This is a genomic window from Achromobacter pulmonis (assembly GCF_002885955.2).
Classification (GTDB): Bacteria; Pseudomonadota; Gammaproteobacteria; order Burkholderiales; family Burkholderiaceae_B; genus Achromobacter; species Achromobacter pulmonis_A.
In genome coordinates this window covers 411,922-527,264 of the sequence record NZ_POQS01000001.1, presented here as the reverse complement: position 1 = coordinate 527,264, position 115,343 = coordinate 411,922, and the positions used below count along the sequence as shown (strand labels likewise).

Sequence of the window (115,343 nt, the reverse complement as noted above, 5' to 3'; positions counted from 1 at the left end):
TCGGCGTCCAGCCGGTAGTGGTAGCGCGCGCCGGGCGGGCAATCGACGTCCGCCTGCACGAAGCCGTCGGCGCCCGGGCGCAGCGCGATGGGGGCATGGCCTTCGACCTCCAGCGCCAGGCCCGCCGGCGCGGTCGGGGCCCACAGCCGGAAGCGCGTCACGCCGCTGTCGAGCAGCGTGGCGCCGAAACCGCCGCCGGCCGCCGTCATGATGCGTCTCCGTTCAGCTGCGCGGCCGCCAGCAGCACCACGCTGTGCGCCGCCACCGTGACCGCGGCGTCGGCCAGCGGCGCGGCCGGGGCCAGCGTGGCCGAATCCAGTTCGCGTATCCAGGCCGCGGCCGGCGCGGGCAGCGTGAACACGGCGGCCTCGTCGCCGGGGTTGAGCAGCAGCAGGGTGAGGTCGACGCCACCGTCTTCGCGCGAGGCGGCGCGGCGCAGCGCCAGCACGCGCTCCTGTTCGGCGTCCCACGCCGCCTGGTCCAGCGGCGCGCCGGCGGCGTCGAACCAGGCGATGGCGGCCACGCCCGGGCTGGGCTCGCGGGCGGCGTCGCTGTAGCGGGCGGCGCGCACGCTGGGATGGGCGCGGCGCAGCGCGACCAGGCGCGCGACGTAACGCGTCAGTTCGCGCCCCGCGTCGCTCTGCGCCTGAGTCCAGTCCAGCCACGACACCGCGTTGTCCTGGCAATACGCATTATTGTTGCCGTCCTGGCTGTTGCCGAATTCGTCGCCGGCCAGCAGCATGGGAGTGCCGTCCGACAGCAACACGCTGGCCAGCATGGCGCGCGCCGCCAGCGCCCGGGTTTCCAGGATGGCGGCGTCCTGGGTCGGGCCTTCCTCGCCCCAGTTGCGGCTGTAGTTCTCGCCGTGCCCGTCGTTGCCGTTCTCGCCGTTGGCCTCGTTATGGCTGTTGTCGTAGGACACGATATCGGCCAGCGTGAAGCCGTCGTGCGAGGCCGCGTAGTTGACCGTGGCCCAGGGCCGGCGGTGGCGGCGGTCGAACAGCTCGCGCGAGCCGCAAAGACGGGCGGCGATCTCGCCGCGCATGCCGTCGTCGCCGCGCCAGTAGCGGCGCACGCCGTCGCGGAACTTGTCGTTCCATTCCGCGAAACCGGGCGGGTGGTTGCCGAGCTGGTAGCCGTCCGGGCCCACGTCCCAGGGTTCGGAAATCAGTTTGAGCCGGGCCAGCGCCGGGTCCTGCAGCACCGCGTCGAAGAATCCGGAGCCGGGATCGTAGCCCGTGCCTTCGCGGCCCAGCGTGACGCCCAGGTCGAAGCGGAATCCGTCCACGCCGTAGGAACTGGCCCAGTAGCGCAGCGAGTCGGTCACCATCTGCAGCACGCGCGGGTGCGACAGGTTGACGGTGTTGCCGCAGCCGGTGTCGTTGATGTAGTAGCGCTCGTCGCCCGGCACCAGGCGGTAGTAGCTGGCGTTGTCCAGCCCGCGCCAGGACAGGGTGGGGCCCATTTCGTTGCCTTCGCAGGTGTGGTTGTAGACCACGTCCAGTATCACCTCGATGCCGGCGGCGTGCAGCCGGCGGATGGCCTGGCGCAGTTCGTTCGGGTTGTGCTGCAGGTAGGCCGGCTCGGGCGCGAAGTAGGACAGCGTGCTGTAGCCCCAGTAGTTGCGCAGCCCGCGTTCGGTCAGGAAGCGGTCCTGCAGGAAGGCGTGCACCGGCAGCAGCTCCACCGCGGTCACGCCCAGCCGCTGCAAGTGCTCGATAAAGCGCGGATCGGCCAGCGCGGCGCAGGTGCCGCGCAGCGGCGGGCGCAGGTCTTCGCGCAGCATGGAGGCGCCGCGCACGTGCACTTCATAGATGATGGTGTCCTGCCACGGCGTGGCCGGCGGGCGGCTGTTGCCCCAGATGAAAGGGGCTTCCTCGGGCACGATGGCCTTGGGCACGGCGGGTGCGCTGTCGCGGCGGTCGATGCTGAGGTCGCCGCGCGCGTGGTTCATGCGGTAGCCGAACAGCGCGTCGCTCCAGCGCAGCGGGCCGGTCAGCTGGCGCGCGTAGGGGTCGAGCAGCAGCTTGTGCGGATTGAAGCGGTGGCCATTGCGCGGATCGTGCGGACCATGCGCGCGATAACCGTAGACCAGGCCGGGATGGGCGTCGGGCAGATAGCCGTGCCAGACTTCGTCGGTGCATTCCGGCAGGTCGAAGCGGCGCAGTTCCTTGCGCGCCTTGGCGTCGAACAGGCACAGCTCGATGCGCGTGGCGTTGGCCGAGAACACGGCGAAGTTGACGCCCAGCCCGTCGCTGGTCGCGCCCAGCGGGTAGGGCTGGCCGCCCTGGATGCGGGTCAGTTGCGTGGGGTCCATAGCGGTCGGTCCATAGAAGCAGGGGGGTCCTTGGCCATTCAGCCTTCGTGCAGCAGAAACAGCGTGGACAGCGGCGGCAGCGTCAGCGACAGCGCCTGGGGCTGGCCGTGGGCGGGCGTGTCGCCGGTGCTGGCCCCGCCCAGGTTGCCCTGGCCGCTGCCGCCGTAGTCGGCGGCGTCGGTGTTCAGCGCCTCGGCCCAGCGGCCGGCGCGCGGCACGCCGATGCGGTAGCCGTGGCGGGCCACGGGCGTGAAGTTCGACACCGCCAGCAGGTGGCTGCGGCCGTCGCCGCGCACGAAGGCCACCACGCTGTTGTCGGCGTCGTCCAGCACGGCCCAGGCGAAGCCGGCCGGATCGGCGTCGGTGGCGTGCAGCGCCGGCAGCGCCTGGTACAGGCGGTTCAGGTCGGCCACCAGCCGCTGCACGCCGTGATGGCCGGGCTGGTCGAGCAGGTTCCAGTCCAGCGCGGCGTCGTGGTTCCATTCGGCCGGCTGCGCCAGTTCGCCGCCCATGAAAAGCAGCTTCTTGCCCGGATGCGCCCACATGAAGCCCAGGTAGGCGCGCAGGGTCGCCAGGCGCGCGGTCAGGTCGCCGGGCATCTTGGCCAGCAACGATCCCTTGCCGTGCACCACCTCGTCGTGCGAGAGCGGCAGGATGAAGCGCTCGCTATAGGCGTACACCATGCCGAAGGTGATGTCGTGGTGATGGTGCTTGCGGTGCACCGGATCGTGCGCCAGGTAGCGCAGCGTGTCGTGCATCCAGCCCATGTTCCATTTGTAGTGAAAGCCCAGCCCGCCCTCGGCCACCGGCGCGGTCACGCCAGGCCAGGCGGTGGACTCCTCGGCCACCATGATGGCGTCGGGATGGTCCTGGCGCACGGCGCCGTTGAGGTCCTGCAGGAACTGCACGGCTTCCAGGTTCTCGCGTCCGCCGTAGCGGTTGGGTATCCACTGGCCCGGCTGGCGGCTGTAGTCGCGATACAGCATGGAGGCCACCGCGTCGACCCGCAAGCCGTCCACGTGGAAGCGCCCCAGCCAGTGCAGCGCGCTGGCGATCATGAAGGCCTTCACCTCGGTGCGGCCGAGGTTGTAGACCAGCGTGTGCCAGTCGGGGTGATAGCCTTCGCGCGGGTCTTCGTACTCGTACAGCGCGGAGCCGTCGAAACGCGCCAGCCCGTGCGCGTCATCGGGGAAGTGCGCCGGCACCCAGTCCAGGATCACGCCGACGCCGGCCTGGTGGCAGCGGTCGACGAAGCGCGCGAAGGCCTCGGGCGGGCCGTGGCGGGCGGTGGGCGCGTACATGCCCAGCGGCTGGTAGCCCCAGGAGCCGCCGAAGGGATGCTCCATGACCGGCATCAGCTCGATATGGGTAAAGCCCATGGCGCGGGCGTAGGCGGGCAGCTTGTCGGCCAGCTGGTCCCACAGGCAGGCGCCGCCGGCCGGCGCGGCCCAGGACCCCGCATGCACTTCGTAGATCGACAGCGGGGCGCCGGGCGACTGGCGCGCGCCGCGCTGCCGCATCCAGTCCTCGTCGTTCCAGGCGTAGGGCGCGGGGTCGTCCACCACGGAGGCGGTGTCCGGCGGCGCCTCGCTGCGCCGCGCATGGGGGTCGGCCTTCAGCCGCTGAAGGCCGCCGGCGTCGGTGATGGCGTATTTGTAGCGCTCGCCGGGCCGCACGCCGGGAATGAAAATCTCCCAGACGCCGGCGCGGTGGCGCAGGCGCATGCCGTGGCGGCGCGTGTCCCAACCGTTGAAGTCGCCGACCACCGCCACGCGCCGGGCGTTCGGCGCCCATACCGCGCAGCGCAGGCCGGACACGCCGTCGATATCGACCAGCCGGGCGCCCAGCGCTTCGCCGGCGGCGTGCCAGCTGCCTTGCGCCAGCGCCTCCAGCGTGGCCTCGTCCAGCAGCAGGCCGAAGGCGTAGGGATCGGCGGTGATCTGCTCGGCGTCCGGCCAGCGGATGGCGAGCCGGTACGAGGCGCCGTCGCCGGCGCGGGCGTGATCCACGCGGCCCGCGTACAGCCCTTGCGCCTGTTCGCGCAGCGGCGTGCGCATGCCGTCGCCGTCCAGCGCTTCGACCGCCAGCGCGCCGGGCGCGTAGACCCGCAGCCAGCCTTGCCGCGGCCCCAGGATGGCGAAGGGGTCCTGGCAGCGGCCGGCGGCCAGCGCGGCCAGTTGCGCGGCGTCCACGGCGCCGGTGTCGGTCGGGGCGTCCTGGCTCATGAGGGTTTTCCTTCGGCGTCGATGGCGGCCGACATCAGTTGGCCGCGCGCCAGTTCGGCCAGCGCGCACAGCGGGATCGAGATCCAGTCCGGGCGGTGGGCGGCTTCGTAGCTGACTTCGTAGGCTGCTTTCTCCAGCTGGGCCAGCGCCAGCAGCGAGTCTTCGCGGTCATCGGCCGGTATCAGGTCGGAGGGGCGGGCCTCGCGGTATCCCTGCAGGAAGGCTTCGGCCGCGCGCAGGCGGAAGCGCGCCAGCAGCGCGTCGCGCAATTCGGCGGCTGCCGCGGCGGGGTCCCCCGGGGTTTCGCCCGCGCCGGCATTGGCGTCGGCCGCGGGGCCGCCCAGGGCGTCGGCGCGCGCCATCGTCGCCGCCGCGTAGTCGAAGGAGCGCAGCATGCCGGCCACGTCGCGGTAGGGCGAGGCCAGCGCGCGCCGCGCCTTCAGGTTGCTGGCCGGTTCGCCCTCGAAGTCGATCAGGTAGGCGTCGGCCTGTGCCACCAGCACCTGCCCCAGATGGAAGTCGCCGTGAATGCGCAGGTGCAGGGTGCCGGCCTCGGCCTGCGCCATGGCGGCCACGTGTTCGGCGAGCCGGGCACGGTGCTCGAAGAACCATTCGGCGCAGGCGCGCGACGGCGCTTCGAGCTTGTCGTACTGCGCGCGCAGGTCGCGTTCGGCGCGGTCCAGCAGACGCTGGATCTGGCGCGCGCGGGCCTCGGCGTCGGCCTGGCTGCAGCGGCGCGGCCGGAAGGCCGGGTCGTCGCAGGGCTGGGCCAGGACGGCGTGCATCTGCGCCAGGCGCTCGCCGATGGTGGCCGCCATCACCGCATAGCCTTGCAGGCCCTGCTCGAATTCCCCGGGGTCCTGGCCGACCAGCAACGCGTTGGCCAGCGTGCGCTTGAGCGTGTCCAGCGTCCAGTTCCAGGCGTCGCCCTCATTGATGACGTAGCGGTGGGCGATGGCCAGCGTATGGATCACGCCGTCGGCGTCCTCGCGCTGCACCTCGCCCAGCAGCGCCGGCACGTTGGCGTAGCCGGCGCGGGTCAGGTAGCGGGTCATCTCGGCCTCGGGCGAGCCGCCGGGCTGCACCGCGCGGATCAGCTTCAGGATCAGTTCGCCGCCGACGATGACCGAGCTGTTCGATTGCTCGGCGGTGAGCCAGCGCAGCTCGGCGTCGTCGGGGATCTCGATATCGGCCAGGCCGGACTCGGGCAGGAATCGGATGACGCCCGGCTTGTCGCCGGGCTTGCCGCCGCTGCGTCCGTCCAGTTCCTTGCCGGCCCGCAGCGCCGCGATCACGGCGCGCACGAAGCCCGGCTGCAGGAAGGCGTCGGCCAGCAGCCCGACCTCGGCGCCGCGGCGCACGCGCGCGATGGCGTACTGGATGAAGACGCTTTCGTCCCAGGACAGCACGAAGGGCGCCTGCGCGCGCAGGCCGCTGACGCCGTCCTCGGGTTCGACCTCGGCCCAGTAGTACTCGCCCTCGGCCGCGCCGAACGGCGTGGCGTAGGCCAGGCGCGCGCGGGCCGGGGGCTGGCTGGCCGGATACCAGCGCTGGCGCGCCAGGTACTGCGGCAGGATTTCGCGCTCCAGCGTCTCGCGCGAGGCGTCGGTCAATGCCGCGCCGCCGCGCGCGCGCAGCACCAGCGTGATCAGCTCGGGCATCTGGGCCGGCGCCGTGGCGTGCCAGTCCGGCGGGGCGGCGTCCACGCTCAGGTCCATCCAGTAAAAGCCGTAGGGCGGCAGCGTCAGCAGATAGGGCAGTTCGCCGATGGCGGGAAAAGGCGTACCGCCCAGCATCTCGACCGGCACGCGCCCGGAGAACTCCTGCAGCGGCAGCTCGACCGGCTGGGCCGCGTTGGACAGATTGGCCACGCACAGTATGGTGGTGTCCTGCCATTGCCGCAGATAGGCCAGGATCTTGCGGTTGCCGGCAAAGATGAAGCGCAGCGCGCCACGGCCGAAGGCATGGCTCTGGCGGCGCTGCGCCAGCAGGCGGCGGGTCCAGTTCAGGAGCGAATGCGGGTCGCGCTGCTGCGCCTCGACGTTGACCGCCTCATAGCCGTAGAGCGGCCCCATCAGCACCGGCAGCGGCAGCCGCTCGGGGTCGGCGCGCGAGAATCCGCCGTTGCGGTCCGGCGACCATTGCATGGGGGTGCGCACGCCGTCGCGGTCGCCCAGGTGCACGTTGTCGCCCATGCCGAGTTCGTCGCCGTAGTACAGCACCGGCGTGCCGGGCATGGACAGCAGCAGACTGTTCATCAGTTCCACGCGCCGCCGGTCGCGTTCCAGCAGCGGGGCCAGCCGGCGCCGGATGCCCAGGTTGATGCGGGCGCGCGGCTCGGCCGCGTAGACGTTCCACAGGTAGTCGCGCTCGCGGCTGGTGACCATCTCCAGCGTCAGTTCGTCGTGGTTGCGCAGGAAGATGGCCCACTGGCAGGTGGCGGGGATATCCGGCGTCTGGCGGATGATGTCGGTGATCGGGAAGCGGTCCTCCTGGGCGATGGCCATGTACATGCGCGGCATCAGCGGAAAATGGAAGGACATGTGGCATTCGTCGCCCGCGCCGAAGTACTCCTGCGCGTCTTCCGGCCACTGGTTGGCCTCGGCCAGCAGCAGGGCGTGCGGATATTCGGCGTCGATCACCGCGCGGATCTGCTTGAGCACGGCGTGGGTCTCGGGCAGGTTCTCGTTGTTGGTGCCTTCGCGCTCGACCAGGTAGGGCACCGCGTCCAGCCGCAGCCCGTCCACGCCCATGTCCAGCCAGTAGCGCATGACGGCCAGCACTTCCTTGAGCACCTGCGGATTGTCGTAGTTCAGGTCCGGCTGGTGCGAATAGAAGCGGTGCCAGAAGTACGCGTTGGCCACCGGGTCCCAGGTCCAGTTGGATTTTTCCGTGTCGCAGAAAATGATGCGCGTGTCGGCGTAGGCCTTGTCGTTGTCGGACCAGACATAGAAGTTGCGGGCCGCGGAGCCGGGCTTGGCGGCGCGGGCGCGCTGGAACCAGGGATGCTGGTCCGAAGTGTGGTTGACCACCAGTTCCGTGATCACGCGCAGCCCGCGGGCGTGGGCCGCGCGGATCAGCTTGCGCACGTCGGCCACGGTGCCGTAGTCGGGATGCACGCCGCGGTAGTCGGCGATGTCGTAGCCGTCGTCGCGCCGCGGCGACGGATAGAAGGGCAGCAGCCAGATGGTGTTCACGCCCAGGTTGGCGATGTAGTCCAGCTTCGATATCAGCCCGGGCAGGTCGCCCACCCCGTCGTCGTTGGAGTCGAAGAAGGACTTGACGTGAAGCTGGTAGATGACCGCGTCCTTGTACCAGAGGCCGTCGTCGTGCTGAGGCGGGGTTTCGCTAGTCATGGCAAGAGTAGCCTTTATCCGTGCAGCGACAGGCGCCACACGCGATAGGGTTGGTCGGGAGTCAGCGTCACGGCGCGGATCTTGCCCTGCCAGGACTCCTGCGTTTCGGCCAGCAGGTCCTCGGCGGCGAGCGCGCCCGCGTCGGGCTGGCCGAACAGCCACAGCGGCGCCTCGACGCGCGCGGCCTGGGGCTGGAACGGGTCCAGGCTGATGGCGGCCAGCACCACGTTGCCGTGGCCCGGCGTGCTCTTGTAGAAGGCCAGCACCCGGTCGTTGCCGCTGTCGGCCAGGGTCAGGCCGCGATGGCTTTGCAGCGCCGGGTTGGAGCGCCGGATCTGGTTCAGGCGCGCGATCTCGGCGCGGATATTGCCCGGCGCGTGCCAGTCGCGCTGGCGCAGCTCGTATTTCTCGGAATCCAGGTATTCCTCTTTGCCGGGCAGGGCCGCGCCCTCGCACAGTTCGAATCCGCTGTACACGCCCCACAGCCCGGAACCCAGCGCCGCCAGGGCCGCGCGGATCAGGAAGCCGGGCCGGCCCGAGGTCTGCAGGAAATACGGGTTGATGTCGGGCGTGTTGACGAAGAAATGCGGGCGGAAGAAGTCCGCGGCCGGCGGGCTGGACACTTCCTCGAGGTAGGCCGCCAGTTCCGTCTTTTCGTTGCGCCACGTGAAGTAGGTGTACGACTGGGTGAAGCCGATCTTGGCCAGCCGGTACATCATCTTCGGGCGGGTGAAGGCCTCGGACAGGAAGATCACGTCCGGATACTGCGCGTGCACGTCGGCGATCATCCATTGCCAGAACGGCAGCGGCTTGGTGTGCGGATTGTCGACGCGGAAGATGCGCACGCCGTGGCGCACCCAGAACAGCACCACGTCGCGCAGCGCCCGCCACAGCGCGAGCCGGCGCGCGCGCCGCGGCGGCGCGCCGTAGAACGACACGTTGACGATGTCTTCGTACTTCTTGGGCGGGTTCTCGGCATAGCGCAGCGTGCCGTCGGGGCGCCAGGAGAACCAGTCCGGGTGCTGCGCCAGCCACGGATGGTCCGGCGAGCACTGGATCGCGAAGTCCAGCGCCAGCTCCATGTCCTGCTCGCGCGCGGCAGCCACCAGCCGCAGGAAATCCTCCAGGCTGCCCAGCTGCGGCTCGATCGCGTCGTGCCCGCCCTGGGGCGCGCCGATGGCGTAGGGACTGCCGACGTCGCCCGGCTCGGCGCGCAGGCTGTTGTTGCGGCCCTTGCGGTTGCGCTGGCCGATGGGGTGAATGGGCGGCATGTACAGCACGTCGAAGCCCATGGCGCGCACGTCCGGCAGGCGCGCGATGACGTCGTCGAAGGTGCCGTGGCGGCCCGGATGGGGCGACTGCGAGCGCGGGAACAGCTCGTACCAGCTGGAAAAACCCGCCTGGCAGCGGTCCACCCAGAGCGGATAGGGCGTGGGGCTGACCGTCTCGAACGGCCGGTCGTCCAGCGCCCGCATGGCCCGCGCCAGTCCTTCGTCCAGCAGCACGGCGACCGGGTCGGCGGCCAGCGGCTGCGCGCCCAGCTGCTCGATCGCCTCGCGCACCGCGTCGGCGTCGGCCGCGGAACCGGCGCGCGCCAGCGCCTCGCGCAAAAGCTGCATGCCTTCCTGCACCTCCAGCCGCAGGTCCAGGCCGGCCCGGTGTTTCAGTTCCAGGTCGTGGCGGAAGGTCTGCCAGGCGTCCAGCCAGGCGCTGATGACGAATTCATGCGCGCCCACGCGGCGCGGCCGGAACACGGCCTCCCAGCGGTCGTTGGGGCCGCGCGCCAGCGGGGTGGCGCGCCAGCGCGTTTCGTCGGCCGCGCGCCAGCGCAGTTCGGCCGCCAGCTGTTCGTGGCCGTCCATGTAGATGTCGGCATGGACGGCGATGCGCTCGTGCGGAATGCATTTGATCGCGAACGCGCCGTCGTCGACCGCCGGGCTGACCCGTTCGACCGCGATGCGCGGATTGCCGCTGCCGTCGGCGCGCGAACGGTGGCGGCGCGACGGCTCGCGCACCGGCAGCGTCGGCTCCAGCAGGAACAGCGCGCAGTCGCCCGGCGGCAGCATGGCGGCCGGCGCGCTGTCCGGCGCGGCCGCGCCCACGGGCGGCGACAGCGGGACAATGTCGGCCGGCGGCAGCATCGGCGCCAGCGCGTCCCAGTCCAGCAGGGCCTGCGCGTCGGTGGAGGGATTGAGCGCCAATGCCGCCGTGGCGCCTTCGGCCGTGCCGCGCAACAGCACGGTGCAGCGGCCGTCGCGCCCGCCGGCCACGCGCAGCGGCCCTTGCAGGCGGGCGTCCGCGAACCACTGGTTCACGGCTTCCACATCGGCGAGTTCGCGTTCGTCGCGGTCGTCCAGCATCAGGCCGTCGGCGCACAGCGCGGCCGACCAGATGGCGCGCCGCCCGCGCGCCGGCGGCGGGGTGTCTGCGGGGTGGGGCGGCGCGGCGATGACCGGGGCGAGCGCGCGCAGCCGCGCGTCTTCGTCGGCCAGCCATTCGGCCTTGAAGTTCCACCACGGCAGCGAGGAAAACAGCCCGTCGAACTCGGCCTCGCGCAGTCCCGCCAGCATCGCGGGGGTAAGGCCCGGCGCCCAGGCCAGCAGTTGCAGACCGGCGTGATGCCGCCGCAGTTGCGCGGCCAGCCTGGCCCAGTCCGCGCCAGCCAGACGTTGCGGCGCATGGAAGGCCAGGCCGGTGACGCCGTGGCTGGCCCAGCGTTCCAGCCGTTCGGTCCAGGCCGCGAGAAAGCCAGGCGGCAGCGGACCGTCGCGCAGATAGCGCAGCCGGCGCGCCTGCGCGGGCTGGCGCGGATCGCGCGCGGGGTCGCCCGCCGGCGGCAGATACCAGTCGGGGCCGACGGTGGCGGCCACCGCGTCGTGCGCGCAGCGGTCCAGCACCACATCCACGTACAGCGCCAGGCCGTGGTCCGCCAGTTCGGCGGACACGCGCCGATACCACTCGGTGATGGGAACCTCGGCGCCGTCGAGCAGGGCGCGGTCGGCGTCGCGCGGGGCCTGCGTGCCGCCTTCTTCATCCAGCAGCCAGGGCGCCGGCAGCAGCACGGCGTTGAAGCCGCGCTGGCGCAGGCGCTCGTAAAGCCGCGGGCCGAGCGCGGCCGCGGGCTCCCGCTCGCGCGCGCCGCCGCGGGCGTGATAGAGGCGCAGCGGCGACTGGGTGGCGATGGCGGCGGTCGTGGGCGGCACCTGGCGGTCTCCTTACACGGGCGCCGGCACGGCGCCGCCGGCCGGCTGGCGCACGCCCAGCGCGGCCGCGCCCGCGGCGCGGTCGGCGCGCGCCGGCATGGCTTCCTGGGTTTCGGGTTCGGCCAGCGAGCGGTACAGGCTGGCGTACAGGCCGATGGCCGAGCGCCAGCTGAAGTCGGCGCTCATGGCATTGCGCTGCATGGTGCGCCAGAGCATGGCGTGCTCGCGCAGGGCCATGGCGCGCGCGATCGCCTCGGCCATGGCCGCCGGGCTATCGCCGTCGAACAGCAGGCCGTTGGCCGAGGCCATCGCCGACAGCGGCGCGCGCGGCCCCGGATCTTCGATGGTGTCGGCCATGCCGCCCACGCGCGAGCCGATGGGCAGCGCGCCGTAGCGCATGGCGTACAGCGGCGTCAGGCCGAAGGGCTCGAAACGGCTCGCGTGCAGCAGGATGTCGGCGCCGGCATGCAGGCGGTGCGCGGCCGCCTCGTCATAACCGATATGGGCCGCGCAGCGTCCGGGATAGCGCTGCGCCAGCGCCTGCAGCGCCTGTTCCAGACGGTGGTCGCCCTGGCCCAGGATCGCGACCTGCAGGCCGGGATGGCGTTCCAGCGCCTCGGGCAGGGCGGCCGCGGCCACGTCGGCCATCTTCTGTTCGGTCAGGCGGCTGCCCATGGCCATCAGCGTAGTGCCGGCGTCCACGTCCAGGCCGAACTCATGCTGCAGCGCGGCCTTGCAGCGCGCCTTGTTGGACAGGTCGCGCGCCGAATAGCGCAGCGCGCCCAGGTGCGGGTCGCGGGCGGGGTTCCACAGAATGTTGTCGATGCCGTTCGGAATCGGCAGCAGGTCGTCGGCGCGGCGGCGCAGCAGTTCGTCCAGGCCGCAGCCGAAGGCCGGCGTCATGATTTCGCGCGCATAGTTGTGGCTGACCGTGGTCACGCGGTCGGCATAGCGGATGCCGGCCTTCAGGAAATTCAGCTGTCCCCAGGCGCCTATGCTTCCGCCGTTGCGGTAGCGTTCGGGAATGCCCAGTTCGGCCGCGCACTCCATCGGGAAGCGGCCCTGGAACGCCAGGTTGTGGATGGTCATGATGCTGCGGGTCGCGTGCAGGCCCTGCGCATGCAACAGCAATGGCACCAGGCCGGCGTGCCAATCGTGCGCATGCACCAGATTGGGGCGCGCGACGCCGGGCAGGCCGCCGGCCACGCGCGCGGCGGCATGGGCCAGCGCCGCGTAGCGCAGCGCGCTGTCGGCGTATTCGACGCCCTGTTCGTCCAGGTAAATGCCGGCGCGGTCGTACAGCCCGTCGTTCTCCAGCAGCAGGAAATCCAGGCCCGACTGCGGGCAGCGGCCGGCCAGCAGGCGCGCATCGCCGCCCGGCAGGTTGTGCAGCGGCGCCACCACGCGGACGCGCTCCAGGCGGGCGCGCACGCCGCGGTAGGCGGGCAGCAGCACCATGAGCGGCGTGCCTGCCTGGGCCAGCGCGCGGGCCATGCCCGTGATGGCGTCCCCGAGGCCGCCCGTTTTGGCCAGGGGAAATGCCTCGCCGGCCACGATCAGGGTTCTAGTCTTCGCCATGCCTGCTCCCGGTGTATCGGGCCGCGCCGGATAAAAAAGTGCGACGCGGCCGCGGAAAACCTGGACAGCCGCAAGCGCCGTGCCCAAATCGCCGCCGCATTGTTTTCTTTTGTATCCGAGCGCCCCGCAGCAGGAATGGGGCTTGCTGCCGCTGGCGTCGTGTCCTCGGACCGCGACCATGACAGGAGCTGGGTATGAAAACTGTGTCGGACTTCGTCCTCGAAAGGCTGTCTCAATGGGGCGTCAGAAGGGTGTTCGGGTATCCCGGCGACGGGATAAACGACCTGATCGGCGCCTTCGGCCGCACGCAGGAACCGCTGGAGTTCGTCCAGGTCCGGCATGAGGAAAGCGCCGCTTTCATGGCCTGCGCGCATGCCAAGTTCACCGGACAGGTGGGCATGTGCATGGCGACCTCGGGGCCGGGCGCGATCCATCTGCTCAACGGCCTGTACGACGCCAAGCTGGATCACCAGCCCGTGGTGGCGCTGGTCGGGCAGCAGGCCCGCAGCGCGCTGGGCGGCGACTACCAGCAGGAAGTCGATCTGGTCAGCCTGTTCAAGGACGTGGCGCACGACTACGTGCAGATGGCCGCCACCGCCGGGCAGGCGCGCCACGTGATCGACCGCGCCATGCGCATCGCGATGGAGCGGCGCGCGGTGACCTGCGTCATTTTTCCAAACGACGTGCAGGATTTGCCGGCAGTAGAGAGCCCGCCGCGCGAACATGGCGCCGTGTACACCGGCATCGGCGTGACTTCGCATGCCGCGGTGCCGAACGAGGCGGCCTTGCGCAATGCGGCCGAGATCCTCAACCGCGGCGAGCGCGTCGCCATGCTGGTGGGCGCGGGCGCGCTGGACGCGGGCGCCGAGGTCCGCCAGGCCGCCGAGCTGCTGGGCGCGGGCGTGGCCAAGGCCTTGCTGGGCAAGGCCGCGGTGCCCGACGACCTGCCTTACGTGACGGGCAGCATCGGCCTGCTGGGCACCCAGCCGAGCTGGGACATGATGAACGAGTGCGACACGCTGCTGATGGTGGGCACCTCGTTTCCCTACGCCGAGTTCCTGCCCGAGGAAGGGCAGGCGCGCGCGGTGCAGATCGACCGCGACGGCCGCAAGCTGAGCCTGCGCTATCCGGTCGAACTGGGCCTGGTGGGCGACAGCCGGCTGACCCTGCAGGCCCTGATGCCGATGCTGGAACGCAAGACGGCGCGCCGCTGGCGCGAACGCATCGAGAAGCAGGTGGCGCGCTGGCGCGACACGGTGCGCGAGCGCGCCATGGTCGAGGCCCGTCCGCTCAATCCCCAGCGCCCGTTCCTGGAGCTGTCGCAGCGCCTGCCCGAGCAGTGCATCGTCACCTGCGACTCGGGCTCGGCGGCGAACTGGTACGCGCGCGACCTGGACCTGCGCGAAGGCATGATGGGCTCGCTGTCGGGCGGGCTGGCCACCATGGGCTGCGGCGTGCCTTACGCGGTGGCGGCCAAGCTGGCCTATCCCGAGCGTCCCGTGGTGGCGCTGGTGGGCGACGGCGCCATGCAGATGCTGGGCATCAACGAACTGATCACCATCTCGCACCGCTGGAAGGACTGGGCCGATCCGCGCCTGATCGTCATGGTGCTGAACAACGGCGACCTGAACCTGGTGACCTGGGAGCAGCGCGTGATGGGCGGCGACCCGCGTTTCGCGGACTCGCAATGGCTGCCGGCGTTTTCCTACGCGGACTACGGCCGGCTGCTGGGCCTGGAAGGCATACGGGTCGAGAATCCGCAGGACGTGGGTCCCGCCTGGGACCGTGCGCTGGCCGCCGCCCGGCCCGTGGTGCTGGAGATGGTGACCGATCCCGAGATGCCGCCCTTGCCGCCGCACATCCCGGCCAAGCAGGTCGCCGCCTACGTGCGCGCGCTGCGCAAGGAAGACGCGGCCGCGGGCGGCGCGGCGCTGCGCGCCACGATCAAGCAGTGGTGGGCGGGCTGACGCCGCGCCCGCCGGCTCCGCATATTGCGTTTGCGCACAGTTCAGGAGGCCATCATGGCAGAACCCAAATCGCCCGGTTCCCCCGACAACGCCGAAGGCGGCAAGTCCCCGCCGGACCAGAGCCCGGCCGAGCAGCCGGCGCCCGATCCGGGCGGCCGCAAGACCGACAAGAACGGACGCTGGCCGCCGGACAGCCTGCCCAATCCCATGCCGGGCCTGGACCCGCAGCAGACGCCGGGCATAGACCGGCTGGCGGGCACGCCGCTTGCGGAATGCGTGCGCATCCGCGCCGCACAGGGCGGGCGGCGGAGTTTTTCAAGGAGACCCTATGAGCAAGCATGAAGGATTGCGCGGCATATTCCATCCGGCCGACAGTTCGGCGCGCACGGTGCGCGACCTCATCTCCGGAACGGAGGCGCTGTTGCGCAGCACGGCCAGCTACGGCGGGTCCGAAATCGAAGCGGCCCGCGACCGCCTCAAGCAGCAGCTGGAGGCCGCGCGCGAACAGGCCAGCGGCTGGGAGCGCCTCGCCTGGGACCGCGCCCGCCACGCCTCGCACGCGGCCGACGAGTACGTGCACGAGAACGCGTGGAAAAGCATCGCGGCGGCGGTGCTGGTCGGCGTGCTGGCCGGCGTCTGCATGATGTCCGACCACCGCCGCCGTTGAGCGGGCCTCATCCATTTAACCCATTGATGATCGGCGAGGTATCCAGGAGGATGCACAGGTTGTGCCGGGTGCGGGGCCGCGCGCGAGCGAGGCCCCACGGCCCGGTTCCTTTCCTTGTTTCGGGAACGCACGATGAGCACGAACGCAGTCGCGCCGAGCGGCCGGTCACCGTGGGGCAACGCCCTGGCGGTGCTGGTGCTGTTTGCGGCGGTGGCTGCGGTGCTGGCGTTCGCGGCGCTGCGCATCGCGCAGCAGCGCATCGCCAATCTGCTGGGGCCGCGCAGCGAAGTGGCCGACGTGGAGGTGGGATACCGCCAGGTGGTGTTGACCGACGTGATCGTGCGCGGCGCGGCCGGCCAGGCCGACGTGCGGGCGCGCCGCGTGGTGCTGGAGCCGGACTGGCCGGCGCTGCTGCGCCATGAAACCGTGTTCACGCGCGTGTCGGTCGAAGGCTTCGACTTCGCGGTGCTGCGCCAGCCGGACGGCAGCCTGCACATCGCGCCGGCCCTGCAGGCGGCGCTGCGCACCGGCGATGCCGGCGACGGCCGCGGGCGGGACCGCCAGCCGATACGGGTGGCCGATCTGCGGCTGCAGGACGGCCGCCTGACTTTCGAAGACGCCGCGATATCGCGCCCGCCGCACCGCATCGCCTTCACCGGCGTGCAGGCGCGGCTGCGCCCGCTGGTCATGCCCGACGACGGCGCGCGCAGCGAAATGGAGTTCAACGGACGGATCGACCAGCAGGGCGGGGCCAACGCCACGGTCAGCGCGCAAGGCTGGCTGGTGGTGGGCGGCACGGACGCCGACATCAAGGTCAGCGTGCGCAACATGGGCGTGCGCCATGCCGCGCCTTACCTGGCCGACAACGGCGCCGGCTCGTTGGCCGCCGGCGCGATGGACCTGGACATGAACACCGTGATCGAACGCCGCCAGTTGCGGGCCGCGGGCACGGTGGCGCTGCGCGGCCTGAAGTTCGGCGGCGAGGGTTCGCTGTTTTCGCTGCCGCGCAAGGCGGTGCTGGCCGCGCTCAAGGACGAGGCCGGCGCGGTGCGCTTCGAGTTCGCGCTGTCGGGCGACCTGGACAGCCCCAGGTTCTCGGTCACGCGCGGCTTCGCCGCCCAGGTGGCGCAAGGCTTCGGGCATGCGATAGGGGTGGGCGCGGAGGGCGCCGCCGAAGGCGTGGCGGGCGCGGTCAAGAGCCTGGGCAACGCCTTGTCGGACCTGCTCGATCCTACTCCCTAGGCCGCCGGCGTGGAGGCGTGCGGCCCGTGTCGCAGCCGCCATTCGGCCAGCCCGAAGGCCAGCAGGGCCAGGCACAGCGGCGCGAAGGCGTAGAGCGCGCGGTACACCAGCGCCGCGCCCAGCACCTCGGGCGCGGGAATCCCCGGCGCCAGCGCCGCGACGAAGATGGCTTCGGTGGTGCCCAGCCCGCCCGGCACCCGGATGAGCACGGCCGCGAAGCTGGTGCACATCAGCACGCCCAGCACCGCCGGATAGCCGACCTTGCCTTGCAGCAGCACGTACATGATGGCGCCCATGATGGCCCACGAGCTTGCCGCCACCAGGCTTTGCGCGACCGCCATGCCCAAGTGCGGCAAGCTGGCATGCTGGCCCATCCAGCTCCAGCTGCGGCGGCGCGCCAGCGCGCAGAAGCCCACGTAGGCGGCGGCCAGCGCCAGCAGCGCCGCGCCCGGCAGGCGCAGCACGTCCGGGCGCAGGCCCCAGCCCTGCGGCAACGGCACCGCGCCCGCCACGAACAGCGCGCCGGCCAGCCAGCCGAAGCCGATCCAGTTGGTCGCGGCCGAGAACAGCGCCACGCGGGTGGCGACCGACTTGCGGCATCCCAGGCGTGCATACAGGCGCAGCCGCGCGCCCAGCCCGCCCAGCAGTACCCCGAGATTGAGGTTCAGCGCATAGCTGGTCATCGCCACGCCCAGCACCTTGGGCCAGGGCAGGGTGTGGCGGGTGTAGCGCTTGGCCAGCAGATCCATGGCGCCGTAGGCCAGGTAGCCGGCGGCCACCAGCGCACAGGCCAGCATGATCGTGCGCTCCGGAATCGCGCGCATCGAAACCCAGACCTGGGGCCAGTCCACGGCGCGGCCGAAGTGGATGAGCAGGGCGGCCACGACCGCCAGCACCAGCGCCGGCAGAATCCGCTTCAGGCGCGGCCAGCGATGGCGCAGCGCCCGCGTCAGGGTGGAGCGGAAGACTCTCATGCCGTCTCTCTTTCCGTGGGCAGGGGCAGGGACTGCAGCCTGGGCTTGTGCGCCGGCAGGCTGCCGGCCCAGGCCGGAAAGCGCCGCAGGAAGTGGAACACCACCACGCCTATCCACAGCCGCCGCAGGCGCCGCCTGGAGCCCACCGACATTTCGATCTGGCGGCAGTCCTGCTCGATCAGCCGCTCCAGGCTGCGGCGCAGCTCGGCGTTGAGCCCGCGGTCGCGCGCCATCACGTTGGCCTCCAGGTTGAGCGCCAGGCTCAGCGGGTCCAGGTTGCTGGACCCCACGGTCGCCCAGTCGCCGTCCACGCAGGCCACTTTGCCGTGCAGCGGCCGCTTGCAGTATTCGTAGATCTCCACGCCGGCGTCGATCAGGTAGTCGTACAGCATGGAGGCGGCCAGCCGCGCGACCAGCACGTCGGGCTCGCCCTGCAGCAGCAGCCTGACCCGCACGCCGCGCCGCGCGGCGTCGGCCAGGTCGTGCAGCAGCTGGTAGCCGGGAAAGAAATAGGCGTTGGCGATCAGCACGTCGTGGCGCGCCGCCCGCACGCCGGCGCGGTAATGGCGCTCGATGTCGTTGCGGTGATCGACGTTGTCGCGCACCACCAGGCGGCCGCCGCCGTCGCCGGCCGGCATCTGCTCCAGGATGGCGGCCCGCCGGCCGCGCCGCCGCGGCCGCTCGCCGCCCAGCTGCGCGCGCGCATAGTCGGCGATATCCGCGGCCAGCGGCCCCTCGACGCGCAAGGCGTAGTCCTGCTTGGCCTGCGGGCCGAAGTCGGGCAGGTGGTCGGCCGAGAAATTGATGCCGCCCACGAAGGCGCAGCGGCGGTCGACGGCAACGATCTTGCGGTGCATGCGCCGGAATACGTTGGTGCGCACGCCCAGCAGCCGCGGGCGCGGGTCGAAGATGTGGACGCGGATGCCGCTGTCGGTCATGCCGCCCAGGAATTCCTCGCTCAGTTCGTCCGAACCGTAGCCGTCGATGGTCAGGTCCACGCTCACGCCGCGGCGCGCCGCGTCGATCAGGGCCTGGCGGATCTCCCGGCCCACGGTGTCGTCGAACAGGATGAAGGTCTCGACCAGCACTTCGCTGCGGGCCTGCGCGATGGCGTCGAGCACCGCGGGGAAATAGCCGGTGCCGTTTTCCAGCAGCGTGTAGCGGTTGTTCCCGCGCCAGCTCAGGTTCATAGGGCGATCTCCGCGCTGATCGGCACGTGGTCGGACAGACGCGACCAGACGCGCGACGCCATGGGCAGCGGCCGCCAGTCGCGCACGCCGCGCACGTAGATGCGGTCCAGCCGCAGCAGCGGCCAGCGCGCCGGAAAGGTGCGCGCCGGCCGGCCCAGCCGCGAGCTGTAGACTTCGCTGGTGCCGCAGTCGCGCATCGGGCCGTCGGCGCGCAGCCGCCAGTCGTTGAAATCGCCGGCGATCAGCAGGGGTTCGGCGGCCGGCACGCCGTCGGCCGCCAGTTCGCACAATTGCGCCAGCTGGCGGCCCCGGTGGCGCTCCAGCAGCCCCAGGTGCACGCAGACCGCGTGCACCGGCGTCGGCGTCCCGGGCACGCGCAGCACGCAGTGCAGCATGCCGCGGCGTTCGTGGCCGCCGACGCTGACGTCGTGGTTTTCATAGCGTTCGATGGGGTAGCGCGACAGCACCGCGTTGCCGTGGTGGCCCGCCGGATAGACCGCGTTGCGACCGTAGGCGTAGTCGGTCCACAGCGTGTCGGCCAGGAACTCGTACTGCGACAGCGCGGGCCAGGAGCGGTGGCGCTCGGCATGGCCCTGGTGTTCGCCCAGCACCTCCTGCAGGAACACGATGTCCGGGCCCGCCGCCCGCAGCGCGTCGCGCAGTTCGTGCAGCATGAAACGGCGGTTGAAACTGGTGAAACCCTTGTGCGTGTTGACGGTCAGCACCGTCAGCGTGGTGGCGTCGATATAGTGCGAGGCGGGCATGCGGGCTCCGGAATGGGCGATCCCCGCCTGCCGAGCAAGCCGCGTGCCCGGAAGGTAAGCGGGCGTAACCCCGCGTCGCCGCGTTTACACCGTCCTGGCCGCCCAGAACGCGGTGCGCACGGCCGGCGAGGCCGCGATGCTGGCGACCACCCGGTCCAGGTCCAGCTCGTCGACCGAGGCTTCGCTGAGCGCGGCCTCGATCTCGACCTCGTCTTCGCCGAACTGGTCGATCTTCAGCTCGGACAGCGGCAGCTGCTCGGCCTCGAGCACGTCTTCCAGCACCATCATGGCGGCCTGGCGCTGCGCCGTGGTGGCGATCAGGTGTATGACGGTAGTCACTTCCGTGGTCTGCGCATCGACCGGCTGGCGGTTGACGTAGCTGACCACCGGGCGCAGCAGGGTGTTGGCGGCCAGCACGAAGACGGTGGCGGCCACCGCCTCCAGCATCAGCGAGGCCCCGGCGCACGCCCCGATCGCCGCCGAGCCCCACAGCGTGGCCGCGGTGTTCAGGCCGCGGATGCTGCCGCCTTCGCGCATGATGGCGCCGGCGCCCAGGAAGCCCACGCCCGACACCACGTAGGAAATCACGCGCGCGCCGCCGTCGTCGCCGCCCACCAGGAAGGCCATGTCCACGAAGATCGCCGCGCCCACCGCGACCAGCACGTTGGTGCGCAGCCCGGCCGTGCGCTGGCGGAACTGGCGCTCGAAACCGACCACCGCGCCCAGCACGAAAGCGGTGAACAGGCTGACCAGGGTATTGGCCAGGGTGAGCAGCTGGATGTTGTCGAAATTCTTCATGGTGTCCTCGGTACGGCGGCGCGCCATGATCGGGCATGCATGCGGTTTGTTTGATGACACCGGGCGATGGGCCAGATTCAGGTAATATTCAGGTTCCAGTAAGAAAGAGAGCAAGGTGGGCGGCAGGCAGTCCCGGCCGTCCGCCATTTATGAACGAAGAGCCTCCCTCTAGGCCGGCGCCGCGCCGGCGCCCGCCCCCTTCCTCCGGCCGCATGCCGCGGCCGTTCCACGATACCCGTCTGGCCCGGTCCCGGGCCGCCACGCCGCGCCTGGGCTGCCGCGCGCCGCCGCGCGCGCGTCCGTTGCGCCATTCCCCTGACGATTCCGGGAGCGCGCTGGCGCGCTCCATCACGCTATACGTGGAACTTCGATGATTTTCGATTGGATGACCGACCCCACCGCCTGGCTGGGCCTCGCGACCCTGGTCGTGCTTGAAATTGTGCTGGGCATCGACAACCTGGTGTTCATCGCCATCCTGGCCGACAAGCTGCCGCCGGCGCAGCGCAACCGCGCCCGCCTGATCGGCCTGACGCTGGCGATGGTGATGCGCCTGGGCCTGCTGGCCAGCATCGCCTGGGTGGTGACGCTGACCGCGCCGCTGTTCACGCTGCTGGGCGCGGAGATTTCCGGGCGCGACCTGATATTGATCCTGGGCGGCCTGTTCCTGCTCTTCAAGGGCACGATGGAACTGCACGAGCGCGTCGAAGGCGGCGCCGCCCACGACGCCGGCCAGCGGCCGCAGCACGCCGTGTTCTGGCAGGTGATCCTGCAGATCGTGGTGCTGGACGCGGTGTTCTCGCTGGACTCGGTGATTACCGCGGTGGGCATGGTGCAGGACCTGAGCATCATGATGATCGCCGTGATCGTGGCGATGGCGGTGATGATGCTGGCCAGCCGTCCGCTGATGGCCTTCGTGGCGCGCCACCCGACGGTGGTGATCCTGTGCCTGGGCCTGTTGCTGATGATCGGCTTCAGCCTGGTGGCCGAAGGGCTGGGCTTTCACGTGCCCAAGGGTTATCTGTACGCCGCCATCGGCTTCTCGATCCTGATCGAGCTGTGCAACCAGCTGGCGCGGCGCAACCGCGCCCGCGGCGCGCATGCGCTGGGCCGGCGCCAGCGCACCGCGCAGGCCGTGCTGCGGCTGCTGCGCGCCAGCCCCGCCGGCCAGGCCGGCGCGCAGGTAGACGAGGTGGTCGCGCTGGTCGACGGCGCGGGCGAGGAGCCGGCCTTCGCGCCCGAGGAGAGCACCATGATCGAACGGGTGCTGTCCATCGGCGCGCGCGACGTGCGTTCCATCATGGTGCCGCGCGGCGACATCACCTGGCTGGACGTGGCCGACACGCCCGAGGACGTGGTCCGCAAGTTCGGCGGCGGCCATTCGCGCCTGCCGCTGTGCGCCGGCGACCCGGCCAACGTGCTGGGCGTGCTGCACTTCAAGGACGTGCTGCCCAGGCTGCAGACCCCCGGCCCGATCGACCTGGTCGAGCTGGCGCGCGAACCGCGCTACGTACTGGAGACCATGCCGGTGCTCAAGGTGCTGGACGAACTGCGCGCCAGCCGCGATCACATGCTGATCGTGGTGGACGAGCACGGCGTCTGCGAGGGGCTGGTCACGCCCATGGACGTGCTGACCGCGGTGGCGGGCGATCTGCCCGAGCACCAGGCCGACCTGTCGGAGTCGCTGCGCCTGTCCGACGGCTCCTGGCTGCTGGACGGCCGGCTGGCGGTGGGCGAGGCCGCGCGCCTGCTGGCGGCGCCGGCGCTGGCCGACGATTACCCGGACGCCACGCTGGCGGGCTGCCTGCTGCGCGCCGCCGGCCGCATTCCCGAGCCGGGCGACACGATCGCCTGGCGCGACTGGCGCTTCGAGGTGACGCGGCGCGACGGCCTGCGCATCGACCAGGTGCGGGCCAGCCGCGGCGATGAGGGCGCCGGCCACGATTGAAATCCGCGCGTCCGGGTAGTTGGAAAAACCGTCGCTCTCGTGCGATTATCTGACCCTGTATTGGGGATTTGACTGGTCTTATCCGCAGCCCGGGCAGCGCGTCCGCCCCAGGCTCAGTTAGTGTCTTTGCTTTTGGTTATCGCTACAGGTGGTACATCGCATGGGCAACACGAGGTCTGGATTCAAGGGCACGGCCGCGCTCTGCGCGGCGCTGGCCGCGCTGGCGACCCCGGGCGCCGCGCACGCCACGGAAGGCGCGCTGGGACGGCAGATCACCGGCACCAATGTCCAGCCCAACGCCGGCATCGTCTCGCCGCAACCCATCTGGGCGGTCAATCTTTCACAGATCTACCTGGACGGCGGCATCGGCGGTAGCCGCGAGGTGCCGGTCGCGGGCCGGACCTCGCTGGGCCTGGACGCCGAAGTCTCGTTCACGCTGGCGACCCTGCTCAAGACCTGGGACACCGGGCCGGGACGCTGGAACTTCGCTTCCAGCATCACCGTGCCCTACGTGTGGAACAAGGTGACCTCCACCCTGGCCGGCGCGGGCGGGCGCAGCGTCAGCCAGGACGACACCGCGTCGAACCTGTTCGACCTGTATTTCTCGCCCATCATCGCCGGCTACCACTTCTCCGAGACCTCGCACCTGGCGCTCAGCCTGAACGTGTGGGCGCCCACCGGCAAGTACAACGCCAACGACATGGCCAACCCCAGCCTCAACAACTGGACCTTCATCCCGCAGGTGGCCTACACGGGGATCTTTCCGGAGTCCGGCTTCCAGATCGACACGGTCGCCGGCTTCCAGTTCTATACGCGCAACAGCGCCACCGATTACCGCAACGCGCCGCTGTTCAGCATGGACGTGATGGGCCGCAAGGTCTTCAGCAACGGCTTCAGCGCCGGCCTGATCCTGGGCACCATCCAGCAGCTGGGCAGCGACAAGGGCCCCACGGCCGACCGGCTCAACGGGTTCAAGGGCAGGGACTGGGCGTTGGGCCCCATCGTGACCTACGACAGAAAGCTGGCTGACCAGCGTTCGCTGTCGCTGTCGCTGCGATGGGTGCCCACGATCAGCAGCACCAACCGCCTGGACAGCACCAGCACGGTCATGGCGACCGCCACGCTGGTGTTCTGAGGCGTAGCGGGCGGGGCGGTTTCCCGCCTGGCGGCACGGCCGGCCGCTGAACTGGCCTGATCTTCCGAGGAAAAGCGATGAATGCAAGAAAGCTGTTGAGTGCGGCGCTTGTCGCCGCGGCAGGCCTCGCGGCCACGGGCGGCGCACAAGCGCAGAGCCAGGACGCGTCGGGCAAGAAGCCGAACATCCTGGTGATCTTCGGCGACGACATCGGGCAGACCAACATCAGCGCCTATGGCGAAGGCGTGGTGGGCTACGAGACGCCCAACATCGACCGTATCGCCAAGGAGGGCGTGAAGTTCACCGATTACTACGGCGAAAACAGCTGCACCGCCGGCCGCTCGTCCTTCATCACCGGGCAATCGCCGCTGCGCACGGGGCTGACCAAGGTCGGCGCGCCGGGCGCCTCGGTCGGCCTGCAGAAAGGCGACATCACCATCGCCGAAGCGCTGAAGGCGCAGGGCTATGTCACGGCGCAGTTCGGCAAGAACCACCTCGGCGACAAGGACGAATACCTGCCGACCCGGCACGGCTTCGACGAGTTTTTCGGCAACCTGTACCACCTGAACGCCGAGGAAGAGCCCGAGCGCCCGTACTGGCCCAAGGATTCCAACGATCCGTTCGTGAAGAACTTCTCGCCGCGCGGGGTGGTCAAGGCCTCGGCCGACGGCAAGGTGGAAGACACCGGGGCGCTGACCAGGAAGCGCATGGAGACCATCGACGACGAGACCGTGGGCGCGGCGCTGGACTACATCGACAAGCACGGCAAGGGCGACAAGCCGTTCTTCGTGTGGATGAACACCACGCGCATGCACGTCTATACCCACGTCCGTCCGGAGAACAAGGGCAAGAGCGGCATGCCGGGCAACGACTATGCCGACGGCATGCTCGAACACGACGAGGACGTGGGCAAGCTGCTGAAAAAGCTCGATGACCTGGGCATCGCCGACAACACCATCGTGGTGTACACCACCGACAACGGCCCCAACCAGTGGAGCTGGCCGGACGCCGCGACCACGCCGTTCCGCAGCGAGAAGGATTCCAACTGGGAAGGCGCTTTCCGGGTGCCGGCTATGGTCCGCTGGCCCGGGAAGATCCCGGCGGGCCAGATCAAGCGCGGCATCGTGTCCGGCATGGACTGGTTCCCGACGCTGCTGGCGGCCGCTGGCGATACGTCCATCAAGGACCGCTTGCTCAAGGGCTGGACGCCGCCTGGAAACCCCACCAACTTCAAGGTGCACCTGGACGGCTACAACCAGCTCGACTACCTGACCGGCAAGTCGGACAAGAGCGCGCGCAACGATTTCTATTACTTCAACGATGACGGCATCCTGGTCAGCATGCGCTACGACGACTGGAAGGTCGTGTTCTGCGAACAGCGCGCGCCGGGCAATCTGAACATCTGGCAGGAACCGTTCGTCTGCCTGCGGGTGCCCAAGGTCTTCAACCTGAGAATGGACCCGTACGAGCGCGCGGACATCACGTCCGACCAATACAACGACTGGCTGGGCAAGAACGCCTACCTGACCGAGATCGGCACGATGAAGGCCACCGCGTTCATGGAAACCTTCGTGACCTATCCGCCGAGCCAGCGGCCCGCCAGCTTCAGCATCGACCAGGTGCAGGAGCGCGTGCACAAGTCCATTGCCGATCATTTCAAGGCGCAGGACAAGAAAGAGGCGAAGTAGGGCCGGCCGCGTCAGCTGCAGACCCGCCGCCACGGCGCGATGCCGCGCGGCGGGCAGTAACCGGGACACGGCGCGGTGATGGACATGCCGCTCTGGCAGCGGCTTTCCGGGGCCTTCTCGCCGGCGGGCATCCAGCCCTGGCAATCGCAGCGCGCCAGGGCGCTGCCGGCGGGCAGCTTGCCGGCAGCCGGGTCCGGTTCCGGAGCCGGGGCGGGGGTGGCCGGCGGCACGGGCAGCGCCTTGACCACCGCGCCGGCTTCGATGCCTTCGATCACGCCGCGCACCTTGGCGTTGGACATGCCGCAGGCGCGCGCGATGGAACGGGTCGAGCGGCCGTCCTCGGCCATGGCCTGGATTTTCTCCTCGCTGCACGCCGCCTCGGCGCTCGGCGCCGCCCAGCCGTTCAAGGCCAGGACGGCGGCCGCGCACAACACCGCTCGATGCAAAATCATGGTCCGCTCCTGCACGTAAGCCCCGCCATCCTTAGGTGGAGAGCGTGTTGCAAAAAGCGTAGTGCCCACCATTCGGCAGTGTCAATGCGCCGCGCATGGCCCCCGCTTGCGGCGGTAGCCGCAAGCATGAGAGGGGGTATCCCTAAGGTTGAGGCTAGGCCGCGATGGCGCGCGCCTCGAACGGATGCGCCGCGATCGCCGCCTCGGCGCGGCCGCGCGCCGCCTCGAGTTCCACCGGGCTGCGCACCGATCCCTGCACCGAGAAAAACGTCACGTCCGTCAGGCCGATGGTGCCCAGCACATAGCGCAGATAGGGCGTGAGGAAGTCCTGCTGGCGCCGCGGATCGCTGCTGGAGAAGTCGCCGCCCGACGCGATCGCCACGTACACCGGCCGCCCGGGCAGGCTGCCGACCTTGCCCTCGGGCGTGATGCTGAAGGTATGGCGCACCCGCACCACGTGGTCGATCCAGGCCTTCAGCGAGGACGGCACCGTGAAGTTGTGCATGGGCGTGGCGATCACGATGTGGCTGGCCTCGCGCAACAGGCGTATCTGTTCGGCCGAGCGCCTGAGCGCGCCGCGCTCCAGCGCGGGGCCGCCGGGGTCCTGGCGCGCGCTGAGCGCGGCGGCATAGTCCGGGTCCACGTGCGGCAGGGTATTGGCGTCGACGTCGACGATGGCCGGGGCCGCGCCGGCGATGCGCTCGACGATGCGCTGCGACAGGCGGTAGCTTTCGGAGGCGCGGCCGCGCGGGCTGCAGATAATGCGCAGAATGCTCATGGGGCGGGGGTCTCCACGGGTACGTGCAGGGATTTGCCGAAACGGATGGCGCTGGTCAAAAGGCCCTGGCGGAAATAGAAACGCTGGGCCAGCGCGTTGCCCAGGCCGGTATCGAGCACCAGCCGGGCGCAGCCGGCGCCGCGGGCGAGTTCGTCCAGCGCCTGCAGCAGCCGCGCGCCGTGGCGGCCGCCGCGCAGCGCGGGCGAGACGACCAGGTCGTCCACGTACAGAAAACGGCCGTACACCAGGTTTTCCTGGAAGCGATAGCCGGCCAGCGCCACGGCCTGGCCGTCGCGCATGACGGCCAGCAGCCGGTAGCGTTCGTGGCGCATGCGGGCGACGCGTTCCAGAAAGTCTTCGGCATCGTCCAGGTGGGGCCGCAGCTCGCGCATCAGCGGCAGGCAGGCGCGCACCTCGTCGGGCGTTTCGAGGTGGCGCAGGGGGAGGTCGGGATCAGGTGTCATGGCTGCCATGGTAGGCGGCGCATGCCATAATTCCCAGGGCCATATTTTGATTTTTGGACTATGCCATGAGTCGTGCATCTCCCCAGGACCGCGAGGCCGGCCCCCTGTACCGGCAGGTCTACGAGCGTTTTCGCGGCGCGATCGCCCAGGGCACGCTCAAGCCGGGCGACCGCATTCCGTCGGCGCGTTCGCTGGCCAAGGAGATGGGCGTGGCGCGCGGCACGGTGGAGGTGGCGTATTCGCTGCTGGCCTCCGAGGGTTATATCCAGGCGCGCGGCCAGGCGGGCACGGTGGTCTCGCCCGATCTGCAGCCGCAGGCCGGCGCGCCGGCGCCGCCCGCGCCCGAGCCGCCGGCGCACGACGTGCCGGCCTGGCCGCGCTGGTCCGGCATCCTGCCGTTCCAGATGGGGCTGCCGGCGCTGGACGCCTTTCCGCGCAAGCTGTGGGCGCGACTGGGGGCCAGGCAGCTGCGCGGGCTGCAGGCCACGGAACTGGCCTATCCGCCCAGCAGCGGCCTGCCGGCCTTGCGCGCCGCCACCGCCGCCTATCTGCAGGTGGCGCGCGGCATCCATTGCCAGCCTGCGCAGGTGTTCATCACGTCCGGCTACAACCACACGCTGCGCCTGGTGCTGCAGGCCCTGTTCGAACCGGGCGACGAAGTCTGGATGGAAGATCCCGGCTATCCGCCGACGCGGCTGCTGCTGGAGCAGGCGCGGCTGCGCCCGGCGCCGGTGCCGGTGGATCAGGACGGCCTGATGGTCGATGCCGGCATCGAACGCGCGCCGGGCGCGCGCGGCGCGGTCGTGACGCCCGCGCACCAAAGCCCCCTGTGCATGTCGCTGTCGCTGCCGCGCCGCCAGGCGCTGCTGGACTGGGCGCAGCGCAGCGGCGCGTGGATCGTGGAGGACGATTACGACGGCGAATACCGTTACGTGGGCCGGCCCTTGCCGGCCTTGAAAAGCCTGGACGGGCAGGGCCGCGTGCTGTACGCGGGCACCTTCAGCAAAGTGCTGTTTCCGGGGCTCAGGCTGGCTTATCTGGTGGTGCCCGAAACCTTGAGCGCGCGTTTCGAGCAGTTGTGCTGGCTGGGCGGCGGCGCGCCGGGCCTGACTCAGGCCATCCTGGCGGCATTCATGGCCGAAGGCCATTTCGGCCGCCATATCCAGCGCATGCGCAGGCTGTACGCGCAGCGCCGCGAGGCCGCGGCCGCCGGGCTGGCCGAGGCGCTGGGCACGCGCCTGCGGATCGAGCCGCAACCGGGCGGCATGCACATGGTGGCGCGCCTGCGGGCCGGCCAGGGGGACCGGCGCCTGGCGCAGCGCATGGTCGAGCAAGGCCTCTTCGCCGAAGCCGTGTCGCGCTGGTATGCCGCAGCGGGCGGGCAGCCGGGGCTGCTGCTCAGCTTCACCAACATCGCGTCGGCGGCGCAGGCCCGCGAACTCGGCCTGCGCATCCGCGCGTTGATGTGAGTTAATTCAGCCCGGCCTTGTCCAGGCCATAGGCCGCGTCGGCCGAGCCGGGCGCCGTGCGAAACGCCACGTTCAGGCGGTTCCAGCCGTTGATGCCGACGATCAGCAGCGTCAGTTCCGACAATTCGGCCTCGTTGAACTCGGCGCGCGCGGCGCGGTAGGCTTCGTCGGACACGCCGGTCGGCGCCAGCGTGGTCACGGCCTCGGTCCAGGCCAGCGCGGCGCGCTCGCGCGCCGAGAACAGAGTGGATTCGCGCCAGATCGCGACGTGGTGCAGCCGCAGTTCGCGTTCGCCTTCGATCCTGGCCTGCTTGACGTGCATGTCCAGGCAGAAGCCGCAGCCGTTGATCTGCGAGGCGCGGATATCGACCAGATGGCCGAATTCCCGGACCACCGCCGACTTCTTGAGCGCGGTGCTGAATTCCAGGTATTTCTTCGAAAGTTCGGGCGTGGTCTCGAAGTAATTCAATCGCTGAGTCATATTGCTTCCTGTCGATGTCTCGGGAGAAATCCAGAGCCCGTAGCATGCGGCCGGCGCGCCCGGCGCAGAAGTGCCATGAACGGTATTTCGCTATGGGCCATATTCGGGCGGGCGCCGGTTGAATCCGCGGCGGCGCCCGGCTATAAGCTTGAAGCGAGGGCAGGATACTCATGCCCCGTAGCCGATGAAGCCCCGTCCCATGCCGCAGCCGCCTTCCCACGACGAACACGTCGCCAGTCAGTCCACCGCGCCCGCCCGCGTCCAGCCCGGTCCGGGTTCCGTCTTCGAGGTATTCCTGGTTTTCCTGCGCCTGGGCCTGACCTCTTTCGGCGGACCGGTGGCGCACCTGGCGTACTTCCATGCCGAATTCGTGGAGCGCCGCCGCTGGCTGGACGAATACGCCTATTCCGATCTGGTGGCGCTGTGCCAGTTCCTGCCCGGGCCGGCCAGCAGCCAGGTCGGCATGGCCATCGGCCTGAAGCGCGCCGGCTGGGCCGGCATGCTGGCCGCGTGGGTGGCGTTCACGCTGCCCACGGCCGTAGCGCTGGGGCTGTTCGCGGCGGGGCTGGCGCAGTTCGGCTGGCTGTCCGGATCGGCCGCCATCCACGGCCTGAAAGTCGCGGCGGTCGCCGTCATCGCGCAGGCGATATGGGGCATGGGCCGCTCGCTCTGTCCCGACCGCACGCGCGCCGCGCTGGCGGTGGCGGCCGCGCTCGTCACGCTGGCCGTGCCCGGCGCGCTGGGGCAGGTGGCCGCCATCCTGCTGGGCGCCGTCATCGGCGCGGCCACGCTGCAAGTGCCGGCGCGCCCGGCGCTGGCGGTCGAACGCCAGGCCGTGTCGCGCCGCGTCGGCTACGCCGCGCTGGCCCTGTTCGTGCTGTTGCTGGCCGCCTTGCCGGCCTGGGCGGCGTTGACCGGCCAGCCGCTGGCGCGCCAGCTCGATGGCTTCTACCGCGCCGGCGCCCTGGTGTTCGGCGGCGGGCACGTGGTGCTGCCCCTGCTGGAATCGGCCGCGGTCGGCGGCGGCATGGTGTCCGACGCCGAGTTCCTGGCCGGCTATGGCGCGGCCCAGGCCATGCCGGGGCCGCTGTTCGGTTTCGCCGGCTTCCTGGGCGCGATGTCGCCGGGGCCGCTGTCGGGCTGGGCCGGCGCGCTGGCCATGCTGGTCGCCATCTTCCTGCCCGGGGCGCTTCTGGTGGCGGCCGCGCTGCCTTTCTGGGAAAGCCTGCGGCTGCGGCCCGGCGTGCGCAACCTGATCGCGGGCGTCAACGCCAGCGTGGTCGGCATCCTGCTGTCGGCCCTGTACGATCCGGTCTGGGCCAGCGCCATCCGCGGGCGCACCGACTTCGCGCTGGCGCTGCTGCTGTTCGCGCTGCTGGTCTACGCCCGATGGTCGCCGGTCTGGGTGGTGCTGATCGCCGCCGCGGGCGGCTGGGCGCTGGGCTGGCTGGGCTGAACGTCCTGCCAGCGCGGCGCCCGTTTCTGCAGGAAAGCGTCGATGCCTTCGCAGGCGTCGGCCTCCATCATGTTGCGGGCCATCACGTCGCCGGCATAATCGTACGCGTCGGCCAGCGCCATCTGCCGCTGCTTGTAGAACATGCGCTTGCCGTAGCGGATGGCGGTGGGGCTCTTGGCCAGGATGTCGTTCACCAGGGCCTGCACGCGCGCGTCCAGTTCCGCTTCGGGCACGGCGTCGTTGATCAGGCCCCAGTCGCGCGCCTGCGCCGCGTCGATGAAGCGGGCGGTCACCAGCATCTCGAAGGCGCGCTTGGCCGACACGTTGCGGCTGAGCGCCACCGCCGGCGTCGAGCAGAACAGCCCCACGTTGATGCCCGACACCGCGAACGTGGCGCTATCTGCCGCCACCGCCAGGTCGCAGCTGGCCACCAGCTGGCAGCCGGCCGCCGTGGCGACGCCGCGCACCTTGGCGATGACGGGCACGGGCAGGGCCTGCAGTCCCTGCATGACGCTGCCGCACTTCCTGAACAGCTCGCGGTAATAGTCCAGGGACGGCTGGCTGCGCATCTCGCGCAGGTCGTGGCCGGCGCAGAACGCCCGGCCGGCGGATTCCAGCACCACGCAGCGCGCGTCGGCGTCGCGGGCCAGGGCGTCGATCTGCGCCTGCAACGCGGCCAGCATGGCTTCGGACAGCGCGTTGAACTGGCCCGGGCGGTTCAGCCGCAGGGTCACCACGCCGCCTTCGTCCGTGCGCTCGAGAATCGGGCTCTCCATGTCTCCTCCAGGTTGTGATTTCCCGGAAGATACTAAGCCCTGCGTGGTGGAAAGAAAACCGGCGGCTCAGCCGGCCGCGAGGCGGCGCGCCATGCCGCCCGACAGCAACAGCAGCGGCGCCACGATGGCCGCGCCGATCGAGGCCATGGCGGCCTGCGGCGGCATGCCGCTGTCGACCAGCAGCGTGGCGATGAGGGCCGAGCCGCTCATCTGGAACAGGCCGTAGACCGCGGCCGCGGTGCCGGCGCGTTCGGCGAAGGGTTCGAGCGCCAGGCTCAGGCCCGAGCCCAGCGCCAGCGAAAAGCCCACGGTCAGCACCGCGACCGGCAGCATGAAGGCCCAGGCCGACAGCGGCAGCCACAGCCAGGCCGCCAGATGCATGGCCGCGGCCGCGAGCAGCGCGGCCATGCCGACCCGCACCATGGCGTGGCGGCCGAAGCGCGCGATAAAGGCCGGCGCCAGGAAGAACGCGCCGATATTGATGGCCGCGTTGCCGCCGAACCAGGCCGAGAATCCCAGTTCGGAATAGCCCAGTTCCTGCACCAGCACCACGGGCGCGGCCGACACGAACACCAGGATCATGGCCATGCCGGCCATGCCGAACGCCGCGAAGTACAGAAAGCGGCCGCTGGCCACGATGGGCGCGTAGCGCCGCAGGCTGTAGAGCGGGCCTTGCGGCCGGCCGGGCGCGGCCCGCGTCTCTTCGAACCGCAGCGCCAGCAGCGCCGCCAGCCCCAGCGCGAACAGCACCATGAACGCGAACGTGCTGCGCCAGCCCGCATGCACCGCCAGCGCGCCGCCCACCAGCGGCGCCAGCGCGGGCACGGTGCACAACGCCCCGTTCAGATAGCTGTAGACGCGCGCGCCCACCGCGGGGCTGAAGCAGTCGCGCACCGCCGCGAAGGCCACCAGCGAGGCCGAGCACGCGCCCAGCCCCTGGATCACGCGGGCCGCGTAGAACACTTCCAGCGAGCCGGCCGCCACCCCCAGCGCCGATCCCAGCAGATAGGCGAGCACCCCGCCTACCGCCACCGGGCGGCGGCCGTAGCGGTCGGCCAGCGGGCCGATCAGTACCTGGCCCACGCCCACGGCGAAGATGAACAGCGTGATGCTGGCCTGCAGCGCGGTGACGGGCCGGCCGAAATCCTGCGCCATGGCCGGCAGGGAAGGGAGGTAGATGTCGATGCCCATCGGCGTGAGCGTGACCAGCCCCATCAGGAGGCCGATCAGCCAGCGTTGGCCACGGGGAGATAATGCAGACTTCATGGACAGGCTCGGGGTTCGTTGCGAACCCGGGAAAACCCGATATTATCCATGAACGAAGGAGAATCGCCTCATGAACGCGCCCGCCCTGCGACCCCGTATCGTGATCCTCTATTGCACCCAGTGCCAGTGGCTGCTGCGCGCGGCCTGGATGGCCCAGGAGCTGCTGTCCACCTTCTCGACCGACCTGGGCGAGGTGGTGCTGCAGCCGGGCACGGGCGGGATTTTCCAGGTCACCTACAACGGCGACCTGATCTGGGACCGCAAGAGCGACGGCGGATTTCCCGAAGCCAAGATCCTCAAGCAGCGCGTGCGCGACCGGCTCGACCCGGGCCGTCCGCTGGGCCATATCGACGGCCACGAGCGCGACGACGGCGCGGCCGCCGCCATTGCCCGCAAGCAGCCCGACGCCTGACGCCGGACCCCGCGTTCACGCCTTGGGCGTCCACGGCCGCCGCCGACTGGCGGCCAGCGCCGCTTCTAGACGCCGTTTGCTGGCCTCGGGCCAGCAGGCTTCCTGGTCGTAGAACTCGTCGGCCGCCGGCACGTCCTCGGGCAGGCGCAGCCAGGGCTGCCTGGAGCGCACGAAACAATGCGCGCCCGGCGGAAAGTCGGCGGGGCGGTCCAGGGTGCCCGCGTAGATCAGGGCCACCGCCTCGCCGAACGCCGGGTGGTGGCTCCACAGATAGCCGGCGCAGGCGGCGCAGCGCACCACCACCGCCGTTTCGCCGTCGTCGGCCGTCTTGCCGGCCGGGTAGCGGCGTAGCTCGCCGCTCAACCGCGTGACGCGGTCGGTCTCGATGGGTGCGTTCATGCCGAAGGCGCTGCCCGAGTGGCGCTGGCATACGGTGCAGTGGCAGCAATGCACGAACATGGGCGGGCTGGCCAGGCGGTAGCGGACCGCGCCGCAGTCGCAGCCGCCTTCGATGGGAGCGTCGGACATCGCGGATCTCCAGGAGCAGGAATCGACGCGGCCAGTGTATCGGCGCGTCACGGGCGAGGGCAGTGGCAATCGCGACAAGGTAGCGGGGCGATTGCGCCAGGGGCTTCTATTTCGCGCAAAATGATGCTAAAATTCTTTATCTGGCAGCCAACGAACAATATCAACAACGAACATCAACAACGCAAGCCAGAACTTTCCAGCGATGGCCGGGCGCGTTCCGGCCGTTGCTTCGCCAGCGCCGCCCGCCTAGCATGCGCCCGCATCCCGCCAGGGAGCCGCATCCCGGGCGCGCTTGAATCCTGCGTATCGCGCTTGTGCCGGGCAAGCCATACGCCCTGAACAGGAGAACGCCCATGTCTCATCAACTGGCCAGCAAGAAGTCGCGCTTCGAGATTCCGCCGCTGAACTGGAAGGCGCCCGAGACCAAGCAGGACACCAACGCCAAGACCGCCGCGGCCAAGGCCGACGCCCACCAGGACCGCGAGGCCTCGCGCTCGACGGCCTAAGCCCCAAGCCTGTGTCGGCCGGCCCGTCCGGGCCGGCCCTCTCCACGTATCCGCCTGCGATGGCGCGCCGCGCCGCCGCAGGCGGTGCTGCATTCACGCACCGCAGTTCCCGCCGTTGCGGCCCACGCGCCGCGCGGCGGCCTGCGCCTGCGCCGCCGTTGGCGCGACTTTTCCGATAGCGAGCACCCGGTATGCCTGAAAGCCCCTCCAGCCGCCCGATGGTCAGGCCCTTCATCTATGTCACGCCGACCTCGCGTTCCCTGATGTTCTCGCGCGGAGAGATACAGAGCCGCATGTGGACCGGCGATCCCTACGCGCTGAACCTGGAGTACACGCGCCTGATGATGGGGTTTCTGCTGCTCAATCCCGAGCCGCGCCGCATCGCCATGGTGGGCCTGGGCGGCGGGTCGCTCGCGAAGTTCTGCTACCGCTATCTGCCGTCGGCGCGCATCGACGTCTACGAGATCAATCCGCAGGTCATCGCGTTGCGCGATTCGTTCCTGGTGCCCGACGACGACGAGCGTTTCACGGTGCTGCAAGGCGACGGCGCCGAGCTGATCCGGAACTACCGGGACGAGTATGACGCCGTGCTGGTCGACGGTTTCCAGATCGGCGGCATCGCGCCGCAACTGGCGAGCGCGGACTTTTACGAAGCGTGCTGGCGCGCCCTGGCCGCCGAAGGGCTGATGGTATGCAACTTCCATGCGTCGGACTTCAATACCCAACGCTATCTGGGCCGCATCCGGCAGCGCTTTGCCGGATCGGTGGTGGAGGTCAGCGACACCTCGCTGGCGCATCGGATCGTGTTCGCCTGCAAGGGCGGCCGCCTCAAGCGCCGCACCCGCTTGCCCGCGCACAAGCCCGAGGCCATGAGCGCCGAGCTGTGGACGCGCATCGCGCCCGGGTTGTGGCCCGTCGTGGACTGAAAGGCAGGTCAGGGCACGTGCGTCACCACGCGGTTGCGGCCCTGCTGCTTGGCGTCGTACAGCGCCTCGTCGGCCTCGCGGAACGCCGCGCCCACGTCCGCGCCGCCCCCCGGCCATTGCGCCACGCCGGCGGAAATCGTGATGGCGCCCACGCCGGGCAGCTGCTGCGCTTGCACGCGCCGGCGCAGGCGCTCGGCCACGTTGCCGGCTTCGCGGGCGCCGGCGGCGGGGAGGAGCATCAGGAACTCCTCGCCGCCGTTGCGACAGAGCACGTCCGACGGGCGTGAACCGTCGCGCATCAATTGCGCCAGGCTGCGGATCACTTCATCGCCCACCGCGTGGCCGTGGGTATCGTTGACCCGCTTGAAGTGGTCGATGTCCAGCGCCACCACGGCGAACGGCGCCTCGGCCGCCTGCAGCCGCTGCACGGCGGCCTGCAGCCCGCGCCGGTTGTACAGGCTGGTCAGCGGATCGGTGATGCTGGCCTGGTTGAGCTTGCCGATTTCGTCCTGCAGGTTGGTGAAGCTCCGGATCACCGCGAGCTTGAGCCGGCGCGCCTCGAAATACCAGGGGCGCACCGAACGCACGCGCTGCATCGCCACCGCCATGTCCTGGTGTTCCACATTGGTGGCCAGCTGCGACAGCGGCTGCGAGATCTTGCGCGCGCACCACCAGATGGCCAGCAGGAACAGCAGCGCGAACGGCGTGGCGTAGCCGACCAGAATCCAGATCAGCCGGTCCAGCGGCTCCAGCGTCGCCCCGGTGGGCCGCTGCGCGATCACGCCCCAGCCGCTGGCGGGCACGCTGGCGTAGCCGGCCAGCATGTCCACGCCCTGCGTATTGACCAGGCGCTGCGCGCCTGCCTGTCCGCGCATCACGGCGGCCACCACCGGATTGCGGCTGACGTTGTCGCCCACGCGGCCGGGGTCCTCGTGGTAGAGCAGCCGGCCCTCGGCGTCGACCACGTAGAGATAGGAGCCGTCCTGGTACGGATGCCTGCCCAGCAGCGTGTGCAGCGCGCCTTCGTCGCTCAGATAGATGGTGCCCGCGATGTAGCCCAGGTAGCGGCCGTTCTCGGCCAGGATGGGATGGGAGACGGTGAGCAGCAGCACGCCGGTCAGCGAGACGTACGGCTTGCTGATGAGCGGCTGGCGCGCCTGCAGCGCGGCGCGGCTGCCGGGCGTGTCGACCCGCACGCCCAGGTATCCGCGCAGGGTCTGCGAGGTGGCCAGCAGGGTGCCGTCGGCCCGGACGATCGCCACCGTATTGAAGCTGTCGTCCTGTTCCTGCAGTCGCATGGCCTCGGCCGCGAGCAGGTCCGGCGCGTCGATGCGCGCGGCCAGGTGGCGGGCGCTGTATTCCAGCCGGCGCTGGGCCGACTTCAGGAACACGCCCGTGCTTTCCGCCAGCTTGGCGGCGTAGACGCGGTTGGCTTCCAGCGTATTGGCGATGAGCTGTTCGCGCTGGACGCGGTAGCTGGCATAAAGCGCATTCACGGTGGACACGAGCGCGCTGAATATGGTGAGCGCAAGCACGAGCCCGCGTAGGTGGATTCGCATGAGGGGGAGGGCCGGGTCGAGGCAGGGGAGCTGCCCGGAATTCTACCGTGGGCCGTCCTCGGGCTCGTCCAGCAGCCGCGCGGCCGGCGACCGGGCGGCCGAGCCGGCGCGGAAATAGCCCATGACCGTGGCCACGCTGCTGTGGCCGGTCAGCGCCATGGTGTCGCCCAGCGGCACGTTCTGCCGGCCCGCCTCGGTCACGAAGCCCGAGCGCAGGCTGTGCGCCGAGAAGTCGCCCTCAAGTCCGGCCAGCCGGCAGCGCTGCTGCACGATGTCGCGCAGCGCCGCGGGCGCCAGCGGCTCGCCCAGCACGCCGCCGCGGCGCACGCGGCGAAACAGCGGGCCCGCGGTGATGCCGCTCATACGCAGCCAGTCGTCCAGCGCGCGCGCCGCCGGGCCGACGATGGGCTTCTGGTCGTCGGCGCGCCGCGCGCCGGACTGGTTGGTCTTGGATTGCGCCAGGGTGTAGAGGAAACCGTCGGCCGTGCGCCGGGTGTTCTCGACCGTGGCGCGCGCGACCTCGGAACGGCGCCGCCCGCCGCTGGCCCAGGCGAACAGCAGCAGGGCGCGGTCGCGCACCCCGCGCAGGGAATCGTCGCAAGTCGCCAGCAGCGCCTGCAGCGGCTCGCGCGTCAGCGCCGCCTTGCGGGCGGGCGCCGCGCCGCGGCCGGCATAGGCGCGGCGGGTCCGCGCCAGCAATTCGCGCACGCGCGCGGCGCGGCAGGGGTTGGGATGGCCGTGCAGCTCGTGGGCCTTGGACAGCACCGCCAGGCGCTGCAGCAGCGTATTGAGGCTGGGCGGGCCGAGCCGGCTCTTGGCCTTCAGGCGCACCAGCTCGCGGTCCAGCGCCGCCGGCAGCTCCCATTTCAGGCCTTGCGGGGTGTCGCGCTGCGCGTGGTCGACCACGAACTGGATGACCGCGGCCTCGGGCAGGGGCAGGGCGAAGGGCTGGCCGTAGCGCAGCCCGTACCAGGCCGTCCAGTAACGGATCGCGGCGCGGTAGGCGGCCGCGGTGTTGGCCGAACTGCCTTCGCGCATCAGCTCGCGCATGGCGGCGTGGGCCTGGGCGTCCAGCGCGGCGGGATTCAGGATTGGCAGGGCGGTTTTTGGGATCAGCGGCGGCATTTTATTAAAATACATACATATACTGTATGATATCTAACATATTCTATAGATTACTCGCGATAAGGTTCACTTATCGAGGGTAATTATCCCGAAAATCTGACGGAAAACCAGCCATGGCCACCGGAATTACTGAGACCGACGTCTGGAGCGCCGCCGACGCCCTGTTGCTGGAAGGCGCGCGGCCCACCATCGAACGCGTGCGCCAGAAGATCGGGCGCGGGTCGCCCAATACCGTCAGCCCGTATCTGGAGACCTGGTTCCGCGCCCTGGGCGCGCGCATCAAGGACCCCGGCGCCTTCGCCGCCGCGCCGGCGGTGCCCGACCCGGTGGCCCAGGCCGCCGCGCATTTCTGGGAAGCCGCCCAGGCCGAAGCCCGCGCGCAGCAGGCCCAGGCCTATCGTGAACGCTGGGAAGAACTGGCGCAGGAGGGCGGCCGGCTGGCGGCCGACGCCGAGCAACTGCAGCGGCGCGAGGCCGGCCTGGCCCAGCGCGAGCGCGACCTGCAGGAAGCGCTGCGCGTGGCCACCTCGCAACTGGCGGCGGCCGAAGACCGGCTGCTGGCGGCCGAAGAGCAGTTGCGCCTGCGCGACGACAGGCTGGCACAGCTGCAGCAGGAACTGGCCGAATCGCGCGCGGCCGCCCAGGCCTTGCTGGCCGATGCCGACCAGTCCCGCAGCCGCCACGCGCAGGCGCTGGAAGCGCTGCAATCCCGCCACTCGGCGCATGAACGCCGCTGGCTCAATGAACTGGACGCCGAACGCGGCGCGGTCAAGCGCCTGCAGGCCCGGCTGGATGACGCCCAGGCCGCCGCGCAACAGCAGCAGGCGCGGTCGGACAAGGCCCTGGCCGATGAACAGGCGCAGCGGCGCCAGGCGGAGCAGGGCGCGCAAGCCGCGCGCGACGAGGCGCAGGAGCAACGCCAGCGCCTCGAGGCCGATCTGGCCGCGGTGCGCGCCGACGCGGCGCTGGCGCGCGAACGCGAACGCGCGTTGCAGGCCGCGCTGGCCGCCGCCACCGCCCGGGCCGACGACAGCGCCGAACAGCTCAAGGCCAAGGACGCGCAACTGGGCGAGATGGCGCGCCACCTTGTGGCGCTGAGCGCGGGCGCTCCGCCCGCCGACGGCTCGCGCCCCTGACGCCGCGGCGGGCCGGGCGTAACGTCAATGGCCCGGATACACGCCCTGGAACGGCTCGTTGTTGGGCTCGCCGAAGCTGGACGAGTGGTAGTTGGCCGGATTGGCCGCCGTCGAGCCGGACGGGCGCGACGAAGTGGAGCTGTAGGAACTGGTTCCGGTGCCCGAGCAGCCGGCCAGCATGACGGCCAGCACCAAGCCGGCGGTGGTCAGGGTCCTCATGGCGTACCTCGCTAAAGATGGCCGCCGCAAGCGCGGCAGGCCCGGCGTTGCCGGCAAGTCGCGTGCCCGCCTTCGGCCCTGTCCCCGAACCGGGGAATTTCGGATACATTGCAGCGAAACGCTATGGCGCGAGGCACCCGGGCGGGCGCCACACGGCCGCCATGCGCAACCATCCAGGGCCGCGGGCCCTGTCAGGAGCCGCCGGTGCAGCCACGTCAACCGGTCGATATCGCCCGTGTCCTGCTCGTCATCGCCATACTTGCCGGGCTGACGATAGGCAGTCTTTACATCCTGCGGCCGTTTTTGCCGGGCCTGGTCTGGGCCACCACCATTGTCGTGGCGACCTGGCCGGTGCTGCTGGCGATCCAGCGCCGCTGCGGCGGACGCCGCTGGATCGCCACCATCGTCATGCTGTTGCTGCTGCTGTTCGTGATCGTGCTGCCGCTGTACCAGGTGATCGCCACCCTGGCGCTGCATGGCGGCGCCATCATGGCGGCCATCAAGAGCCTGCCGGACTATGCGCTGCTGGCGCCGCCGGCGTGGGTGGGCAGCATTCCGCTGGCCGGCCCGCGCATCGCCCACGAATGGCAGGCGCTGTCGGATGCCGGCGCGGGCGGGCTGCTGGCCCGGCTGGAACCGTATCTCACCATCGCCGCGCGCTGGCTGCTCGGCCATGCCGCCATCGTCGGCGTGTTCGCCATGCACATGCTGATCACGGTCGTGATCGCCGGCATTCTGTACAGCCGCGGCGACGTGGCCGCCCAGTTCGTGCTGCGCTTTTTCAACCGGCTGGCCGGGCAGCGCGGCATGTCCGCCGTCAGGCTGGCCGCGCTGGCGATCCGCGCCGTGGCGCTGGGCATCGTGGTGACGGCGGTGGTGCAGTCGGTGCTGGGCGGCATCGGCCTGTGGATCGCCGGCGTGCCGGCCGCCGGCATCCTGACCGCGCTGATGGTCATGCTGTGCCTGGCCCAGCTGGGCCCGTTTTTGCCCATGCTGGGCGGCGTGGTGTGGCTGTTCCAGAACGACATGAAGCTGGCCGCCGGCATTCTGCTGGCCTGGGCGCTGGTGGTGGCCATGCTGGACAACCTGCTGCGGCCCATGCTGATCAAGCGCGGCGTGAACCTGTCGCTGCTGCTGATACTGGCCGGCGTGCTGGGCGGGATGTTCGCCTTCGGCATCGTGGGCCTGTTCATCGGCCCGGTCATCCTGGCCGTGACGCAGACGCTGCTGCACGCCTGGGTCGACGAAACGCCCGCGCCGCAGGCCGTGCAAGCGCCCGGGTCCGGGCCAAGGGCGTAACATTCGCCTCTCGACGCGGGCGTGCGCGCCCGCGGTTTCAGTCACGCCATCCGCCAGTTCCATGTCGAAGCCTCCCCACACGCGCGCCGCCGGCACGCTGACTCTTCCACGCCGCGCCGCGGCGTCCAGAAACGCCCCCCGCAATACCGCCCGCCAGGACAGCAAGCCGGCCGACGGCAGCGAGCGCCTGGCCAAGCGCGTGGCCGCGCTACAGCAGTGCTCGCGCGGCGACGCCGAACGCTATATCGAGGGCGGCTGGGTCGCGGTGGACGGCAAGACCGTGGAAGAGCCGGGCTTCCGGGTCGCCCCGCAACAGGCTGTCGCGCTGCTGCCCGGCGCCCGGCTGGAACCCGCGCAGCCCGTCACCATCCTGCTGCACAAGCCCGCCGGCCTGTACGCCAACGACGAACCCGGCTCGGCGCGCGACCTGATCCTGCCCGAGAACCTGATGCCCGGCGACCGCTCCGGCCTGCGCTTCCTCAAGCGCATGCTCAATGGCCTGAAGCTGGCCACGCCGCTGGAGCGCGCCGCCAGCGGGCTGCTGGTCTATACGCAGGAGTATCCGGTGATGCGCAAGCTGGTCGAAGACGCGCGCCACGTCGAGCACGAGTACATCGCCGAGGTCGCGGGCGCGCTGGGCGAGGGCGATCTGGCGCGGCTTCAGCGCGGCCTGGCCTGGCAGGGCCGTCCGGCCACGCCCATGAAGGTCAGCTGGCAGAACGAAACCCATCTGCGCTTCGCCTTGAAGACGCCGGCGCCGGGATTCATCGAGTACGTCTGCGACACGGCCGGCCTGCGGCTGCTGGCGCTGCGCCGCATCCGCATCGGCCGCCTGCCCATGGCGGGGCTGGCGCCGGGGCTGTGGCGCTACCGACTGGGCTATGAGCGGTTCTGATCAAAGGAAGGACATGAGCAGCAAAGCAGCAAACCACGGCCAGCCGTCCCCGCGCCGCAGTTTTCTCATCCAGGCGGGGGCCCTGGGCCTGTCCGCCGCCGTCCTGGGCGGCTGTGCGTCGCGCGCGCCGGTCGCGCCGCGGCGGCCGGCCACGCCGGCGCCCGCCGCGCCTCCGGTTTCGCCGGGCACGGCCGCCTCGCCGGTGCCGGCGCTGCGGCCCGGCGCGAAAGTGGCGATCGTGGCGCCGGCCTCGGCCGCGCCCGACGCCAGCGACCAGGCCGCCGAATGGCTGCAGGAGCGCGGCTACGCNGTTGCTGCTGCTGTTCGTGATCGTGCTGCCGCTGTACCAGGTGATCGCCACCCTGGCGCTGCATGGCGGCGCCATCATGGCGGCCATCAAGAGCCTGCCGGACTATGCGCTGCTGGCGCCGCCGGCGTGGGTGGGCAGCATTCCGCTGGCCGGCCCGCGCATCGCCCACGAATGGCAGGCGCTGTCGGATGCCGGCGCGGGCGGGCTGCTGGCCCGGCTGGAACCGTATCTCACCATCGCCGCGCGCTGGCTGCTCGGCCATGCCGCCATCGTCGGCGTGTTCGCCATGCACATGCTGATCACGGTCGTGATCGCCGGCATTCTGTACAGCCGCGGCGACGTGGCCGCCCAGTTCGTGCTGCGCTTTTTCAACCGGCTGGCCGGGCAGCGCGGCATGTCCGCCGTCAGGCTGGCCGCGCTGGCGATCCGCGCCGTGGCGCTGGGCATCGTGGTGACGGCGGTGGTGCAGTCGGTGCTGGGCGGCATCGGCCTGTGGATCGCCGGCGTGCCGGCCGCCGGCATCCTGACCGCGCTGATGGTCATGCTGTGCCTGGCCCAGCTGGGCCCGTTTTTGCCCATGCTGGGCGGCGTGGTGTGGCTGTTCCAGAACGACATGAAGCTGGCCGCCGGCATTCTGCTGGCCTGGGCGCTGGTGGTGGCCATGCTGGACAACCTGCTGCGGCCCATGCTGATCAAGCGCGGCGTGAACCTGTCGCTGCTGCTGATACTGGCCGGCGTGCTGGGCGGGATGTTCGCCTTCGGCATCGTGGGCCTGTTCATCGGCCCGGTCATCCTGGCCGTGACGCAGACGCTGCTGCACGCCTGGGTCGACGAAACGCCCGCGCCGCAGGCCGTGCAAGCGCCCGGGTCCGGGCCAAGGGCGTAACATTCGCCTCTCGACGCGGGCGTGCGCGCCCGCGGTTTCAGTCACGCCATCCGCCAGTTCCATGTCGAAGCCTCCCCACACGCGCGCCGCCGGCACGCTGACTCTTCCACGCCGCGCCGCGGCGTCCAGAAACGCCCCCCGCAATACCGCCCGCCAGGACAGCAAGCCGGCCGACGGCAGCGAGCGCCTGGCCAAGCGCGTGGCCGCGCTACAGCAGTGCTCGCGCGGCGACGCCGAACGCTATATCGAGGGCGGCTGGGTCGCGGTGGACGGCAAGACCGTGGAAGAGCCGGGCTTCCGGGTCGCCCCGCAACAGGCTGTCGCGCTGCTGCCCGGCGCCCGGCTGGAACCCGCGCAGCCCGTCACCATCCTGCTGCACAAGCCCGCCGGCCTGTACGCCAACGACGAACCCGGCTCGGCGCGCGACCTGATCCTGCCCGAGAACCTGATGCCCGGCGACCGCTCCGGCCTGCGCTTCCTCAAGCGCATGCTCAATGGCCTGAAGCTGGCCACGCCGCTGGAGCGCGCCGCCAGCGGGCTGCTGGTCTATACGCAGGAGTATCCGGTGATGCGCAAGCTGGTCGAAGACGCGCGCCACGTCGAGCACGAGTACATCGCCGAGGTCGCGGGCGCGCTGGGCGAGGGCGATCTGGCGCGGCTTCAGCGCGGCCTGGCCTGGCAGGGCCGTCCGGCCACGCCCATGAAGGTCAGCTGGCAGAACGAAACCCATCTGCGCTTCGCCTTGAAGACGCCGGCGCCGGGATTCATCGAGTACGTCTGCGACACGGCCGGCCTGCGGCTGCTGGCGCTGCGCCGCATCCGCATCGGCCGCCTGCCCATGGCGGGGCTGGCGCCGGGGCTGTGGCGCTACCGACTGGGCTATGAGCGGTTCTGATCAAAGGAAGGACATGAGCAGCAAAGCAGCAAACCACGGCCAGCCGTCCCCGCGCCGCAGTTTTCTCATCCAGGCGGGGGCCCTGGGCCTGTCCGCCGCCGTCCTGGGCGGCTGTGCGTCGCGCGCGCCGGTCGCGCCGCGGCGGCCGGCCACGCCGGCGCCCGCCGCGCCTCCGGTTTCGCCGGGCACGGCCGCCTCGCCGGTGCCGGCGCTGCGGCCCGGCGCGAAAGTGGCGATCGTGGCGCCGGCCTCGGCCGCGCCCGACGCCAGCGACCAGGCCGCCGAATGGCTGCAGGAGCGCGGCTACGCGCCGCAGGTCATGCCGGCTTCGCGCATCCGGCTGCAGCCGCCGTACGACTACCTGGCCGGCAGCGACGCCGAGCGGCTGGCCGATCTGCACGCCGCCTTCGCCGCGCCCGACGTCAGTGCGGTGTGGTGCCTGCAAGGCGGCTTCGGCTCGTGGCGCCTGCTGGACGGGCTGGACTACGAGCTGCTGCGCCGCCATCCCAAGCCCTTCATCGGCTACAGCGACATCACGGCCCTGCATCTGGCCCTGCAGCGGCGCGCCGGCTTCGTGACCTTCCACGGCCCGATGCTGGCGCAGGACATGCTGGCCGGCAAACGCGAGCCGACCGAATCGCATCTGCTGGCCATGCTGAGCGGGCAGTTCGGGCAGGGCGCCTGGATCGACCCGCCGCTGGACGCCCCCGCCACCACGCTGGTGCCGGGAACGGCCACCGGGCGGCTGGTGGGCGGCAACCTCGCCCTGATCNCGGCACGCTGACTCTTCCACGCCGCGCCGCGGCGTCCAGAAACGCCCCCCGCAATACCGCCCGCCAGGACAGCAAGCCGGCCGACGGCAGCGAGCGCCTGGCCAAGCGCGTGGCCGCGCTACAGCAGTGCTCGCGCGGCGACGCCGAACGCTATATCGAGGGCGGCTGGGTCGCGGTGGACGGCAAGACCGTGGAAGAGCCGGGCTTCCGGGTCGCCCCGCAACAGGCTGTCGCGCTGCTGCCCGGCGCCCGGCTGGAACCCGCGCAGCCCGTCACCATCCTGCTGCACAAGCCCGCCGGCCTGTACGCCAACGACGAACCCGGCTCGGCGCGCGACCTGATCCTGCCCGAGAACCTGATGCCCGGCGACCGCTCCGGCCTGCGCTTCCTCAAGCGCATGCTCAATGGCCTGAAGCTGGCCACGCCGCTGGAGCGCGCCGCCAGCGGGCTGCTGGTCTATACGCAGGAGTATCCGGTGATGCGCAAGCTGGTCGAAGACGCGCGCCACGTCGAGCACGAGTACATCGCCGAGGTCGCGGGCGCGCTGGGCGAGGGCGATCTGGCGCGGCTTCAGCGCGGCCTGGCCTGGCAGGGCCGTCCGGCCACGCCCATGAAGGTCAGCTGGCAGAACGAAACCCATCTGCGCTTCGCCTTGAAGACGCCGGCGCCGGGATTCATCGAGTACGTCTGCGACACGGCCGGCCTGCGGCTGCTGGCGCTGCGCCGCATCCGCATCGGCCGCCTGCCCATGGCGGGGCTGGCGCCGGGGCTGTGGCGCTACCGACTGGGCTATGAGCGGTTCTGATCAAAGGAAGGACATGAGCAGCAAAGCAGCAAACCACGGCCAGCCGTCCCCGCGCCGCAGTTTTCTCATCCAGGCGGGGGCCCTGGGCCTGTCCGCCGCCGTCCTGGGCGGCTGTGCGTCGCGCGCGCCGGTCGCGCCGCGGCGGCCGGCCACGCCGGCGCCCGCCGCGCCTCCGGTTTCGCCGGGCACGGCCGCCTCGCCGGTGCCGGCGCTGCGGCCCGGCGCGAAAGTGGCGATCGTGGCGCCGGCCTCGGCCGCGCCCGACGCCAGCGACCAGGCCGCCGAATGGCTGCAGGAGCGCGGCTACGCGCCGCAGGTCATGCCGGCTTCGCGCATCCGGCTGCAGCCGCCGTACGACTACCTGGCCGGCAGCGACGCCGAGCGGCTGGCCGATCTGCACGCCGCCTTCGCCGCGCCCGACGTCAGTGCGGTGTGGTGCCTGCAAGGCGGCTTCGGCTCGTGGCGCCTGCTGGACGGGCTGGACTACGAGCTGCTGCGCCGCCATCCCAAGCCCTTCATCGGCTACAGCGACATCACGGCCCTGCATCTGGCCCTGCAGCGGCGCGCCGGCTTCGTGACCTTCCACGGCCCGATGCTGGCGCAGGACATGCTGGCCGGCAAACGCGAGCCGACCGAATCGCATCTGCTGGCCATGCTGAGCGGGCAGTTCGGGCAGGGCGCCTGGATCGACCCGCCGCTGGACGCCCCCGCCACCACGCTGGTGCCGGGAACGGCCACCGGGCGGCTGGTGGGCGGCAACCTCGCCCTGATCGCGGCGCTGATCGGCTCGCCCTACGAGATCGACACGCGCGACGCGATTCTTTTCATCGAGGACGTCAACGAGGCGCTGCCGCGCGTGGACCGGCTGCTGAACCAGCTGGCCGCCGCCGGCAAGTTCGACGGCGTCAAGGGCGTGCTGGTCGGCAGCTTCACGCGCATCCTGGGCGTGCAGATGGACGACGCGCAGGCCCAGGGCATGCTGTATCCGCTGATCCTGGACCAGTTCCGCGGCCGCGGCATCCCGGTGCTGGGCGGCTGGCCCAGCGGCCACGGCAATCCCAACCTGACCCTGCCGCTGGGCGCGCGCGTGACGCTGGACACCGGGCGCGGCGCGCTGCGCCTGGAACAGGCCGTAGTGATCCGATAGCTGGAAATGCATCATTAATAATGCAAAACTAGCCTCAATGCGCTATTAATGACTCGGTTTACTTTTCAACATGCCTCATTTATGGTGCATTCCAATAGATTAAGCACTATTATTGAGTCATGAAAAAGAAGATCGAACCCAGCTTCGAGGCCGCCGAGGCGCTGGCCCGGATCGGCGCCAATATCCGCACCGCCCGGCTGCGGCGCGCCGAAACCGAGTCCACGCTGGCCAGCCGCATGGGCGTGTCGCGCGCCACCATCGCCCGTCTCGAACGCGGCGACGGCGGCGTGTCGCTGGCGCTGGCCGTGGAAGCCTTGCTCCAGTACGGCTACGCGGACCAGCTCTACACGCTCGGCGATCCCGAGCAGGACGGCGTCGGCAAGCGGCTCGACGCAATGCGCCGGCCCAGCCGCGGTGGCGCGGGCGCGCTGCACTCGCACCGGGCCGATCCCACCCGGCTGTAAGAAGCGTCTGCGCACATGGCTACCGGCAAGAAGCACAAATCGGTCGAAAGCGAGCTGTACGTCTACGTCGACATCCGCGGCGAGGCCGTATTGGCCGGCCTGTTGACGCTGGACGACACGGACGAGAACCGCTTTTTCGCCGAATTCACCTACGTGCAGTCCTACGTGGATGACCCGCGCGCCTTCGCGCTGGACCCGCTGAACCTGCCGCTGGTCGACGCCCGCAGCACGTTCCGCACCGAAAGCCGCTACGAAAAACTCGGCGCCATATTCGACGCCGCGCCCGACGCCTGGGGCCGCAACGTCATGCGCATCGACAACGCCGGCGCGCGCGTGACCGAAGACGAGGTGTTGCTCAAGGGCCGCGGAATGGGCGTGGGGGCGCTGTTCTTCAGCGCGCGCCAGCTCACGCCCAATATGCGCAAGACCTACCGCCTGCCCGAAGTCAGCCAGCTGGAATCGCTGGCCGGGCTGCTCACCGACATCGACCAGGGCGTCAAGCCCAAGGGCCTGTACCGCGACATCCTGGGCAGTTCATGGGACATCGGCGGGGCGCGCCCCAAGACCATCGTGCGCGACGACCAGGGCGAGATGTGGATCGCCAAATTCCCGCGCAAGGGCGATTCCTACGACCGCCAGCGGGTCGAGTACGCCAACCTGCAAATGGCCAGGGCCATCGGCCTGACCGTTCCCGAGATCCGGCTGGCCGAAACGCGGCTGGGCGCGGTGCTGCTGACCCATCGCTTCGACCGCGAACTGCTGCCGGCGGGCAAGGGCGCGGACCCCATCGTCGCGCGCCGCCATTTTCTGAGCGGGGCCTCGCTCATCAGCCCGTCCGTCCAGATCGGCAAGCGCGAACTGGACGGGCCGCGCGGCAAGGCCACGTATTCCTACGCCCGGCTGGCCGACGTGGCCCGCCGCGTGTCGTCCAACCCGGTGCAGGACCTGAAGGAGCTCTACGCCCGCATGGTGCTGAACGTGGCCGTGCACAACACCGACGACCACCTGAAGAACGTCGGCTTTCTCAAGGACGAAAACGCCCACAGCTACCGGTTGTCGCCGCTGTTCGACGTGGTGACGCAGGAAGGCTCGGCCAGGCACTATCTGCATATCGGCGCGGCCGGGCGCGAAAGCTCGTTCCAGAACTGTCTGAGCGAATACCGCCGCTTCGGCCTGCGCTCCGAAACCGCCGCGCGCCAGATCCTGGACCACGTGCGCGGCGTGGTGGCCGAACGCGGGCGCTACTACGACATGGCCGGCATGAGCGCCCAGGAAGTCGGCCACGTCGAGGCCTCGCTGATGGCCTGGCGCAACGATTCCTAGGCGCGCCTGGCCGACCAGCTCCCGCGGCCCGCGGCCTTGCCGCTCATGGTCTTGCCATTGACCACGCCCGTATAACGCACGCCGTCCACCGTGAAGGCGATTTCGGCGCCGTTGAGCCGCGCATCGGAGATCGGGACCGAACCCAGCTTGCCGGACAGCTTCTGGTAGTGCTGCTCCAGGTGCAGCGTCTGGCCGTCCACGTCCCACTTGCCCTGGACCTTGGCCGGCACGATCCACAGCAGCGCGGTGCAATAGCTGCTGCAGTTCTCGGTCACGGTTTCCTCGGCGTCCGGCTCCCAGTCGCCCATGCGGAACGTGTTCGACACCACGCGCGTGCCCGGCGCCAGCTCCAGCAGCCTGGGCCGCAGTTTTTCGTTGATGGTCGACAGCAGGAACATGGTGATGACGTCGGCCTTGGACAGATCGGTGGCGAACAGGTCGGCCGCCACGAACGTGGCCCGGTCGCCCACGCCGGCGCGCTCGGCGTTGCGGCGCGACAGCGCCACCAGGTCCGGGTTGTACTCGATGCCCTGGGCCGTCAGGCCGCGCTGGGCGGCGGTGATCACGGTACGGCCGTCGCCCGAGCCCAGGTCCATCAGCCGGTCGCGCGGCGTGACCTTGGCCATGTCCAGCATCTTGTCGACCAGGGTCTGGGGCGTGGGCACCCAGATGACGTCCTTGCCGTCCTGGCCGACGCTGGGCTCGTAGTCCTGCTGTTGTTCGGTGGCCGCCGCGGGCGCGGCCTGCGCGGCGGCGCCCAGAACGCAGGCCAGGGCCAGCGCCGCGGCCGAAGCCGCCCGGACGCCGGGCCGTTGGAACGGAATCGCGATTTGCATGATGCAGGCTCCTTGCGTGGGGTTGCGTAAAGCCGTCTGCAAGCGCCGCGCCTAATCTGGCGGCGGCTGCGGGCGGGCCAGGCGCAGCATGGGCAGGCCCGCCGCCAGGACGGCCAATCCGATCAGGGCGCCGGCTCCCGCGTAGACGGCGCTCGAATACACCAGGCCGGCGCACACCAGCGCCAGCAGTAAGGGGGGCAGGGGATACAGCGGCACCCGGAACGGGCGCGGACGGTCGGGGTCCAGCCGCCGCAGCCGCCACACCGAGGCCGCCACCAGCAGCATGAACAGCCAGAACACCGGCGCGGTATAGGCCACCAGGGTCTGCACGCTGTTCTTGCTGAACGCGCCCAGCCCGATCAGCGCCAGCGTGATCGCGCCCTGCGCCAGCAGCGCGGCGGCCGGGGTTTCGTTGCGCGCGTTCCAGGCCGCCAGCGCGCCCAGGCGCGGCACGTCGCGGCCCAGCGCGCAGTACACGCGGGCGCCGGTGATGATGGTGCCGTTGATGGTGCTGAGCGCCGTGGCGCAGATCGTCAGGCTGAGCAGGGCCGCGGCATACGGGCCGGCCGCCAGCTGCATGACGTCGGCGCCCAGCGCGGGCGTGTCGCGCAGCCCCTGCAGCCCGAAGATCTCCAGCAGGGCCAGGTTGGTCAGCACATAGGCGGCGGTGACCACCACGGTGCCCAGCAGCAGCACGCGGCTCATGTTGCGGCCCGGCTCGCGCAGTTCGCCGCTCAGATAGGCGGCCTCGTTCCATCCGCCGTACGTCAGCAGCACGAACACCATGCCCATGCCCAGCAGGCCGGCCGGATGCCCGGCAAGCGGCATCGGCGCCACGTCGCGCAGCGGGCCTTGCGCGGTGGCCGACAGGCTGGCCACCAGCACCGCGGCCAGCGCCGCCAGCGTCAGCAGCGTGAACACCCATTGCAGGCGCTTGGAATAACGCGTGCCCGCCACGTTCAGCGCGGTCAGCGCCACCACCGACAGCGCCGCGTGCAGGGCAGGGCCGTAATCGCCCAGCGGCGCCAGGCGCTGCGCATAATCGCCATAGATATAGGCCACCACCGCGATCGCGCCGGTCTGGATCACCGTGCAGCGCGCCCACGCGAACATCACGCCCACGCGCTGGCCCCAGGCCCGCGTCAGGTACAGGTATTCGCCGCCGGCGCCCGGATAGGCCGAGCCCAGCTCCGCATAGCACAGCGCCCCCACCAGCATCACGCAGCCGCCCGCCACCCACAGCGCCACATAGGCGGCTTCGGAAGCGGCGTGCTGGGCCACCAGCGGAGGAAAGCCGAATATGCCGATGCCGATGACCACGCCCACCAGCACCATCGTCGCATCCAGCACCGACAGGCCGGCGGCAGGGGGCGCATGCTGGAAACTCGCGGACGAACGCGCGGCGGACCTTGTCATCGGGGCTCTCGGGTCGGCGGGAAAGGGCAGGCGCGGATGCCGCCGGGCGGCAGCATCTGACAATAACCTGAACAATTATCGACTCGGATATGTCCTGGAAAGTTTCTTCGGGTTTACCCGAAAAAAATGCAGGAAGCGTCTGGCCCATTGCGACGCTTCCTGCATCAAACAACTTTAACTTATCGCTTTAAGTAATTGATTATTTGAGATTTTCCGTAGCTATATAAAGTGAATTAGTTAAAGTGATTTCTCTGAAGCTGCTTCATGCTCGCGCCCCGGCGTGAGCATTAGATACCGCTGGCGCTCGGCTGGGAATCACTGAAATTGGGTATTTGCCGGCGAATTGCCGCTGCTTGGGAACGTCGGGCCAGGGCGATTCTCCGAAACGGTTCTTGAGGGCATCCACGTCGATTTGCGAACGCCCGGCGACCTGCCGCCAAAGGTCCGGGCCAAGGTGCTCGCGCAGGCGCAGCCGGTATAAACGCGGCCAGCATCGCCTCAGTTCTAACACCGAATCAAGGCGACACCCGAGAACACCTAAACCGTCGAAGCCCCGCCCAGAATCACCGTGTACTGCGACGACAGCACGCCGCCGTTGCCATGCGCCAGGGCGACTTCGGCGCCCTCGACCTGGCGCCGGCCGCATTCGCCGCGCAACTGGCGGACGGCTTCGATCAGCAGGAAGATGCCGTACATGCCGGGGTGGCAGTACGACAACCCGCCGCCGTTGGTGTTGACGGGCAACTGGCCGCCTGGCGCGATGCGGCCGTTGGCGACGAAGGCGCCGCCTTCACCCTTGGCGCAAAAGCCCAGATCCTCCAGGAACAGCACGGTGTTGATGGTGAAGGCGTCGTACAGGCCCACCACGTCCATGTCGGAGGCGGTCAGGCCGGCCTGTGCATACGCGATCTCGCCGGACACGCGCGCGCCGGTATTGACCAGGTCGGGCATGTTGCTGATGGTCAGGTGGGTGCTGCAATGGCCCGAACCCAGCAGGTAGACCGGGGCGGTGCGCAGCCCGCGCGCCCGCGCCGGCGTGGTCAGCACCAGCGCGCCGCCGCCGTCGGAGACCAGGCAGCAGTCGCGGATGGTGAGCGGATGGCTGACCATGCGCGAGGACAGCACGCCTTCGACCGTCAGGGGTTCGCGCTCCCAGGCCATGGGATTCAGCAGCGCCCACTGGCGCGCCGCCACCGCGACTTCGGCCAGCTGCTCGCGGGTGGTGCCGAATTCATGCATGTGGCGGGCGGCCGCCATGGCGTAGGCCGTGGCCGGCAGGAAGGGTTTGTAAGGCGATTCGTAGGGGTTCCATTCCGGCCGGCTGGTGTTCTTGCGGCCCAGCGAGCGCTGGGTGCTGCCGTAGGCCACCACGGCGACCTCGCACAGGCCGGCGGCGATCGCCGCCTCGGCCCGCGCCAGGTGCCCCATGAACGACGAGCCGCCGGTGGAGGTGGAGTCGATGTAGGCTTCCGGCAGCTGCAGGTATTCGGCCAGCGCCAGGCCCGCCAGGCGGCTCTGGGTGGTGGCGCAGAACAGGCCGTCCACGTCCTTGATGGACAGTCCGCAGTCGTCCAGGGCGCGGTAGACGCCCTGGGCCATCAGGTCCAGCGCCGTATAGGCCTCGCCCACGGCGCCCAGGTCGGATTCGGCCGCGCCCGCCACCACGGCGCGGCCGGGTCGGAAATCGTCGTTCATCATGCGGACTCCAGCGGCGTGAACACGGCGACGGGATCGTCCAGGCCTTCCTCGGCCGCGGCGCGAAAGCGCACGCGCTGGCCGATGGCGACCTGCAGGGGGTCGGCCGCCTCGACCCGGCTCATCATCCGGAACCCTTCGTCCAGGTCGATCAGCGCCACGTTGTAGGGCTCGCCCTTGCGCGGGTAGACCACCGAGGTGCTGTACACGGTGCCGATGCCGGCGCTGATGCGCCATTGCAGGCTGTCCTGGCCGGTGTAGGGGCAGCGCACCCGCGGAAAGAACACGGCGCGCCCGGCCGCCGGGCTGAATTGATAGGCCAGTTCGCCGGCCTTCAGATGCCGCACGTAACGCGCATAGGGCGCGCCCGTGCCGGCTGCGTCGTCGACTCTCATCATTTGCCCTTTTCGTACATCAGGTTCAGCGTTTCGGCCACCATGACCGGGCGTTCCTGGCCTTCGCGGTACATGGTGTTGCCGTAGGTCAGGCGCACCGCGCCTTCCAGGCGTTCGAAGGCCACCAGGCTGCGCTCCAGGCAGATGCGCGAGCCCACCTGCACCGGCGCGGTGAAGCGGACCTTGTTGGAGCCGTAGTTGATGCCGCGCCCGCGCTGGCGCACCTGCACGATCTCGCCGCCCATGCCGGACATCAGCGAGAACGTCAGCATCCCGTGGGCGATGGTCTTGCCGTCCGGCAGTTCGCGCCGGGCCCGCTCCACGTCCACGTGGATCCAGTTGTCGTCGCCCGACAGGCGGGCGAATTCGTCGATCATGGGCTGGGTGACTTCGATCCAGCCGGTCCGTCCCAGGACTTTGCCGACGTGGGCTTCGAGTTCGTAAGGGGTTTCCAAAGTCAGCATGGGCTGCCTCCAGGTAAGAAAGAATGGGTCAGAGCAGGGCGGCCAGGCGTCCGGACACCAGGCCGTGGGCCTGGTCCATGATGCGGCGCACCAGGTCGCCGCAGGCCGGAATGTCGTCGATCAGGCCCTGGATCATGCCCACAGTCCAGATGCCGCTTTCGACGTCGCCGCTTTCGTAGACGCCGCGCCCCTTGGCGCCGACCACCAGCGGACCGATGCGGTCGATGCCCGCGCCGGCGCGCTCCAGCGCCACCACCTCGGCCGACAGCTGGTTGGCCCAGACGCGGCTGGTGTTGCGCAGGCTGCGCAGGATCAGCCGGGTGTCGGTTTCGCTGGAGCGGGTGATGGCTTGCTTGATCGACTCGTGCACCGGCGACTCCCGGGTGCACATGAAGCGCGTGCCCATGTTGATGCCCTCGGCGCCCAGGGCCAGCGCGGCCACCAGGCCGCGCGCGTCGCCGAAGCCGCCCGAGGCGATCACCGGTATCGACACCTGCGCCACCGTGGCCGGAATCAGGATCAGGCCCGGAATGTCGTTCTCGCCCACGTGGCCGGCGCACTCATAGCCGTCGATGGACACGATGTCCACGCCGATCTCCTGCGCCTTGCGGGCATGGCGCGGGGTGGTGCATTTGTGGATCACGCGCACGCCGGCGGCCTTCAGGGCCGGCATGTGTTCGCCGGGATTGTTGCCGGCCGTCTCCACGATCTTGACGCCCGATTCGATGATGGCGTCGCGGTACTCGGCGTACGGCACCGGCTTGAGCGTGGGCAGGAAGGTCAGGTTCACGCCGAAGGGGCGGTCCGTCATCTCGCGCATGCGGGCGATTTCGCGGCGCAGGTGCTCGGGGCTGGGCTGGGTCAGCGCGGTCAGTATGCCCAGCGCGCCGGCGTTGGAGACGGCCGCGGCGAGTTCGGCGCGGGCCACCCACTGCATGCCGCCCTGAACGATGGGATGCTCGATGCCGAGCATGCGGGTTACTGCGGTCTGCACATTGTGCTCCTTGTCTTCTCTATAGGTCGGCGCGGTAGGGCGAGCAGTCCGGCGCCAGCGTCAGCGGGGCGCCGGTAAGCGCCTGCAGCGCCTCCAGCGTCCAGCCTTCGGCCAGGCGGCGCACGACCAGTCCCGCGGCGGTGACGTCGATCACCGCCAGATCGGTGTAGATGCGGTCCACGCAGTCCGGCGCGGTGAGGGGATAGCTGCATTGCTCCAGGATGCGCGGCGCGCCGTCGCGGGTGCAGTGCTCCATCAACACCCAGACCTGTTCGGCGCCGGCCGCCAGGTCCATGGCCCCGCCCACGCCCGGGATCTGGCCGGGGGCGTCCACGGTCCAGTTGGCCAGGTCGCCATTGGCCGCCACCTGGAACGCGCCCAGGCAGGCGATGTCGATATGGCCGCCGCGGATCATCAGGAACGATTCGCTGTGGCTGAACACCGAGGCGCCGGGCAGCAGCGTCACCGGCAGCTTGCCGGCGTTGATCACGTCGTAGTCTTCCTCGCCCGGGGCCGGCGCCGGCCCCAGGCCCAGCAGGCCCTGTTCGCTGTGCAGCATGAGCTCGCGGCCGGGGGGCACGTGGTCGGCGATCAGGGTCGGCAGGCCGATGCCGAGGTTGACGCAGGCGCCGTCCGGTATGTCCCGGGCGGCGACGCGGGCGATATCCTGGCGGCTAAGCCTTGCGCTCATTGGGCACCTCCACTAAACGATCCACGAAAACGCCCGGCGTGACGATGTGTTCCGGGTCCAGCGCGCCCAGCGGCACGATGCCGCGCACCTGGGCGACGACCAGCCTGGCCGCGCCGGCCATGACCGGGTTGTTGATGCGCGCGCCGCGGTGATAGACCAGATTGCCCCAGCGGTCGCCGTGCAGGCCCTTGAGCAGCGCCACGTCGCCTTTGATGGGGCGCTCCAGCACGTAGGTCTGCCCGTCTATGACGCGGGTTTCCTTGCCCTCGGCCAGGCGGGTGCCGGCCGCGGTGCGCGTGAAGAAACCGCCGATGCCGGCCGCGCCGGCGCGGATGCGCTCGGCCAGCGTGCCCTGCGGCACCAGCTCCAGTTCGATCTTGCCCGCGCCGTACAGCTCGTCGAAGATCGTGCGGCCCTTGAGGCCGCGCGGAAACGAACACACCACCTTGCGGATGCGGCCGGCGGCCATCAGCTCGCTGACGATGTCGTCGCCGACGGTGGCGTTGTTGGCCACGATGGTCAGGCCCCGGACGCCCAGGTCCAGCAGGCCCTCCATCAGATCGGCCGGACGGCCGGAGGAACCGAAGCCGCCGACCAGGATGACCGAGTCATCCTTGATGCCGGCCACGGCTTCGGCTATGGAACTCACTTGCTTGTCGATCACGGCAGGCTCTCCCGGGTCAGTCCAGATCGTGGCCTTTCATATCGACGTTGCGGCGGGCGCGCTGCGCCAGGTCGCGCAGCACCGGCCCGATCCGCGCGGCGTCGTCGACCGGCTCCGCCGCGGGGCCGCGGCGCCAGCCTTCCATCGCCGCCAGATGGCCGCCGCCCAGCTCGAAGATGCGGCCGGTCACGTCGCTGCTCTCGGCGCTGACCAGCCAGGCCACCGCCGGGGCGATCCAGCGCGGATGGCGCGCCTCGATCTCTGCGGCGCTGCGCTCGCGCAGGCCTTCGGTCATGCGGGTCTGGGCATGGGGATTGATCGCGTTGACCGTCACGCCGTAGCGCTTGAGCTCGCGCGCGGCGATGATGGTCATGGCGGCGATGCCCGCCTTGGCCGCGCCGTAGTTGATCTGGCCGATATTGCCGTACAGCCCCGAGGACGAAGAGGTGTTCACGATGCGCCCGCCGACCGGCTCGCCGGTCTTCTTGTACAGGTCGCGCCAGTGGGCGGCCGCGTGGCGCGACGGCGCGAACGTGCCTTTCAGGTGCACCTCGATGACGGCGTCCCATTCCTCTTCGCTCATATTGCACAGCGTGCGGTCGCGCAGGATGCCGGCGTTGTTGACCAGGCCGTGCAGCGCGCCGTAGTGGTCCAGCGCGGCCTCGATCATGCGCCTGGCGCCTGCGAAGTCGGCCACGTTCTCGTGGTTGGCGATGGCCTGGCCGCCGCTTTCGACGATTTCGCGCACGACGGCCGCGGCGGTGCTCTCGCCGGTGTCCTCGCCCGAGCGCGACACGCTCAGGTCGTTGACCACGACGCGCGCGCCCAGCCGCGCCAGCTGCAGCGCGTATTCGCGGCCGATGCCGCGGCCGGCGCCGGTCACGATCACGACCCGGTCTTTGCATAGTGTGGACATCGAAACTCCTTACTTGGATGGTCGGGAAACTTGTTGCGCGGCCGGACGGATCAGGCCGCCCCCTGGAACACGGGCGCGCGCTTCTGCGTGAACGCCAGCACCGCCTCGCGGTGATCGGGGCTGTCGACGCATTCGACGTGGCGCTCGCATTCGCGATCGAGCAGGGCGGCCAGGTCCAGCGCCAGGCCGTCATTGAGGTTTTCCTTCATGCGGGCCACGGCCGGCTGCGGGCCGCGGGCCAGGGCGCCGGCGATGGCGGCCACCTCCGGTTCGAGCCGGTCCGGGTCGTAGACCGCATTGAGCAGGCCCAGGCGCTCGGCCTGCGCGGCCGACAGCATCGGCGAGCGCAGGTAGAGTTCGCGCGCCTTGGCCGGGCCGACGATGCGCGGCAGGAAATAATGGCCGCCGAAATCGCCCGGCACGCCCGCGCCGATAAAGCCGGTGCGCAGCCTGGCGCTGGCATCCCCATAACGCAGGTCGCAGGCCAGCGCCAGCGACAGCCCCGCGCCCACGGCCGCGCCGCGGATCATGGCGATGGCGGGCTTGGGCATGCCGTGCAGGTATTCGACGATGCGGGTGCGCCCGCGCATGGCGGCGATGCGCTGGGCGGGCGAGGGCGGCGCGGACTCGGCCTGGCGGCGCATGCGGTCCATGTCGCCGCCCGCGCAAAAGGCGCCGCCCGCGCCGGCCAGCACCACGGCGCCGACCGCCGGATCGCGCCCGGCGGCCTCCAGCGCGTCCCGCAGCGCCTCATACAGGGCTGGGCTGAGCGCGTTGCGGCGGTCGGGCCGGTTCAGCGTCAGCCACAGCACGCCCGCCTCCAGGCGGACGATCAGTTCTTGCTCCAGTGCCATGGCCTTCCAGTTCGGTTGCGGAGATAACAGGCCCCTATGTTGCGGCGTTTTGGCGCGCGGGCCGCGCCCGGGCCCGGCCGGCCGCCGCAAAAAGAGTCCGTATCGTGAACTCGCGCTTCAACCGGCGCGGGGCAGGGGGCACAATGACGGCAAAACAAGCGTCCGCAATGTAGACCATTAAAAACACGCCCCGCGGCCCGGCCGCGGGCGAGGAGACCATCATGAACCAGGCCAGCACCGGCGGCGCCATCGGCGCCGCGGGCACCCAGTCATTGCAGCGCGCCATCGCCTTGCTGCGCATCATCGCGGTCAACAACCGCAGCGGCAGCCGGCTGGTGGAGCTGTATCGGCGCACCGGGCTGGAACGTCCCACCGCGCACCGGCTGCTGCAGGGCATGGTGGCCGAAAAGCTGATCCGCCAGGACCTGCAGAGCAAGCGCTATTACCTGGGCGCGCTGGCCTACGAGCTGGGCCTGGCCGCCGCGCCCAAGCTGGCGGTGCGCGACATCTGCCTGCCTTATGTGGAAGCGGTGGCCGAGCACACCGGCGACACGGTGTTCCTGACCGTGCGCTCGGGTTTCGACGGCATCTGCGTGGCGCGCGCCGACGGCGCTTTCCCCATAAAGATGTTCGTGCACGACGTGGGCCGGCACCGGCCGCTGAACGTCGGCGCCAGCGGCCTGGCGCTGCTGAGCGCGCTGCCCGACGACGAGATCGACCGCATCTGCCGCATCAACGTCGAGCGCACGCGCCGCAAGAGCCCGCGCTTTACCGAGGCGGCCCTGCGGGCCAGTATCGAAAGCACCCGCCGCCGCGGCTACGCCACCAACAAGGTCATGGACGAGCCGCCGGTGCATTCGGTCGGCATGGCGATCCGCGCGCCCGACGGCACGCCGGCCGCCGGCATCAGCGTGTCCACGCTGGCCTCGCGCCTGGGGCACGACCGGCTGGAGATGGTGGTGCGCTGCCTGGACGATACCGTGCGCTCGATCGAGGCCGAGCTGCGCGGCTACGTGGACCGCGACCGCGTTCCGTACGCCATGCCCACGCTGGCGCTGGCCTGAACGGGCGCCGGAATTCCACACAGTGGACCCGAATCTGCGCGGCGCGCGCCAGCGGGCGGCGCACGGCCGCCGCCCGCCTCTTAGACTGCGGACGACGTGAACCGAAGGGCAAGCCGGTTCCGGTATTCCAAAAATCCACGCACAGTCTGAGGAGACACCCTATGCTGAACTTTCGTCCATTCGGATTGCGGCTGGCCGGCCGCATCGGAGCAGGGCTGCTGGCCGCGGGCCTGGCCCTGCCTGCGCTCGCGGAATATCCCGCGGACCGGCCCGTGCAGTTCATTTCGCCCTACGCGGCCGGCGGAGCGAACGATTACCTGACGCGCCTGATGGCCCGCTACATGGGCGAGTCGCTGAAGGCCAATATCGTGGTCGACAACAAAAGCGGCGCCAACGGCATGATAGGCGCGTCGGCCGTGGCCAAGTCCACGCCGGACGGCTACACCATCCTCATGGGCAACAGCGCCACGCACGGCACCAATCCCACGCTGTACAAGAAACAGCCCTACGACGCCAGCAAGGACTTCACGCCCGTGGCCATGGTGGCGTCGGTGCCCATCGTGATGGTGGTCAACGCCGGGCTGGGCATCGACAGCGTGCAGGACCTGCTGGCCTACGGCAAGACCCACCGCCTGTCCTTCGGCAGCAGCGGCGTGGGCGGCACGGGCCACCTCACCGGCGAGGCCTTCAAGGCCGCCACCGGCCTGGACATGGTGCACGTGCCGTACAAGGGCGACAGCCCGGCCGTCACGGACGCGATGGGCGGCCAGGTCGACCTGGCCTTCGTGGGCACGGCCTCGGCCACCACGCAGCAGGCGTCCGGCCGCATCAAGATCCTGGCGGTCGCCCATCCGCAGCGCACGCGCGCGCTGCCCGACGTGCCCACCATGGCCGAGGCCGGCTATCCGGGGCTGGAGTTCTCGCAGTGGTATGCGCTGTTCGCTCCGGCCGGCACGCCCGAGGCCGTGGTGCAGAAACTGAACGCGGCCAACAAGGCCGCGCTGGCCAATCCCGAGGTGCAGAAAAGCCTGGACGCGCAATCGGCCGAAGGCGCCTACCGCACGCCGCAGGAGCTGGGCGCGTTCTACCAGTCGGAAATCGCGCGCTTCGGCGACTGGATCAGGAAACTGAAACTGTCTGCGGAATAAGCGCAGGATGGCGGGCGGCGCTGTCGGCCGCCCGCAAGGCCGTCAGGCCTGGGCTTCGGCGCGGGCGCGCTGCACGGCCGGGCGCGCCTCGACGCGCTCCAGGTAGTCGGTCAGCCTGGGAAACTTGGCCATGTCCACGCCGTCGGCTTCCAGCCAGCTGCCGATGGTGTACAGGTAGCCGTCGGACACGCTGTAGCGCTCGCCGGCGATCCAGGGGCCGGCGATCTGCGTTTCGAGGTAGGCCGCGCAGGCGGTCATGGCCTGCGGCACCTTGGCGCGCATGGCCTCGTGCGCGGCCGGATCGTCGGCCCAGCGCGCCCCGCGCCGCTTGTGCGCGTGCGCCACGTGGGCGGTGGAAGCCAGATAGCTGTTCAGTTCCTGCATGCGCGCGAACGCATACGGATCGTCCAGCGGCGCCAGCCCGGCCTCGGGAAAGCGCTGCGCCACGAAGGCCAGCAGCGCCGGGGTCTCGGTCAGCACGCCGTGTTCGGTGGCCAGCGCGGGCACGCGGCCCTTGGGGTTGACGCGCAGGTACTCGGGGCTTTGCTGCTGCCCGGCGCTGAAATCCAGCTTGACCAGATCGAAGTCGGCGCCGGCTTCATGCAGGGCGATATGGGTGGCAAGCGCGCAAGTGCCAGGGGCGGAGTAAAAGGTCCAGCGGGACATCGGCATCCTCTTTCGGCAGGGTGAAAAAATCCATTATCCCCCCATCGCGGCGGCCCTCCAAGACCGCACCCGCCGACCCGGAATTCAGGCCGCCGGCAGGTTGGACCAGCCCAGCAGGCCCACATAAATGCCCACAGCAATGATCAGCACCCCTGACAGGTACGGCGCCCGCCGCGCCAGCGCGCCCAGCCAGGGCGCATGCCGCGCCGCGTGGCGCACGCCCAGCGCCGCGACCGCGCCCACCGTCACCAGCGTGATGGCCAGCCCGATGGAAAAACACAGCACCAGCACCGCGCCCAGCGTGAACTCCTTCAATTGCAGACACAGCAGCAGCACCGTGATGGCGGCCGGACAGGGAATCAGGCCGCCGGTCAGGCCGAACAGCGCGATCTGCCAGTTGGTGACGCGCCGGTTGGCGAAGCGGCGCTGGATGTCGCTGGCGTGCGCGCGCTGGTGCGCGTCCTGGTATTGCCCATCGTCGTCGTGATGATGGTGGTGGTGATCGTGGTCGTGATGATGGTGGTGGTGATGATGGTGGCCGTGCGCCGCCTGCTGTTCGCGCCAGGTGCGCCAGCACATCCAGATCGCGATCAGTACGATGGCCACGCCCGAGGCCAGCTGGAAGTAGGGCTCTATGGCCTCGGCGTCCACGCCTTGCCACAGCAGCATGCCGCCCAGGCCGATGCCCCAGACCACCAGGGTATGCGACACCGTCGCCGTCAGCCCCAGCAGCACCGCCTGCCACACCGTGCCGCGGATCGCGACGATGAAGGCGGCCATCATGGTCTTGGAGTGACCGGGCTCCAGCCCGTGCAGGGCGCCCAGCAGGATGGCGCTGGGAATGAACAGCCAGGCGTGCGCGGCGCCCTGGGCAAGCAATTCGGAGAAGGACAGCATCAGGGGGGCGCCTACAGTTGCAAGGCGGCAATCTTATTCCCCCCCGGCGGGATTTGCGGACAATACCCATGACGCCCGCCGGGGCGTCATGGGCCCGCTTCAGTCGGCGTGCAGGTTGGTGCCCGGACGGTCCTTGACCAGCGTCACCGCGATGAACGATATCGCCGCCATCACGATGAGGTAGACGCCCACCATCCAGGACAGCCCGGTGGCCGTGATGATGGCCTGGGCGATCATGGCGGCGAAGGCGCCGCCGAAGATGGAACCCAGCGCATAGCCCGTGGACACGCCCGAATAGCGCACGTCCGCCGGGAACATCTCGGCGTAAAGCGCCGCCTGCGGGCCATAGGTCAGGCCCAGCGGCACGGCCATCACCACCAGGGCGAATGCGAACTGCATCACGTCGCCCGAGTCGATGAAGCTCCACATCGGGATGGCCCACAGCGCCAGCAGCACGTAGCCCAGCTGGAAGGTGCGCACGCGGCCGATGCGGTCGCCCAGCCAGCCGCCCAGCAGCGTGGAGCCCAGCCAGCAGACCGCCGCCAGCGTGCAGATCATCAGCACTTCCTGGGCCGGCATGTGCAGCGCGCGGCTGCCATAGCTGATGAAGTAACCCACCAGCAGGTAGCCGCCCGTGCTGTTGCCCACGAAGATCAGCGTCGTCAGCACGATTTCGCGCGGATGCTTGCGCAGCAGCGTGCCCAGCGGCGCCGAGGAATGGCTGCGGCGCGAGCGCATCTCCAGGAACACCGGCGATTCCTCCACCGCGCGGCGGATGATCACGCCGACGATGATGAGCGCGATGGACAGCAGGAACGAAATGCGCCAGCCCCAGGCCATGAAGCGCTCCGACCCGATCGCCGCCGTGATGAGCCACAGCACGCCGGTGGCCACGATCATGCCCAGCGGCACGCCGATCTGCGGAAACGCGCCGAACAGCGCGCGGCGGTTGCCGGGCGCGTGCTCCACCGCCATCAGGGCCGCGCCGCCCCATTCGCCGCCGGCCGAGAAGCCCTGCAGCACCCGCAGCGCCACCAGCATGATGGGCGCCCAGATGCCGATCTGCGCGTAAGTGGGCAGCACGCCGATCAGCGACGTGGACACGCCCATCAGGATGAGCGTGGCGGCCAGCACCCGCTTGCGGCCGTAGCGGTCGCCCATGTAGCCGCAGAACAGGGCGCCCAACGGCCGGAACAGAAAGGCCACGCCCACCGTCGCGAACGACAGGATCAGCGACAGCTCGGGGTTTTCTTTGGCGAAGGGGGAAAAGAACAGCGACCCCAGCACCAGGCCGGCGGCCTGGACGTAGATGAAATAGTCGTACCACTCGATGGCCGAACCAACCAGCGTGGCCGCCAGCACCTTGCGGTCTTCGGCGCTGACCAGTGCGCCGGGCGCAGCGGGAGCGCCCGCGGCGCCGGCGGCGGATAGTTCTGTCTGCATGGATGTCTCCTTGGGGGGCTTGCAGCGGGTCCTGCTTTTGTGTGTTCTTCAGAGAGGGCGCCGCCGCGCCGGGCGGGCGCGGCGGCGCAGCTTGCCTTGCCCGTTCAGGCCGCGGCCGTTTCGGCCGCCGGCGCGGTCTGGGGCAGGGGGCGGGCGCCCGGGATACGCACGGCCTGCTCGATGTCGCCGAACAGGCTCTGGCCCGCGTCGTCGCGCATGCCGATGCGGACCCGGTCGCCATGCTTGAGGAAGGGCGTGCTGACCGCGCCGTCGCGCAGCTTTTCGCGCACCTGGGCCTCCACCAGGCAACAGACGCCGGCGGCGTCGCTGGCGTTGGAGATGGTGCCGCTGCCCAGCAGCGTGCCGGCGCCCAAGCGGCGGGTGCGGGCCGCATGCGCGATCAGTTCGCCGAAATGGAACTGCATTTCCTCGCCGGCCTGGGGCCGGCCGATCTGTTTGTCGTTGAGCCAGACTTGCATGGCGCGGTGCAGCTTGCCGCCGCGCCAGTAGGGCGACAGCTCGTCGGGCGTGACCAGCACGGGCGACAGCGCCGAGGCCGGCTTGCCCTGCACGAAGCCGAAGCCCTTGGCCAGTTCCGGCAGCACGATGTTGCGCAGCGTCACGTCGTTGATGAGGCCCAGCAGCACCACGTGATCCAGCGCCTTGTCCGCGTCCACGCCCAGCGGCACGTCGTCGGTGACCACGATGACCTCGGCTTCCAGGTCCACGCCCAGGTCCTCGCTGGCGGCCGTGATGTCTTCGCGCGGCCCCATGAAGTCGTCCGAGCCGCCCTGATACATCACCGGATCGGTCAGGAACGAGGGCGGCATTTCGCCGCCGCGGGCGCGGCGCGTCAGGTCCACGTGGTTCAGGTAGGCCGAGGCGTCCAGCCATTGGTAGGCGCGCGGCAGCGGGGCGGCGCAGCGCGACGAGTCGAAGGACTGGCTGGGGCCGGCGCCGGAATCCAGCGATTCGTATTCGGCCTGCAGCAGCGGGGCCTTGCGGGCCCAGTCGTCCAGCGCCTGCTGCAGGGTCGCGGCGATGTGCGCAACGGCGCGCATGCGCGTCAGGTTGCGGTTCACGACGACCAGTTCGCCATCGCGGGTGCCGTTCGTCAGGGTGGCGAGTTTCATATTCAGATTGCTCCGTAGATAGAGGGCGGCCCCCGCCAGGGGGGCCGCAGGATCAGGCGGTGAGCGCGGCCCACATCTCGCGATCGCGCTCGGCGGTCCAGACGCGCGGCACCGAAATGCCACTGGCCTCGTCGAAGGCGCGGGAGATGTCGAACGGAATGCAGTGCTCGTAGATAAAGACGTGGCCGAACTTCGGATCCATCACGCGGCGCGTGTCTTCGTAGACCTGCTTCAGGCTCTTGCCCTTGGCCACGCCGTCCTGGGCGCAGCCGTACAGGGTCTGCACCCAGCTGCGCGTGTAGTCGATGGCTTCGCGGCAGCCTTCCGGCGTGGTCAGCGCGGGGCCGCGGCCCGGCACCATCTGGCGCGGCTGCAGCGCCTGCAGCTTGTCCAGCGTGGACGGCCAGTCGGCCAGGTGGGCGTCGCCGGTGTAGACGCCGGCGTTGAACTCCACCAGGTCCCCGGAGAAACAGATGCCCTGCGACGGAATCCACACCACCGAGTCGCCGCGGGTATGGGCGGACCCGAGGTGCATCATGCGCACTTCCAGGCTGCCCAGGAAGATGGTCAGCTCGCGTTCGAACACCACGGTGGGCCAGGTCAGCCCGGGGATGGTCTCGACGGACTGGAACAGGCGCGGGAAGCGGCCGATCTCCGAATCCATGTCGGCCTGGCCGCGCTCCACGATCAGATCATGGGTGCCGCGGCTGGCGAACACGTTGACCGCGCCCTCGGCGGCGAAGGCAGAGGCCCCCAGCACGCGCACGGCATGGTAGTGGGTGAGGGCGACGTGGCGGATGGGCTTGTCGGTCACGCCGCGGATCGCGCGGATCAGGCCCTGCGCCATGGCCGGCGTGGCGGTCACGTCGACCACCATCACGCAGTCGTCGCCGATGATCACGCCCGAGTTGGGATCGCCGTCGGCCACATAGGCGTAGGCGTTCTCGGACAGGCGTTGGAAAGAGACCTTTTTTTCCGTCAGGTCGGCCTGGGAGGCGAAGGGTTTGCTCATGGTGTTCCTTTACTTGATAGGGGATGGCGGGCGGCCTCAGCCGGCGTGTTCACGGCGGCGCTCGGCGCTGCTGGTGCCGGTGGCGCCGGGCTTGAGGCCGGCGGCCTTGTCCAGGGTCCAGGCGGCCAGCTCGTCATGCGCGCTGCGGCGCTTGCGGCTGACGTATTCGTCCTTGGGCACGCGCACGGTCAGTTCCAGCCGGATGCCGTTGGGGTCGAAGAAATAGATCGAGCGGATGAAGTGGTGGTCCGTCGGCCCCACGACCTCGATGCCGTGTTCGGTCAGCCGCTGGCGCATGCGCTCCATCTCGGCCTCGCTGTCGATCTCCATGGCGAAGTGGTTGACCCAGCGCGGGGTGTCCGGGTCGAACTCGCTCAGCCGGTTGTCGCCCAGGTCGAAGAAGGCGATGTACGAGTGGTCCGCGAACTCGAAGAACAGGTGCACGTAGGGGCACAGCTCTCCGGTCGAGGGCACGCGCTCCTCCTTGATGACGTGGACCAGCGGCAGGCCCAGCACGTCTTCGTAGAAGCGGCGGGTCTCCTCGGCGTCGCGGCAGCGCCACGCGAAGTGGTGCAGGCCCTTGATGGACTGGTTGGACTGCGATGGATTGAGCGTCATGGCGCCGTCTCCTTCAGGGTAGGGTCAGCGCCGGCGAATCCGGATGATCCGCCAGCGTTTTGTCCAGGATCGCCTGGGCCCGGGGGCCGTCGTCCAGGGCTTCGATCAGGCACAGCGACAGCCGCGCGAGGCGGTCGCGTTGGGCCACGGGGTCGGGCACGTCCGTCAGCGCCACCAGGCGCTCGAGCAGATCGTCAAGCTGTTGCTGAGAAAGCGACATGGCTGGCATCTCCGGATTTGGGGAGGCTGCTGGCCTCCGGGAAGGATTGGAACGAGGAGGAGAGGGCGGAGGCCCGGCCGAGCGCCTCGGCCACCCAGGCCAGCAGCGCGTCGGGGTCCTGCACCTCGGGCGCGCTGGCGGCCATGACGTGCTGGTCGGGACGCAGCAGCCAGGCCTGGCCGTCCATCGCGACGCCGAGCTGGTGCGCCAGCGCGGCGCGCCCGCGTTCGTCGCACAGCGGGCCGACGGCCACCCATTTCACGAGGGCGTCCTCGTCCTGCCCGGTGGGCGCGCCGGCCGGCAGCGCGTCGCCGAACACCAGCACCGTGAACCACGGTCCGGCTACGTCGTACAGCGTCAGGCCATCGGCGCGGCGCAGCACGATGTTGGGCAGCGCGCGCCCGGCATGGGCGTGCGCGCCGCGCACCAGCGGCGAGGGGGGGTAGACGGCGGGCATGCACAGGCGGCCGGTATTGACCATGCGGGCCACGGTTTCGTGCGTCGGGGCCAGCCCGATGATGGCGTCGCGCCACATGGCGGCCGAGCTGCCCGGGGCCGGATAGACGAAGCGGGCGGAGCGGCGCGCCTGGCGGATGTTTTCCATCGCCGCGTGCCGGCGTTCCACGCTATAGGTGTCCAGCAGCGACTCGTCGGCCTTGCCGGCCAGCACCAGGGCGAGCTTCCAGCCCAGGTTGTCCGCGTCCTGGATGCCGCCGTTGCCGCCGCGCGCGCCGAAGGGCGCGAGCAGGTGGGCCGAGTCGCCGGCGAACAGCACGTGGTGGTGGCGCAGGTTGTCCAGGCATTCGTGGCGGTAGGCCCAGACGCCGTGCCAGGCGATGTTGAACTCCACCTTTTCGCCCAGCAGGTCCCAGACGCGCTGGCGCATGGATGCTTCGGTGACCGCCTGCGCGGCGTCCTCTTCGGGACGCAGCTGGAAGTCCAGGCGCCAGGTGTCGTCGGCCATCTTGTGGCGCCAGACCGCGCGGCCGTGATTGCTCTGGGCGTCCAGCCAGGTCCAGCGCTCTTCGGGCCAGGTGGTGTTGCGCAGGACGATGTCGATGATGACCCAGCGGTCCTCGGTGCGGTCGTGCACCCGCGGGCGCAGGCCCAGCATGCCGCAGATCGGGCTGTTGGCGCCGTCACAGGCAATCACCCATTGCGCGCTGACGCGGTAGGGGCCGTCCGGGGTCTCGACCTCCAGCGTGGCGGGGCCGTTCTTGCCCGGCTCGATGCCGGTGACCCGGTTCAGCCAGCGCAGCTCGGCCAGCGGCTCTTGCACCAGCGCATCGACCAGAAAGGACTCCAGGTAATACTGTTGCAGGTTCACGAAGCCGTTGTGGCGCATGTCGGGCTGGTCCTGCAGCGTGAAGGACGCCACGGCCTGGTCCTTGCACAGCACGCGGCCGACGTTCCAGTGCACGCCGGTGCCGACGATGTCGCCGACCGCGCGCAGCCGGTCCAGGATGTCCAGCGAGCGCTGGGCCCAGACCATGCCGCGCGAGGCCAGGCCGCGCACGCCGACCGTGTTGTCGTCATCCAGCACCACCACGGGCACGCCGCGGCGCGCCAGGTCCAGCGCCATCGTCAGGCCGGTCACGCCGGCCCCCACGACGACCACCGGATGCGGCTCGGCGCAAGGGTGGTCCATCTCCTCGGGTCGCTTGTAAGCGTAGATGGGAAGCTCTTTCATGGTTTTCCCTGATAGTTTGATTAATCTCATGGCACTGCGTTGCGGTTACCACTCTAGGAGCGTGTAATGGCTTCGTCATGTCCTCACGGACGAGGACACGCATCGGTCCTGGATGACCGTAGAATGGGAAAAAACACGCGCAAGCGGGGAATGACAGAACCATGGAAGAGACAAGCAATCCGCTACCCGCGGCGGCGGAGCCGGACCGATGGGTGGAGTCCGCCGTGATGGACCTGGGCGGTCCGATGTTCCATGCCGCGCTGCTGCTGTCCCTGCGCGAGGGCGTCGCCGCCGATCATGTGTCGCACGTGCTGTACGGCCATGACGGGCAGGTGCGGTACTCGTCGTCGGCCAGCCTGCTGAACCAGTCGCTCATCGAGTGGACCACCAACGTCTATGTGGACGACGGCTTTTACCGCCGCGACCCCAATTACGCGCTGCTGCGCGACATGGCGTGCCAGCCCGAGCGCCATCCGGATCTGATCATCCGCCCGGAGTCGCCCGAGCACATTTCGGACACGCAGTACCGGCGCGTGCTCTTCGAGCGGCCGGGATTCGCCAGCAAGATTTCGCTCATCGGCGCGCGCGGCGACGGCATCAGCTACGTGAACCTGTACTTTTCGCGCATGCACAGGCCCGAAGTCACCGAGCTGCTGCGCGTGCGCGCGCCGCTGCTGCTCGCGCTGGCGCGGCGCCACCACCAGTTGTGCGGCGCGCACGCCGAACCGGCGCGCGCGGCGAACTGGGCCTGTGGCCTGTCCTGGCGCGAGATCCAGGTGGCCGAACTGCTGCGCCAGGGCCATACCGCCAAGGAAGTGGGGCGCGAACTGGGCCTGTCGCCCACTACCGTGATCACCTACAAGAACCGCATTTTCAAGAAGAACAACGTGGCCAGCCTGAAGGAATTCCTGGTCAAGGCGCCGGCGGCGGCCGGCGGCATCGAAAAATCGTCCTGAACATTCCGCGCGCCGGCTCCGAACAATATCGGACGGATGGAAGGGGATAGCCCCGCGCTATGATGCCCCCTCCGAACAGAGGCCCATCCCCCCGATATGCCGTTGGCGCGCTTGAAAGATTTCCTGGAAGAGCGGCAGGTCGCCTGCTATCTGTCCGCAGTCGCGGCCGCAGCGCTTCTGGCCTGGTGCGTGCCGGCATCGACGCAACTGGCGCCCGCCATCGAACCGCTGCTGGGCTTCATGCTGTTCGTGACCTTTCTGCAGGTGCCGCTCACGGAACTGCGGCGCGCGGCCGGCAATCTGCGGTTTTTGGCCGCGCTGCTCGCGGCGAACTTCATCGCCATCCCGCTGCTGGTCGCGGGCCTGCTGCCCTGGCTGCCGGGCGAACCGCTGGCCCGCGCCGGCATGCTGCTGGTGCTGCTCACGCCCTGCATAGACTACGTCGTGACCTTCGCCCACCTGGGCCGGGCCGACGCGCGCGCGCTGCTGGCCGCCACGCCGGCGCTGCTCGGCGCGCAAATGCTGCTGTTGCCTGTCTATCTGGGCGTGTTCCTGGACGGGCAGGGCGCGGCGCTGGTCCAGTGGGAACCGTTCGTGCGCGCCTTCGTCTGGCTGATCGCGCTGCCGCTGGCGCTGGCCGCGGCCTGCCAGGCCGCCGCCGCCCGCAGCCGGCAGGCCGACGCCGCGGTGCGCCTGCTGGGCCTGTTGCCGGTTCCAGCCACGGCGCTGCTGCTTTTCGTGGTGGTCGCGGCGGTGGCGCCGCGGCTGGGGCTGGCGCGTGACGCGGTGGTCGCGGCCGTTCCGGTCTACGCGGCATACGCCGTGCTGGCGCCGGCCATCGGCTGGGGCATGGGGCGGCTGTGGCGGCTGCCCGCCGGCCAGGCCCGCGCCATCTCGTTCAGCGCAGCCACCCGCAACTCGCTGGTGGTGCTGCCGCTGGGCCTTGCGATCCCGGGCGCCGTGCCCGTGGTGCCGGCCGTCATCCTGGCGCAGACCCTGGTGGAGCTGCTCTGCGAACTGCTCTACGTCCGGCTGCTGCCGCGACTGGGCGCGGCATCGTCATAGCCGCCGCCCAGCGCGCGATGCAGCGCCACGTCGATCGCGAAGCGTCGGCTGTCCAGCGCCGCCACCGCCCGTTTCTGCGTGGCCAGGCGGTCCTCCACGATCAGCACCGACTGGAAATCGGCCGCGCCGCCGGCGTAGCGCGCGCGCGCCAGTTCCCAGGCGCGCTGCTGCATGTCCAGCGCCTCGCGCGCATGGCGGATCTGTTCGTCCAGCGAGCGGCCATTGAGCACGATGCCGGCGATCTCGTTGAGCGCCTGCGCCAGCGCCGCGTCGTAGTTGGCGACCGCGGCGTCGTAATCCGCGCGCGCCACGCCGTAGGCGGCGCGACGCCGGCCGGCGTCGAATATCGGCAGGCTGAAGGCCGCGCCGACCGAGCCGTAGTCCGCGCCGGACCGGAACAGGTTGCCCACGCCCAGGGCCTGCAGGCCCAGCGCCGCGCTCAGGTTGATATTCGGATAGAAGTCNNNCCGCCTCGCGCGCGTCGATCCGGCTGGACAGCGACTCCACGCGCCAACGCGCCGCGGTCAGGTCGGGCCGCCTGCCCAGCAGGTCGGCCGGCAGGTTGGCGGGCAGCCCGGCGGCGCGCAGCACCGGTCTGCCCGGCCGCCGGATCTCCAGCGCAGCGTCGGGGCCCAGGCCCAGCAGCGCCGCCAGGCGAAACCGCGCCAGCCCGATCTGTTCGTCCGACGCCGCCAGTTCGGCCTGCACCGCGGGCGGGCCGGCCTGGGCCTGGCGCAGATCGGCCTCGGAATCGTAGCCCGCGCGATAACGCATCCGCACCAGGCGCTCGCTTTCCTGCCGGATGCGCAGCACTTCCTCCAGCATGTCGCGGTCGTTGTACAGGCGCAGCAGGTCCGCGTAGACCGTGGCCACGGCGGTCGACAGGCTCAGTTCGGCGGCAGCGCCTTCGGCCTGCGCCGCCGACAGTTCCGACACCGCGGCCGACAGCAGCGCGCGGTTCTTGCCCCAGAAATCGAATTCGTACGAAAACTCCAGCGCGGCGCGGGCGCTGTCATTCCAGCCGCGCAGCGCATCGGCCACCGGCGCGCCGGTGGCGGTGCTGGGCTTGGCTTCGGCCACGCCGCCCGTCAGCCCCAGCTGCGGATACAGCGCGGCGCCGGCGCCTTGCACGCCGGCCTGCGCGCGCCGGATGCGGGCCTGCGCCACCGCCATGGACGGAGCCTGGGCCAGCGCCTGGCCGATCAGCCGGTCCAGCTGCGCATCGCCGTAGCCCGTCCACCATTGGCGCGCCGGCCAATCGGCCCGCGGCGCCGCCAGGCTGCGGTTGCTGGCCAGTTCGCGCGCGGCGGCCGGAACCGGCTTGTCGCCGAGGTCGGGCGGCGTCACGCAGGCCGACAGCAGCAAGGCCGCGGCGAGGCCCAGGGCAGGGGCGAAATGGCGGGTTTTCATGATTGCTCCTCGCTCGCGCAGGTGAAGGCCGGATAGAACAGGCGCAGCGGATTCCACGCGGCCTGCGCCCCGGGGCGGGAATCGATGGCGATGGTCGGCACGGCCGACATGCCCGCGCCCAGCCGCTCCAGCCCGGGCTGGCCGGAATCGAGCAGGATGCGCACGGTAAAGCGGCGCACGATCTTGGTGAAATTGCCGGTGGCGTTGTCCGGCGGAATCACGGCGAACTCCGAGCCGCTGGCGCCGGCCACGCTTTCTACGGTGGCGCAGTAGCGCGCGTCCGGAATCGCGTCCACGCGCACGCTGACCCGGTCGCCCGGACGGATGCGGGCCAGCTGGGTTTCTTTCAAATTGGCCTCGACCCACAGATCGCGGGTGGGCGCCACCGCCATCAGCCGCGTGCCGACGGCCACATATTCGCCGGGCCGCACGTTGCGACCCGCCACGCGGCCTTCGCGCGGCGCCGCGATGGTGGTGGCGGCCAGGTCGTTGCGGGCCTTCTCCAGCCTGGCCTCGGCGCTGTCGCGGCTGGCCAGCGCGGCCTCGCGCTGCGCCTGCAGCACGTTGAGCTGCTGGCGGGCGTAGTCGGCCTGCGCCTGGTTCTGGCTGAGCGCGGAGGCGGCCCTGATGTGTTCCGCGCTGGCCTGGTCGTACAGCGCGCGGCTGACGCCGCCTTGCTGCACCAGCGATTGCGCGCGCCGGAAATCCGCCTGCGAACGCTCGGCCTGCGCGCGAGCCGACGTCACGGTGGCCTGGGCGATGCGTATCTGGGTCGCCTGCAGCGTCTGCTGCGCGCCGATCTGCTCCAGCGTGGCGCGGGCCAGCGCCACGGCGGATTCCGCGTCGGCCACCGCCGCCTCGTAATCCCTGGGATCGATCTGCACCAGCCGCTGGCCGGCCTGCACCTTGCGGTTGTTCTCCGTATCCACGCTCTGGACATAGCCGCTGACCTTGGTGGCCACATAGGTCAGGTCGCCCTTGACGTAGGCGTTGTCGGTGCGCTCGTAAGGGGTGGCGCCGTGCCACAGCGCATAGGCGCCGTAGACCAGGCCGCCCAGCGCCAGCACGATGGCCGACGCCGCCAGGACGCGGTGGCTGGTGTGCAGGATGACCTGGCGCACGCTGGGAGCAGGGGAGGAAGTGGTTGCGGTACTCATGGAACAGCCTCTAGCGAAGTGCGATCTCAAACGGGGTTGGCGGACGGGACGGGAGCCGGCGGCGCGAGCGGACTGGGCAGCCGCGGCAGCGCCCATACCAGCACCGCGCCCAGCAGCAGCAGGCCGGCGGCCAGCAGGAAGGCGTCGCCGTAGCTCAGCGTGTAGGCCTGGCCCGCCACGCTGCGCGCCAGGCGGCCGACGGCCGCGGCCTGCGCGCCGCCCGGATCGGATACCCAGTCGGCCAGGCCGGAGGCCGTCTGCCGCAGCCGGGCGGCGGGTTCGCTGGCCAGCCAGCCCACGCTTTCGGTCAGCACGGCGGAGTGGTATTTTTCGCGCTCGTTGACCACGTGGCTGAACACGGCGATGCCGCTGACCAGCCCCAGCACGCGCGAGTAGTTGAAGATGATTCCGCAGGTCGCGCCGTCGGTCTTGCCGATGCCGTAGACCGCGAAGCGCAGCGTCGCCACGGAGAACAAGCCCTGGCCCAGCCCGGCCACCAGCAGCGCGGGCGCGAAATTCTGCGCCGTCCAGTCGGGACTGAGCGAGGCGCTCAGCACGCAGGCCAGCGCGAACAGACCCAGGCTGGCGCTGAGCACCAGGCGCTGGTCCACGCGCGGCGCCAGCCAGAACGCGACGGGCAGGGCGGCCAGCGTGCCGGCCGACAGCGGCAGCAGCATGGAAGAGATCTGCTCCAGCCGGAAGCCGTGGATGCGCATCAGGTACTGCGGCGCGATCCAGACCGCGAACAGCGTGCCGAAGCGGAAAATGATCTGCAGCACGATGGCCCAGCTGAACGTGGACTTGCGGAATATCTCCAGGTGCAAAAGCGGCCGGTTGGCGCGCAGCAGGCTGGCCGCGCCCAGTCCCATGCCCACCAGGCCCATCAGCAGGCAGGCGCTGATCCACCAGCTCTCGAACCAGAAATGCCGTTCGCCTTCCGAGATNTGCGACAACAGAACATCGACTTGGCGCAGCTTCGCCACGATCTCTTCGGGTTTGTGCTTCTTCTGGGGCATTCCAACGTCCTCCTACGGCTCAATAGCCTACTTCAGGGAGGACCACTTTTCAGGGGGCAGACCAGACTTGCTCGGCCACCGCCTGCGCCTGTTCCTCGTTGCTGCGGTAGTTAATGCATACGTCATAGCCGTCGCGCGCGGCCCGCTCGCAGATCGCCGCGCCGATGCCGCGGCTGCCGCCGGTCACCAGAATGACGCCGCGCGGGGCGCTGTCCGTGGTCTGTTGCATGTCGTCTCCTCGGTCGTCGGTCAGCGCGCCTGCGCCAGTTCGGGGTTGTCCTGCGCCAGCTGCTTCCACGCGCGCACGTCGCCGGCCACGCGCGCGGCCAGCTGCGCGGGCGTGCTGGACTGTATGGTCAGGCCGTCCTCGGCCAGGCGTTCCAGCGAGGGATCGGCCAGCGCGGCCCGGGTGGCCTGCGCCAGCCGGTCTATCACCGCGGGCGGCGTGCCTCTGGGCGCGAACACGCCGTTCCAGCTCACCAGGTCCAGCGACGCCACGCCGGCCTCGGCAAAGGTGCGGACCTCGGGCAGGGCGGCAATGCGGTCCTTCGACAGCACGGCGATGGGCTTGAGCACGCCGTTGCGGATGAAAGGCAGCAGCACCGGCGGCTGCCCCATCACCAGATTGGTGCGTCCGCCTATGGTGTCGGTCACCGCGGGCGCGCCGCCCTTGTAGGGCACGTGCAGCAGTTCGATGCCGGCGCGCGCGCCCAGCACGTTGACGTAGAGCTGCAGCTGCGCCGACGCGATGCTGATGGCCCTGGGCTGGGCGCGGGCCGCGTGGATCAGTTCTTCGGGCGTGGAGAATTTCTGTTCCTTGTTGCTCGCGATCATCTGCGGAGAGGTCAGGATCAGGCTGACCGGCGCCAGCGCGGTAGTCGGGTCGATGGCGGGGAAGGGGCCGAAGGTCAGCGTCTGCGTCATCTGCCCCGTGCCGTACAGCAGGGTGTAGCCGTCGGGCTCGGCGTCGGCCACCAGCTTGTTGCCGATATTGGTGGAGGCGCCCGGCCGGTTTTCCACCACCACGGTCTGCTTCAGTTCGCGTCCCAGCAGGTCCGCGTACTGGCGGGCGACCAGATCGGTGGTGCCGCCCACCGCGTACGGCACGATCATGCGGATGGGCCGGGACGGATAGTCCGGCTGTGCGGCGGCGGCCGTCGCCGCATGGCCGGCAAAGCATACGGAAATGGCGCCAGCCAGCGCGCGCAGTCTGCTTCCCATGTCGTTCTCCTTAGGCCGTGTTCAGGGCGTCCAGGGCAGGGGCGCCAGCGCCTGCGCATCGGTGACCACGTCGATCACGACCGGCAGGTCGCTGGCGCGCGCCTGCTCGAAGGCCGCGGCGAAATCGGCCGGACGGGTCACCCGTAAGCCCACCGCGCCCATGGCCTGCGCGATGGCCGCGAAGTCCATGGGCCGGTAGTGATAGATCTCTTCGCGCCTGCCGTCGGACCCCTCGTACGCGCTCAGGATCGAGCGCGTGCCCTGGGCCAGGCAATGGTTGTTGTTGACCACGGTGATGGTCTTCAGCCCCCAGCGCAGCGCCGTCTCCAGCTCCGGCATGTGGTACATGAAGCCGCCATCGCCGGTGAAGCACACCACCGTCGTATCGGGCGCGGCGAACTTCGCGCCCAGCGAGGCCGGAAAGCCCCAGCCCAGCGAGCCGGCGGCGCGCAGGTAGCGCTGGCCTTCGTGGCGCAGCGCCACATAGGTGCCGCTCCACTGCGAGGAGTAGCCGGTGTCGGACACCAGGATCGCATCGGCCGGCAAGACCTCGCTCAGCTCGGCGCAAAGCCGTTCGGGGCGGATGGGCACGCTGTCGCTGGCCCGCGCCGGCGCGGCCGCCTCGTTCCATTCGCGCACGTAGCCCTGGACCCGGTCCACCCAGGCCGCGCGCTCGGCGGCGGGGCAGGCCTGCGTCAGCTGTTCCAGCACGCTGCGCGTATCGCCCGCCAGGCCCAGCGCGCCGGGATAGTTGCGGCCCAGCTGCGCCGGGTCGGCGTCGATCTGGATCACCGGCACGTCCTGCGCGGGCAGGGTCCAGTTGTGGCTGATGTGGTCGCCGATCACGCTGCCGGCGTAGATCACCAGATCGGCCGCGCCGACGATGCGGTTGGCGCAGGCGCGCGAATACGTGCCCGCGACGCCGCCGTTGAGCGGATGCGCCTCGGGCAGCACCGCCTTGGCGTCCAGCGACATCACCACCGGGATCGAGGCGTGCTCGGCATAGCGGCGCAAGGCCCGCTGCGCGCCCGATGTGCATACCCCGAGGTCGGCGACGATGACCGGCCGCTCGGCGCGCGCCACCATCGCGGCGGCCGCCTCGACCCGCCGCGCCTGCGCCTGCGCCCGGAAGCCGGGCAATGACGAAAACGGCCGCGCCGCGGCAGGATATCCATCCAGCACCGCCGCACCGATCGCGTCGCCCGTGTGGCCGGCCACGTCGATATGCACCGGCCCCGGCCGGCCGGTCACGGCCTCCCGGAAAGCCTGGCGCAGGACGTGCGGCAATTGTTCGACGCCGTCGACCCGCATGCTGTGCTTGGCCGTGGACCGGAACATGGGCTCGTGCGGCAATTCCTGGTAGGCGTTGCGGTACTGCATGGCCGCGGGCTGCCTGCCGGTCAGCGCGACGATGGGCGTCTGCGCCAGGAACGCATCCTGCAGGCCCGCGCCCAGGTTCGCCGCGCCCACCGACTGGGCCATGCATACGGCGGGCCGGCCCGTGATCCGGGCGTAGCCGTCGGCCATGTAGGCCGCGGCGATTTCCGAGTGGGCCAGTATCCGCCGGATACCCAGCTTCTCCATTTCCACCAGCGCGCGGCGCAGGATGGCGTCCATGAAGAACACGTGTTCGACGCCATGCGCCTGGAGTATTTCCGCGATGACGCGGCCGCCTGTGAGGGGAGTGGACATGGGCTTTCCTCGTTTAGTGGATGTCGGATGGCGCTCACTGCGCCGGCGTCGTGCCGCGCGCTTCGGTTTCTCCCTCGGCGAAAGGCGTCTCGCCTATCCCTGAAACGCCGGCGTCCACCGCGAACAGGGCGCCGGCCAGCGGCTGCTCGCGCAGCGCCTGTTCCGACAGTCCCTGGGTGGCGGTGGTGACGAACAGCGTCTCCATGCGCGCGCCGCCGAAGGCGCACGAGGTCACGCCGGTCACCGGCAGCGTGATGACCCGGTCCTCGCGCCCCTGTGGCGTGTAGCGCACCACCTGGCCGGCATGGACGAGGGCGCTCCACAGGCAGCCCTCGGCGTCGACGGTGGCGCCGTCCGGGCGGCCCGGATGGCCGGCCAGGTCCACGAAGGTGCGCGGGTTGGCAGGCACGCCGTCGTCGGGATCGAAGTCGTAGACCAGGATCCGCCGCGCCGGCGTATCGGCGAAGTACATCTTCTTGCCGTCCGGGCTCCAGGCCAGCGAATTCGGTATCGTGATGCCGGACACGTGGCCCGCCGCCCGGCCGTCGCCGCGCACGCAGTACAGCGTGCCCGTCGGGAGGCGGTCGCCGTCGTTCATGCTGCCGACCCAGAACCGTCCCTGCCTGTCGCACTTGCCGTCGTTCAGCCGATTGCCCGGCAGTTGCGGCTCGGGATCGAACCAGGCCTGCAGCGCGCCGCTGTCCGGGTCCATGAAGTACAGGCCGGACTTCAGCGCCAGCAGCAGCCGGCCGCGGCCGGTTTCGCAAAAACTGCCTACCGGCTCGGGCAAGGGCAGGGCGCGCACCCGGCCCGTGTCCGGCGCCCAGCAGTACAGCGCCGGCTTGCGCACGTCGATCCAGTACAGGACCCGGCGCGATGGCGACCACAGCGGGACTTCTCCCAGCCGGTCGCCGCTTTCCACGACGACATGCACGGCGCTCATTTTTTTCCTTCGAGATCGGCGGCAAGCTCTTGCCACAGGGTTTGCTGGCTGCGTATGTAGGCGGCGAAGTCCTGCGAGTCCAGGAACGCGGGCTGCGCGTCCGCGGCCCGCAACGCGGCCTGCACCGCCGGTTTCGACACGACTTTCCCGACGCTGTCGGAAAGCCGGCGTATCACTTCCGGCGGCGTGCCCGCCGGCGCATGCAGGCCGAACCAGGAAGTCACCACCGCTTTGGGATAGCCTTGCTCGGCCATGGTGGGAATATCGGGCGTGCTCGGCCCGCGCGTCTCGCCGAAGGTCGCCAGGCCCTTCAGCTTGCCCGCCTGGATCAGCGAGGTCACATTGGCCGCGGCCAGCACCGCCATGGACACGCGGCCGCTGACCAGGTCCGGGATGATGGGCGGGGCGCCCTTGTACTGGACGGAATCCACCTTGATGCCGGCCTGCGCGAGAAACAGCTCGGCCGCCATGCGCTGCGTCGATCCGGCGCCCGGGCTGGCGTACTGCAGGGGCGGATCGGTCTGCCCGCGCGCATGGGCCACATAGCCCGCAAGGTCCCGGTACGGCGCGCTGGCCGGCACCGCCAGCAGGTTGTCGGTGAGCGCGAAACGCGCCACCGGGACCAGGCTGTCGGGCTGCCAGCGCCTGCCGGTCTCGATGTACTGGTTGATGGCGAACCACGGACCGCTGACCAGCAGCGTGTAGCCGTCGGGCCTGGCCCGCGCCACCCATTCCGCGCCGATGTTGGAATTCGCGCCGGGCCTGGATTCGGCGATGAAGGGCTGCCCCAGGTTTGCCGCCAGTTCGTTCAGCACGATGCGCGCGACCACGTCGGCGGCGCCGCCGGCCGGATAGGCGATCACGACCGTGACCGGCCGTTCGGGCCAGGCCGGCGCGGCGAGACCCGAACCCGGCAATACCTGCAACGCCGCCAGGGCGAGGCCGGCGAACATCTGTTTGATACTCACCATCACCTATCTCCTCGATTGGGGCCGCAGCGCCTCTGCCGGGCGCGTTGCATGCCGTGCCGCTACTTCATGCCGGGCTCCGCTGGGGCAGCCAGCTTTTCTTCCAGCAGGCGCAGCGCCACGTCCTTGGACGCCGCCATGATGCGATGCGCGGCCGCCTCGGCCGCCAGCGGCTCGCGCGCCAGCAGGGCGCGGGCCAACTCGCGCCAGTACTGGTTGGCTTCCTGGCGCCCCGCATAAGAGGAAATGCCCATGTAGCAGTAGTGCCAGAGCATCTTCTGCCGCAGGTTCTCGATGAACGCGCGCGTGTACCGGTTCTGGATCTGCGCGTACATCTGCGAACTGATGGCGTTGGTCATTTCCTTGTATTCGCGCTCGTCGCAGCCGGCGTCGGTCTGCCGGATCAGCGCGTCGATATCGCCGTCGATCCGCTCGAGCAGGGCCGGCTCGCCATGGACGGCCACGTGCCTGACGCACAGGCCGAACATGTCGGCGCGGGCCTCGAAGAGATCCCTGACCTCGTCATAGGTGGGCTCGACGATGCGCACGCCGCGCCACGGCAGGATCTCGATCAGGCCGTCGCGCTCCAGCACCCGGAAGGCTTCGCGCAACGGCGCGCGGCTGGTGCCCATCTTGAGCGCCAGCTCCTGCTCCTTGAGCCGCTGGCCGGGCAGGTAGACGCCCTTGAGAATGTCCTCGGTCAGCCGGCTGACGATCTGGTCGGGAAGGGAAAGAAACTGTACCTGGCCCACGTTCACTGCTCCATGTTGGCCTGCGCGCGCTGCTGGCGCCGCGCATATGACGGCCCGAACTCCCGCGTCGTCCCGAACACCTCGGGCAGCGGACGGCTGTTCTCCAGCGTCAGCCACAGGCGGTAAAGATGGCGGCGGCGCTGCGGATCGTCGTAATCCACGTATTTGGTGCGCGCGTGCAGGATCGAATAGTTGTTGCCGATCTGGATATCGCCGGGCTGCATGCTGAACGAGAGCTGCAGGGCGGGGTCCGCGCACAGGCGGTCGAATATGTCCAGCGCCTCAACCTGCTCGGGCGTCAGGCGCGGCACGTCCTCGAAGCGCTGGGCGGTCACGATGTAGCGGCGCTTGTACAGCACGTTCAGATAACCCATGTGCTCGGTGAAAACCGGCACGACCTGGACTTTCTTCTCGTTCAGGTTCTGCGCGCGCGAATCGAAATAAAAGGGCTGCTGCAGCACCGCCGCCAAATCGGGGCGCTCCTGCAGGATGGCGTTGAACAGGGCGCCCGCGCTGACCAGTTTGCTGACGCCGCCTTCCTTGGCGGTGCGCAGGCACAGCAGCATGAAGACGTCGCCGCCGTCGTTATGGAATTTCAGCTCGTCGTCGGTTTCATAACCGCGCGCGGTATCGCTGTTGGCGATGGTCTTGCCGGTATTAGTCACGCTGTGCAGCAGGCTGCCCGAACGGTCCTGCGGCTCGGGCGTGCCCAGGTACTGGGCCAGCCCCCAGATCACGAGTTTGCAGGCTTCCGGGTCCAGGCTGGCGGGGTCCAGCCCGCGCAGCACGGTGAAGCCGCGTCCGCCTTCCAGTTCCCCGCGGATGCGCTCGAAGCGCCGCGCCAGCCGGTCCAGCGGAAATTCATCCCGGCCGATCTCGAACAGGGGAGTGCCGCGGCTTTGGCAATGGCGCACCGCGGCCATGATTTCCGTCAGCTCCGGTTCCGTGAGGCGCTGGCACCAGTCTTCCTGGCCGGCGAATTCCTCGCTTCTCCAAACGCTGGGTCCTTCCAGTTTCGTCAGACGCATTTCAGCTCTCCCGGATCTCTGGAAAAATTTGTACTGTTGTTGCATTGTCGACAATCCGACAATCAAGTGTTATCCAGGGAAACCCTAGGAAAGCGCGAATCGCGAAAAAACAGCCGGCTAATACACGGCGTCAATATTTCCGTTCGATATTGTTTCGATATACATATAAGGTTGCATCGTTAAAACCGCCGATATCGCGGCCGGGTGTGATTATCCGGCGCGCTGAAGCGCATACCCGGCGGCTGTGACGCGCGCATTACTATTAATCCAACAAACCCTTCCGAACGCCCCCGAGATTTCGCTTTTCGGATAGCGTATTTGCGCGATACGCATTATCTTCTCTACTCGCACGGAAAATACCGCGCTGCGGCAAGCGCCGCTTTCGCACCGCTGCCTGCACGCCATTAAAAGGCGTTTTCTTTCCGGGTTTTCCCTTGCGGGTTTTCCCGGCACTAACAAGAAATAAAAACAGCATCACCGCACCATGCGTGGCATTCGGCTTTGACTTACCAGGATGGAGAAGCAAGTGAAGCAAGGGCTGAAGATCGGTTTGGCAATGGCTGCGATTCTCGGTGCTGCGGCCGCGTTCGGCGCGTATCTGGCGGGCTCCGCGGACGCCTCCGCGCCTCAGGCGCCGGTGGTCAAGCTGGGCGACGGCAAGAACGGTCCGGCCGGCATGGCATGGATACCCGGCAACGCATTCCTCATGGGCAACGACCACAAGATGTCGCAGCCCAACGAACGTCCCGCGCACAAGGTCCGCGTCAGCGGTTTCTGGATGGACGTCAACGACGTGACCAACGCGCAATTCCGGCGTTTCGTCGAAGCCACCGGCTACGTCACCACGGCGGAAAGAAAACCCCGCTGGGAAGACCTGCAGCCGCAGTTGCCCGCCGGCACGCCGCGTCCGCCGGAGAGCGCGCTGGTGCCCGGCGCCATGGTGTTCGTCGGCACCGAAACCGAGGTGTCGCTGCGCGATTATTCGCGCTGGTGGCGTTTCGTGCCGGGCGCCAACTGGCGCCATCCGCAAGGCCCCAACAGCAATATCGACGGCAAGGACGACCATCCCGTGGTCCAGGTGTCGTACGAGGACGCGCAGGCCTACGCCAAGTGGGCCGGCAAGCGCCTGCCCACCGAGGCCGAATGGGAGTACGCCGCCCGCGGCGGCCTGGAGCAGGCCACCTATAGCTGGGGCAACGAATTGCTGCCGCAGGGGCAGGCCATGGCCAACATCTGGGACACCCGGCAGGCGCAGCCGTTCCCGGTGGTGAAGGACGAAAAAGTGCAGGTCGGCACGACGCCGGTGGGCAGCTACACGCCCAATGGCTACGGGCTCTACGACATGGCCGGCAACGTCTGGCAGTGGACGGCCGACTGGTACCGCGCCGACGCCTTCCAGATCCAGTCGCAGTTCCGCCAGCCCCCCAAGGACCCGGCCGGCCCGTCCGACAGCTTCGATCCGGACGACGGCATCGTGCCGCCCTCGGCGCCCAAGCGCGTGACGCGCGGCGGCTCCTTCCTGTGCAGCGACACTTATTGCATCAGCTACCGCGCCAGCGCGCGGCGCGGCACCGATCCGCTCAATCCCATGTCGCACCTCGGCTTCCGGACCGTCATGACGCCGGAGCAATGGAAAACGGCCCAGGCCAGACAGGCAAGCGTCGCAAGCCGCTGAGCAACGCGTTTCAGTTTTGATGTCTACGGGGGAGGGGCATGGCGAACCGCGACGGCATTCTCGCGCTCGAAAAAGCAGTGTCCGGCTCGGTGCTGGGCCAGGAGCGGGTGATCCGCGAAATCATTATCGCGCTGCTGGCCGACGGCCACGTGTTGCTCGAAAGCCTGCCGGGCCTGGCCAAGACGCGCACCGTCAAGACGCTGGCCGCGCACCTGGCGGCGGACATGAGCCGCATCCAGTTCACGCCGGACCTGCTGCCGTCGGACATCACCGGCGCCGACGTGCTGCAGCAGGATGCCGAGGGGCGCAACCGGGTGACGTTCCAGCAAGGACCGCTGTTCGGCAACCTGATCCTGGCCGATGAGGTCAACCGCGCGCCGGCCAAGGTGCAGTCGGCCTTGCTGGAAGCGATGGAGGAACGCCAGATCACGGTGGGCGGCGTGACGCGCGCCATGCCCGAACTGTTCATGGTGCTGGCCACGCAGAACCCCATAGAGCAGGAAGGCACCTATCCCTTGCCGGAGGCGCAGATGGACCGCTTCCTGATGAAGATCTGCTTCGGCTATCCCGCGGCGGCCGACGAGGCCGCGATGCTGGCGCTGCTGCGCCAGCCGTCCGATTCCCATGCGGGCGCCGACAGGCTGTCGCAGGAAGACCTGTTCGCCTGCCGCGCCGAAGCGGCGGCGGTGCACGTGGCCGCCGCGGTCGACCGCTATATCGTGGACCTGGTCAACGCCACGCGCAGCCCGGCCGACACGGAGCTGGCGCGCTGGATACAGGTCGGCGCCAGCCCGCGCGGCGCCATCGCGCTGGACCGGGCCGCGCGCGTGCACGCCTGGCTGGCCGGCGCCGATTTCAGCTCGCCGGACGACGTGCGCGAAGTCGCCCATCCGATCCTGCGCCATCGCCTGCATCTGTCCTACGACGCCGTCGCCGACGGCGTGACCGCCGACGCGGTGATCGACCGGCTGCTCGACAGCGTCGCGGTGCCCGCCTGAGGATGGCCCATGCAGCCGCATCCCGTGCATCCTCCGCTGGCCGAGCTGGTCGCCCTCGAAGGCGCCGTGGCGGGGCTGTCGTTCCTGGCGCGCCAGCCGCTGAGCAGCGTGCTGGCCGGCCTGCATAGCTCGCGGCTGCGCGGACGGGGCCTGGATTTCGCGGAATTGCGCCGCTATGTGGCCGGCGACGACCTGCGCCAGCTGGACCTGCGGGCCTCGCTGCGCTATGGCAAGCCCTACGTGCGCGCCTATACCGAGGAACGCGATCGGCCCACGCTGGTGCTGGCGGACCAGCGCATGAACATGTATTTCGGTTCGGTGCGGGCCTTCAAGTGCGCGGTGGGCGCAAGACTGTCCGCCGCGGCCGCGTGGATGGCGCTGCGCGCCGGCGACCGGGTCGGCGGCATCGTGTTCGACGACGAGGGCCAGCGCGGCGTCAAGCCGCTGCGCAGCCGCGACCGCGTGCGCGGTTTCCTGGCGGAGATCGTGCGCGCCAATCGCGGCCTGTCGGCCGAACGCCCCGGGCCGCCGCGCCCCGAAGGCCTGAACGCCGCGCTGCGCGCGGCCCTGGCCCAGGCGCCGCACGACTGCCTGGTCTGCATCGTCAGCGATTTCGCGGGCGCAGACGACGAGACGCTGCGCCGCCTGCGGCAACTGGCCGCCCACAACGACGTGATCGCGGTGCTGGTGTTCGACCCCATGGCGCAGAACATTCCGCGGCGCGGCCGCCTGCTGGTGACCCAGGGCGAATTGCAGCTGGAGATCGCGGTGGGGCGGCAGCGCGAACGCCAGCCGCTGGCGGATTTCTTCAGCGGCCGGCTGCGCGAAGTGGCCGACCTGCTGCGGCGCAGCCGCGTGCCGCTGCTGACCATAGACACGGCGCAGGACGAGCTGATGCAGCTGCGCCGCGAACTGGGCCGCCTGCGGCCGGGGGGAGGGCGGACATGAGCGCCGCGCCGCCCGGCCTGGACCAATTGCGCGAGCTGCCGCTGCCGCCGCCGGTTTCCTACTGGCCGCAGACCTGGGGCTGGGCCGCGGTGGCCCTGGCCGCCGCCGCCGCGGCCATCTGGTTTGGCGCGCGCGCCTGGCGCCGGCATCGCGACAACCGCTACCGGCGCGAGGCGCTGGCCGAACTCGGACGCCTGGAAACCGCGGCCGCCGCCGATCCGCTGGCGCTGCGCCGCCTGCCGGATCTGCTCAAGCGCACCGCGCTGGCCGCAAGTCCGGGCGACGACGCGCTGCCGTCGCTGGCCGGCCCGGCCTGGCTGGCCTGGATGGGGCGCTGCGGCCCGGCCATGCCCGACGACGGCGCGCGCCTGCTGGCGACGCTGGCCTATGCGCCCGACGCGGCGGTGCGCGGACTCGATCCGGCGGCGCTGCGCGCGCTGCTGGCCGCCAGCCGCCTGTGGATGGAAAAGCACCGGACGGAGCACGGCCATGTGGCGGCTTGAATACCTCTGGCTGCTGGCCGCCGCGCCACTGGCATGGCTGGCCTACCGCTACCTGCCGCCCTACGTGCAGGCGCGCAGCGCCTTGCGCACGCCGTTCTTCGACGCCATGGCGCGGCTTACCGGCAAATCGCCGTCGCGCCCGGGCGTGCAGGCCGGCCGCGGCCAGCTGTGGCTCAACGTCGCGGTCTGGCTGCTGGTGCTGCTGGCGCTGGCGCGTCCGCAATGGGTGGAGCCGCCGCTGACCCATACGGAACCGGTGCGCGACATCCTGCTGGCCGTGGACATTTCCCAGTCCATGGACAGCGCCGACTTCCGCGACGCGCAGGGCCGGCCGGCGACGCGCTGGCAGGCCGTCAAGGCGGTGGTGGCCGACTTCATCGCCAAGCGCAAGAACGACAGGCTGGGCCTGATCGTGTTCGGCACCGGCGCCTATCCGCAGGCCTCGCTGACGCGCGACCACGCCACGCTGCAGCTGCTGCTGGACCAGACCGCCGTCGGCATGGCGGGGCCGAACACCGCCATCGGCGACGCGATCGGGCTGGGCATCCGCATGCTGGACGCGGCCGACGAGCGCGACAAGGTGATGATCCTGCTGACCGACGGCAACGACACCGGCAGCGCCGTGCCGCCGCCGCGCGCGGCCGAGCTGGCCGCCGCGCACCACATCACCGTGCACACCATCGGCATCGGCGATCCCAGGGCCAGCGGCGAGGACCGCGTGGATTTCGGCGCGCTGCAGGCGATCGCGCGCGCCACCGGCGGCAGCTTTTTCCAGGCCGCCGACCTGGCCGCGCTGCAGGCGGTGTACGACACACTCGACCGTCTCACGCCGCAGGAGGTCAAGACGCTGCGCCACCAGCCCACGCGCGAATACTTCTGGGTGCCGCTGCTGGCGGCCATCGGCCTGCTGGCGCTATGGCACGTGGCGGGCGCTTTGCGCGGCTGGCTCGGCGCCCGCGGGGACGCGGGCCGGGAAAAGCGCAGGGAGGACGCATGGACCTGAGCGCCTTCCATTTCCTGCGGCCGTGGTTCCTGCTGGGCGTGGCGCTGGCGGCCGCGCTGTGGTGGGCCGGGCGCGCCGGCCAGGCCGGCATCGGCCGCGGCCACGGCATCGCCCCGCTTCTGCTGCCTTACCTGACCGTGCGCGTGGCCGGCGCGCGCGGTCCGCGTCCGCTCGATCTGCTGGCGCTGTTCCTGGCGCTGGCGTCGGTGGCCGCCGCCGGGCCGGCATGGCAGCGCGACGAGCCCGGCTTCCTCGACAACACGGCGCCGCTGGTGGTCGCGGTGGACCTGTCGGCCTCGATGGACGCCACCGACGTGCCGCCGTCGCGGCTGGAGGCCGCCAAGCAGACCGTGCGCGACCTGGCGGCGCGCCGCGCCGGGGCCAGGACCGGGCTGATCGCCTACGCGGGCAGCAGCCACCTGGTGCTGCCGCCCACCGATGACCGCGACCTGCTGGACCTGTTCGTGCAGGCCCTGTCCACCGGACTGATCCAGAGCGAAGGGCGCGACGTGGCCGGCGCCATCGACCAGGCGGCGCAAGTGCTGGCGGCCGAGCGCGCAGGCGGGACGCTGCTGCTGATGACCGACGGCGCCGCGCCCGCGGACGCGGTGCGTCAGCGCGCCCAGGCCGCCGCCAACCTGCAGGTATTGATCATGGCCGTTGGCCGCAGCCAGCCGCAGGGCGGCATCGACGAGGCGGCGCTGCGCGATATGGCCCGCGCCGCCGGCGCGCCGCTGGGCAGCCTGACGGCCAGCGCCGACGATCTGGACTGGATCACGCTGCACGCGCAGCAGCACTTCGAAGCGGTGCAGGACGCGCTTTCCGGACCGCCGCACTGGAAGGACGCCGGCTACTGGCTGTGCTGGCCCCTGGCGCTGCTGGCGCTGGTCGCGGTCCGGCGCGGCTGGCGCGTGAGCTGGCAGGCTTGCCTGGTGGCGGGCGTGCTGGCGCTGGGCGCGCCGCCCGATACGCGCGCCGGCGGCCTGGCCGACGCTTTCCTGACGCCGGACCAGCAGGGCCGGCTCGCATTCGATCGCGGCGATTACCAGGCGGCCGCCGCCCACTACACCGACCCCTACTGGAAGGGACGCGCGGCCTACGCCGCCGGCGACTACGCCGCCGCGCTGAAGGCGTTTTCGCAACTGACCAGCGCCGACGCCTATTTCTACGTGGGCAACACCCAGGTCCGGCTGCGGCGCTACGACGCCGCGCTCGCCGCCTATGACCGCGCGCTGGCGCTCAAGCCCGGCTGGGAGCCGGCCGTGGTCAATCGCGGCATCGTGACGCGGCTGCTGGCGGCCATGAGCCAGGAGCAGCAGGGCGAACAGGCCGAACCGCCGGACCAGACCATCGCCGACCGCAGCGCCAAGGCCGGCCAGCTCGCCACGGTGCAGGTGCAGCAGGCCGCCTCGGCGGAAGTGTGGCTGCGCAATCTGACCCTGTCGCCGGCGCGCTTTTTGCGCGGCAAGTTCGCGGCCCAGGACGCGGGGGTGCGGCCATGATGCGCGCATTGACCCGCTGGCTGCTGTTGCTGCTGCTGATCCTGGCCGCGCCCGCCCGGGCCCAGGACACGCCGCAGCTGTACGTCACGGCGCGCGCGCCCGCGCAGGCGCAGACCGGCGCCACGCTGCAGCTGCAACTGGACGTGATGACCACGACCTGGTTCACCCAGCCGCCGCAGCTGCCCACGCTGGAAGTGAACGGCCTGATGGTGACGCCGCCTTCCGGCCAGGCCGAACTGATCCGCGACACCCGCGACGGCGTGCCGCTGAACGGCCTGCGCTACACCTTCCTGCTGAGCGCGGCCGCGCCCGGCACGATCGCCATCCCCGCGCTGAGCGTGAGCGCGCAGCTCGGCCCCTCGGGCGCGGCCGCGACGGCCGCCAGCGCGCCCCTGCAGATCGAGTTCGCCGGGCAGGCGCAGCCCGGTGAAGTCGCGGGCGCACTCACCGTCACCCAGGACTACACGCTCGCCCCCGACCCGCTGGTGCAGGGCGGACGCATCACGCGCAGCATCACCCAGCGCGCCGACGGCGTGCAGGCCATGCTGCTGCAGCCCGCGCCGCTGGACGAGGTGCCGAACTTCAAGCGCTATCCGCGCGAACCCGAGGTCACGACGCTGACCGACGGACGCGGCCGCTTCAAGGGCGGCCAGCGCATCGACCGGGCCGATTACGTGGCCCGGGAGCCTGGCCATTACGCCTTGCCGCCCATCACGCTGCACTGGACCGATGGCGCCAGCGGCGAACCCCGCGCGCAGACGCTGCCCGGCCGCGAAGTCGAAGTGGCCGCCGCGCCTGCGGCCGCGGTGCCGTTCTCGCTGGCCGACGACCTGGCGCAGCTGCGCCATGGCCTGCGCTGGGCGCTGCCCGCCGGCGCCATGCAGGCGCTGCTGGCCGCGGCCGTCGCCGCGCTGGCGCTATGGCTGGGCTGGCCCTGGTGGCNAACCCTATTACTGGCGCGCCTGGCGGCGCGAGGCGCGCGGCGCCGAGCCGGGCCTGAGCGCGTGCTATCGCTGGCTGCGGCGCATCCGCGGCGCCGTCGGGCTGCGCGGCGCGCTGGCGCGGATGTCGCCGGCCGATCGCAGCCTGGCGGAAAACGCGCTGCGCCAGGCGTATGGCGCAGGCGCCGGGCATGCCGGCTGGCGCGGGCAGCTCGCCTCCGCCAGCCGCGGCTGGCGCAAGGCCTGGCGCCGCCGCGCCCCGGACCGCCACGCCTTGCCGGCGGAACTGAATTCCGTACAACCGCGACGAGCAACACGCATGGGGAGACAATGATGCGGCGTATCGATCCACTTCAAAGCCTGCGGCGCCTGACCGCCTGGACCTGGCTGCTGGCGCTGGGCCTGCTGGCCGGCTGCGCGGCCACCGAACCGCAATCGCGGCCGCAGGCTGCGCTGCCGTCCTGGAACGACGGGCCTTCGCGCAGCGCCATCGTCGAGTTCGTGCAGGCCGTGGCCACGCCCGGCAGCCCCGACTTCGTCGCGCCGGACGAGCGCATCGCCGTGTTCGACAACGACGGCACGCTGTGGAGCGAGCAGCCCATGTATTTCGAGCTGCAATTCTCGCTGGACCGGGTGCAGGCCCTGGCGCCATCCCATCCCGAATGGCGCAGCCGCCAGCCGTTCAAGGCCGTGCTGGAGGGCGACCGCGCCGCGCTGGCCAAGAGCGGCCAACGCGGCATGCTGGAGATCGTGGCCGCGACCCACGGCGGCATGACCACGGCCGATTTCACCCAGAGCGTGCAGGACTGGCTCAAGACCGCGCGCCATCCGCGCACCGGCCTGCCGTACACCAGCATGACCTACGCCCCCATGCGCGAACTGCTGGACTATCTGCGCGCGCACGATTTCAAGACCTACATCGTTTCCGGCGGCGAGGTCGAATTCATGCGGCCATGGACGCAGGCCGCCTACGGCATTCCGCCCGAACAGGTGATCGGCAGCAGCGTGACCACGGTCTACCAGCTGGACCAGGGCCAGCCGCGGCTGATGCGCCAGGCCAAGCTGGCGTTCAACGACGACGGCCCCGGCAAGCCGGTGGCGATCCAGCACGGCATCGGGCGCCGCCCGATTCTGGCCTTCGGCAACTCCGACGGCGACCTGCAGATGCTGCAGTGGACCATGGCCGGCCCCGGCAAGCGCTTCGCCGGACTGGTTCATCACACCGACGCCAAGCGCGAATGGGCCTATGACCGGCAGTCGAGCTTCGGCCGCCTGGACAAGGCGCTGGACGAGGCCCGCGCCCGCGGCTGGACGGTCGTCGACATGCAGCAGGAGTGGAAGCAGGTCTACGGCTTCGAGAAGCCTTGATCTTTTTGTTGACCCAGGGGCCCGAGCACGGGCAAGGAGAGCGGTAATGAAAGCAACACGATGGTTGGGAGCGGCGCTCATCGCCGCAGGAGGGCTGGCGATGGCCGGGGCGGCGCATGCCCAGGGCGCGCAGGCCAAGGGCCAGGATTCCGGCAAGAAGCCGAACATACTCGTCATCTTCGGCGACGACATCGGCCAGACGAACATCAGCGCCTACTCCAGGGGCGTGGTCGGCTACACCACGCCGAACATCGACCGGATCGCCAAGGAAGGGCTGATCTTCACCGACTACTACGCCGAAAACAGCTGCACGGCGGGGCGGTCGACCTTCATCACCGGGCAGGTGCCGCGCCGCACCGGCCTGTCCAAGGTCGGCATGCCCGGCGTGCCGGTCGGCCTGCAGGACCGCGACATCACCATCGCCCAGGCGCTGAAGTCGCACGGCTACGTGACCGCGCAGTTCGGCAAGAACCACCTCGGCGACCGTGACGAGTACCTGCCCACCAAGCACGGCTTCGACGAATTCTTCGGCAACCTGTATCACCTGAACGCCGAGGAAGAACCGGAGCGTCCGTACTGGCCCAAGGGCGCCGACGATTCGTTCGTGAAGAACTTCACGCCGCGCGGCGTGATCAAGGCTTCGGCCGACGGCAAGGTGGAAGACACCGGGGCGCTGACGAAAAAGCGCATGGAAACCATCGACGACGAGACGGTCGGCGCGGCGCTCGACTACCTCGACAAGCACGGCAAGGGCGACAAGCCGTTCTTCGTGTGGATGAACACCACGCGCATGCACGTCTACACCCACATCCGCGACGCGCACCGCGGCAAGAGCGGCATGCCGGGCAACGACTACGCCGACGGCATGTGGGAGCATGACCAGGACGTGGGCAAGCTGCTCAAGAAGCTCGACGACCTGGGCATCGCCGACAACACCATCGTGATCTACACCACCGACAACGGTCCCAACCAGTTCAGTTGGCCGGACGCGGCCACTACGCCGTTCCGCAACGAAAAGAACTCCAACTGGGAAGGCGCATACCGCGTGCCGGCAATGGTGCGCTGGCCGGGCCATATCCCGGCGGGCGAGGTCAAGACGGGCATCGTGTCGGGCCTGGACTGGTTCCCCACACTGCTGGCCGCGGTGGGCGACACGGACGTCAAACAGCGCCTGCTCAAGGGCTGGACGCCGAACGGCGCGAGCAAGAGCTACAAGGTCCACCTGGACGGCTACAACCAGCTCGACTACCTGACCGGCAAGGACCCGGAAAGCGCGCGTAACGACTTCTATTACTTCAACGACGACGGCATGCTGGTGGCCATGCGCTACCAGAACTGGAAGGCCGTGTTCTGCGAACAGCAGGCGCCCGGCGGCTTCGATGTCTGGAAGGACCCGTTCGTGTGCCTGCGCGTGCCCAAGCTGTTCAACCTGCGCATGGACCCGTATGAACGCGCCGACGTGGTCTCCAACCAGTACTACGACTGGCTGGTGAAGAACGACTATCTGGTGCTGATGGCCTCGATGAAGGCCGCGCAGTTCCTGCAGACGTTCATCGAGTATCCGCCCAGCCAGCGCCCGGCCACCTTCAGCGTGGACCAGGTGCAGGCCGAAGTGGACCGCGCGATCGAAAAGCAGTTCGAAGAAGCCGCCAAGAAGCAAGGCAAGTAGGGCAGGGCGGCGGCGGGTCCGGACACCTTCGGCCCGCCGCCTGACTGCGCAAACCCGATATAGCAGGACTTTATGAATTCAGCGCTGCGAGAAATGCCGGCTTCGGCCACGGCCGACGCGCGTGCCGGCGCCGCCGGCGGCCTGTGGGCCGCGGCCGGCCTGCTGGCGCTTTCCGGCACGGCCGCATTGATATTCCAGATCGTGTGGATCAAGCAGCTGTCGCTGATCGTGGGCGTGGAAGTCCACGCCATCGCGATCGCCGTCAGCGGTTTTTTCTTCGGCCTGGCCGTGGGCAGCGCCTGGCTGGGCCGGCTGGCCGACCGCAGCTTGCGGCCCATGCGCCTGTACGCCGGCATCGAGCTCTGCGTGGCTGTGCTGGCCCTGGCGGTGACCTGGGCGCTGGCCCGCGGCGCGCTGCCGTTCGCGCGCGCGGAACAGGCCATGCCGTGGCTGGCCTGGCTGGCGATACTGGCGCTGGTGGCCGTGCCGCCGATGCTGATGGGCGGAACCCTGCCGGTATTGCTGCGGGCCTGCGGCGCCGGCCAGGTCGGACGGGCCGGCGGCGTGCTGTACGCCGCCAACACCGCCGGCGCCATCGCCGGCGCCTTGCTGCCGGCCTTCGTGCTGATCCCGGCCTACGGCGTATTCGGCACGGCCTGCGCGGCGGCGGGCCTGAATCTCGCCGCCGCGGCCGGCGCCTGGGCGCTGCAACGCCGCGCCCAGGCCGCCCCGGTCCGCGAGCAGGCGGCAATCCCGGCCGCGCAGCCGGAAGGCGCATGGCTGGCCATCGGCCTGTACAGCGCCGCCGGCGCGGTCGCGATGGGCTACGAAGTGCTGTGGTCGCAGATGGTGGTTCCTTTCATGAGCACGCGGGCGTTCGCTTTCTCCGTGGTGCTTGCGGTCTATCTTGGCGGGCTGGCCCTGGGCGCGGCGCTGTACGCGCGCTGGGAGCACCGCCTGCGCGACCCGTGGCGCGTATTCGCGCTCCTGATCGCCGGCGCCGGGGTGGCCGCGCTGGTGGCCATGGCGCTGCTGGGCCCCTGGCTGATCCAGGCACAGACGCTGGCCGAGGCCGCGGTGCGGCGCTGGAGCGACAGCGGACTGGCCGGCATGAGCGCGCGCTTCGCCGTGGTGGCCGCGGTGGTGGTGCTGGCGCCGACGCTGCTGTTGGGCGCGGCGTTTCCCGCCGTGCTGCGCATCGCGGTGCCGCCCGCCCGGCGCGGGCAGGGCGCGGGGCTGGTGCTGGCCGGCAATACGCTGGGCGGGATCGCCGGCACGCTGCTGGTCGCTTTCGTGCTGCTGCCGCGCCTGGGCACCGCGCGCGGCCTGGCGCTGCTGGCCGCGATCGCCTGCGCCATCGGCATTGCGGCGGCCTGGCGCGCGCGCGCGCCGATGACGCGGGCCGTGGCGGCGGCGCTGCTGGGCGCCGTACTGATCGTGGGCTGGGCGCTGCCGGCCGATCACCTGGCGCGGCTGCTGCCGGGCGCCAAGGACAGCACGCTGGTGTTCTACGAGGAAAGCCATGGCGGCACCGTCGCCGTCGTGGAGCGCGGCGCGGGCGAGAAACGCTTCCGCCGGCTCTACATCCAGGGCGTGTCCAATTCCGGCGACGCCATGCCGTCGCTGCGCTACATGCGGCTGCAGGCGCTGCTGCCGCTGATCGTCCATGCCGGCGAGCCGCGCTCGGCCCTGGTGATCGGCTATGGCACCGGCATCACCGCCGGCGCCTTGTCGCGCTATCCCGGCCTGGACCGCCGCGTGGTCGCCGAACTGCTGCCCGGCGTGCTGCGCGCGGGGTCTTTGTTCAAGGGCAGCTACGACGCCGCCGCCGACCCGGGCCTGGAACGCCGCCTGCGCGACGGCCGGCGCGAGCTGCTGACCCGCGACGATCACTACGACCTGATCACCCTGGAACCGCCGCCGCCCTCGGCCGCCGGCGTGGTCAATCTCTATTCGCGCGACTTCTACCAACTGGCGGCGTCGCGCCTGAATCCCAAGGGCGTGGTCGCGCAATGGCTGCCGCTGCCCACGCAGAACCTGGACGACACGCGCGCCCTGGTAGCCAGCTTCATCGCGGTGTTTCCGCACGCCACGCTCTGGACCACCGAAATGCACGAGATGCTGCTGGTGGGCTCCATGCAGCCCATGCCGCTGGACGCCGGCCGCATCGCCGCGCGCATGGCCCAGCCGCAATTGCGCCAGGCCCTGGCGGAAGTGGGCGTGGGCTCGCCGGCGGCGCTGCTGGCCACCTGGGTGACCGACAGGGAAGGGCTGGCGCGCTTCGCCGGCGATGCGGCGCCCGTGACCGACGACCGTCCGGCCATCGAGTACGCCCCCTGGGTCCGGCCGCGCGAAATCGTGCGCACGCTGCCGGCCCTGCTGGCGCTGCGCAGCGACCCGCCGCTGGGGCCGCACGCCCAATCGCTGACCCAGGAGATAGAGAACGAGCGCGGCGCGCTGGACCTGTTCTATCGCAGCGCGCTGGCCGCCTACCGCGGCGACCGGGCCGAATGGAGCGAGAGCGCGGCGGCGCTGGCCCGCTTGGCGCAGGCCAATCCCTATCTGCGCTGGTTCATGGCGGGCGCCGATACGAGATGATGCGCATGGTCATGGCCACGATCCTGTGCGGCCTGATGGCGCATGCCCCGGCTCGCGGCGAAACGCCGTCGTTCACCGATTCGAGCGACGGCGACTTCGACACCAGCGACTTCCTGCTGCGCCACCAGGGCGCCTTGCCCGTGCCCGTCGTGATCACCGAGCCGGCCGTCGGCTATGGCGGCGGCCTGATGCTGCTGTACTTCTCCGAGTCGGCCGGGCAGGCCAAGGCCGCCGACCAGGCCGGCGAGGCGCGCAAGGCCCCGCCCAACATCACCGGCATCGGCGGACTGGCCACCGAGAACGGCTCGCGCGGCGCCGGGCTGTTCCACTTCCATAGCTGGGACGGCGACCGCTACCGCTACCTGGGCGCGCTGGCCCAGGGACGCGCCAATCTCGAGTACTACGGCGCCTTCAGCCACGGGCGCAGCTACGAAGTGAAGGGCACGTTCCTGGTGCAGCAGGTGCTGGCCAGGGTCGCGAACACGCCCTGGTATGTCGGCCCGCGCTACACCTATTTCCGCTCGGACACGCGCTTTACCGGCGAGGCCGCCAGCGAGCTTTCGGCGGCGGAGATGGCCCAGCGCATCGGCAAGGCCGGGCTGGTGCTGGACTACGACACGCGCGACAACATGTTCTATCCCAACCGCGGCACCTATGCCGAGCTGGAAGCCCAGTTCTCGCGCAGCTGGCTGGGCAGCGACCAATCCTTCGAAAGCTACCGCGCCCGCGGCTATCACTGGACGCCGGTCGCGCCGCGCTGGACCCTGGGCCTGCGCGGCGACGGACAGTTCACGCGCGGCGCCGTGCCGTTCTATGCGCAACCCTATGTCGACCTGCGCGGCGTCTCGCGCGGCCGCTACCAGGACCGCGACGCCCTGGCGCTGGAAGCCGAACTGCGCTGGCACGCCACGCCGCGCTGGTCGCTGCTGGGATTCGGCGGCGTGGGCAAAGCCTACGGCAACTGGACGACATTTTCCGACGCGACGACCGTGGTCAGCGTGGGTGCGGGCTTTCGCTACCTGATCGCGCGCAAGCTGGGGCTGGCGGTGGGCATAGACGTGGCCCACAGCAAGGACCAGAACGCGTTCTACATCCAGGTGGGGAGCGCCTGGCGATGAAGATTTTCCATCAATAACGACGATACCTAGGGTGATCGAATGAATTACTCGCTACTGCTTGCGGGATTGACCATTGCGTTCTTCGTGCTGCTGCTGATCGCGATGCAGCTGGGCAAATGGCTGGGGCGCGGGGCCGACGAAAAGTCCGGCTCCGGCGCCGCGGTGATCGAAGGCTCGGTATTCGCGCTGCTGGGCCTGCTGGTGGCCTTCACGTTCTCCGGCGCGGCCCAGCGCATGGCCGACCGCCGCGAGCTGCTGGTGCAGGAGGTCAACGCCATCGGCACCGCCTGGCTGCGCATCGACATGGTCCACGCCGGCGACCAGCCCCAGTTGCGCGACCAGTTCCGCCGCTACGTGGACAAGCGCATCGAGTACTACCGCAACGTGGCCGACCTGGAGCGCCGCGACGCGATCGCCTCCGAGGTCTCGGCGCTGCAGACGCAGATCTGGGCCACCTCGATGCAGGCCGCGCGCGCCAGCGTGCCGCCGTTCGCCGCTTCCTACGTCGGCGCGGTCAACGAAATGTTCGACGTCGCCAGCGCCCAGACCGTGGCGCAGAAGGTGCATCCGCCCATCGCGACCTACGTGTTCCTGGGCTTCCTGACGCTGGTCGCGGCCGGCCTGGTCGGCCTGAACCTGGCCTCGACCAGGCGCAAGACGCTGCTGCACCAGGTGATCTATGCCGTGGTCATGACGGCGGCCCTGTACATCATCATCGACTTCGAGTTCCCGCGCATCGGCACCATACGCATCGACCAGAGCGACGCCTTGCTGGTGGCGCAGCGGCAGTCCATGGTCGATCCGGCCGGCGGCGCCAAATAGGAAGGCTCCCATGGCAAGCAAGCATAGGCGGTTGGGAAAGAAGCGGGCGGCCGCCCGCCTGGGCGCCTGGACACTGCTGGCCGCGGCCTGCGCCGCGCCCGCGGCGGCCTGGAGCCAGGGCCTGCGGCTGAGCAAGGACGACCTGCAAAAGCGCGCCAACGGCGTGCTGGCGCTGATGTCGTTCTCCATCGTTCCCGACATCACCACCAGTTCGCTGAACATCGGCAGCGGCGGCGGTTCGACCACCGGATCGAACGAGTTCTTCATGACCCAGCTGGGCGGCGGCGACACGATCTCCGATTCCTTCCCCGTCTACCTGGAAGGCGTGCTGGCCGGCAGCCGCTACGACCCGACCTTCGTCGCCACACAGGGCGCCGAAACCCGCCGCATCCCGACCAAATGGAACAGCGTCTCCGCCACCGGCGGCATAGGCTGGGACTTCAAGCTGACCGACGAGCTCAAGCTGCGGCCCATCTTCAACTTCGCGCTGGGCAACGTCACCAGCGACCTGCGCGCGGCCAGCTGGTACGTGGGGCAGCGCACCGGCAAGGACATCGACTTCCTGGACCGCGGCTCGCTCAACGCCTACGGCCTGGGCGGCTCCATCATGCTGGACTACGAGCACTACCGGCCCGGCTATGAAGTGGACGTGGAACTGCGCTATTCCGACATCCGGCTGCAGAGCTTCGACAGCTCGGCAGCGGTCAGCGGCAACGCCGTCGCCCAGTCCGCGAACCTGTGGGCGCGCTACCGCGCGCCGACCGGCGCGATCCTGCTGCAACGGCCGCTGCGCTATGTGCTGGAGCTGACGCACTCCGAGTTCCTGGGCGACCAGAAGGGCATACTGGGTTTCGACCGCCTGACCTCGGTGGGCGCCGGCCTGGAACTGGATTCGAGCGCCTACAACGTGTTCATCACCCGCACCCGCGTGGTGGGGCGCTACGTGTTCGGCAATAACGTCTCGGGCTTTTCGGTGGGGCTGGCGGTGAGTTTCTGAAGCCGCGCCCGGGCCTGCCTACGGGCGCACGCCCGTGCGGGCCAGCGTGGCGCTGGGCAGCTCTCCGAACGTCCGCCTGTAGTATTCGGCGAATCTGGACATATGGCGAAAACCCCATTTCATCGCGATGTCGGAAACGGTGGCGCTGCGGCTGCAGGTAAGCAGGTCGCGCAGCGCGCCGTTGAGCCGCGCCGTCATGAACCAGCGCCCCGGCGTCATGCCGACGCTGCGGCGAAAAATCATCTCCAGCGAGCGCAGGGTATAGCCGCTGCGCCGCGCGACTTCGCCGAGCGCGATATCCGCGGCCTCTCCGGAAAGCACCAGGCGCTCGCACGCCATGACCAGGCGCCGATGGCGTTCCGCCACCGGCAAGTCGTCGGCCTTGTCCAGCGGCTCGGCGGACGTCAGCGCGTCCACGTAGCCGGCGACCAGCGACTCGCAGATCGTCTCGACCAGGGCCGGCGCCATGCCGCCGTCGGCGGACAGGCGCCGCGCCATCACCATCGCGTCGCTGGTCAGCGTGCCCAGGACGCCGCGCCCGCCGGCGCGCAGCCGCACCGAATAGGCCGCGCGCCTTTTCATCCGCAACGGCCTGCCGGTGCGCGCAATGGCGACGTTCTGCAGGCGTTCTTCGGGCACGGTGAAGTTGACCCAGCGCGAAAGCCCGGTCGCGTGATAAAGAAGCTCGACCCCGGGCGGATAGACCTGTATCTCTTCGGCGCCGATGGCCTCGGTGTTGTATCGCGTGACGTCGCTGCCCTCGGCCATGAAGGCGATGCAGATTCCGTCTTTCGGCATGCTGCCGTTGGCGATTACCGGGAATTCGTACCGTCCCATTTCCAGCCGGACGTCGCCGAGGACGAGCCGCTGATGCTCCATGTTCGCCAATTGCGAGGACACCAGCCGATGCTCGAAAGTACTGCCATACACCACATCAAACGCCTGCAGGGGCTCAAGCCCCGAATAAACATGCCGCAAATAGGCAGCTTGAATCGGCATATTAAGAAAAACCCCTCGAATATTTCGCTTTTCGGATAGCGTAATAAACAGCTTGCTATTATTTTTTTTATCGCGAATTCACCATCGGGTTGACTTTATGACGGAAAACTACCGGCAGGTCAAGCAGCGCATACGGTGTCTCGAAGTGGAGGCGAATCGCCTGCGCCGGCAGGAGCTGCAGGTAGTGCTGGCCGACATGCGCCAGAAAATCCGCGAATACGGCATCACCGCCGAACAATTATTCGGTCCCGACCTTTCCGACCTGGTGCGCTATCGCCACCCGGAAACCGGCCAGACCTGGAACGGCATAGGCAGGCCGCCGAACTGGATCAGGGGAGAAGACCGCAGCCGCTTCCGCGTCGATTGAAACTCCTGCCAAATCCGCCCCAGGGCGCTTCACGGCATTTTCGGCCTGGTTTCGGATAATCGGCAAGCAGTCATGCGGCGCGCCTCAGGTAACTACAAGTATCTGCGGTAAATCTATTTAACCGTGGCGTGCGCTCTGGCAACAATCGGTCCCGAGATTTCGTATTTCGGATAGCGCGGGGCAGGCTTTCGCATTATTTTTTCAATTGCAACGAATTAACCGCCGCGTTTCATGACAAATGATTTCTAAATAGCGTGACGGGCCGCCGCGCCGGAGGGGTGCGGCGCAAACGCCGCAAGCCGGCGGGTCCGCGTTCGGAATAACGACGACAAACCGGGTTCAACGCCAGATCGTTGAGCCGCCTGTTCAGCAATAGCGGCGCAGCGTCGCGGTCCATGCCGGGACATGCATCGAGGAGGAGCAAGGCTATGAGTACTTTGCCGATCTTTCGCCCCATGACCCGGGCACTGGCTCTCGAACCGCGGCTGCTTTACGACGCCGCCGCCGCGGTTGCCGCCGACCGCCAGCAGAGCGACTCGCAGGCCGATCATCCGGACGCGCAGGCCGCCGACGGCGCCGGGCCGGCAGCCGGCAAGAATCTGCTGGTCATCGACGGACGGCTGGCCGGCGCCCAGGCGCTGGCCGACAGCGCCACTCCCGGCACCAAGGTGCTGGTGGTCAACCCCGCCCAGGACGGCATCGCCGCGGTGCGCCAGGCGCTGCAGGCGCTGGGCCCGGTGGATTCGGTGCAGATCCTCAGCCACGGCGCGCCGGGCCAGTTCACGCTGGGCAGCAGCACGCTGAGCGCGCAGTCGGCCGACACGCTGCGCGCGGCGGGGTGGGGCGCTTACCTGAGCGCCGACGCCGACATCCTGCTCTACGGCTGCGGCACGGGCGGAGGCGACAGCGGCCAGGCGCTCATCGGCGCGCTGGCCGGCGCCACCGGCGCGGACGTGGCCGCCTCGACCAACGACACCGGCAGCCCGACCGCGGGCGGCGACTGGGTGCTGGAGGTGCGCACCGGCGCCATCGAAAGCCGGCTGCAGATCGAGGCGTCGGCCCTGGCCGCGTTCGACGGACTGCTGGCCGACGCCACGCCCACGCTGGCCCTGGACGGCAGCGGCGCGGACATCCTGCTGGGCGACACCGCGCAGATACGCGCCGTGATCAGCAACCCCTCCAGCCAGGAGGGCTACGCGCCGTACATCGACATCCTGATCCCCGTTACCGGCTACGACGGCGACGACGGCGTGAGCTTCGTGTCGGCCAGCACCATGGGCATCACGCTCAACGGTTATGTGGTCACGTTCGGCCCCGATGGAACCGCCCAGCATCCGCTGGCGCGCGACGCCAACGGCAATCCGGTGATCCTGCAAGCCTCGCAGTACGGCTACCGCCCGGGCGACCAGCTGGTGGTGCTGGCCTTGCCCTACGCGGGATTCGGCAAGGACCAGCCCTCGATCGAAGTGGACATCACGTTGCGCATGAGTCCGTTGGCCGACGTGAACAAGGACCACAATGTCAGCCTGCGCGCCGGCTTCCAGTACGGCAACGATCCGCTGGACAATCCGCAGCAGGACCCCGCGCTGTTCGAAAGCGGCTGGCATACCTACGCGTTGCGCTCCACGCCGTTCGAAGTGACGCAAACGCTGGACATGACCGAGGGCGAGACGGCCACGGGCGAGAACTACCCGCACACACTGACCGTGACCGCCACGCCCGCGCCCGGCCAGACGCTGAACAACGTGGTGATCTCGCAGAACCTGCCCGACAGCATCCGGGTGCTGAGCATCGCGCCCGGCGCCGGCGGCATGCTGACCCGCGTGACGCTGGCCGACGGCCGCGTGCTGACCGACACCGCCGCCATCAACGCCGCGCTGGCGCTCAAGCCCTACGTGGCGTCGTACGAGATCACCTATGCGACCCTGGACGCACCGGCCGACACGCAGGTGCGCTTCTTCGTCGCGCAGGCCACCGCCGACGGCGACCATGTGCTCGATCCCGACACCGGCGCGCCGCGCACGATCGAGGTGCCGAGCGCGACCTCCGTGGGCCGGTGGACGCCGCTGGACCCGCGCGACATACCCGCCAACCTGCCGTGGGTGCCCGTGGCTGGGCGCGGCGAAGACGTCAGCTTCGTCGCCAAGTCGGTGGCGCTGCACAAGAGTTCCGCCATAGACGCCGACAACGGCGTGGCCGGCGTCTCGCCCGGCGACGTGCTGAGCTACCGGTACGACGTCACGCTCTCCGATTACTTCGCCATCGGCAAGTCGGCGCTGGGGCAGGGCAGCCTGACCATCACCGACGTGCTGGGCGACGGCCTGAGCTTCACCGGCACGCCGCTCATGACTTTCACCCAGGACGGCAAGCAGTACACCGTCGCGCTGGTCTACACCCTGGGCGACAAGACCGCGGCGGGCACGCAGATCATCTTCGACCTGGCGGCCTCCATCGCCAAGGCCGGGCTGAGCATGGACGCGCTGATCGGCGACATCGCCAGCGACGGCACGCGCCAGTCGGCCACCCGGGCGGTCATCAGCTACCAGGCCACGGTGGACGAGGCCTACCAGGGCGGCTACACGCAGCCCGAGATCAACGAAGGCGACACGCTGCGCAATAGCGCGCTTTTGGCAGGCACCATCATCCAGAGCCGGCTCAACGTCGGGCCGGTGCAGTCCGACGGCTCCAACGTGACCGTGACGGTTCCGAACGGCAACGTGGATATCGGCGTGTTCCAGGTCAACGGCAACACGGTGCCGCCGTCCTACGAATTGCAGCCCGGCGACGTGGTGACCTTCGTGCTGCGCTACGACCTGCAGACCGGCGACTACGAAAACCTGAAGCTGACCGCCTACCTGCCGGCGCCGGTGTTCGACCCCTCCGGCGCCTGGTCGGCCGGCATCGGCGACCACCGCTGGTCGTATGGCCTGGGCGACAGCCATCCGGGCTCGGCGGTCTCGGTCAGCGCGGGCCCCGGCGGCGCGCTGGTATTCGACTTCGGCAGCTTCGCCATGCAGGGCGATCCCGCGGGCCAGAACCGCATCGAAGTGCTGTTCACGCTGCGCGTCAGCAACCAGCCCTTCGCGGACCAGCGCTCCATCACCGTGCTGGGCCAGTCCACGCAACAGACGACCGTGGACCACGCGCCGCTGGTGGACAACGACAACGTGCTGATCCAGTCCGTGGCCGAACCTTCGCTGGCGATCAAACACGGCGTGGTTGGCGCCACCGGCGGCACGGTCACCGGCGCGACCGGCGGCTGGAACCCGCCGGGCAGCACCGGCGCGGGCTTTAATGGCAGCATCACGGATCTCGCCAGCCTGGAAGGATCGGTCGCCGGAATGGACGGCGGCGACGTGTTGCGCCTGGCCACCGGCATCGAGAACACCGGCGGCGGCGGCGCTTACGATGTCTCGGTCACGCTGCAGATTCCGCCGGGCCTGGCCTTTCTGGGCGGGTCGCTCGACACCGCCAACCTGCGCATCGCGCGCGGCGACGGCACCGTCCTGGTGCTGGGCCGGGACTACAGCGTGTCGGGCGCCACCATCACTTTCCTGGACGCGAACGGACAGCCGACGCTGCTTGCGGGGCGGGTCGGCACCGCCGCCGACGACAGCGGCCAGAACATGGTGGTCATCACCTACGACGTGGTGGCCAGCAACACGCTTGCCGCGTCCAGCACCCTGCAGAGCACGGCGGCGCTGACGCACTACGCCAGCGAGAAGGGCGGCGCGGACTTCACGCCCACCGACCTGACCGACACGGCGGCCGCGCAATCGGCCGCGCCGACCGTCACCGTGCGCTACGCGGGCGGCAGCCTGGACCCGACCGACTCCAGCGCCGCGCATACCGGCGGCAGCAATCTGGTGATCGGCGAGCGCATGCTCTACGACATCGTCGTGACCCTGCCCGAAGGCGGCACGCAGAACCTGCGCCTGTCCGACCTGATCCCGGACGGCTTCGCGCTCGACACCAGCTTCGGCATCGACGGCTACCAGCTGATCACGCAGCTCGCCGCCAGCGGCAGCCTGACGGCGGACTTCGCCGGCGCGGTGACGGTGGCCAGCGTGTCCGGATCGGGCGCCAACGGCGCCGACCTGGTGCTGAGCTTCGCCGCCAGCAACGCGCTGGCGAACAACAACGCGGCCGACAACAGCTTCGTGATCCGCGTGGGCCTGATCGCCACCAACGTGACGGGCAACCAGGCCGGCCGCACCCTGACCAACAACGCCTCGCTGACCTACAGCGACCCGGACGGCGACACGCCCAACGGCGCCACGCCGGTGGACCGCAACGTGGCCGCGACCGGCGGGCTGCCCTCGGCCACCGTCGTCGAACCGACGCTGTCGGTGTCGCACACCGCGGTCACCACCGGTTCTCCCGTGGGCGTGGACCGGGGCGACGAGATCACCTACACCATCACCGTGGGCAACGGCACCGCCTCGACCGACGTGGACGCCTTCGACGTGCGCCTGTCCGACGTGCTGCCCACCGAGCTGAGCGGCGCGCAGATCGTCGGCGTGACGCTATACGGTGGAGCCACGCTGACGGGCGGCGACTTCGTGATCCAGAACGGCGTGCTGCAGTTGACCGACGGGGCCAAGCTGGATATTCCGAAGGGCGCCACCCTGGTGCTGCAATTCAAGGGCGTGCTCAACGAAACCACCGGCACCTCCGGCAAGGTCGATAACCTGGTCACCGTCCAATGGAGCAGCCTGGACGGCGCCAACAGCGGAGAACGCACGGGCGCCGACGGCGAGCTCGGCTCCGGCGCGCTCAACGACTACCGCGTGACCAGCCTGCACAGCGAAGACGTGGCGGCCTCTGGCACCATCAGCCACGTGGGCGGGCTGCCCGACACCGCGGGCGGCACGCCGTCCACGGCCGACCCGCAGGACGTCGCGGTCGGCGAAATCGTGCACTACCGGGTGGCGCTGCTGGTGCCCGAAGGCACCCAGCCCGATGCCTCGATCCGCGTCTACCTGCCGCCCGGGCTGACCTTCATGAACGACGGATCGGCCTTGCTGGGCCTGCTGGCCGACGCGCTCGCCAACGGCTCGCCGGGCCTGACCACAGATCTCGCGGGCCTGTTCGCCTCGGGCAACGCGTATATCGACGGCGGCGTGATGGACGAGGCCAGCACGCTGCTCAAGCCCGATCTGTCGGGCGTGGGCCCGCAGGGCGTGCTGAACACCGGCGCCATCGACACCAGCGATCCGCGCGTGATCGTGCTGCGGCTGGGCAACTTGGTGAACCTGAACCAGGACGCGGATTTCGAGGGGCTGTACTTCGAGTTCAACGCGCGGGTGGACAACGCCGCCGGCGTGGCGGCCGGCGGCCAGCTGGCCGTGCGGGCCGATTTCCTGAGCGGCGCGGAAGTGCGCTTCGGAACGAACACCATCGTCGAACGCGTGGTGGAGCCGAAGATAGACAACATGCAGAAGTCGGTCACCGGTTTCGACCCCGGCGCCGGCGGCGCGACGGGCCAGGCCAGCTATGCGGTGAGCTTCGGCAATACCGGCACGGCCACCGCCTACGACGTCGTGCTGACCGACACGTTGCCCGCCGGCGGGCAGAATCTCACCGTCACCGGCCTGACGATCGACGGCGTCACCTATGCGCCTGGCGGCTATCCGCCGGGCGTGTCGGTGGTGGTGGACGGCGCCAGCGTCACCCTCAGGCTGGACGCCCTGGCGGCCGGCTCGACGGTCAGCCTCGCCTATGGCGCGCAGCTGCCCAACAACGTGGCGCTGGCCGACACCTCGGCAAACCTGACCTACACCAGCCTGCCGGACAGCTTCCAGAGCTTCGCCGGCACTCAGGTCGGCGCCGCGGGCTCGGTGGGCGGCGAACGCACGGGCAGCGGCGCCGGACCCAACACCTACCTGGACGGCGACGCCGCGGGCCTGAGCCGCGTCGAAGGCACGCTCTGGAACGACACCGACAGCGCCACCGCGTCCACCACGCCGGACGGCCCGGCATTGGCGGGCCAGACGGTCACGCTGACCTGGGGCGGGGCGGACAACGACCTGTCCACCGCCGCCGACAACCGCAGCTGGACCACCACCACCGACGCCAACGGCTATTACTACTTCGGCGTGCTGGGCGCGGGCGTGTTCCGCATCGACGCGCCGGCCACCATCACGGTGGCCGGGCCGACCGGCGTGGTGAACGCGCGCATCGACAGCGACGGCGCCTCGCCGAAAGGCCAGGTGCTGGCCAGCTTCGGCGACCTGGGAACGACCGCGGCCGGCAACGTCGGCTACGTCGAGCGCAACGACGGCCCGGTCAACACCGTGCCCGGCGCGCTGTCCGTGAACGAGGACACCGCGCTGGCGATCGCCGGCCTGTCCATCGACGATCCGGATGCCGGCAACGGCGTCATGCAGGTCACCTTGAGCGTGCTGCATGGCGGTCTCACGCTCACGCTGGGCGAGGTCGAGCTGGTGGCGGGCGCGCTCGGTTCCGGCGTGCTGCAGCTGCGCGGCAGCCAGAACGCGCTGAACGCGGCGCTGGCCACGCTGGTCTACACGCCGGGCGCCAACTACAACGGCGACGAACGCCTGACCATCCTGACCGAAGACCTGGGCCAGCGCGGCGACGCCGACGGAGACGGCACGCCTTTCGAAGCGGGCGACGACAACCTCAGCGACACCGATACGGTGGACATCAGCGTGATCGCGGTCAACGACGCGCCCGTGGGCGTGGACGACGCCGACCGCGCCGAGGAGGCCGGCGGCGTGGACAACGACGTGCCCGGCGTCGATCCGGCCGGCAACGTGCTGGACAACGACCTCGACGTGGACATCCAGACCAACGGCGACGTGCTCAGCGTGACCCAGGCCAGCGGCGCCGGCGGCACGGTGACGGTCGATCCGCTGAGCGGCGAGGCCGCGGTGGCGGGGCTTTACGGCACGCTGTACATCAACGCCGACGGCGGCTACCGCTATGTGGTGAACAACCTGGACCCGACCATCCAGGCGCTGCTGGCCAATAGCCCGGCCCTGACGGACGCGTTCACGTACAACCTGCGCGACAGCGGCGGCCTGGCCAGTTCGGCCCGGCTCGTCATCACGCTGACCGGCGCCAACGACGCGCCCGAGGCGCGGGACGACGCCGGCTCGGCCGAGGAGAAGGGCGGCACGGCCAACGACACCGGCGGCAGCCCCGCCAGCGGCAATGTGCTGGGCAACGACAGCGACGTGGACGCCGGCGACACGCGCAGCGTCACGCAGGCCCGCAATCACACCGGCCCCAGCCCCGCGCCCGCGCAGCCCATCCCGGCCGGCACCACCTCGGCAGACGGCGCGCTGATTGCCGGCCTCTACGGCACGCTGCGGCTGGGCGCCGACGGCAGCTATGTCTACACGGTCAATGACGACAACGCGGCCGTGCAGGCCCTGAACCAGGGCGACGTGCTGCGCGAAACCTTCGACTACGTCGTCACCGACGCGGGCGGCCTGAACGCGCTGGCCTCGCTGGTCATCACCATCCACGGCGCCAACGACAACCCGGTGGCGGCCGACAACCTGGCGCAAGGCTATACCGCCAGCGTGGACGTGGCCAGCAACACCATCACCGGCGTGCCGCGCAATCCGCAAGGCAACGTCATCACCGACCCGTACACCGTCGACGACCCGGCCCTGCTGGACAGCGACGTGGACAACGCCATGGAGACCGCGGCGGTCAACGCCATCGGCGCCGAGGGCGGCCCGCAGGAAGCCGTGGCCGCCGGCGTCGAGAAGACCATCAACGGGCTGTATGGCGTGCTGCGCATCAACAGCGACGGCAGCTACGTCTATGAGATCGACAGCCTCAACGCCACGCTGATCGCGCTGGGCCCCGACGGCACGGTCGACGAGCGCTTCGTCTATGGCCTGCAGGACGCCGACGGCGGCCAGAGCAGCGCGGTGCTGACCATCCGCATCCACGGTGTGGCCGACCAGCCGGTGGCCAGCGACATCGTCGCCGTAGCCCAGGAACGCGGCGGCGTCGACAACGCCACGCCCGGGCGCACCGCCACGGGAGACGTGACCGTCAACGACATCGATCCGGACGGCGACGCCCTGGCGGTCACCGAAGTGCGCGCGGGCGCCGAGGCCGACGGCGGAACGATGAGGCCGGTGGGCGCCCCCATCGCCGGCAAGTACGGCACCCTGACCCTGAACAGCGACGGCACCTTCAGCTATGCCCTGAACGAAACCGATCCGCTGGTGCAGGCCCTGCGCACGGCCGGCGACACGCTGGTGGATGTGTTCACCTACACGGTTTCCGATCCCGACAACCTGAGCGACCAGGCCGAGCTGCGCATACGCATCCTGGGCCAGAACGACGCCCCGGTCGCGGCCGACGACGACGGCGCGGCGGTCGAGGCCGGCGGCGCCGCCAACACCTCCGGCGGCCAGGCCGCGCAGGGCAATGTGCTGGACAACGACGGCGACGTGGACGGCGCGGCCTACGGCGAAAAGCTCAGCGTGACCGGCGCGCGCGCCGGCGGCGCGGGCGGCGGCGCCGTGCCGGACGCGGCCGGTCAGGTCATGGTGGTCACCGGCGCCTACGGCACGCTCACGCTGCTGGCCGACGGCACTTATGTGTACGCGGTCGACGACGACAACCCCGTCGTGCAGGCGCTGCCGGCGGGCGCGTCCCTCTTCGAGGACTTCACCTACAAGATCCGCGACGTGGGCGGCCTGGAATCCAGCGCCGTGCTGCGCATCACCATCGCCGGCGCTGACGACGCCCCCCAGGCCGTGGCGCAGGCGATCACGGCCGAAGAGAAGGGCGGCACAAACAACGGCTCCGGCGGGCTGGACCCCAGCGGCAATCTGCTGCCGGCGGCGGGCGCCGATCCGGATACCGGCGACACCCTGCACATCGCCGGCTTCGCCGCCGGCCAGCCCAGGGACGGCGCAGCCATGCGCGCCGCCGGCACGACCCTGCAGGGCCGCTACGGCAGCCTGCGCATCGACGCCGACGGCACGTATTCCTATGTGGTGGACAACTCGCTGGCGGCAGTCCAGGCGCTGCGCCTGCCCACCGACACGCTGGTCGAGTACTTCACTTTCCGGCTCAGCGACGCCGCCGGCCTGACCAGCGACGGCCAGCTCACGGTGACCATACGCGGGGCCGACGACGCGCCGGTCGCGAAGAACGATACCGGCAGCGCCAAGGAGGCCGGCGGCACCGACAACGGCACGCCGGGCTCGCCCGCCATCGGCAACGTGCTGGCCAACGACGCCGACGTGGACGCCGGCGACCGCAGCACCGTTTCGGCCGTGCAGAATTCGCAGGCGGCCGCGGGCGTCGTGGGCGGACCCGCCGCGGGCCTGTACGGAACCCTGTACCTGCAGGCCGACGGCTCGTACCGCTACGAGGTCGACGACACGCTGGCGGCCGTGCAGCAGCTGCGGGCGGGCCAGTCGCTGCAGGAGACCTACACCTATACCGTGCGGGACCTGGCCGGCCTGACGCACACCGCGACGCTGACCATCACCATCGCCGGCAGTTACGACGCCCCCGTGGCCAAGGACGACGCGGACACCGCGGTGCCCGCCACGTCGCTGTCGCCGGCGGTGGACGCGGCCGGCAATGTGCTGCCCAACGATACCGACGTCGACGCCGGCGACACCAAGGCCGTCGACGGCATACGCGTGGGCGCCGGCATCGCCGGCTTCACGGCGGTGACGGGCACGGCGCCGCAGCGCATCGACGGGCTGTACGGCTGGCTGGAAATCGCCGCGGACGGCAGCTACACGTATCACGCCGACGAAACCAACGAGGCCGTGGCCGCGCTGGACGCCGGCCAGACGCTGGTGGAGGTATTCACCTACCGCGTGGTCGATGGCGGCGGACTGACCAGCCATGCCCAGCTGAGCATCACCATCCAGGGCGTGAACGATGCCCCGCTGGCCAACCCGGTGGTCGGGGTCGCGGTGGAGCAGGGCGTGCGCGACAACCAGCCGTTCCCCGGCCGCAATCCCGTGGGCGACGTGACGCTGCGCAACTTCGACGCCGAAGGCGAGCCGGTGACGGTGGTGGGCATCCGCACGGGTCCGGCGGCCGGAGGCGGGACCGCCGGCGCCGTGGGCGCCGTGCTGCGCGGCGCCTATGGCGACCTGATCGTCAACGCCGACGGCACCTATTCCTACGTGCTGGACAATTCGCTGCCCGAGGTGGACCGGCTGCGCCTGGCCCGCGACACCCTGCGCGATGTCTTCACCTACACCATATCGGACAGCGGCGGCCTGCAGGACAGCGCCACGCTGGTCATCATGATCGTGGGCCAGAACGACGCCCCCGTCGCGCATGACGACGTGGCCGAGGCGGTGGAGGCGGGAGGCCTGAACAACGGCGTGCCCGGCGTGAACCCGACCGGCAACGTGCTGGCCAACGATACCGACGTGGACGCCGGCGACACCAAGACGGTGGTCGGCGTCGGCCTGGGCTCGGCCGCGCCCGGCGCGCTCGGCCCGATCGCCGGCCGGTACGGAACGCTGGTCATGGGCGCCAACGGCCAATACCAGTACGTGGTCGACAACGACAATCCCGTGGTGCAGGCCTTGAGAACCGCCTCCGATACGCTGACGGAGGTGTTCACCTACACCATGCGCGACGCCGACGGCGCGCTGGCCCAGGCCCGGCTGACGGTCACGATCTCGGGCCGCGACGACACGCCGCAGGCGCGCGACGACACGGCCTATGTGGACGACGTTTCCGGCCCGCCGGTGGTGCAGGGCAACGTGCTGCCCAACGACAGCGACGTGGACGGCGGCGACGCGCTTTCCGTGACCGGCATCCGGCCGCAGCAGGAAGGGGCCGCGGCCGGGCAGGTCGGTCAGGCGCTGGCGGGCCGCTACGGCGTTCTCGTCATGAACGCCGACGGCAGCTACCGCTACGAAGTCGACCTGAGCAACCCGGAAGTGCAGGCGGCACGGGGCCGCGGGCCCATCCTGCAGGACCCGTTCATCTACACGATCTCGGACCTGGCCGGCCTGCAATCCGAGGCGCGCCTGACCATCGTCCTGAAGCTCGAAGCCGACTACTTCGCGCCGCCCGACCCGTATGCGCTGTTCGGCCGCGAAACCGAGCCGGCGTTCCGTTCGGACCTGCAGGTGGACCCCGTGGTCTACGTCACGCCGGCCGTGCGCGACACGCTGGCGTTCGAGCGCTATCTGGACGCCAGCGTGCGCGGGCAGCGGCCGGAGCTGGCCATGCCGCCCGAGATCATGCTGCATTCGGTGGCCGCGGACCTGGGCCAGGACCACGAGACGCCGCTGACCCGGACCATCCAGGCGCTGCAATGGCAGGCGCGCTACCAGGATGCCTGCCTGCAGACGCGTTATGCCAACGTGTTCCTGTCGGCCGACGGCCTGCTGCGCGACGATTCGGTGTTTACGTACAAGGAGTTGCGCATGCCCGAGGCAGGCAGAAGCGCCGGCGCCCAGGCGCGGCCCGAGCCGCCCGCGCGCGCGGCCCAGTCCTTCAGCGGCCAGATCCGCGCCAATGCCAGCGACGCATGGCGCGAGCGCTGGCTGGCGGCGGAACAACAGAATTCGGTGAAGACGGAAGGGGGAGCGGTATGAAGCGCAAGCTCGTGGTTCGCGCGAATGTGCTGGCGTTGGCCGTGATGGGCCTGAGCGCCTGTTCATCCAGCCAGTTGGCCAGCCCGTATACGCACGATGAAGTCCTGGCGCGTATCGAGCAGGATCGCAAGATGATGTATTCGGACCAGGAACCGATCACGCATCCGATCACTTTCTACGAGGCCTCGGCGCGCGCGCTGAAATACAACCTCGATTACCGCCTCAAGCTGATGGAAAGCGCGCTGTCGCGCAACCTGGTGGACGTGACCCGCCACGAGATGCTGCCCAAGCTGATCGCCTCGGCCGGCTATACCGACCGGTCCAACGACTCCGGCGGCACCTCCATCGGCATCGAGGACGGCGAGGTCAGCCTGCGCCCGTCCACCTCGGAACAGCGCTACCACCGGCTGGCGGACCTGGAGCTGAGCTGGAGCACCCTGGACTTCGTGGTCGCCTACGAGCGCTCGCAGCAGAAGATGGACCAGGTGCTGATGGCCGAGGAACGCCGCCGCAAAGTGGTGCAGAACGTGCTGCAGGACGTGCGCAACGCCTACTGGCGCGCGGTCGGCGCGCAGCGCCTGATCGCCTCGGTGGACGACCTGCTGGCGCGCGTGCGCACCGGGCTGGACAACGCGCGCGAAGCCGAGCGCCGCGGCCTGCTGCCGCGCCAGGAGGCGCTGGCCTACCAGCGCGCGCTGCTGGACGCCGTCAGCCTGCTGTCCACCCGGCGCCAGGACCTGGAGCTGGCGCGCGCCGAGCTGGCCGCCCTGATGTCGCTGCCGCCCGGCACGGACTTCCAGGTGGCCGACGAGAATCCGCCGCCCATTCCCATGCCCACCATGAACGTTCCCGCGCTGGAGCAGCTGGCGCTGGAGAACCGTCCGGAAATCATGGAAGAGTGGTATCGCAAGCGGGTCACGGACAACGACATCCGCATCGCCAAGGCCGAGCTGTGGCCGCACATCAGCTTCAATGCCGGCGCGCACTACGACTCCAACGAATACCTCTACAACAACAGCTGGTCCTCCGTGGGCGTGCGGGTGTCGTGGAACCTGCTGAGCCTGCTCAAGGGGCCGGCGCTGCAGGCGGCCGGCGAAAACCAGAGCAAGGTCGCCGACCTGCGCCGCCTGGCGCTGTCCATGGCGGTGCTGACGCAGGTGCGCGTGGCCGCCCAGCGCTACTACCTGGCGCGCGAACAGTTCGAGTTCGCCGACCAGAGCTCGCAGGTCGACGGCAGGCTGCGCGACTACGCCGAGGCCAGCGCCAGCATCTCCGCCGATTCCAAGCTGGAATACATCCGCGCCGACGCGCGCTGGCTGCTGTCGCAATACCAGCGCTACGCCGCCTACTCGGACGCCCAGGCGGCCTGGGGACGGCTCTACAACTCCGTCGGCCTGGACGTGATGCCCGACGTCATCGCCAACCACGACGTCGCCACGCTGGCCGCGGAGATCCAGAAGACCATGAACGGCTGGGAGCGCACCACGCTGCTGGCCCAAGGCGAGGCGAAATGATGAAGCTCCCCGTGCCGCGGCCGCGCGCGTTTGTTGCCCTGGTCCTGGCGGCGGCCGGCCTGCCGGCGCAGGCCCAGGACCTGGCGCCGGCCGCCTTGCCCGAACTGTCCAGCGATCCGAACGCCATCCGGGTGTTGCTGGCGGCCGACCCCGAGAGCACGCTGGCCGCGCCGATGGCGGGCCGCCTGCAATCGACGCAGGCGCAGCTGGGCCGCCACGTGGAGAAGGGCGAGGTCGTGTTCCGCCTGGATTGCGAGGAACCCCAGGCGCGGCTGCGCATGGCCTCGGCCGAACTGGCCGGCGCGCGCGAGAACCTGCGCGCCAAAACCGGGCTGCGCAAACTGGACGCCGCCGGCGACACCGAGGTCGCGCTGGCGCGCGCCGCCGCCGAGCGCGCCGCGGCCGCCCAGGCGCTGGCCCAGGCCCAGGTCGATTACTGCACCGTGGCCGCGCCGTTCTCGGGCCGCATCGCCAAGGTGTACGTGCGTCCCTTCGAAACCGTCAACGCCGGCGCGCCGCTGATCGACCTGGTCGGCGACGGGCCGCCGCGCCTGCGGCTGAACCTGCCGTCGCGCCAGCTGGGCCGGGTCCAGGCCGGCACGGCGTTCCAGCTCAACGTGGTCGAGACCGGCAAGCAATACCAGGCGCGCGTCACCGCGGTCAACGCGCGGGTCGACGCCGTGGCGCAGTCGATCGAACTGGAGGGCAGGGCGGAAGACCCCGGGCGCGAACTGCTGCCGGGCATGAGCGGCATCGCCGATTTCGGCTTTCCCCGGTGAGGCCCATGCAGGACGACATCCTCCTGTTGCTGCAGCTGACGGAGATCGAAGGCCTGGCGCGCCAGGCCGACGACGTGCAGCAGCTGAGCTTTCACGTCGCCAACGACGCGCATCCGCTGCTGAACTACCGGCAGGCCCTGGTCTACGAGGACACGGGCGCCGATTGGCGCCTGCTGAACGTCTCGGGGCTGGTGTCGGCCGACCATGATTCTCCTTACCTGGTGTGGCTGGGGCAGGCGCGCAAATGGCTGCGCGCCCAGGCCGGCGAGGGCCGGGACTGGCTGGAGCCGCCGCCCGCCACGGCGCCCGGCGCCGAACTGGTGGCGCAGGGCTGGCGGGAATGGTGGCCGGCCGGCGCGTGGCTGCTGCCGCTCAAGCGCCGCGACGGCACGCCGCTGGGCTGGGCGGTATACCTGCTGGAACAGCCGCCCACGGCGGCGCACCGCGCCGTCATGGGCCGCCTGGCCCAGAGCTGGTCCTACAGCTGGGAGCTGCTGGCCGGGCGCGCCGGGCGCCGGCCGCGGCGCCGCCGCGCCTGGATGCTGCGGCTGGCGCTGGTGCTGCTGGCGGCCTTGTGCTTTCTGCCGGTGCGCCAGCGCGCGCTGGCCCCGGCCGAAGTCAGCTCGCTGGACCTGGAGATGATCAGCGCGCCGCTGGACGGCGTGGTCAAGGCCGTGCACGTGCGCCCTAACCAGGAAGTGCAGGCCGGCCAGTTGCTGTTCTCGCTGGACGACACCACGCTCAGCCACCGCCTGCAGGTCGCCGCGCGCGCGGTGGCCGTGGCCGACGCCGAGTACCTGGCCGCCAGCCAGACGGCGTTTCGCAACGAGGACAGCCGCGCCAGGCTGACCCTGCTGCAAAGCCGGGCCGAAGAGCGGCGCGCCGAGCTGGCCTCGATACGCTCGCAGCTGCAACGGCTGGAGACGCGCGCGCCGCGCGCCGGCGTGGCGGTGTTCGGCGACGCCAACGACTGGATCGGCAAGCCGGTGGCGACGGGCGAACGCATCATGCAGCTGGCCGACCCGACCAAACCGGCGATGCTGATCCAGCTGCCGGCCTCCGACGCCATCGCGCTGGAAGTCGGCGCGCCGGTCGACCTGTACCTGACCGTGCGGCCGATGCAGCCGCTGCGCGGCAAGGTCATCGAAACCAGCTACCAGGCGGCGCTCACGCCCGAGGGCGTGGCCAGCTACCGGCTGCGCGCCAGCGTCGACGCCGGCGAGGAAGCGCGCATCGGCCTCAAAGGCACCGCGCGCCTGGCGGGCGGCCAGTCGGTGCTGGGCTTCGAGCTGATCCGCCGGCCGCTGGCCGCGCTGCGCGCGTTCCTGGGATTGTGAGAGGCCGCCCATGATGCCGTCGTCCGTCATGGAACCCCTGCCGCGCCTGCGCGAGGACCTGCGCCTGTTCGCCGCCGGCCCCCATCCGGACGGCAGCCCGGCCTGGGTCATCGAAGACCCGGTGCGCAACCGCCATTTCCGCATCGGCTGGCTGGAATTTGAATTCCTGTCGCGCTGGCGCATGATGCCGCAGGACATGCTGGCCGATATCGGCCAGCGCACCGCGCTGCGGCCCGAAGCCGGCCAGCTGCGCCAGTTCGCCGACTTCCTGCGCGCCAACGACCTGCTGCGTCCGGCGCCGTCGCAAAGCCAGGCCATGGCGCAGGCGCAGCCGCGCAGGCCCTGGAGCCGGCCGCAATGGTGGCTGCACAACTACCTGTTCTTCCGCATCCCGCTGATCCACCCGACCTACAGGCTGGGCCGACTGTATCGCGTCCTGCGCTTTCTGTTCCATCCGGCCACGCCGTGGATCATCGTCGCGCTGTCGCTGGCGGGCATCGCGCTGACGCTGCGCCAGTGGGATACTTTCCAGCACACGCTGTTCGAATCGGTGTCGTGGCAGGGCGCGCTGGGCTTCGCGCTGGCGCTGCTGACCGCCAAGACCCTGCACGAGGTCGGCCATGCCCTCATGGCCACGCATTTCGGCGTGCGGGTCGGGCACATGGGCGTGGCCTTCCTGGTGATGTGGCCCATGCTGTACACCGACACCAGCGAATCGTGGCGCCTGGCGTCGTCGCGCAAGCGCCTGTTGATCGCCGCCGCCGGCATCTGCACCGAGCTGGCCATCGCCGGCCTCGCGACCCTGGCCTGGGCCTTGCTGCCGCCCGGCATCCTGCGCCAGGCCTGCTTCTACCTCGCGACCACGAGCTGGGTCCTGTCGCTGCTGCTGAACGCCAGCCCGTTCATGCGTTTCGACGGTTATTTCATCCTGTCGGACCTGCTGGACATGCCCAACCTGCACGAACGCGCCGGGGCGCTGGCGCGCACGGCGCTGCGGCGCGGGCTGCTGGGCTGGCGCGAACCGTGGCCGGAACCGTTCGCCGCGCCGCTGCGCCGCCGGCTCATCGCGTTCGCCTGGGTGACCTGGATCTATCGCCTGACCGTCTATCTCGGGATCGCGGTGGCGGTCTATCACTTCTTCTTCAAGGCGCTGGGCGTGTTCCTGTTCCTGGTCGAGGTCGGCTTCTTCATCGTGCGTCCGTGCTGGCGCGAGATGCGCACCTGGTCGCAGCGCCGCCGCGAAACCCGCGGCTGGCGGCTCGGCCTGCTGTGGCTGGCCCCCTTGCTGCTGCTGGCCTGGCTTGCCGTGCCCGCGCCGACCTCGGTGCGCGCCCCGGCGCTGGCGCGCCCGGCGCAGCAGTGGGCCGCCTATGCGCCGACGGCCGCGCGCGTGGAGCTGCGCGCCGAGCCGGGCAGGGTGGCGGCCGGCGCCGTGCTGGTGCGCCTGGACAATCCGGAACTGGCGAGCCAGGCCGAAGCGGCGCAGGCCGCCATCCGCGGCGGCTCGGCCCGCCTCGCGGGGCTGCTGGACCAGTCCGGCGGGCTGGACCAGCAGGCCGCCACCATCGAATCGCTGGCGCTCAGCCGCGCCAACGCCGAATCCGTGGCCGCCGAAAAATCCCGGCTGACCCTGCGCGCGCCGTTCGACGGCGTATGGCTGGACGTGGCGCCGGAAGTGCGCGCGGGCACCTGGGTCGGTCCGCGCCTGGCGCTGGGACGCCTGGTGAACCCCGACGACTGGATCGTCGAGGCCTACGTGGCCGAAGACGACATCCATGCGCTGCGGCCCGGCGACGCCGGCTGCTTCTATTTCGAGTCCACGCCCGGGCGGCAGTGCGGGCGCATCGACGCCATCGCGCCGGCCCGCCTGGCGCAACTGCCCGCGCCGATGCTGGCGACCGTGCACGACGGCCCGATTCCCGCGTTCCAGAAGCACGACGCGCTGATTCCCGAATATGCGCTCTACGCCGTGCGCGTGTCGCTGGACCAGCCCTTGGCGCTGTTGCGCGAGCAGCGCGGCAAGGCCTATTTCACCGGCGCGCCGCGCAGCCGCCTGCTGGCGGGCTGGCGCTACCTGGCCAGCCTGGCCATCCGCGAAAGCGGCTTCTGAGGCGCGACGCCCATGCCGACCATCGCGCCAGCGTCAGGGGCCCGCGGTTTCGACCGGCGGCGCGGGCATGGCCGCGGGCGGCGGCTCCTTGTCGGCCAGCCTGCGCGCATAGCGCTGCGTCAGGAGCGGCGCGACCAGCGAGGTCAGCACCACCAGCATCAGCACCACGTTGAGCACCGGCGTATCGATCAGCGGCTCGCCCTGCGCATTGAGCGTGCGGTAGGCCACCGTCGCGGCGGCCAGGGTGGCCGCCACCTGGGGCAGGGTCAGGCTCCACACCAGGCCTGCTTCGGCGGCCGGATAGCGGAACAGCAGCCCCAGCGCGGCCGCGGCCACGGCCTTGCCGATCACCAGCGCGAACAGCAGCCCGAACGCCAGCACCGGCTGGTTCACGAACGTCATCAAGGCGTCGACCGGGTGCAGCATCATTCCGGTCGTCATGAAGAACGCCGGAATCAGGAAGGTGTCGCTGATCAGCTTCATCACGCCGGCGTTGCGCGATTGCGGCACCGCCTGGCGCACGGCGATGCCGGCCAGGAACGCGCCCACGATGCCGTCCAGGCCGAAGAGCTTGGCCATCTGCGTCGCGCACGCGACCGCCAGGAAGAACACGATGATGCGCGACTCGTCGCGCCGCATGCGCTGCAGCACGTGACGCAGGATCCACGGCCCGCCGACCACGACCAGCGGGATGAACACGGCGATCTGCAGCAGCTGGAGTTCGATGGCGGCCACCGAGAAACCGTTTTCATGGGTCACCAGACAGACCGCCAGCACCAGCATGGCGGCCACGTCGGTGATCACCGTGGCGCCCGAGGCCACCGTGACGCTGACGCGCTGGGTCAGCCCGAACTGCTTGACGACGGGGTAGGCCAGCAGCGTGTGCGAGGCGATCAGCGAGCCGATGAGCAGCGACGCGTTGGCGCCGTAGCCGCAGGCCCGCGCCACGCCGAATCCCAGCGCGAAGGCGCCGCCGAAGGTGAGCACGCCGAACACCAGCACCTGGACCCGGGCGCGCTTGAGCAGGGCGAAATCGATTTCGTAGCCGATGAAAAACAGCAGCAGCGCCACGCCCAGCTCGGAAGCGAGTTCGGCGATCGGCATCTCGGGCTGCAGCAGATTGAAGCCGGCCGGCCCCAGCAGAAAGCCCACCACCAGGAATCCCAGCACGCCCGGAATGCGGCAGCGCTCGCAGATGAGCGGCAGCAGCAGGAAGAACAACAGCCACAGGACGAAACGCGTGAAGGGCGCCAGATGAACGAAAAAATCGACCGCGATCTGAGTCCAGGACATGAGGCCTCTCCAATAAGCGTGAGATCGGAAAACCCATTGAACTTCCCAGCAACGCGGCGAGTGTCCGGCCAAACGCGCCAACCGTCAAGCGCGCTCGAACGTCAACGCCATACCAACCCCGACCGAGGTGCACCATGAATGCGGATGTCCCCAAGCGGCCGACCGACGAGCCGTTTCTCCTGGTCCAGGGCGACGCGCTGTCGCGCCTGGAAAGCCGCATCGGCCTTGCGCCCCGCGGCGGCGGCATCAAGCGGCGCGCGCTCATCTACGCCCTGGTGGCGTGGCTGCCGCTGGTGGTCGCATCCTGGCTGAGCGGACCGGCCGACGCGCAGGCCACCGAATCCCTGCTGGGCCATTTCGGCATCCACATCCGGTGCCTGGTCGCCATCCCGCTGCTGGTGCTGGCCGAGGCCGTCGCGCAGAAGAACCTGCTCATCTGCCTGCGCGAATTCAAGCGCTCCGGGCTGGTGGACGACGCGCTGGCCGCGCGTTTCGACGGCATCGTCGAAGACGTCATCCGGCTCAAGCGGCGGGTATCGCCGTGGCTCGTGATCGGCGTGCTGGCCGCCGCCTGGACGGCCGCCTTCCTGGTGTCGCCCAACCCGGACGAGCTGCGCTGGACGCCGGCCGACGGCGAGCGCATGGCGTTCGGCGCCTGGTGGTTCCTGCTGGTGACGCGGCCGCTGTTCTCCGTGCTGCTGCTGGCCTGGGTATGGCGGCTGACGCTGGTCGGCATCCTGCTGCTGCGCATCGCGCGCCTGCCGCTGAAGCTGGTGGTGATGCATCCCGACCGCATG

The 115,343-nt window shown here is 70.1% G+C and carries 93 protein-coding genes and 2 pseudogenes (2 of these 95 only partly in view); 45 read left to right on the top strand and 50 right to left on the bottom strand.

All coding sequences use genetic code 11. The annotated features are described in order from the left end of the window. The 6 genes in view from treZ to glgA are tightly spaced (at most 38 nt apart) and all read right to left on the bottom strand, a layout consistent with a single transcriptional unit that may run on beyond the window. Positions 1-209, bottom strand: partial view of a malto-oligosyltrehalose trehalohydrolase gene (treZ, locus tag C1I89_RS02420; protein WP_102771204.1) — the 5' portion only. 1,579 nt of this gene lie to the left of the window's left edge; the window shows 209 of its 1,788 coding nt (coding positions 1-209); the start codon lies at positions 207-209; its stop codon lies beyond the left edge, outside the window. Further along, complete coding sequence (glgX, locus tag C1I89_RS02415; RefSeq protein WP_102771203.1) at positions 206-2,317, bottom strand: glycogen debranching protein GlgX; 2,112 nt, start codon at positions 2,315-2,317, stop codon at positions 206-208. The genes treZ and glgX overlap by 4 nt, the downstream gene beginning before the upstream one ends. 38 nt (positions 2,318-2,355) lie before the next feature. Then, positions 2,356-4,542 (bottom strand): 1,4-alpha-glucan branching protein GlgB, encoded by a 2,187-nt coding sequence (glgB, locus tag C1I89_RS02410; RefSeq protein WP_102771202.1) that lies wholly within the window; start codon positions 4,540-4,542, stop codon positions 2,356-2,358. Continuing rightward, positions 4,539-7,898: a maltose alpha-D-glucosyltransferase gene (gene treS / locus C1I89_RS02405; protein WP_102771201.1), complete on the bottom strand. Its 3,360-nt coding sequence runs from the start codon at positions 7,896-7,898 to the stop codon at positions 4,539-4,541. The genes glgB and treS overlap by 4 nt, the downstream gene beginning before the upstream one ends. Before the next feature lie 14 nt (positions 7,899-7,912). Continuing rightward, complete coding sequence (locus tag C1I89_RS02400) at positions 7,913-11,101, bottom strand: alpha-1,4-glucan--maltose-1-phosphate maltosyltransferase (RefSeq protein ID WP_258231313.1); 3,189 nt, start codon at positions 11,099-11,101, stop codon at positions 7,913-7,915. 12 nt (positions 11,102-11,113) lie between these two features. After that, a complete protein-coding gene (gene glgA / locus C1I89_RS02395; protein ID WP_102771200.1) occupies positions 11,114-12,679 on the bottom strand; it encodes a glycogen synthase GlgA in 1,566 nt (521 codons plus the stop codon). 194 nt (positions 12,680-12,873) lie between these two features. On the opposite strand from glgA, the gene C1I89_RS02390 reads away from it, so the two are divergent. The 4 genes from C1I89_RS02390 (at position 12,874) to C1I89_RS02375 (ending at position 16,555) form a co-directional block, all read left to right on the top strand. Further along, positions 12,874-14,646, top strand: coding sequence for a thiamine pyrophosphate-requiring protein (locus C1I89_RS02390; protein ID WP_102771199.1), 1,773 nt, complete (start codon positions 12,874-12,876; stop codon positions 14,644-14,646). A gap of 54 nt (positions 14,647-14,700) precedes the next feature. Continuing rightward, a complete protein-coding gene (locus C1I89_RS02385; RefSeq protein WP_258231312.1) occupies positions 14,701-14,988 on the top strand; it encodes a hypothetical protein in 288 nt (95 codons plus the stop codon). Continuing rightward, positions 14,975-15,313 carry a DUF883 family protein gene (locus C1I89_RS02380; protein WP_102771198.1) on the top strand — a complete coding sequence of 113 codons (339 nt, stop codon included), beginning with the start codon at positions 14,975-14,977 and terminating at the stop codon, positions 15,311-15,313. Before C1I89_RS02385 ends, C1I89_RS02380 begins: the two co-directional genes overlap by 14 nt. A gap of 132 nt (positions 15,314-15,445) precedes the next feature. Next, positions 15,446-16,555, top strand: a complete 1,110-nt coding sequence (locus C1I89_RS02375; RefSeq protein WP_102771197.1) for a DUF748 domain-containing protein — start codon at positions 15,446-15,448, stop codon at positions 16,553-16,555. Here the strand turns inward: C1I89_RS02375 and C1I89_RS02370 are convergent. The 4 genes from C1I89_RS02370 to C1I89_RS02355 all read right to left on the bottom strand — a co-directional run bounded on the left by C1I89_RS02370 (position 16,552) and on the right by C1I89_RS02355 (position 20,281). Beyond that, entirely contained in the window at positions 16,552-17,529 is a 978-nt protein-coding gene (locus C1I89_RS02370) for a lysylphosphatidylglycerol synthase domain-containing protein (RefSeq protein WP_102771196.1), read from the bottom strand. The genes C1I89_RS02375 and C1I89_RS02370 overlap by 4 nt on opposite strands. Then, the gene (gene clsB, locus C1I89_RS02365) at positions 17,526-18,719 is read right to left on the bottom strand and encodes a cardiolipin synthase ClsB (protein ID WP_102771195.1); all 1,194 of its coding nucleotides are present in this window, start codon (positions 18,717-18,719) and stop codon (positions 17,526-17,528) included. The genes C1I89_RS02370 and clsB overlap by 4 nt, the downstream gene beginning before the upstream one ends. Then, a complete protein-coding gene (locus tag C1I89_RS02360; RefSeq protein WP_102771194.1) occupies positions 18,716-19,483 on the bottom strand; it encodes an endonuclease/exonuclease/phosphatase family protein in 768 nt (255 codons plus the stop codon). Before C1I89_RS02360 ends, clsB begins: the two co-directional genes overlap by 4 nt. Before the next feature lie 84 nt (positions 19,484-19,567). Further along, on the bottom strand, positions 19,568-20,281 hold the full coding sequence (locus C1I89_RS02355; RefSeq protein ID WP_102771828.1) for an MgtC/SapB family protein: 714 nt from the start codon (positions 20,279-20,281) through the stop codon (positions 19,568-19,570). A 370-nt stretch (positions 20,282-20,651) separates the two neighbouring features. Here C1I89_RS02355 and C1I89_RS02350 point away from each other — a divergent pair, with 370 nt between their 5' ends. From C1I89_RS02350 to C1I89_RS02340, 3 genes are all read left to right on the top strand, one after another. Further along, positions 20,652-22,226: a TerC family protein gene (locus C1I89_RS02350; protein ID WP_102771193.1), complete on the top strand. Its 1,575-nt coding sequence runs from the start codon at positions 20,652-20,654 to the stop codon at positions 22,224-22,226. Between the two features lie 160 nt (positions 22,227-22,386). Beyond that, on the top strand, positions 22,387-23,361 hold the full coding sequence (locus C1I89_RS02345) for a SphA family protein (protein WP_102771192.1): 975 nt from the start codon (positions 22,387-22,389) through the stop codon (positions 23,359-23,361). A gap of 77 nt (positions 23,362-23,438) precedes the next feature. Continuing rightward, complete coding sequence (locus C1I89_RS02340; protein WP_102771191.1) at positions 23,439-25,049, top strand: arylsulfatase; 1,611 nt, start codon at positions 23,439-23,441, stop codon at positions 25,047-25,049. An 11-nt stretch (positions 25,050-25,060) separates the two neighbouring features. Here the strand turns inward: C1I89_RS02340 and C1I89_RS02335 are convergent, their stop codons facing one another. The 3 genes from C1I89_RS02335 to C1I89_RS02325 form a co-directional block, all read right to left on the bottom strand. After that, on the bottom strand, positions 25,061-25,501 hold the full coding sequence (locus C1I89_RS02335; RefSeq protein WP_102771190.1) for a hypothetical protein: 441 nt from the start codon (positions 25,499-25,501) through the stop codon (positions 25,061-25,063). A gap of 154 nt (positions 25,502-25,655) precedes the next feature. Next, positions 25,656-26,279, bottom strand: coding sequence for an FMN-dependent NADH-azoreductase (locus C1I89_RS02330; RefSeq protein ID WP_102771189.1), 624 nt, complete (start codon positions 26,277-26,279; stop codon positions 25,656-25,658). Then, positions 26,276-26,743 (bottom strand): GNAT family N-acetyltransferase, encoded by a 468-nt coding sequence (locus C1I89_RS02325; protein WP_102771188.1) that lies wholly within the window; start codon positions 26,741-26,743, stop codon positions 26,276-26,278. Before C1I89_RS02325 ends, C1I89_RS02330 begins: the two co-directional genes overlap by 4 nt. Positions 26,744-26,808: 65 nt before the next feature. Here C1I89_RS02325 and pdxR point away from each other — a divergent pair, with 65 nt between their 5' ends. Then, entirely contained in the window at positions 26,809-28,212 is a 1,404-nt protein-coding gene (pdxR, locus tag C1I89_RS02320; protein ID WP_102771187.1) for a MocR-like pyridoxine biosynthesis transcription factor PdxR, read from the top strand. A gap of 1 nt (position 28,213) precedes the next feature. On the opposite strand, the gene C1I89_RS02315 is transcribed toward pdxR, so the two are convergent. After that, the gene (locus tag C1I89_RS02315; RefSeq protein WP_102771186.1) at positions 28,214-28,693 is read right to left on the bottom strand and encodes a carboxymuconolactone decarboxylase family protein; all 480 of its coding nucleotides are present in this window, start codon (positions 28,691-28,693) and stop codon (positions 28,214-28,216) included. Between the two features lie 199 nt (positions 28,694-28,892). On the opposite strand from C1I89_RS02315, the gene chrA reads away from it, so the two are divergent. Beyond that, complete coding sequence (gene chrA / locus C1I89_RS02310) at positions 28,893-30,149, top strand: chromate efflux transporter (RefSeq protein WP_102771827.1); 1,257 nt, start codon at positions 28,893-28,895, stop codon at positions 30,147-30,149. Here the strand turns inward: chrA and C1I89_RS02305 are convergent. Together C1I89_RS02305 and C1I89_RS02300 are read right to left on the bottom strand one after the other, a co-directional pair. Continuing rightward, positions 30,074-30,925: an enoyl-CoA hydratase gene (locus C1I89_RS02305; RefSeq protein WP_258231311.1), complete on the bottom strand. Its 852-nt coding sequence runs from the start codon at positions 30,923-30,925 to the stop codon at positions 30,074-30,076. The two genes, chrA and C1I89_RS02305, sit on opposite strands and share 76 nt — an antisense overlap. A gap of 66 nt (positions 30,926-30,991) precedes the next feature. Then, the gene (locus C1I89_RS02300; protein WP_102771185.1) at positions 30,992-32,191 is read right to left on the bottom strand and encodes a multidrug effflux MFS transporter; all 1,200 of its coding nucleotides are present in this window, start codon (positions 32,189-32,191) and stop codon (positions 30,992-30,994) included. Positions 32,192-32,261: 70 nt separating this feature from the next. Between C1I89_RS02300 and C1I89_RS02295 the strand changes: the two genes are divergently transcribed. Then, the gene (locus C1I89_RS02295; protein ID WP_102771184.1) at positions 32,262-32,603 is read left to right on the top strand and encodes a SelT/SelW/SelH family protein; all 342 of its coding nucleotides are present in this window, start codon (positions 32,262-32,264) and stop codon (positions 32,601-32,603) included. Between the two features lie 15 nt (positions 32,604-32,618). Here C1I89_RS02295 and C1I89_RS02290 read toward each other — a convergent pair whose 3' ends face one another. Beyond that, positions 32,619-33,131: a GFA family protein gene (locus C1I89_RS02290; protein ID WP_102771183.1), complete on the bottom strand. Its 513-nt coding sequence runs from the start codon at positions 33,129-33,131 to the stop codon at positions 32,619-32,621. Positions 33,132-33,484: 353 nt separating this feature from the next. Between C1I89_RS02290 and C1I89_RS34380 the strand changes: the two genes are divergently transcribed. Continuing rightward, on the top strand, positions 33,485-33,637 hold the full coding sequence (locus C1I89_RS34380; RefSeq protein WP_181390870.1) for a hypothetical protein: 153 nt from the start codon (positions 33,485-33,487) through the stop codon (positions 33,635-33,637). Between the two features lie 191 nt (positions 33,638-33,828). Beyond that, positions 33,829-34,563, top strand: a complete 735-nt coding sequence (locus C1I89_RS02285) for a transferase (RefSeq protein WP_102771182.1) — start codon at positions 33,829-33,831, stop codon at positions 34,561-34,563. 8 nt (positions 34,564-34,571) lie between these two features. On the opposite strand, the gene C1I89_RS02280 is transcribed toward C1I89_RS02285, so the two are convergent. Both C1I89_RS02280 and C1I89_RS02275 read right to left on the bottom strand, forming a co-directional pair. Further along, the gene (locus C1I89_RS02280; protein WP_308810263.1) at positions 34,572-36,068 is read right to left on the bottom strand and encodes a sensor domain-containing diguanylate cyclase; all 1,497 of its coding nucleotides are present in this window, start codon (positions 36,066-36,068) and stop codon (positions 34,572-34,574) included. Between the two features lie 96 nt (positions 36,069-36,164). After that, on the bottom strand, positions 36,165-37,262 hold the full coding sequence (locus tag C1I89_RS02275) for a site-specific integrase (protein WP_258231310.1): 1,098 nt from the start codon (positions 37,260-37,262) through the stop codon (positions 36,165-36,167). Between the two features lie 98 nt (positions 37,263-37,360). Here C1I89_RS02275 and C1I89_RS02270 point away from each other — a divergent pair, with 98 nt between their 5' ends. Beyond that, the gene (locus C1I89_RS02270; RefSeq protein WP_102771179.1) at positions 37,361-38,383 is read left to right on the top strand and encodes a DNA-binding protein; all 1,023 of its coding nucleotides are present in this window, start codon (positions 37,361-37,363) and stop codon (positions 38,381-38,383) included. Positions 38,384-38,407: 24 nt separating this feature from the next. Here the strand turns inward: C1I89_RS02270 and C1I89_RS02265 are convergent, their stop codons facing one another. Beyond that, a complete protein-coding gene (locus C1I89_RS02265) occupies positions 38,408-38,602 on the bottom strand; it encodes a hypothetical protein (RefSeq protein WP_102771178.1) in 195 nt (64 codons plus the stop codon). A gap of 204 nt (positions 38,603-38,806) precedes the next feature. Here C1I89_RS02265 and ydiK point away from each other — a divergent pair, with 204 nt between their 5' ends. The 9 genes and pseudogenes from ydiK (at position 38,807) to C1I89_RS02215 (ending at position 47,399) form a co-directional block, all read left to right on the top strand. Continuing rightward, positions 38,807-39,901 (top strand): AI-2E family transporter YdiK, encoded by a 1,095-nt coding sequence (gene ydiK / locus C1I89_RS02260; RefSeq protein WP_246842375.1) that lies wholly within the window; start codon positions 38,807-38,809, stop codon positions 39,899-39,901. Positions 39,902-39,962: 61 nt separating this feature from the next. Beyond that, positions 39,963-40,796 carry an RNA pseudouridine synthase gene (locus C1I89_RS02255; RefSeq protein ID WP_102771174.1) on the top strand — a complete coding sequence of 278 codons (834 nt, stop codon included), beginning with the start codon at positions 39,963-39,965 and terminating at the stop codon, positions 40,794-40,796. A 311-nt stretch (positions 40,797-41,107) separates the two neighbouring features. Beyond that, entirely contained in the window at positions 41,108-41,992 is an 885-nt protein-coding gene (locus tag C1I89_RS02245) for an AI-2E family transporter (protein WP_102771175.1), read from the top strand. A 61-nt stretch (positions 41,993-42,053) separates the two neighbouring features. Continuing rightward, positions 42,054-42,887 carry an RNA pseudouridine synthase gene (locus C1I89_RS02240; RefSeq protein WP_102771174.1) on the top strand — a complete coding sequence of 278 codons (834 nt, stop codon included), beginning with the start codon at positions 42,054-42,056 and terminating at the stop codon, positions 42,885-42,887. 13 nt (positions 42,888-42,900) lie between these two features. Further along, positions 42,901-43,665: pseudogene (locus C1I89_RS02235) on the top strand (S66 peptidase family protein); the annotation flags it as partial. Positions 43,666-43,757: 92 nt separating this feature from the next. Next, positions 43,758-44,465, top strand: coding sequence for an RNA pseudouridine synthase (locus C1I89_RS02230; RefSeq protein WP_102771825.1), 708 nt, complete (start codon positions 43,758-43,760; stop codon positions 44,463-44,465). 13 nt (positions 44,466-44,478) lie between these two features. Further along, on the top strand, positions 44,479-45,612 hold the full coding sequence (locus tag C1I89_RS02225) for a S66 peptidase family protein (RefSeq protein ID WP_440130610.1): 1,134 nt from the start codon (positions 44,479-44,481) through the stop codon (positions 45,610-45,612). Positions 45,613-45,731: 119 nt separating this feature from the next. Beyond that, positions 45,732-46,076: a helix-turn-helix transcriptional regulator gene (locus tag C1I89_RS02220; RefSeq protein WP_102771173.1), complete on the top strand. Its 345-nt coding sequence runs from the start codon at positions 45,732-45,734 to the stop codon at positions 46,074-46,076. A gap of 15 nt (positions 46,077-46,091) precedes the next feature. Continuing rightward, positions 46,092-47,399, top strand: a complete 1,308-nt coding sequence (locus C1I89_RS02215; protein ID WP_102771172.1) for a type II toxin-antitoxin system HipA family toxin — start codon at positions 46,092-46,094, stop codon at positions 47,397-47,399. Here C1I89_RS02215 and C1I89_RS02210 read toward each other — a convergent pair. From C1I89_RS02210 to C1I89_RS02160, 10 genes are all read right to left on the bottom strand, one after another. Beyond that, positions 47,396-48,235, bottom strand: coding sequence for an SAM-dependent methyltransferase (locus tag C1I89_RS02210; RefSeq protein ID WP_102771171.1), 840 nt, complete (start codon positions 48,233-48,235; stop codon positions 47,396-47,398). The genes C1I89_RS02215 and C1I89_RS02210 overlap by 4 nt on opposite strands. 51 nt (positions 48,236-48,286) lie before the next feature. After that, positions 48,287-49,651: an APC family permease gene (locus C1I89_RS02205; RefSeq protein ID WP_102771170.1), complete on the bottom strand. Its 1,365-nt coding sequence runs from the start codon at positions 49,649-49,651 to the stop codon at positions 48,287-48,289. Positions 49,652-50,188: 537 nt separating this feature from the next. Continuing rightward, complete coding sequence (locus C1I89_RS02195) at positions 50,189-51,346, bottom strand: acetyl-CoA acetyltransferase (protein ID WP_102771169.1); 1,158 nt, start codon at positions 51,344-51,346, stop codon at positions 50,189-50,191. Beyond that, entirely contained in the window at positions 51,346-51,744 is a 399-nt protein-coding gene (locus C1I89_RS02190) for a Zn-ribbon domain-containing OB-fold protein (RefSeq protein WP_168202120.1), read from the bottom strand. The genes C1I89_RS02195 and C1I89_RS02190 overlap by 1 nt, the downstream gene beginning before the upstream one ends. Then, positions 51,741-52,205 (bottom strand): MaoC family dehydratase, encoded by a 465-nt coding sequence (locus C1I89_RS02185; RefSeq protein WP_102771168.1) that lies wholly within the window; start codon positions 52,203-52,205, stop codon positions 51,741-51,743. The genes C1I89_RS02190 and C1I89_RS02185 overlap by 4 nt, the downstream gene beginning before the upstream one ends. A 28-nt stretch (positions 52,206-52,233) precedes the next feature. Then, a complete protein-coding gene (locus tag C1I89_RS02180; RefSeq protein WP_108627522.1) occupies positions 52,234-53,199 on the bottom strand; it encodes an NAD(P)H-dependent flavin oxidoreductase in 966 nt (321 codons plus the stop codon). Between the two features lie 19 nt (positions 53,200-53,218). After that, positions 53,219-53,890, bottom strand: coding sequence for a 3-oxoacid CoA-transferase subunit B (locus C1I89_RS02175; RefSeq protein WP_102771166.1), 672 nt, complete (start codon positions 53,888-53,890; stop codon positions 53,219-53,221). Continuing rightward, positions 53,874-54,554 (bottom strand): 3-oxoacid CoA-transferase subunit A, encoded by a 681-nt coding sequence (locus C1I89_RS02170; protein ID WP_102771165.1) that lies wholly within the window; start codon positions 54,552-54,554, stop codon positions 53,874-53,876. The genes C1I89_RS02175 and C1I89_RS02170 overlap by 17 nt, the downstream gene beginning before the upstream one ends. A 16-nt stretch (positions 54,555-54,570) precedes the next feature. Next, positions 54,571-55,470 (bottom strand): SDR family NAD(P)-dependent oxidoreductase, encoded by a 900-nt coding sequence (locus tag C1I89_RS02165; RefSeq protein WP_102771164.1) that lies wholly within the window; start codon positions 55,468-55,470, stop codon positions 54,571-54,573. 50 nt (positions 55,471-55,520) lie between these two features. Further along, positions 55,521-56,324 (bottom strand): enoyl-CoA hydratase-related protein, encoded by an 804-nt coding sequence (locus tag C1I89_RS02160; protein WP_102771163.1) that lies wholly within the window; start codon positions 56,322-56,324, stop codon positions 55,521-55,523. A gap of 221 nt (positions 56,325-56,545) precedes the next feature. On the opposite strand from C1I89_RS02160, the gene C1I89_RS02150 reads away from it, so the two are divergent. Beyond that, positions 56,546-57,388 (top strand): IclR family transcriptional regulator, encoded by an 843-nt coding sequence (locus C1I89_RS02150; protein ID WP_102771161.1) that lies wholly within the window; start codon positions 56,546-56,548, stop codon positions 57,386-57,388. A gap of 161 nt (positions 57,389-57,549) precedes the next feature. Then, positions 57,550-58,536, top strand: a complete 987-nt coding sequence (locus tag C1I89_RS02145; protein ID WP_102771160.1) for a Bug family tripartite tricarboxylate transporter substrate binding protein — start codon at positions 57,550-57,552, stop codon at positions 58,534-58,536. A 42-nt stretch (positions 58,537-58,578) separates the two neighbouring features. Here C1I89_RS02145 and C1I89_RS02140 read toward each other — a convergent pair whose 3' ends face one another. The 8 genes from C1I89_RS02140 to C1I89_RS02105 all read right to left on the bottom strand — a co-directional run bounded on the left by C1I89_RS02140 (position 58,579) and on the right by C1I89_RS02105 (position 66,215). Beyond that, on the bottom strand, positions 58,579-59,202 hold the full coding sequence (locus tag C1I89_RS02140) for a glutathione S-transferase family protein (RefSeq protein ID WP_102771159.1): 624 nt from the start codon (positions 59,200-59,202) through the stop codon (positions 58,579-58,581). A gap of 84 nt (positions 59,203-59,286) precedes the next feature. Then, complete coding sequence (locus C1I89_RS02135; protein WP_102771158.1) at positions 59,287-60,099, bottom strand: nickel/cobalt efflux transporter; 813 nt, start codon at positions 60,097-60,099, stop codon at positions 59,287-59,289. A 99-nt stretch (positions 60,100-60,198) separates the two neighbouring features. Beyond that, entirely contained in the window at positions 60,199-61,542 is a 1,344-nt protein-coding gene (locus C1I89_RS02130) for an MFS transporter (protein ID WP_102771157.1), read from the bottom strand. 104 nt (positions 61,543-61,646) lie between these two features. Next, positions 61,647-62,675 carry a fumarylacetoacetate hydrolase family protein gene (locus tag C1I89_RS02125; RefSeq protein ID WP_102771156.1) on the bottom strand — a complete coding sequence of 343 codons (1,029 nt, stop codon included), beginning with the start codon at positions 62,673-62,675 and terminating at the stop codon, positions 61,647-61,649. 52 nt (positions 62,676-62,727) lie between these two features. Continuing rightward, positions 62,728-63,687 (bottom strand): MBL fold metallo-hydrolase, encoded by a 960-nt coding sequence (locus tag C1I89_RS02120; RefSeq protein WP_102771155.1) that lies wholly within the window; start codon positions 63,685-63,687, stop codon positions 62,728-62,730. A gap of 36 nt (positions 63,688-63,723) precedes the next feature. Beyond that, positions 63,724-64,305 (bottom strand): VOC family protein, encoded by a 582-nt coding sequence (locus C1I89_RS02115; protein WP_102771154.1) that lies wholly within the window; start codon positions 64,303-64,305, stop codon positions 63,724-63,726. Positions 64,306-64,318: 13 nt separating this feature from the next. After that, complete coding sequence (locus C1I89_RS02110) at positions 64,319-64,525, bottom strand: DUF2783 domain-containing protein (RefSeq protein ID WP_102771153.1); 207 nt, start codon at positions 64,523-64,525, stop codon at positions 64,319-64,321. Continuing rightward, on the bottom strand, positions 64,500-66,215 hold the full coding sequence (locus C1I89_RS02105; protein ID WP_102771152.1) for an FAD-dependent oxidoreductase: 1,716 nt from the start codon (positions 66,213-66,215) through the stop codon (positions 64,500-64,502). Before C1I89_RS02105 ends, C1I89_RS02110 begins: the two co-directional genes overlap by 26 nt. A gap of 161 nt (positions 66,216-66,376) precedes the next feature. On the opposite strand from C1I89_RS02105, the gene C1I89_RS02100 reads away from it, so the two are divergent. Together C1I89_RS02100 and C1I89_RS02095 are read left to right on the top strand one after the other, a co-directional pair. Beyond that, positions 66,377-67,171, top strand: coding sequence for a helix-turn-helix transcriptional regulator (locus C1I89_RS02100; protein WP_102771151.1), 795 nt, complete (start codon positions 66,377-66,379; stop codon positions 67,169-67,171). A gap of 96 nt (positions 67,172-67,267) precedes the next feature. Continuing rightward, the gene (locus C1I89_RS02095; protein WP_440130609.1) at positions 67,268-68,236 is read left to right on the top strand and encodes an arsenic resistance protein; all 969 of its coding nucleotides are present in this window, start codon (positions 67,268-67,270) and stop codon (positions 68,234-68,236) included. Here C1I89_RS02095 and C1I89_RS35720 read toward each other — a convergent pair. The 10 genes and pseudogenes from C1I89_RS35720 to C1I89_RS02045 all read right to left on the bottom strand — a co-directional run bounded on the left by C1I89_RS35720 (position 68,194) and on the right by C1I89_RS02045 (position 78,423). Next, on the bottom strand, positions 68,194-68,661 hold the full coding sequence (locus tag C1I89_RS35720; protein WP_369008006.1) for a TolC family protein: 468 nt from the start codon (positions 68,659-68,661) through the stop codon (positions 68,194-68,196). The two genes, C1I89_RS02095 and C1I89_RS35720, sit on opposite strands and share 43 nt — an antisense overlap. A gap of 55 nt (positions 68,662-68,716) precedes the next feature. Next, positions 68,717-69,646, bottom strand: a pseudogene (locus C1I89_RS02090) (efflux transporter outer membrane subunit); the annotation flags it as partial. Then, positions 69,643-70,803, bottom strand: a complete 1,161-nt coding sequence (locus C1I89_RS02085; RefSeq protein ID WP_181390869.1) for an HlyD family secretion protein — start codon at positions 70,801-70,803, stop codon at positions 69,643-69,645. The pseudogene C1I89_RS02090 and the gene C1I89_RS02085, both read right to left, overlap by 4 nt. A 1,065-nt stretch (positions 70,804-71,868) precedes the next feature. Beyond that, a complete protein-coding gene (locus C1I89_RS02075) occupies positions 71,869-72,048 on the bottom strand; it encodes an SDR family NAD(P)-dependent oxidoreductase (RefSeq protein WP_102771147.1) in 180 nt (59 codons plus the stop codon). A gap of 20 nt (positions 72,049-72,068) precedes the next feature. Further along, positions 72,069-73,040: a tripartite tricarboxylate transporter substrate-binding protein gene (locus tag C1I89_RS02070; protein ID WP_102771146.1), complete on the bottom strand. Its 972-nt coding sequence runs from the start codon at positions 73,038-73,040 to the stop codon at positions 72,069-72,071. Positions 73,041-73,061: 21 nt separating this feature from the next. After that, on the bottom strand, positions 73,062-74,732 hold the full coding sequence (locus C1I89_RS02065) for a thiamine pyrophosphate-binding protein (RefSeq protein WP_102771145.1): 1,671 nt from the start codon (positions 74,730-74,732) through the stop codon (positions 73,062-73,064). Between the two features lie 34 nt (positions 74,733-74,766). After that, a complete protein-coding gene (locus tag C1I89_RS02060) occupies positions 74,767-75,675 on the bottom strand; it encodes an SMP-30/gluconolactonase/LRE family protein (RefSeq protein WP_102771144.1) in 909 nt (302 codons plus the stop codon). Then, on the bottom strand, positions 75,672-76,646 hold the full coding sequence (locus C1I89_RS02055) for a Bug family tripartite tricarboxylate transporter substrate binding protein (protein ID WP_102771143.1): 975 nt from the start codon (positions 76,644-76,646) through the stop codon (positions 75,672-75,674). The genes C1I89_RS02060 and C1I89_RS02055 overlap by 4 nt, the downstream gene beginning before the upstream one ends. Before the next feature lie 59 nt (positions 76,647-76,705). Further along, entirely contained in the window at positions 76,706-77,395 is a 690-nt protein-coding gene (locus tag C1I89_RS02050) for a GntR family transcriptional regulator (RefSeq protein ID WP_102771142.1), read from the bottom strand. Positions 77,396-77,397: 2 nt separating this feature from the next. Further along, the gene (locus C1I89_RS02045) at positions 77,398-78,423 is read right to left on the bottom strand and encodes a TauD/TfdA family dioxygenase (RefSeq protein WP_102771141.1); all 1,026 of its coding nucleotides are present in this window, start codon (positions 78,421-78,423) and stop codon (positions 77,398-77,400) included. 526 nt (positions 78,424-78,949) lie between these two features. Here C1I89_RS02045 and C1I89_RS02040 point away from each other — a divergent pair. From C1I89_RS02040 to C1I89_RS01985, 12 genes are all read left to right on the top strand, one after another. After that, positions 78,950-80,098, top strand: coding sequence for a formylglycine-generating enzyme family protein (locus C1I89_RS02040; protein WP_102771821.1), 1,149 nt, complete (start codon positions 78,950-78,952; stop codon positions 80,096-80,098). A 38-nt stretch (positions 80,099-80,136) separates the two neighbouring features. Then, positions 80,137-81,096: an AAA family ATPase gene (locus C1I89_RS02035; protein ID WP_102771140.1), complete on the top strand. Its 960-nt coding sequence runs from the start codon at positions 80,137-80,139 to the stop codon at positions 81,094-81,096. Between the two features lie 9 nt (positions 81,097-81,105). Next, positions 81,106-82,044 (top strand): DUF58 domain-containing protein, encoded by a 939-nt coding sequence (locus C1I89_RS02030; RefSeq protein ID WP_102771139.1) that lies wholly within the window; start codon positions 81,106-81,108, stop codon positions 82,042-82,044. Further along, positions 82,041-82,547 (top strand): DUF4381 domain-containing protein, encoded by a 507-nt coding sequence (locus C1I89_RS02025; RefSeq protein ID WP_102771138.1) that lies wholly within the window; start codon positions 82,041-82,043, stop codon positions 82,545-82,547. The genes C1I89_RS02030 and C1I89_RS02025 overlap by 4 nt, the downstream gene beginning before the upstream one ends. Continuing rightward, positions 82,534-83,550, top strand: coding sequence for a VWA domain-containing protein (locus tag C1I89_RS02020; RefSeq protein WP_102771137.1), 1,017 nt, complete (start codon positions 82,534-82,536; stop codon positions 83,548-83,550). Before C1I89_RS02025 ends, C1I89_RS02020 begins: the two co-directional genes overlap by 14 nt. Next, positions 83,541-85,052 carry a VWA domain-containing protein gene (locus C1I89_RS02015; protein ID WP_102771136.1) on the top strand — a complete coding sequence of 504 codons (1,512 nt, stop codon included), beginning with the start codon at positions 83,541-83,543 and terminating at the stop codon, positions 85,050-85,052. The genes C1I89_RS02020 and C1I89_RS02015 overlap by 10 nt, the downstream gene beginning before the upstream one ends. Before the next feature lie 1,274 nt (positions 85,053-86,326). Continuing rightward, a complete protein-coding gene (locus C1I89_RS34835) occupies positions 86,327-87,361 on the top strand; it encodes an HAD family hydrolase (RefSeq protein ID WP_219929560.1) in 1,035 nt (344 codons plus the stop codon). A gap of 46 nt (positions 87,362-87,407) precedes the next feature. Continuing rightward, entirely contained in the window at positions 87,408-89,030 is a 1,623-nt protein-coding gene (locus C1I89_RS02005; protein WP_102771134.1) for an arylsulfatase, read from the top strand. Positions 89,031-89,102: 72 nt separating this feature from the next. After that, positions 89,103-91,628 carry a fused MFS/spermidine synthase gene (locus C1I89_RS02000; protein ID WP_181390868.1) on the top strand — a complete coding sequence of 842 codons (2,526 nt, stop codon included), beginning with the start codon at positions 89,103-89,105 and terminating at the stop codon, positions 91,626-91,628. 5 nt (positions 91,629-91,633) lie between these two features. Then, positions 91,634-92,746, top strand: coding sequence for a BamA/TamA family outer membrane protein (locus C1I89_RS01995; RefSeq protein ID WP_440130618.1), 1,113 nt, complete (start codon positions 91,634-91,636; stop codon positions 92,744-92,746). Positions 92,747-92,785: 39 nt separating this feature from the next. Then, a complete protein-coding gene (locus tag C1I89_RS01990; protein WP_102771132.1) occupies positions 92,786-93,568 on the top strand; it encodes a hypothetical protein in 783 nt (260 codons plus the stop codon). A 10-nt stretch (positions 93,569-93,578) separates the two neighbouring features. Further along, positions 93,579-94,565, top strand: a complete 987-nt coding sequence (locus C1I89_RS01985; RefSeq protein WP_246842377.1) for a hypothetical protein — start codon at positions 93,579-93,581, stop codon at positions 94,563-94,565. A gap of 18 nt (positions 94,566-94,583) precedes the next feature. On the opposite strand, the gene C1I89_RS01980 is transcribed toward C1I89_RS01985, so the two are convergent. Further along, a complete protein-coding gene (locus C1I89_RS01980) occupies positions 94,584-95,465 on the bottom strand; it encodes a helix-turn-helix domain-containing protein (RefSeq protein WP_258231309.1) in 882 nt (293 codons plus the stop codon). 196 nt (positions 95,466-95,661) lie between these two features. On the opposite strand from C1I89_RS01980, the gene C1I89_RS01975 reads away from it, so the two are divergent. The 6 genes from C1I89_RS01975 (at position 95,662) to C1I89_RS35565 (ending at position 113,253) form a co-directional block, all read left to right on the top strand. Next, positions 95,662-95,931 (top strand): H-NS histone family protein, encoded by a 270-nt coding sequence (locus C1I89_RS01975; protein WP_102771130.1) that lies wholly within the window; start codon positions 95,662-95,664, stop codon positions 95,929-95,931. 428 nt (positions 95,932-96,359) lie between these two features. After that, positions 96,360-107,513 (top strand): VCBS domain-containing protein, encoded by an 11,154-nt coding sequence (locus C1I89_RS01970; RefSeq protein WP_102771129.1) that lies wholly within the window; start codon positions 96,360-96,362, stop codon positions 107,511-107,513. After that, positions 107,510-109,027 carry a TolC family protein gene (locus C1I89_RS01965; RefSeq protein WP_102771128.1) on the top strand — a complete coding sequence of 506 codons (1,518 nt, stop codon included), beginning with the start codon at positions 107,510-107,512 and terminating at the stop codon, positions 109,025-109,027. Before C1I89_RS01970 ends, C1I89_RS01965 begins: the two co-directional genes overlap by 4 nt. Continuing rightward, positions 109,024-109,806: an efflux RND transporter periplasmic adaptor subunit gene (locus tag C1I89_RS01960; RefSeq protein WP_258231308.1), complete on the top strand. Its 783-nt coding sequence runs from the start codon at positions 109,024-109,026 to the stop codon at positions 109,804-109,806. Before C1I89_RS01965 ends, C1I89_RS01960 begins: the two co-directional genes overlap by 4 nt. Positions 109,807-109,811: 5 nt before the next feature. Next, the gene (locus C1I89_RS01955; protein ID WP_102771127.1) at positions 109,812-111,143 is read left to right on the top strand and encodes an efflux RND transporter periplasmic adaptor subunit; all 1,332 of its coding nucleotides are present in this window, start codon (positions 109,812-109,814) and stop codon (positions 111,141-111,143) included. A gap of 10 nt (positions 111,144-111,153) precedes the next feature. Continuing rightward, positions 111,154-113,253: an HlyD family efflux transporter periplasmic adaptor subunit gene (locus C1I89_RS35565; protein ID WP_102771126.1), complete on the top strand. Its 2,100-nt coding sequence runs from the start codon at positions 111,154-111,156 to the stop codon at positions 113,251-113,253. A gap of 33 nt (positions 113,254-113,286) precedes the next feature. Here C1I89_RS35565 and C1I89_RS01945 read toward each other — a convergent pair whose 3' ends face one another. Continuing rightward, positions 113,287-114,546, bottom strand: a complete 1,260-nt coding sequence (locus tag C1I89_RS01945) for a cation:proton antiporter (protein ID WP_102771125.1) — start codon at positions 114,544-114,546, stop codon at positions 113,287-113,289. A gap of 134 nt (positions 114,547-114,680) precedes the next feature. Between C1I89_RS01945 and C1I89_RS01940 the strand changes: the two genes are divergently transcribed. Then, positions 114,681-115,343 carry the 5' portion of a hypothetical protein gene (locus C1I89_RS01940; RefSeq protein WP_102771124.1) on the top strand. It continues 513 nt past the right edge of the window, so the window shows 663 of its 1,176 coding nt (coding positions 1-663); its start codon is at positions 114,681-114,683; the stop codon falls past the right edge of the window.

Excerpts from the sequence above, each read along its gene's own strand:
- glgX (WP_102771203.1), bottom strand. The coding sequence starts at position 2,317 with ATGGACCCCACGCAACTGACCCGCATCCAGGGCGGCCAGCCCTACCCG.
- glgB (WP_102771202.1), bottom strand. The coding sequence starts at position 4,542 with ATGAGCCAGGACGCCCCGACCGACACCGGCGCCGTGGACGCCGCGCAA.
- treS (WP_102771201.1), bottom strand. The coding sequence starts at position 7,898 with ATGACTAGCGAAACCCCGCCTCAGCACGACGACGGCCTCTGGTACAAG.
- glgA (WP_102771200.1), bottom strand. The coding sequence starts at position 12,679 with ATGGCGAAGACTAGAACCCTGATCGTGGCCGGCGAGGCATTTCCCCTG.
- C1I89_RS02390 (WP_102771199.1), top strand. The coding sequence starts at position 12,874 with ATGAAAACTGTGTCGGACTTCGTCCTCGAAAGGCTGTCTCAATGGGGC.
- C1I89_RS02385 (WP_258231312.1), top strand. The coding sequence starts at position 14,701 with ATGGCAGAACCCAAATCGCCCGGTTCCCCCGACAACGCCGAAGGCGGC.
- C1I89_RS02380 (WP_102771198.1), top strand. The coding sequence starts at position 14,975 with ATGAGCAAGCATGAAGGATTGCGCGGCATATTCCATCCGGCCGACAGT.
- C1I89_RS02375 (WP_102771197.1), top strand. The coding sequence starts at position 15,446 with ATGAGCACGAACGCAGTCGCGCCGAGCGGCCGGTCACCGTGGGGCAAC.
- C1I89_RS02370 (WP_102771196.1), bottom strand. The coding sequence starts at position 17,529 with ATGAGAGTCTTCCGCTCCACCCTGACGCGGGCGCTGCGCCATCGCTGG.
- clsB (WP_102771195.1), bottom strand. The coding sequence starts at position 18,719 with ATGAACCTGAGCTGGCGCGGGAACAACCGCTACACGCTGCTGGAAAAC.
- C1I89_RS02360 (WP_102771194.1), bottom strand. The coding sequence starts at position 19,483 with ATGCCCGCCTCGCACTATATCGACGCCACCACGCTGACGGTGCTGACC.
- C1I89_RS02355 (WP_102771828.1), bottom strand. The coding sequence starts at position 20,281 with ATGAAGAATTTCGACAACATCCAGCTGCTCACCCTGGCCAATACCCTG.
- C1I89_RS02350 (WP_102771193.1), top strand. The coding sequence starts at position 20,652 with ATGATTTTCGATTGGATGACCGACCCCACCGCCTGGCTGGGCCTCGCG.
- C1I89_RS02345 (WP_102771192.1), top strand. The coding sequence starts at position 22,387 with ATGGGCAACACGAGGTCTGGATTCAAGGGCACGGCCGCGCTCTGCGCG.
- C1I89_RS02340 (WP_102771191.1), top strand. The coding sequence starts at position 23,439 with ATGAATGCAAGAAAGCTGTTGAGTGCGGCGCTTGTCGCCGCGGCAGGC.
- C1I89_RS02335 (WP_102771190.1), bottom strand. The coding sequence starts at position 25,501 with ATGATTTTGCATCGAGCGGTGTTGTGCGCGGCCGCCGTCCTGGCCTTG.
- C1I89_RS02330 (WP_102771189.1), bottom strand. The coding sequence starts at position 26,279 with ATGAGCATTCTGCGCATTATCTGCAGCCCGCGCGGCCGCGCCTCCGAA.
- C1I89_RS02325 (WP_102771188.1), bottom strand. The coding sequence starts at position 26,743 with ATGACACCTGATCCCGACCTCCCCCTGCGCCACCTCGAAACGCCCGAC.
- pdxR (WP_102771187.1), top strand. The coding sequence starts at position 26,809 with ATGAGTCGTGCATCTCCCCAGGACCGCGAGGCCGGCCCCCTGTACCGG.
- C1I89_RS02315 (WP_102771186.1), bottom strand. The coding sequence starts at position 28,693 with ATGACTCAGCGATTGAATTACTTCGAGACCACGCCCGAACTTTCGAAG.
- chrA (WP_102771827.1), top strand. The coding sequence starts at position 28,893 with ATGCCGCAGCCGCCTTCCCACGACGAACACGTCGCCAGTCAGTCCACC.
- C1I89_RS02305 (WP_258231311.1), bottom strand. The coding sequence starts at position 30,925 with ATGGAGAGCCCGATTCTCGAGCGCACGGACGAAGGCGGCGTGGTGACC.
- C1I89_RS02300 (WP_102771185.1), bottom strand. The coding sequence starts at position 32,191 with ATGAAGTCTGCATTATCTCCCCGTGGCCAACGCTGGCTGATCGGCCTC.
- C1I89_RS02295 (WP_102771184.1), top strand. The coding sequence starts at position 32,262 with ATGAACGCGCCCGCCCTGCGACCCCGTATCGTGATCCTCTATTGCACC.
- C1I89_RS02290 (WP_102771183.1), bottom strand. The coding sequence starts at position 33,131 with ATGTCCGACGCTCCCATCGAAGGCGGCTGCGACTGCGGCGCGGTCCGC.
- C1I89_RS34380 (WP_181390870.1), top strand. The coding sequence starts at position 33,485 with ATGTCTCATCAACTGGCCAGCAAGAAGTCGCGCTTCGAGATTCCGCCG.
- C1I89_RS02285 (WP_102771182.1), top strand. The coding sequence starts at position 33,829 with ATGCCTGAAAGCCCCTCCAGCCGCCCGATGGTCAGGCCCTTCATCTAT.
- C1I89_RS02275 (WP_258231310.1), bottom strand. The coding sequence starts at position 37,262 with ATGTATTTTAATAAAATGCCGCCGCTGATCCCAAAAACCGCCCTGCCA.
- C1I89_RS02270 (WP_102771179.1), top strand. The coding sequence starts at position 37,361 with ATGGCCACCGGAATTACTGAGACCGACGTCTGGAGCGCCGCCGACGCC.
- C1I89_RS02265 (WP_102771178.1), bottom strand. The coding sequence starts at position 38,602 with ATGAGGACCCTGACCACCGCCGGCTTGGTGCTGGCCGTCATGCTGGCC.
- C1I89_RS02255 (WP_102771174.1), top strand. The coding sequence starts at position 39,963 with ATGTCGAAGCCTCCCCACACGCGCGCCGCCGGCACGCTGACTCTTCCA.
- C1I89_RS02240 (WP_102771174.1), top strand. The coding sequence starts at position 42,054 with ATGTCGAAGCCTCCCCACACGCGCGCCGCCGGCACGCTGACTCTTCCA.
- C1I89_RS02225 (WP_440130610.1), top strand. The coding sequence starts at position 44,479 with ATGAGCAGCAAAGCAGCAAACCACGGCCAGCCGTCCCCGCGCCGCAGT.
- C1I89_RS02220 (WP_102771173.1), top strand. The coding sequence starts at position 45,732 with ATGAAAAAGAAGATCGAACCCAGCTTCGAGGCCGCCGAGGCGCTGGCC.
- C1I89_RS02215 (WP_102771172.1), top strand. The coding sequence starts at position 46,092 with ATGGCTACCGGCAAGAAGCACAAATCGGTCGAAAGCGAGCTGTACGTC.
- C1I89_RS02210 (WP_102771171.1), bottom strand. The coding sequence starts at position 48,235 with ATGCAAATCGCGATTCCGTTCCAACGGCCCGGCGTCCGGGCGGCTTCG.
- C1I89_RS02205 (WP_102771170.1), bottom strand. The coding sequence starts at position 49,651 with ATGACAAGGTCCGCCGCGCGTTCGTCCGCGAGTTTCCAGCATGCGCCC.
- C1I89_RS02195 (WP_102771169.1), bottom strand. The coding sequence starts at position 51,346 with ATGAACGACGATTTCCGACCCGGCCGCGCCGTGGTGGCGGGCGCGGCC.
- C1I89_RS02190 (WP_168202120.1), bottom strand. The coding sequence starts at position 51,744 with ATGATGAGAGTCGACGACGCAGCCGGCACGGGCGCGCCCTATGCGCGT.
- C1I89_RS02185 (WP_102771168.1), bottom strand. The coding sequence starts at position 52,205 with ATGCTGACTTTGGAAACCCCTTACGAACTCGAAGCCCACGTCGGCAAA.
- C1I89_RS02175 (WP_102771166.1), bottom strand. The coding sequence starts at position 53,890 with ATGAGCGCAAGGCTTAGCCGCCAGGATATCGCCCGCGTCGCCGCCCGG.
- C1I89_RS02165 (WP_102771164.1), bottom strand. The coding sequence starts at position 55,470 with ATGTCCACACTATGCAAAGACCGGGTCGTGATCGTGACCGGCGCCGGC.
- C1I89_RS02160 (WP_102771163.1), bottom strand. The coding sequence starts at position 56,324 with ATGGCACTGGAGCAAGAACTGATCGTCCGCCTGGAGGCGGGCGTGCTG.
- C1I89_RS02150 (WP_102771161.1), top strand. The coding sequence starts at position 56,546 with ATGAACCAGGCCAGCACCGGCGGCGCCATCGGCGCCGCGGGCACCCAG.
- C1I89_RS02145 (WP_102771160.1), top strand. The coding sequence starts at position 57,550 with ATGCTGAACTTTCGTCCATTCGGATTGCGGCTGGCCGGCCGCATCGGA.
- C1I89_RS02140 (WP_102771159.1), bottom strand. The coding sequence starts at position 59,202 with ATGTCCCGCTGGACCTTTTACTCCGCCCCTGGCACTTGCGCGCTTGCC.
- C1I89_RS02135 (WP_102771158.1), bottom strand. The coding sequence starts at position 60,099 with ATGCTGTCCTTCTCCGAATTGCTTGCCCAGGGCGCCGCGCACGCCTGG.
- C1I89_RS02130 (WP_102771157.1), bottom strand. The coding sequence starts at position 61,542 with ATGCAGACAGAACTATCCGCCGCCGGCGCCGCGGGCGCTCCCGCTGCG.
- C1I89_RS02125 (WP_102771156.1), bottom strand. The coding sequence starts at position 62,675 with ATGAAACTCGCCACCCTGACGAACGGCACCCGCGATGGCGAACTGGTC.
- C1I89_RS02120 (WP_102771155.1), bottom strand. The coding sequence starts at position 63,687 with ATGAGCAAACCCTTCGCCTCCCAGGCCGACCTGACGGAAAAAAAGGTC.
- C1I89_RS02115 (WP_102771154.1), bottom strand. The coding sequence starts at position 64,305 with ATGACGCTCAATCCATCGCAGTCCAACCAGTCCATCAAGGGCCTGCAC.
- C1I89_RS02110 (WP_102771153.1), bottom strand. The coding sequence starts at position 64,525 with ATGTCGCTTTCTCAGCAACAGCTTGACGATCTGCTCGAGCGCCTGGTG.
- C1I89_RS02105 (WP_102771152.1), bottom strand. The coding sequence starts at position 66,215 with ATGAAAGAGCTTCCCATCTACGCTTACAAGCGACCCGAGGAGATGGAC.
- C1I89_RS02100 (WP_102771151.1), top strand. The coding sequence starts at position 66,377 with ATGGAAGAGACAAGCAATCCGCTACCCGCGGCGGCGGAGCCGGACCGA.
- C1I89_RS02095 (WP_440130609.1), top strand. The coding sequence starts at position 67,268 with ATGCCGTTGGCGCGCTTGAAAGATTTCCTGGAAGAGCGGCAGGTCGCC.
- C1I89_RS02085 (WP_181390869.1), bottom strand. The coding sequence starts at position 70,803 with ATGAGTACCGCAACCACTTCCTCCCCTGCTCCCAGCGTGCGCCAGGTC.
- C1I89_RS02075 (WP_102771147.1), bottom strand. The coding sequence starts at position 72,048 with ATGCAACAGACCACGGACAGCGCCCCGCGCGGCGTCATTCTGGTGACC.
- C1I89_RS02070 (WP_102771146.1), bottom strand. The coding sequence starts at position 73,040 with ATGGGAAGCAGACTGCGCGCGCTGGCTGGCGCCATTTCCGTATGCTTT.
- C1I89_RS02065 (WP_102771145.1), bottom strand. The coding sequence starts at position 74,732 with ATGTCCACTCCCCTCACAGGCGGCCGCGTCATCGCGGAAATACTCCAG.
- C1I89_RS02060 (WP_102771144.1), bottom strand. The coding sequence starts at position 75,675 with ATGAGCGCCGTGCATGTCGTCGTGGAAAGCGGCGACCGGCTGGGAGAA.
- C1I89_RS02055 (WP_102771143.1), bottom strand. The coding sequence starts at position 76,646 with ATGGTGAGTATCAAACAGATGTTCGCCGGCCTCGCCCTGGCGGCGTTG.
- C1I89_RS02045 (WP_102771141.1), bottom strand. The coding sequence starts at position 78,423 with ATGCGTCTGACGAAACTGGAAGGACCCAGCGTTTGGAGAAGCGAGGAA.
- C1I89_RS02035 (WP_102771140.1), top strand. The coding sequence starts at position 80,137 with ATGGCGAACCGCGACGGCATTCTCGCGCTCGAAAAAGCAGTGTCCGGC.
- C1I89_RS02030 (WP_102771139.1), top strand. The coding sequence starts at position 81,106 with ATGCAGCCGCATCCCGTGCATCCTCCGCTGGCCGAGCTGGTCGCCCTC.
- C1I89_RS02025 (WP_102771138.1), top strand. The coding sequence starts at position 82,041 with ATGAGCGCCGCGCCGCCCGGCCTGGACCAATTGCGCGAGCTGCCGCTG.
- C1I89_RS02020 (WP_102771137.1), top strand. The coding sequence starts at position 82,534 with ATGTGGCGGCTTGAATACCTCTGGCTGCTGGCCGCCGCGCCACTGGCA.
- C1I89_RS02015 (WP_102771136.1), top strand. The coding sequence starts at position 83,541 with ATGGACCTGAGCGCCTTCCATTTCCTGCGGCCGTGGTTCCTGCTGGGC.
- C1I89_RS34835 (WP_219929560.1), top strand. The coding sequence starts at position 86,327 with ATGCGGCGTATCGATCCACTTCAAAGCCTGCGGCGCCTGACCGCCTGG.
- C1I89_RS02005 (WP_102771134.1), top strand. The coding sequence starts at position 87,408 with ATGAAAGCAACACGATGGTTGGGAGCGGCGCTCATCGCCGCAGGAGGG.
- C1I89_RS02000 (WP_181390868.1), top strand. The coding sequence starts at position 89,103 with ATGAATTCAGCGCTGCGAGAAATGCCGGCTTCGGCCACGGCCGACGCG.
- C1I89_RS01995 (WP_440130618.1), top strand. The coding sequence starts at position 91,634 with ATGGTCATGGCCACGATCCTGTGCGGCCTGATGGCGCATGCCCCGGCT.
- C1I89_RS01990 (WP_102771132.1), top strand. The coding sequence starts at position 92,786 with ATGAATTACTCGCTACTGCTTGCGGGATTGACCATTGCGTTCTTCGTG.
- C1I89_RS01985 (WP_246842377.1), top strand. The coding sequence starts at position 93,579 with ATGGCAAGCAAGCATAGGCGGTTGGGAAAGAAGCGGGCGGCCGCCCGC.
- C1I89_RS01975 (WP_102771130.1), top strand. The coding sequence starts at position 95,662 with ATGACGGAAAACTACCGGCAGGTCAAGCAGCGCATACGGTGTCTCGAA.
- C1I89_RS01970 (WP_102771129.1), top strand. The coding sequence starts at position 96,360 with ATGAGTACTTTGCCGATCTTTCGCCCCATGACCCGGGCACTGGCTCTC.
- C1I89_RS01965 (WP_102771128.1), top strand. The coding sequence starts at position 107,510 with ATGAAGCGCAAGCTCGTGGTTCGCGCGAATGTGCTGGCGTTGGCCGTG.
- C1I89_RS01960 (WP_258231308.1), top strand. The coding sequence starts at position 109,024 with ATGATGAAGCTCCCCGTGCCGCGGCCGCGCGCGTTTGTTGCCCTGGTC.
- C1I89_RS01955 (WP_102771127.1), top strand. The coding sequence starts at position 109,812 with ATGCAGGACGACATCCTCCTGTTGCTGCAGCTGACGGAGATCGAAGGC.
- C1I89_RS35565 (WP_102771126.1), top strand. The coding sequence starts at position 111,154 with ATGATGCCGTCGTCCGTCATGGAACCCCTGCCGCGCCTGCGCGAGGAC.
- C1I89_RS01945 (WP_102771125.1), bottom strand. The coding sequence starts at position 114,546 with ATGTCCTGGACTCAGATCGCGGTCGATTTTTTCGTTCATCTGGCGCCC.